The following is a 113,870-nucleotide window of genomic DNA, read 5'->3' as shown; positions in this document are numbered from 1 at the left end:
GGGAAATCTTGGGGGCGGGGGGCGTTATGCAGGCAGAGGGCGTTATGCAGGCGGGGGGCGTCTTGCGGGCGGGGGGCGTCTTGCAGGCAGTGGCGCGGCTCATTCGATCGCGGCGCCTTCGGCGAGGCGTTCGCCGCGGCTCAGCCGCAGCAGTTGCGCCGCGCATTGCAGCGTCAGGATGATGGCACCAAGCGCGACAAGGCTCTGCGGCCAGACCAGCGGCGTGCGCATCACGGTGGCAGAGGTCGAGCCGCGCTGAAGCGACAGCAAGGCCATTTCGCTCAAGGCCCATGCCAAGGCGGCGCAGGCGGCCAGCCCGGCGAGGCAGGCGCCGAATTCGATCACCCGCGACAGCCGATGCGGCACCGCTTCCAGCACCGCGGTGACGCGCACATGCGCGCCCCGGCGTAGCGCATCCGCGGCCCCCATCATGAAGGCGGTGCCCATGGCATAGGCGGAATAGTCCCATGAGAACGGCAGCGAGCGTCCGAACAAGTTGCGCGAGACGATCTCGGCGGTGATCATCCCAAGGATCGCCAGCAGGGCAAGCCCGGCGATCAGGCTGCCCGCCCGCGTCACGGCATCGATCGGGGCGATGATCGCGCCAAACCGCCGCGAGGGCATTGGCGCGGGGCTCGGGTCCGGGCTGTGGTCCATGGCTGACACCATCCTTGCTACCTTCCAACGGGTTGTAAATGAAGGGCCGGGCCCCTGTCGCAGAGGCCCGGTCCGGCAGATCACTCTCCGCGCACGGAGAGGTAGTTGTCGATCACCGGGGCGACCTCGGGCACGCGCTCCTTGAAGGCATCCCACAGCGGGCGCGCGGCATCGATGAGATCGGCCTTCAGCTCTGCCGACGGCGCCGAGACGGTCATGCCGTTCTCTTCCAGCGTCGCGATCTTGCTGGCGTCTTCCATCGCGGAGTTGAGCCAGAAATCGCCTTCAAGCGCGTCGGCGACCGCCTCGATGGCGTTCTGGTCTTCGGCATCAAGGGCGTTCCATGCGTCGAGATTGACGGTGACGATGTTCGACGAGGCCTGCCAGTTGAAGGTGCTCATGTTGTCCATGAACTCCCAGAACGCGCCATCGACGCCCGATGACGAAGACGTGGTGACGCCCTTGATGGTGCCAGCGGCCAGCGACGGAACGACCTCGCCCCACGGCATTTGCAGCGGCGCGGCGCCGATCGCGTTGAAGAAGCTGTCGCCATTGGCGTCGACGACGCGGATGGTCAGCCCCTCGAGATCGGCGAGCGTTTCGATCTTGTTCGGGGAATAGACTGCCTGTCCGGGCCAGGGCGTCATGTAGAGCAGCTTCTGGTTCATCTCCTCGGCGATGTCTTCGATCATCGGGCGGTAGAACTTGTGCAGCAGCGCGAGGTCGGGAAGCGTCGGGGCGAGATAGGGCAGGGTCTCGACCCCCAGCGCCGGGTTTTCGCCGACCTGCTGGCTCATCAGGATGTCGGCGATCGGCACCAGCCCGTCGCGCACGGCGGCCATGCCTTCGGGGCCCTTGATGCCAAGCGCGCCGCCCGAATGCACGGTGATCTGCACCTCGCCATCGGTGGCCTCGGCGACCTGCTCGGCGAAGGTCATGGCGTTCTTGGTGTGGAAGTTGCCCTCCGGCCAGACCACCGACATGTCCCAGCTTGTCTGCGCCGCAACCGCCGAGCCAAGAGCGACGCCCAGCGTGGCAATGCCCATTCCTATTCCGTATTTCATGTGTCGACCCCTGTTGGCGTTATCAAAAAGATCGCGCGCAGCGATCCATGTGATTTCAGTATACCACCTGTATCCCATGAAAATAGGCCTGGGGCAAGAACCCGTGGCCAGGCAGTAAATGCCTGTTAATTGGATGATATTTCGAGGGCCGTGTGTGAAAATTGAGCAAGTTTGGGACGTCTTCAGCGCCAGCGACCCGGCGGGAGGAGTCCGGACATGGAATCGCGCCCGTCCGGTCTGCGCGGCAGTCCGGGCTCTTTGCGGCGGCGCTCACCCAAACGGCGTTGGGCTGCCTAGGGGGCGTGGCTGCGGCGCAACCTGCGCAGGATGGCATCGCGCGCGCCTTCGAGGTGATGGATCATCGCGTGCTCTACACGCTGTGCATCGCGCTCGCGCAGAGCGTCAATCAGGTCGAGATGCTCGGCGCAGCCTGTCAGGAATCGCGCGGGCACTTGCGTATGGTCGAAGATGGCGGTCCGCCGGTGCAGCTTTGCGACGACCTGCGCCGCCGGCTGGTTGCCATGGGATAGCGCGATCATCTGGTGGAAATCAGCGTCAACGGCCCGAGCATCGCTCTCGTTCGACGGCCCTTGCCGCATAAGCGCCATGATTCGGGCCTCCATAGCGTCAAGCGCCTTGTCCGGAACACGCGCGTTGGCGGCAAAATACGGCTCGAGCGACAGGCGGATGAAGAAGATTTCCACCACTTCCGCTTCGGACAGGCGCCGCACCCGCATGAAACGGCCATGGATCTCGGCAAGCCCGTCTGCCTGAACCTGACGGATCGCTTCGCGGATGGGCGTCAGCGACATCGACAGTGCCTCGCCAAGCATCGCCGGTTGCAAGAGATCGCCCGGCTGCAGCCTGCCGTCGAGGATCATCGCCATGATTTTCCGGTGCGCGTCATGAGCAAGCGTGCGGTTCGTCGCGGCGTGGCTTTGGCCTTTGCCGGGGTCCATCAGCCTTGGCCTGAATGATCCTGTATGCATCGTGGCGATCCGCCTCTTCAACGTGGTCTTGAGAGTATTCAGTATACCAATTGCACGCCCTGCACGAGCAAATGCCGGCAGATCTTGCTGACTGTCGCATTGAAGGGGCGTTTGAATGGCGTCGGCACGCTCACGCTCTGGTGCCGCAATGATGGCACAGCTGCACAGGCTAGGCGGAACGCTACTGCGAAGCGTCGCTAATATGCTCAATACGAACGCATAATGCGCAAATTCTAATCCGCCGGCGGAGGGCATTGTCGCCAAAAGCAAGTTTCGAGTTTCAGGCTTAGATTTTCAGTATACCAGCGGAATTACCAAATTGCGGAAGATCGACTCACGCCTCAGCGATGAGGCCGGGCCGCCGAAACAGGATAAAGCCATGACGACGGACCTTGGAGGGTCACTTCTCAAGCTGCGCGACATTCGCAAAAGCTTCGGAAAGCTCGAGGTGCTGAAAGGCATCGACCTCGATGTGGCCGCAGGAGAGGTGGTGTCGATTATCGGTGCCAGCGGGTCCGGCAAGAGCACCTTCCTTCGGACGATCAACGCCATCGAACCGGCAGACAGCGGGACGATGGCGTTCGATGACAAGACCTTCGACTTCGACAGCACCAGCGGTCAGCACCCCTCGGAGCGCGACCTTCAGGCGCTGCGGTCCCGGATCGGGATGGTCTTTCAGAGCTACAACCTCTGGCCGCACAAGACCGTGCTCGAGAATGTCACCCACGCCCCGGTGCGAATCCTCGGAAAATCCCGGGCGGAGGCGACGGAAATGGCCGAGGGGCTGCTCGATAGGATCGGGCTTTACGATAAGCGCCACACCTCACCGCAGCGCCTTTCAGGCGGGCAGCAGCAGCGCGTCGCCATTGCTCGCGCCCTCGCCATGACCCCGCGCTTGATGCTTTTCGACGAAGTGACTTCGGCGCTCGATCCCGAGCTTGTCCACGAAGTCCTGATGCTGATGGCGTCGCTTGCCGCAGACGGCATGACCATGCTGCTGGTGACACATGAGATGTCTTTCGCCCGCGATGTGTCTTCGCGCGTGCTGTTTTTCGAGGACGGCGTCATCGGCGAGCAGGGGCCTCCCGGCAAGATGCTGCGCGATCCACAGAGCCCGCGTCTGCGTCAGTTCCTGCACTCGATCCTCCATGACGATCTTAGTCAGGCGAAAGCCGGAGGGCTGGTCTGATGCAGGCGCTTGCAAACGACATCTCTGTCTACGGTCCCGGTTTCCTGACAGCCGCCTGGACGGTGCTCTGGCTGACCGTGCTGACGATCGTGCTGAGCTGGGTCTTTGGTCTGGCGGCGGCGCTCGGGCAACGGTCCGATCTCACCTCGGTGAGGGGGGCTGCCGCCTTTTACATATGGTTCATCCGGGGCACGCCCGCGCTGATCCAGATCTTCATCGTCTATTTCGGAATGCCGCAGCTCGGGGTCCGAATGTCGCCCTATATGGCTGGCGTGCTGGCACTGGGCATCAACTCGGGCGCCTATGTGGCTGAAATCGTGCGATCCGGCTTGCAGGCGATCCCCAAGGGCCAGACCGAATCCTCATTGGCGCTGGGGTTCAGTCGCGCCGAAACCATGCGCACGATCATCCTGCCGCAAGTTGTGCGGATCATCCTGCCGGCGGTGACGAATGAGGCGCTTTCCACGCTCAAGAACACCTCGCTGCTGTCCACGATCACGGTTGTGGAACTGACGCTCTACGCCCAGACGCTGATTTCGGCCACGTTCCGCCCCTTCGATTTCTACATCGCGGTTGCGCTCATATATCTGGCGCTCACCACCCTGTTGACGCAGTTGGCGGCCTTTTTCGAGCGCCGCTTTGCTCGATTGTACTGATCTGCCGAATGGGCGCGCCAGCTTGTGCGCCGCGCTCCAACAACACCGGAAAACCGGGCCAAACAGAAAAAACCAGACAGGGAGTTCCCCCAATGACCTTCAAGATCAAGATTGCGGCAATTGCGACCGCACTGCTGCTGCCGCTGGCGGCTGAGCTCAAGGCGCAGGACGCGCAAGAGCTGGAGTTGCTGGAGCCGGGCGTGCTCTCTGCTGCGACCGAGGGCACCTATCCTCCGTTCTCGATGCGCGCACCGGATGGCGCGCTGGACGGTCTCGAGATCCGCGTCATGCGTGAGATCGCCAATCGCCTCGGGCTGGACTACGAACCCGTGCTGGTGAAGTGGGAATCCGTGCTGATCGGTCTTGAGGCCGATCAGTACGATATCGTCTCGGTCGCGATGGACATCACCGAAGAGCGCCAGAAGAAGGTGCTGTTCTCGGATGGCTGGCTCGAGTCCGGTGGCCGGGTCGTCGTGCAGACCGGGAGCGATATCACGCAGCCCGCAGATGTGAAGGGCCGAACCGTTGGTGGCCTCGTTGCATCCAACTGGACCACGATTGCCGAAGAGCTGGGAGCGGAGGTGAAATCCTACAAGGCGGAATCCGATGCCATGCAGGATCTCGCGAACGGTCAGGTCGATGCCATCATCACCGATGCGGTCGCAGCCGCCTATGCGATCGAGAAATCCAGCCTGCCCCTGCAACTTCTCGAAGAGCCGGTGTCCTCGATCCAGAAGGGATTTGCCATCAAGATGGGCAAGCCCAACCTCGCCCGGGCGGTGAATGCGGCCCTTGCCGACATGGTCGCGGACGGCACCTATGCCGAGCTGACCAGCGATCTGATCGGCTTCGATCCGACCCCCGCAGAGCCGATCCGGACCATTTTCGCCACCAACTGATCCTTGCGTCCCGATCTGCGAGGCCGCTTCGCGGCGGCCTCGTTTCGGGGCGTGTCGCCCGCAACCCCTGAAAGCTGTTTCGAATGCTGCGTCACTTTCCGATCGAAGAATACCAAGCCCGCTGGGCCCGTGTGCAGCAGGTCATGGCCGAAGATAATTTCGAGGCCGCTGTCGTCGTGAGCCGCGGCGGCGGCACCACCGACAACTGCGGCGATGTGCTTTATCTGAGCAACCACTATTCGGTCAGCGGCGGTATGGACTCGCGTATCTGGTCGGCGCGTTCGTTTTCGGGCATCATCCTGCAGAAGGGCCACGAGCCAGAGCTTCATATCGATGAACCCGAGCCGCGCCGCGACCTGATCAGTGTCGCGGATGTCTATTGCGACAACCATCCCTTCCTGTCGATTGCGCGCCGTCTCAAAGAACGCGGCATCACCGGCCGGGTGGCCTTTTGCGGTGCGTGGTTCATGCCGGTGACGTACTGGCGCCAGCTTCGGGATGCCACGCCCGATATCGAGTGGGTCGATGCGGATGACCTCATACGCCGGGTCCGCGCGATCAAGAGCCCGCGCGAGCTTGACGTTTATCGTATCGCGGGCGTGGCTGCGACCGAGGCGACCGACGTGCTGATGCAGGGTCTCACGATGGGAAAACTCGAACGCGAGGCTGCGGGCGATGCGGCGCGTGTGGTGGTCGCCCGCGGCGGCAGGATTCAGGCGATCGGAACCAACCACGGCGATACGATCGATGCCGATTATCGCTTCCCCCTGACCGGGTCGGCCGATGATGCGCCCGCCCCCGGCGATCTGGTCCGGGGGACGGTGCATGCGGCCTTTCAGCAAGGCTACTACCTCGATCCCGGGCGAACCTCGGTCTTTGGAAAACCGAGCCCCCGGCAGCGCCGACTGATCGAGGCCACGGCCGATATCGTGCAGCGGCTGTCAGCAATGATGCGTCCGGGCGTGCGCCTGCTCGATGTCGCGGCCGAAGGGGATCGCCTCACGCAGGCCTTCGGCGGCAGTGAAAGCACCCTCATGAAGAATTTCCCCTTTTACGGTCACGGCATCGGTCTGTCATTCGAGCAACCGCGGATCTCCACTGTGATGTCCGAACCCGAGGATGTGGTGCGCGAGAGCATGGTGTTCGGGGTGGAGGCCTTTCTTGCAGATGATGAAACAGGCTCGGCGTTCGTCGAGGATATCCTCATCATCGGTCGAGACGGCAACGAACTCCTGACGCGCTCGCCCTACCAATACTGAGCACGGCTGGTTCTGGCAAAGATCTCTCGCAGGGCCATTCAGACACCCATAGCCCCCATCGTCTGCGCCCAGATTGGGATCTTGCGTCAGGCCGCGCCGCTTGAGATCCAATAGCCTCTCTGGGTACTTTCACGGAGGCCGCCGACCAGAGACAGCCGCTTCTTGCGACTGTAGCCCCCAGCCTCAGTGTTCACCAGAACACATTGTTTGTCCTTGGATATGCGTGGATTGAGGCTGCCCCCGTCAGCCCAGATACAGAACAAGCGCGAAGGTCACGTTTCTGCCAGCCTCGCAAGTGGTCCCTCAGTCGGATTTCAGCCGCGTGATCGTATCGGCAGAAAGACCTTTGGCGTTCGGGTCCGGCAATCCTCACGGATCTACATGAATTTGGGTATCTGAGCAGCAAGCAGGCCGCGGCGCTGGCGGGACTCGCGTCAGCGTTGCGGAAATCGGGAAACTGGCGTGGCAGGGAGCGTCTTTAGCGCGGGCGATCTATTTGCAATCGTGACAACGCGCTTCAACCCGGACATGAAGGCGAAATATGACCAGCTGGTATCAGCCGGAAAATACAAGCAGTTGGTTATCGTGGCCGTGATACGCAAGCTGATTGTCACAGCATATGCCCTTCTCCGCGATCAACGCAAATGGACCCAGAACCCAACTTGACCAAAACGGATACTCATGGTTCGCAGGAACCCATCGCCGGGCAATTGGGCGGCTCAAGGCTCGCATCAGGAAGGTGCTGCAAAGCCACAACTCCCAATCTGGCAAAGACTTGGCGGCCAAGCCCCACCGCCCTCTCCAGACCTGAAGCCAGCAATGCCCACAATCAGATCCGGGGCAGAAACACGCCCTTGCAGACGGAGAATGACTGGCACTATTTCAACCCAGAGCGGTTCAAGAAACAGTCCTACGACCTGACGGGGTGCGCCAGCTAGAGAATGCCGAATGATCGCGCAATCCTCGGGGCGTGAGCCTGGCAGGAAGATGCTGGCTGCGCGGCAGCGCTACCTGTTCGCGCCCCAGCTTTAGGCTTGCGCATCTCGACCATATCAAAAGGACAACCGACCAATACGACGAGAGCCTCGATTTGCCCGCCCTGCGTTATGCTGCGTGCCGAAGGCTTGAGCATCAGCGGTTATCCAAGCCGCGCACCGCCCCGGGCTTCTTCTGGCCCTAAATATCCCGGGGGAGTCTTTGCAAAAAGACGGGGGCAGCGCCCCCAGCCGCCTTGCGGGCAAGCGCAAAGGTCGCAGACAGCGTCAGACCAGATATTTGCGGAACCACGCGATGGTGCGCGACCAGGCCAACTCTGCGGCTTCGGCATCGTATCGCGGGGTGGAATCGTTGTGGAACCCGTGGTTTGCGCCCTCGTAGATATAGGCCTCATAGGTCTTGTCATTGGCCTCGAGCGCCTCGCGATAGGCCGGCCAGCCCGCGTTCACCCGCTCGTCAAGCGCGCCGTACTGCAGCAGGATCGGCGCTTCGATTTTCGGCACGTCCGCCGCATCGGGCTGGCGACCATAGAATGGCACCGCCGCGCCAAGCTCGGGGTAGGCCACCGCCGCCGCGTTCGCCACGCCGCCGCCGTAGCAAAAGCCGGTGATGCCGACCTTGCCGCTCACCTCGGGTTGCGCCGCCAGATATTCGATGGCGGCGAAGAAATCGTTCATCAGCTTTTCGGGGTCGACCTGCTGCTGCAAGGCGCGGCCGTCTTCGTCATTGCCCGGATAGCCGCCCATCGGCGTCAGCCCGTCCGGAGCCATGGCGATGAACCCTGCCTTGGCCAACCGCCGCGCCACATCCTGAATATAGGGGTTAAGCCCGCGGTTCTCATGAACCACCACCACTCCCGGCGCGGTGTCCATGCCGTTTGGCCGCACCATATAGGCGCGCATCTCGCCATGCCCGTTGGGCGAGGGATAGGTGATCCACTCGGGGGTGATGTCCGGGTCATTGAAGCTGACCTGCTCGGCCATGGCGTAATCGGGCGACATCATGCCCAGCACCGCCGCCGCCGTCATTCCCGCCACGGTATACTTGCCCGCCCGGTCGAGAAAATCGCGCCGCGAGATCAGCCCGTGGGCGTAGAAATCATAAAGCTCGAGCAGTTCCGGGGCGAAATCCTTGGCTGTCATGCGCTTGGTCATGGTCTCTCCTCCTCATTGAGCCGGAACGGGGTCCGGTTCGGGATCGCGCCGGGGCAGGATGCCCTCGACGATCACATAGATCACCGGGGTGACGAACAGGGTCAGCACAAAGGCCAGCGCCAGCCCGCCGGTGATCACCATGCCGATGGCGACACGGCTTTCCGCCCCCGCTCCGGTCGCAGTGGCCAGCGGCACCGCGCCAAGGATGGTGGCAACGGTGGTCATGGTGACCGGGCGTAGCCGGGTCACCGCGCCTTCGATGGCGGCGGCGCGCAGGGCCATGCCTTCTTCGCGCAGCTGGTTGCTGAACTCGACCATCAGGATGCCGTTCTTGGCCATCAGCCCGACCAGCAGCACCAGCCCGATCTGGCTGAAGATGTTGATGCTCTGCCCGGTCAGCCACAGCGTCAGCACCGCCCCGCCAAGACCAAGCGGCACGGTCAGCAGGATGGTCAGCGGCGTGCGGAAGCTTTCGAACTGCGCCGCCAGCACCAGAAACACGATGGCCATGGCCATGGCGAAGACCATCCCCATGTCGCCCGAGCTTTTCAGGTAATCCGCCGCCTGCCCATCCCATGCCAGCGTCGCCCCGGCGGGCAGATCGGCCACCGCCGCCTGCACCCGCGCCATGACCTGCGCCAGATCGGCGCCGGTGGTCATGTCGGATTCGACCCCGACGGAATGCACCCGGTCATAGCGGGTGATCGACGGCACCGTGGCGGCGGTTTCAAGACTGGCAAAGGCCGACAGTGGAATCAGCGCGCCGCGATCGTTGCGCAGCAGGATCGACATCAGATCCTCTGGCGCGTCGCGATCCTCGGGTGCGGCCTGAAGCACCACCGGGTATTGCCGCCCGTCGCGGCTGAACTCGCCGACCGTGTGCGAGGCGATCAGCACTTGAAGCGTGCTTGATACCGTCTGCGCATCCAGCCCCAGATCCTGCGCCCGCAGCCGATCAACGCTTAGCGTCGCGCCGGGCTGGTTGGCGGCATGGCCGACTTCGACGCCGCTGAGGTCGGGATCGTCTTCGAGCAGCGCCGCCAGTGAATTCGCCCAATCGGCGGCGGTGTCGATATCCGGCCCGCCAAGAAAGAACTGCAAGCCGCCGCGACCGCTACCGATGCCAAGCCCACCCGACGGGCGCATCCATGTCTGCACGTCGGTGATCCCGGCCAGCGGTGCGCGCAGGCCGGCCATGGCGTCCTGCACCGAGATGTCGCGCTCGTCCCATGGCACGAGATTGACGAACAGCATGGCGCGGCGCAGCTCTCCCCACATGCCGACGATGGTGGTGACGTTGCTGACCGCGCCGCGGTCGCGCAGCGGCTGCAGCGCCGCTTCGACCTGCCGGGCGGCGGCATCGGTGACCTCCAGCGACGATCCCTGCGGCGCGGTGACATAGATGCGGAACTGGCCGCGATCCTCTTTCGGCGTCACTTCCTGCGGCAGGGAAAGGTACAGCGCCGCGCAGGCCGCCACGGCAAAGGCGGTGCCGCCAAGCAGCAGCTCTGGCAGTTTCAGCATCGCGCCCAGCCCGCGCCGATAGCCGCGCTCCACCACCCGGATCACCGCGTTGACCGCGCGGGTCAGCAGGTTGGGCTTGTCTTCGGCAGGCATCAGCCGCGCCGCCAGCACCGGCGACAGGGTCAGCGCGGTAAAGCCCGACACCACCACCGCCACCGCCAGCACGATGCCGAATTCGCCAAAGATCTGGCCGATCTCGCCGTCCATGAAGCTGACCGGCAGGAACACCGCGATCAGCACCGCCGTGGTGGCGATCACCGCGAAATTGACCTGATTGGCCCCGGCCCGCGCCGCCTCGCGCGGGGAATAGCCCATCGCCCGGTGGCGCTGGATGTTTTCCAGCACCACGATGGCGTCATCGACCACAAGGCCAATGGCGAGGATCATCGCAAACAGCGTTATGATATTGATGGTAAAGCCCAGAAGCAGCATCGCCAGACCTGCGCCAAGGATCGACACCGGGATGGTGACGATAGGCACAAGGCTGAGCCGCGCCGAGCCAAGGAACAGGAAGATCACCGCCGTCACCAGAAGCACCGCTTCGATGAACACGTCCTTGACCTCGTTCAGCGTGGTCTGGATGAACAGCGCCTCGTCGGTGGTGATGGTCAACGACATGCCGCTGGGCAGGCCGGGGCGGATCAGGTCCAGCTCGGCCTTGATCGCGCGGCTGATCGCCACGGTGTTGGCCTGTGCCTGCGGCTGGATGCCCAGCCCCAGCCCCGTCGCCCCATCGGAGCGGAACAGGCTTTCCGATGCCTCTGGCGCCTCTTCGATGCGCGCCACATCGCCAAGACGCAGCGGGCGGGCGCCATCGTCGCGCACAGCAAGATTGGCAAATTCCTCGGGGCCGGAGAACCTGGTACGCGCCAGAAGCGACAGCTGGCGGGCGCCGGTCTCGATCTCGCCCGCGGGCAATTCGACGTTGTTGGCATCCAGCGCCGAGATGATGTCGCCGGTGGTCACGCCATGCGCCGCCATCAGCCCGGCATCCAGCCAGATCCGCATGGCGGGGGCGCGCTCGCCGTAGACAGAGGCATTGGCAACCCCGGGCAGCCGCGCCAGCCGGTCGATGATGAAGCGGTTGGCGTAATCGGATAGCTCAAGCGCCGACATCTCGCTTGAAGCCAGCGACAGGCGCACCACCGGGTCGCTTTCGCTGTCGTTCTTGCGCACCTGCGGCGCGTCGGCGGCATCGGGCAGATCGCGCGCCGCGCGATCCAGGGCGGTGCGCACATCGTTGGTGGCGCTGTCGATGTCCACGGCGCTGTCAAAGATCAGCACGGTGCGGGCGCGGCCCCGCTCGCTCTCGGTCTCCATGCTCTGCAGCCCCGAGATCCCCGCCAGCGCCCCTTCGATCACCGCGGCGATCTGGGTGTCGACCACATCCGGCGCGGCGCCGGTGTAATCGACGCTGACGGTCACCCGCGCGGTATCGGTCGATGGCAGCTCGCGCACCGGCAGCCGCGAAATCGCCACCACCCCGATCAGCACGATCAGCAGGTTGAGCACCGTCGCCAGCACCGGCCGGCGGATCGACAGATCGGGAAGGCTCATCCGTCGATCTCCGCTGTTGCTTGCACCGGCGCGCCGTCCGACAGGTTTGAAAGGTTGCTGGTGATCACCTGCGCGCCCTCGGGCAAGGCGCTGGTGATCTCGATCATGCCTGCGACCAGGCGCCCGGTGGTGACGCTGAGGCGCCGCGCGATGCCGCCCTCGTTCAGATGCACAAAGGTCTGCGCCCCGGACACGCTCAGCGCGCGTTCCGGCACGGCAGGGGCGTCGCGCTCATCAAGCACCAGCGCGGCGCGCAGGAACATACCCGCGGTCAGCAACCGGTCGTCATTGGGCACCTTTGCACGCAGCGCGATCGAGCGCGTCGTCTCGTCGATGCGGGTGTCGATGCCCGAGATGGTGCCGGTAAAGCTGCGATCCGGCCAGGCGGCAGAGGTCAGCCGCACCTCGAGCCCGGGTTGCAGCCGCGACAGATAGCGTTCGGGCACCGAAAAGGCGACCTCGATCACCGACAGATCGTCGAGCGTGGTCACCACCGAGGCGCTGTCGACCAGCTGCCCACGGGCAAGATCGGTAAAGCCGACGACCCCGGCAAAGGGCGCGGTCAGGCTGCGGTCTTCGAGCGTCTTTTGCGCCAGCGCCTGTGCCGCCTCGGCGCGCAGCATGGCGGCGCGGGCGGCTTCGAGATTGGCCTCGGTGGCGCTGCCGCTGCGGGCCAGCCCTTGCAGACGGGCGTAGTTGCCCCGGGTTTCGGCCAGCGTCGCCTCGGCGGCGGTGAGGTTGGCGCGGGCCTCGGCATCGTCGAGCCGCAGCAGCACATCGCCCGTTGCGACCGGCTGGCCGGGGGCAAAGGCAATCTCGGTAACGCGGCCCGCCGCCAGCGGGTGCAGCACCACGGCCTCGCGGGCGCGGGCGGTGCCGACCGCCTCGACGGTTTCGGCAAAGCGCAAGGTCTGGGCCGGGGCGGTGCGCACGGCGGTCGGACCACGGCCGCGCGCGTCGCCGGCGCTGTCGGTCGCCGCGACCATATCGCCGGTGAGCACAAAGCCGCCAAGGCTGGCCGCTGCGATCAGGACGATGGCAAACAGGATACGCAAGGCTTTCATGGCTGTCTCCGGGTGGGTACCGAGGCAGGAACGTCGCCTATTCCCCGCGCAGAATGAATGTGACGACGCCTCGCGGCAATATAAATTAACGTGTACGGATCCGGCGGCGGCTTCGGTTTGGCCAAAGACTGGCGGGTTGCGTATAAAACCGCCGTCTGGCTGTGGGCAATGGGCTGCGCGCCATGGTTTGGGCCAGCGGTCGCAATAGCCGGGCAGAGTGCATAGCCGACAGGCATTGCGGGCCATTCCAGCGCATGCACCGCTGTCTTGGCGCCATTATCGCCGTCGCTGACGGGGCGCGCCGGTCGGATCTAGCTGCACGTCGTCTGGGAAAATGTCGCGCCTGATCCTGCGATGGACGGCAAAGCGATGCCGGTTGGTGGCCTGTGCAATACGCGCTGTGTCGCGCAGGCGCAGTTCTGTTTGGGGCATCTTCGTTCGCCTCGCTTGCCAGCAGGGCAGAGCATCCGGCGCCGCCCGGTTCGCAAACTGCCGGTGCCTGCACGATTTGCACACAGGCCTGAGCCTCGGCTATCTGGCGGTCTGCAAGCTGAGCTTACATTGAACGACCGTCTCGTCGTCCTTCGGAGCTTTGCCTTGCCATCGAAACTCTTGGGCATACCCCCATGCATCGGCATCAAAGGCAATGAAATGGACCAAGGTCTGATCAACGGGATTGACGTGCGGCTGTTGCGCACGACCTTGCTTCTGCTGCGCGAAAGAAACGTGTCGCGGGTCGCAATGATGCTGGGGCACAGCCAGCCCGCCGTGAGCGCAAGCCTGAAGAAAGCCCGCGTGGTTTTCGCCGATGCGCTTCTGGTACGGTCCGGGCAAAGCCTCGTGCCGACGGTGCGGGGCGAACAGGTTGCCGATCTGATCGCCGAGACGCTTGAAAAACTGGCCGAGCTGGTCGGAAGCGAGGACAGGTTCGATCCGTTTCGAGCCGAGGGGCGGATCCGGATCCTCGTGGTGAATTGCTTTGGCGGATTTCTCGTTCCTGCGATCGGCGCAAGACTTCGGGCGGAAGCCCCGGGATTGGCGGTGGATTTCTTTGCCCCGTCGGAAAACGCCGATCTTGCGAAGGAGCTAGAGCAGGGCGTCGATCTGGTGATTTCCAGCTGGCCCGCCCCGAGGGGCAGCCTGCGATCTGCGCCGCTCTTGCAGTGTGGCATCTCTTGCCTGATGCGAACGCAGCATCCGTTTGCGCGCCGCAAGGGGCTGACAATGAAGGATTACGTCGACTGCGATCATGTCTCACCCACGCCGATCACCAATGCGCTTTACAGCCCGATCGACAGCAGATTGGCAAAGGTCGGTGTCCGCCGCCGCGTGATGATGTCTGTCCCGGAATATGCCCAGATCCCAGAGCTTCTGAAAAGCAGCGATCTCGTTTTCACGACCGGCACGCCCTACGCGACTTATATCGCGGAGGCATTCGGCGACGGCAAGCTTCGCGTTTTCAAAGCCCCGGTCGAACTGGAGCAGATGCAGGTTCACATGCTCTGGCACGAGCGTGTGCAAAACGGAGAGCAGCACCGGTGGCTGCGCCAACTGGTTCGAGATGTCGCGCGGCAGGCTGACAGGCACATGCTGTCCGCCGAGGCCGAAACCTGCGCTGAAAATGCCGGGTCTGCACTGGGGGTATAAGGCCAGCCTTATACCAGACATAAGCCTTGCCTGCGTTGTTCCGCTGTCTGTCCGGGCGCATTCTCGCCGCATCTGCACAGGACACGGTGTTCTGTCCGGCCGACAAGCGAGATCAGAATGCCGCGCATCCCCCCTGTTTTCCAGCATTTGGCCCGCAGAAAGCTTTGGGTGGCTGGGCCGGGCGGTCTTGGCGTCGATGCTCGCATCTCGGTCGCGGGCTGGGCGGGATCGGCGTGAAACGCGATGTGGGTTGTCCGGACATCGGCCCGATTCGAGCCAGATCATGGGGCGTGTCGCGCCCCAAGCTCTTCCTGTGCTGCCAATTAAATGAGCAAGTCCGCCTAAACCTTGGGCGCAGGCTCAAAAACCTCTTCGCCCCCGTTGGGCGCCAATCGCCGACCACCGGCCCAATTCGCCGCGATGCCGGGCCGCGCTCGCAGAGCGGTCAGCCCCGCACCGTCGGCCACCCCCGGAACGTCACGCCTCAGGAGCGCAGCTTTCAATGCAAAACAACCCCCACCTTGTCCTGAGCGGGCTGACCGCGACCTATGGCCAGACCCGCGCGGTGGATCGTCTCAGTCTTGAAATACCCAAGGGCGAATTGCTGTCGCTGCTCGGCCCGTCCGGATGCGGCAAATCCACCACCCTGCGGATGATTGCCGGATTTGTTCCCCCCAGCGAAGGCTCGGTCCTGCTAGGCGGCAAGGACATCACCCGCAAACCGCCTCACCAGCGCAACATCGGCGTGGTCTTTCAATCCTACGCGCTGTTTCCCCACCTCACGGTGCTCGGCAATGTCGGGTTCGGGCTCAGGATGCGGCATTTCTCCAAGGCTGATTGCCGCGACAAGGCCAGAGCCGGGCTTGAAACCGTCGGCCTTGGTGCCTTTGCCGACCGGTATCCCGCGCAGCTGTCGGGGGGGCAGCAACAGCGGGTCGCGCTTGCCCGCGCGCTGGTTGTCGAACCGGAATTGCTTTTGCTCGATGAGCCGCTGTCCAATCTGGATGCCAATCTGCGCGGCGAGATGCGCGACGAGATCCGATCGCTTCAGCAGCGTCTTGGGATCACCACCATCTTCGTGACCCATGATCAGCAGGAAGCGCTGGCGATGTCGGACCGGGTCGCGGTGATGGAAGGCGGGCTGATCCGCGAACTTGGCGCGCCGCGCCAGCTTTGCGATGCCCCGACATCGGCGTTTTCGGCCGAATTCCTTGGCGCGCGCACGGTGGTGAAGGGCACGGTCAAGAACGGCGTGTTCACCGCGCCGGGCCTTAGCTGTCAGGGCGCGCCCGAGGGTGCCACCTCTATCGTGCTGCGCGCGGCGCGTCTGCGCCTGAGCGGGGCGCCGGGCGGTCCGCTGGCTGTTCTGGGCGAGCTGAAGAGTGTCGCCTACCTTGGCGAGACCTTCGAGACCGAAATCGAGACGCTCTCGGGGATGATCCGCGTGATTACCCCTTCCGACCTCACCCCACCCCCCGTTGGCACCACCTGCAGCATCACCGCGCTGCCCGGTGCCACCACTTTCATCTGACAGGAGACTCCCCATGACATTTTCCAGACGGACCTTCGGCAAGCTCGCCCTTGGCGCGGGTGTTGTCGCACCGTTTCATTTCGTGCGCAGCGCCTCGGCACAGCCCAAGCCCGGCGACGAGCTTGTCGTCGGCATCTGGGGCGGCACTCAGGAGAAGCTGGTCAAGGAATATTGCGAAAAGCCGCTGGTCGAGAAATACGGCTGCAAGGTCAGCTACGTGCTTGGCGGCACCGTCGACCGTCGCGCCCGCGCCTATGCCGAGCGCGGGCGCCCCAGCTTTGATATCCTCTACCTCAACATCTACGAGAGCCGTCAGGCGGTGAAGGACAAGGTCACGCAGGCCCCGACCTCTGCCGTGCCGCAATACGAAAACCTTTATGATGCGGCCAAGCTGGGCGGCTACGGCGTTGCCTTCAACCCCTGCACCATCGTCTATGACAAGACCAAGGCCAGCGCGCCGATCACCTCGTGGAAGGATATCTGGAACCCCGAATGGCAGGGCCGCATCGCCTGGCCGCAGGGTCTGGGGGCCGAGGGGGTGTCGGCGCTGATGATGACCGCCAAGGCCTTTGGCTGGACCGAAAAGGACTATGACAAGGTGATCGCCAAGGTGGCGGAGCTAAAGCCGCTGGCCGCGATCCAGTCCAGTCAGGCGCAGCTTTTCGAGATGTTCGATCAGGGCATCTGCGATCTGTCCGTCGAGTTCGCGAGCTTTACCCGCAAGTATCAGGAAAGCCGCAACCCGAACATCGCCATCGCCGAGCCGATCGAGGGCACAGCCATGGCCATGAACGTTGCCTGCATCACCGAGGGCACGAAAAATCAGGTGCTTGCCGAAGAGTGGATCAACCTGCATCTCTCCGAGCCCTGCATGCTGGCCTATGCGCGCGAGACATATTATTCGCCCACCGTCAGCAACGTGACCATCCCCGAAGAGCTGAAGGGCAAGGTCATGGGGCCGGAAGAGGTCGCGCAGATGAACGATTTTGACTGGGACTACATCAATGCCAACCGGTCGGCTTGGCAGTCGAAGTTTGACCGGGAAATCGCAGGATGAACAAATGGATGGGACCGGCGCTAGCAGCGCCGGTCACTCTGTGGCTGCTGCTGGCCTTCGCCGCGCCGGTGATCGCCGTTGTGCTGCTGTCGCTGCACGCGGTGCCGGACCCGTTCGGCCCGCTGATCCAGCCGCCCTCCCTTGCGCAATTCGCGCTGGTGCTGGGGGATGGCTTTTACCTCGGGGTCATTCTGGAAACCGTGCTGCTGGGCGCTGGAGTCACCGTGCTCTCCGCGCTTCTGGGCTATCCACTGGCCTTCTGGCTGACGCGGATGCCCGGCAAATGGCGGGCGCTGGCCTTTGGGGTGATCCTGATCCCGCTGCTGACCAACGTCGTGGTGCGCTCGCTCGGGATCATGCTGCTGCTGTCTCCGGACGGGCTGATCAACGTCATTCTGGATTTTCTGGGGCTGCCGCAGGCGCGCACCATGCTCTTTACCCACGGTGCCGTCGCCATAGGACTGGCTCAGGTCTTCATGCCCTTCCTCGTGCTTGCGCTTTACGACACGATGCAAAGCACTTCGCCCCGCGTGCATGAGGCCGCCGAAAGCCTTGGCGCCTCGCCGGTGGTGCGGTTTCTTACCGTCGATCTTCCGTTGTCGCTTCCCGGGCTGCGCGCCGGGGTGATCATGGTCTTCCTGATGTCGACCACCGCCTATGTGTCCGCCACCCTGCTGGGCGGCAGCAAGGTCTGGACCATCGGTATGCTGGTTCTGAAAGAGGCGATCTCGAACCTCAACGCTCCCATGGCCTCGGCCCTCGCGTTGACCATGACCGTGCTTGGACTGGCCTTCGCCGGGCTTTGCACACTGGCGCTCAATCGCATGATGCCCTGGACCTCGGGCAAACCCAGCGAGCCGATTGCGCTTCCGCACTGGCTGATCTGTGTCGCGGAGATCGTCGGCCCGACCCTTGCGCGGCTGCTGCTGGCGGCAAGTCTCGGCCTGCTGCTGCTGCCGCTTGCGCTGGTCTGCATCCAGAGCTTCAACGACGTGCCGCTGGCCACCGCTGCCGGGTTCAAGGGTTTTACCCTGAAATGGTACGAGGCGGTCCTGTTCAACGGCAATTACACCGCCGCCTTCATGGTCTCGGTCAAGCTTGCGGTGGTGGCCACGGTGATCGCCGTGTCGCTTGCTCTGCCTGCCGCCTTTGCTCTGGCCAGATACCCGTTTCGCGGGCGAAGCGGTCTGCTGGCGTTCTGGCTGCTGCCGCTGTCGCTGCCGCATATCGCAGTCGGGGTCGGCATGCTGAAGCTGCTGCAGGTCTATTACATGATCCCGCCCTTCCTTGGCATGGTCGCCATCCACGTGGTGGTGATGCTGCCCTTCGTGATCACGCTTTTGACCGCGTCGGTCCTGCAACTGGACCGCGCACAGGAAGAGGCCGCAAGCAGCTTGGGCGCAGGCCCGGTGCGCCAGTTCCTTCTGGTTGTCTTGCCCGGTCTGGCCCCCGGTTTCTTCGCCGCCGGGATCGTCGGCTTCCTGATGAGTTTCGGCGAGGTCACCGTCACCAGCTTCCTGACCACCGCCCGGACGACGACGCTGCCGGTCCGCATCTATTCAGAGGCGACCTTCGCGCTCGAACCGACGGCGCATGCGATCTCGGCCATCCTGATCGTGCTGACCATCGCGACGCTCGGCATCGTGGGGCGGCTGATCCGGCTCGACAGGCTTTACGCCCGCTAAGCAAACCAGCGCGTCGGGGGCATGGCCCCTGACGCCCAATTCTGGAGAACACCGTTGAAACATTACTGGTCGGATTACACCAGCGAAGCCTTTGCAAAGCTGGACCATGACAAGCTCATCGCGGTGCTGCCGGTGGGCGCCACGGAACAGCACGGCCCGCACCTGCCGATTTCGGTCGACACCACGATCGGTTCGGGGATCGTTGCCCGCCTCGCCGAGCGACTGCCCGAGGACAGCCCGGTTCTGTTCCTGCCCTTTCAGGCCATCGGCAAGAGCAACGAGCATCTGCGCTATCCGGGCACGCTGACCCATTCCGCCGCGACGCTGATCGCCATGTGGATCGAGATCGGCGAAAGCGTCGCCCGCTCTGGGGTGCGCAAGATGGTCCTGCTCAACAGCCACGGCGGCAACATCAGCGTCATGGATATCGTCGCGCGCGAACTGCGCGTTCGCTGCGATATGCTGGTCTTTTGCATGGCGTGGTCCGGTTTCGGCATGCCCGAGGGGCTCTATACCGACAGCGAACGGCGCTACGGCATCCATGCCGGCGACATGGAAACCTCTGTCATGCTCGCCCTCGACCCGGAAAATGTCGTCATGGAAAAGGCGCGCGACTTCAGGTCCACCGCGCAGGACTGGGACGCAAACTATCGCAACATGGGCCTGCAGAGCGCGATCAAACCCGCGTGGCAGGTGCAGGACATGAATCCGGGCGGCGCCTGCGGGAATGCCTCGCTCGCGACCGCAGAAAAGGGCGAAGCGACGCTTGACCACGCCGTCGAGCGCATTCTGGAAGCCTTCGAGGACATTGCCCGCGTCCCGCTTTCCCAGCTCGCGAACGCGCCTGAATGGGGGTAGACACCGCCCGTCATTCGATATGATCCACCCGGGTGGGAGTGGCCTTCCCACCCGGTATCGCGAAGATCTCGCGTGAAGCTCGGCCGTTGCCCCGGGAACGGCACTGATCGATAAAGGGCTGCTTTGCTTGAACGCGAATGGCACCCAAGCGGGGGCGGCGAATGGCGATCCCGTTCCGCGGGACCGTAAAGTGAATGCGGCTGGCCGCGTAAACGATGGCATGACCAACGCCCGCCACTATCGCCGCCACCACTTCCTGCACGGCGTGATTGCCGATGCCGTCTGGCTGACATTCCGGTCTCCCCTGAGCCTGCGCATGGCCGGTATAATTTACAGCGCCTGTAGAATTCAGCACGTGCCATTGCAGCCGCCGGTTCCGCGGCGTCGGAAATAATCGAAGTATATACTTGGGCACCCTGCCAAGGTATCTGGATAAGAGAGGTCATGTTCTCTTCTATGACGGGGACGTACGAAACCGTTGAGTAAGACGAGAAGTCGAATGGCAAGAGAAAAGTCGGAAACGCTGCATGGCCGAATTCTGAACGAATTTTCTCGTAAGATCATCGATGGCACTTGGCCGCCGGGCTTCCTGCTTCCCAAAGAGACCGAGCTTGCAGAGCAATATGGCGTCTCTCGCATGACCATGAACAAGGTGATGATCCGCCTTGCCTCGGAAGGCTACGTGATCCGGCGCAAGCGTATCGGCACGGTCGTGGCGCAGCCGCGCGCGGAATCCGCCGTGCTTGCGATCAACAATATCGCAGAGGAGGTCGCTGCGCTTGGGCGGCGGTACAAATGGTCTCTGCAGTCCTGCGAAAGCCGCGCCGGAAATGCCCAAGACCGTCGTCTTCTAAGCTTGAACGAAGACGAGGCACAGGACAAAGCGCTGTTCCTTCAGGGGCTGCATTATTCGAACGATGAACCCTTCTGTCTCGAAACGCGGGTGATCAATACCACGTTGGTGCCCGATGCCATGAGCGTCGATTTCAACAAGGAAGTGCCGGGATCCTGGCTTTTGAAAACCATCCCGTGGACCAAGGCGCGGCACCATGTGCGGGCGCTTAATGTATCGGGGCGCGACGCGACGCTACTGGAGCTGCCGGTGGGCGCGGCCTGTCTCGAAATGCTGCGTCGCACGCAGATCGATGCCCATTGGGTGACCTGCGCGCGATTGCTCTATCCCGGTGAAGCGCATCAGCTGATCGCTGAGTTCGACGGGAAGTTCGGCGTCTGAGCTCAGCCGTTCCCGCGCCGGATCGTCAGGACAAGCGCGTTGTCAGGCACAGTGACGCTGGCAAGCGGCAGGTCGCGAAGATCGTGCCGGTTCAGCCCGAAACAGGGCATGTCATCCAACGCAAAAAGATAACAGGCCAATAGATCGTCGCCCGGGACGTGCGCGCCGCTTTGATAGACCGCGCCGAGCAGGGGCGCGCGCACCATCAGGTTCAGATCGAGCAGCTCTGCGCCGCGTAGCTCGGCGACACAGAGCGTCTCCCCCGAAAAGCAATGCGGCACCCCGTCCGGCTGGCAATCGATGATCTGGCCATCGGCAAAGGTGAGGCGCATCGCACCGCCCTCGATCACCGTGAGCACCCGGTTGATGCCGGGAAAGGTCGAGAAGGGGCCGGATTGGCCGACCTTCGCAGTGCTGATCCGCCAGTCGAAATTGTCGAACCCGGAGCCCTCTGGCTTGCAGAGGATCTCGGCGGTCTCGCCGCCGCCGTTTTTCCAAGGGGTGAAGCGACGCTCCACCCCCGGGTAGATCTTGCTCATGATCCAAGGATCCGCGGCAGGCGCAGGCCATGTGCCTTTGCACATTCAATCGCCTCGGGGTAGCCCGCATCGGCATGGCGCCAGACGCCCGAGGCCGGATCGTTCCACAGCACGCGTTCCAGCCGCTTGGCGGCCTCGGGCGTGCCGTCGGCGCAGATCACCACGCCGGAGTGCTGCGAGAAGCCCATGCCGACGCCGCCGCCATGGTGGATCGACACCCATGTCGCGCCAGAGGCGGTGTTGGTCAGCGCGTTGAGCAGCGGCCAGTCGGAAACCGCATCGGAGCCGTCGCGCATGGATTCGGTTTCGCGGTTGGGCGAGGCGACAGAGCCGGAATCCAGATGATCGCGCCCGATCACCACCGGGGCTTTCAGCTCGCCACTGGCGACCATCTCGTTGAACTTGAGGCCAGCCCGGTGACGATCGCCAAGGCCGATCCAGCAGATCCGCGCGGGAAGCCCCTGAAAGGCGATGCGCTCGCGCGCCATGTCCAGCCAGCGGTGCAGATGCTCGTTCTCGGGGAACAGCTCCTTCATCGCCTGATCGGTCTTGTAGATATCTTCGGGATCGCCCGACAGCGCCGCCCAGCGGAACGGCCCGATGCCTTTGCAAAACAGCGGACGGATATAGGCGGGCACGAAGCCGGGGAAGGCAAAGGCGTTTTCGAGCCCTTCTTCCTGCGCCATCTGGCGAATGTTGTTGCCATAATCGAGGGTCGGCACACCGGCGTTCCAGAAACCGACCATGGCTTCGACGTGATCCTTCATCGACGCCCGCGCGGCGCGGTTCACCGCTTCCGGATCGCTTTCCTGTTTCTCGCGCCATTCGGCGACGCTCCAGCCGCTCGGCAGATAGCCGTGGAACGGGTCATGGGCAGAGGTCTGGTCGGTGACGATATCGGGGCGCGCATTGGGGAGCGCTTCGCCCGCCTGCATGCGGCGCAGGATCTCGGGGAAGACATCGGCGGCATTGCCGATCAGCGCCACGGATTTCGCCTCGCCCGCCTTGGTCCAGCGTTCGATCATCGCCAGCGCTTCGTCAAGATCATGGGTCTTTTCATCGCAATAGCGGGTGCGGATGCGGAAATCGGCGCGGGTCTCGTCGCATTCGACAGCAAGGCAGCAGGCCCCGGCCATGACAGCGGCCAGCGGCTGCGCGCCGCCCATGCCGCCCAGCCCGCCGGTCAGGATCCACTTGCCGGTCAGGTCGCCGCCATAATGCTGACGGCCCGCTTCGGCGAAGGTTTCATAGGTGCCCTGAACGATGCCCTGCGCGCCGATGTAGATCCACGACCCGGCGGTCATCTGGCCGTACATCATCAGGCCTTTTTTATCCAATTCGTTGAAATGCTCCCAATTGGCCCAGTTCGGCACGAGGTTCGAATTGGCGATCAGAACGCGCGGCGCATCGGGATGGGTGCGCACGATGGAAATGGGTTTGCCCGATTGCACGAGCAGGGTCTCGTCGGCCTCAAGATCCTTGAGCGCCGCGACGATGGCGTCGAAGTCTTCCCATGTGCGCGCGGCGCGCCCGATGCCGCCATAGACGACAAGCTCATGCGGGTTCTCGGCCACATCGGGATGCAGGTTGTTCATCAGCATCCGCAGCGGCGCCTCGGTGAGCCAGCTTTTCGCGTTGAGCTCGGTCCCGGTGGGCGGGAAGATGTCGCGTTGATTGTGACGGGGATTGGTCATCTTTTCGGGCCTTTCAGTGCTGGGGGGCATGTCTTGCGGCCTCGGCCGCGGCGTGCAGGATTCGGGTCAGAATATCGGTGAGCTGCGGGCGCAGAATTGTGCATTTCGCCTCGCTCAGGGCGAATGGGGGCTCTTCGCTCGCCAGATGTGAGGCCTGCGCCAGTTCCATCTGGATCGCGTGGATCCCTTGAGATGGCTGGCCGTAGTGGCGGGTGGTCCAGCCGCCGCGGAAACGACCGTTCAGCACCTCTGTGCGCCTTGTCGCCTGTGTGCCCGCATGGGCGGCTGCCTCGATCCGGGGGTCGCAGGTGCGCCCGCCATCGGTGCCGATGTTAAAATCGGGCAGGGTGCCCTCGAAGAGCCATGGAATGACTGATCGGATCGAGTGGCAATCATAAAGCACCGCATAGCCATGGATCGCCTTTACCCGCGCCAGTTCGGCCGCGAGCGCGGCATGATATGGGGCATGGAATTGCGCCGTGCGGCGGGCAACCTCGGCGGCGTTTGGCTCGTCGCCCTCCCGCCAGATCGGTGTGTTGTCGAAGGTGGTTAGCGGCACCAGACCCGTGGTCGTCTGCCCCGGATAGAGCGATTGCCCCGACGGGTCGCGGTTGGCGTCGATGACATAGCGATGAAAGGTGGCTTGCACGCATGTCGCATCGGGGATCAGCCCCGCATAGAGTTCTTCGATATGCCAATCGGTGTCGCGCAGGCGCTGTCCCTCGTCGTTGAGCTTGGCCCGGATGTCATCGGGCACAAAAGTGCCGGTATGGGGCGAGCTTAGCACAAGCGGGCTGTTGCCACGTGTAATCCGGACTGGATCCATCAGAACACCTCGGGCAGCAGGTCGTAGACCGAGCGGGCCAGCTTGCCCGAGTGAACCAGCTCGGCCGCCGCTTCAAGGTCGGGCGCCATGAGCCGATCGTTGACGATGGCGGCGACGTCTTCGCGCAGGACGGTGATCGCGGCGCAAAGCGGCGCGGAGGTGGTTAGCGGGCCACGCAATTCGACGCCCTGCGCGCCGGTCAACGCCTCGATTCCGATGATGTGGAACAGGTTCTGCGTCATCTGCAGCAGGCGGCGGGCGCCGTGGCAGGCCATGGACACATGGTCTTCCTGATTGGCCGATGTCGGGGTCGAGTCGACCGAGGCCGGATGCGAGAGCTGCTTGTTCTCGCTCATAAGCGCGGCAGAGGTCACTTCGGCAATCATCAACCCGGAGTTGAGTCCGGGTTTGGGCGACAGGAAGGCCGGCAGACCAAAGCTCAGCGCTGGATCGACCAGCATGGCAATCCTACGTTGTGCGATGGAGCCGATCTCGGCCACGGCGAGGGCGATCATATCGGCGGCAAAGGCGACTGGCTCGGCATGGAAGTTGCCGCCGGAAACCACATCGCCATTGGACAGCACCAGCGGGTTGTCGGTGGCGGCGTTGGCTTCAATCTCAAGCGTGCTTGCCGCTTGGCGCAGAAGGTCAAGGCAGGCGCCCGAAACCTGCGGATGGCAGCGCAGGCAATAAGGGTCCTGAACACGTTCGTCATTGTCGGCGTGGCTGGCGCGGATTTCAGACTGCGCCAGAAGATTGCGCAGGGTCGCCGCAACTTCGATCTGACCGCGATGACCGCGCAGGGTGTGGATTTCTTCGGCAAACGGCGCCGTGGAGCCCATGGCGGCATCGGTCGACAGCGCCCCCGTCACGATCGAGCCTTGCAGCGCGCGCTCGGCGCGGAACAGTCCGGCGAGCGCCAGCGCCGTGGAGACCTGCGTGCCGTTGATCAGCGCGAGTCCTTCCTTGGCCGAGAGGGTCACGGGCGAAAGGCCGCAGCGCGTCAACGCATCGCGGGCGGCAAGACGCTCGCCTTGATAAAAGGCTTCGCCTTCTCCGATCATCGCCGCGGCCATATGTGACAGCGGGGCGAGGTCTCCGGAGGCCCCGACAGAGCCTTTTTCCGGGATGACAGGAAGGACCCCTGCGGCGAGCATCGCCTGCATGATGTCGATGATGTCGCTGCGAACCCCCGATGCGCCGCGCCCGAGCGACATGAGTTTCAGCACCATGACGAGGCGCACGACTTCGGGCGAGAGCGGTGTCCCGACCCCGCAACAATGGCTGAGGATCAGGTTGCGCTGAAGCGTCGCCACATCCGCGCTTTCGATCCGGATCGAGGCCAGCTTGCCGAAACCGGTGTTGACGCCGTAAACCGGTGCGTTTCCCGCGGCCACTTCGGCGATGCGCGCCGCGGCGCGCTCGATGCCGGGATAGGCGGAGTCGCAGAGTACCACATCGGTCGCGTTCCAATAGATGTCGGCCAGGGTCCGCAAAGACACCTGCCCGGGAATAAGCACTTCAGCCATGAACGACGGCTCCTTTGAAGATACGTTTGTGAAGGGGGTGGTGGCCAAGACGCGCGACAAGCTGCGCGGGGCGTTCGACGTTCCAGATCGCCAGATCCGCAGATGCGCCGGGCGCCAGAACGCCGATGTCGCCCGCGCGACCGAGGGCCTGAGCCGCGTGAGCCGTGACCGCATCCAGACATTCGCGCACCGTCAGCCCGAACAGCACCGCGCCCATGTTCATGGTGGTCAGAAGCGATGAGAGCGGCGAAGTTCCCGGGTTGCAATCGGTTGCCAATGCCATGGGCACACCGGCCTCGCGCAGCGCCGCGACAGGCGGTTTCTGCGTTTCGTTGAGCATGTAATAGGCGCCGGGCAGCAACACCGCGACGCTGCCGGAGGCGGCAATCTGGGCGACGTCTGTCTCGTCGGCATATTCGAAATGATCGACGGAGAGCGCGCCGAACTCGGCGGCAAGCGCCGTGCCGCCCGAGCGGGTGAGCTGTTCAGTGTGCAGCTTGACGGGAAGGCCCAGCTCGCGCGCCTTGTCGAACAGGGGGCGGATGTCTTCGGCAGAGAACGCGATGGATTCGCAAAAGGCGTCCACGGCATCGACCAGCCCTTCGGCATGGGCCTCGATCAGCCCGGCGATGGCGACGTCATGGATGTAGTCGGTTTTGCTGCCCTCGAAATCCTTCGGCATGGAATGGGCCGCGAGCCATGTGGTGGTGACACGGACCGGGCGCAGCGCCTCGACGCGGCGGGCGGCGCGCAGCATGTTGAGTTCGGAGGCGATCGACAGCCCGTACCCCGATTTGATCTCGAGCGTCGTCACGCCTTCCGAGAGCAGGGCGTCAATGCGCGGCAGAGAGGCCGCAACCAGCGCCTCGGGGTCGAGCGCGCGGGTGGCCGCGACGGAGGAGACGATCCCGCCGCCCGCCCGCGCGATGTCCTGATAGGTCGCGCCTTCTAGACGCATTTCGAATTCGCCGCTTCGGTCGCCGCCGTGAATGATATGCGTGTGGCAATCGATCAGTCCGGGCGTGACCAGCCGTCCCTCGCAATCGAGAACCTCGTGGCCGTCCTGTGCAAGCCCGGCACCGATTGCAGTGATGCGACCGTCTCGCATGGAAATATCGACAAGACCGGCGGCATCGTCGGAGAGGCGAGCGTTTGAAAGAAGGATCGGGTCGGACATGAGTTCCCTGTGTGCGCCGTTGGGGTTGCGGGGATTTGGTCTTTGCGCTGTGATTTTATAAGTATATACATAATAAAAGTCACTAAGGAAGACGATTCTATGTCTTTTCACGCGTCTACAGAGATGTGCCGACAAAAACGGAGCAGCGAGACATGATTTTTGCGCACAAGGCCCTCTTGGCGACAGGGTGGGAAAACAATGTTCGGCTCGATATTGCGGACGGGCACATCGGATCGGTCGAAATTGGCGCCACGCAACGTTCGGGCGATGCCCGCGTCGCCACGTTGATCCCTGGCATGCCCAATGTGCATAGCCATGCGTTCCAGCGCGGCCATTCGGGATTGACAGAGGTCAGGAGCGCCGGGCGCGAAAGTTTCTGGACGTGGCGGGAGATGATGTATCGCTTCGCGCTCTGCGTCAGCCCGGAGGATGTCGGCGCTCTGGCCGAAATGGCCTATGTCGAGATGCTCGAAGCCGGATACACCCGCGTTGGGGAATTCCACTACCTGCACCACGGCAAAGATGGCACCCCCTACGACAATCCTGCCGAGTTGTCGGACCGTATTTTCGCGGCGGCAGAGCAGACCGGGATCGCGCTGACTCATCTGCCGGTATTTTACGCCCATGGAGGGTTTGGCCCGCAGGCGCCGGGCGACGGGCAGCGCCGCTTTATTCATTCTGTAGATCGGTTTGTCGATCTGGTCGCGCGCTGCGAGGCGCGTCTGTCGCGCCCGCAAGACCGTGTCGGGTTCGCGCCGCATTCGCTGCGCGCCACGAGCCACGAGGAGCTGTCGGCACTTTGCGGCGCGCTTCCGGGACGGAAAATCCATACTCATATTTCGGAGCAGGTCAAAGAGGTCGAGGACTGTCTGGCCTTTTACGGCCAGCGTCCGGTCGACTGGTTGTTCGATCATGCCGAGGTGAATGCCGATTGGTGCCTGATCCACGCCACCCATCTGACCGCATCCGAGATGCAGCGCATCGCGGCGTCTAAGGCTGTCGCAGGCCTGTGTCCCGTGACCGAAGCCAACCTCGGCGATGGTCTGTTTCCGGCGCCGGAATTCCTTGCGGCTGACGGCAGGGTCGCCATCGGCACGGATTCAAATGTGCGGATCGATGTCGCGGAGGAATTGCGGGTTCTCGAATATGGTCAGCGCCTGCACACCCGTGCTCGAAATGTGCTGGCCCCCGAAGGCGGATCGACGGGGCGTCACCTGTTCGATGCGTCGCTTGCGGGCGGGGCGCAGGCGCTTGATGCGCCTGCTCCGCTCATCGCTTCCGGTGCGCCGGCAGATCTGGTTGCGCTGGCCGATCCGCTGGGGCTGGGGCAGGGCGACGCGCTGCTCGATCGGTGGATTTTCGGGCGCGATGTCGCCGTGAGCGATGTCTGGGCAGCCGGGGCGCATGTGGTGCGCGCGGGGCGGCACATTCACCGCGATGCCGTGCAGGCTCGGTTTGCCGACGTCTTGCGGCACGTGCTCACCTGAGCCGCGCCGCAATCCACGGACAGGCGAGGTGCCCGGGTCAAAGAACCCGGGCCATTGCCTCCAGAAACTGGTCATTTTCCCAGTCGAGACCAACCGAGACGCGCAGAAAGCTCTCAAAGCCTTCCTGTTTCCACGGTTTCACGATCACGCCGAAGCCGATGAGCCGATCCGCGACATCGCAAGAGGTCTGCCCGCAATCCACGAACAGGAAGTTCCCCTTGGATGGCAAAACGCGCAGGCCCAGAGCGGTCAGGCGCTCGGCCATCCGCGCCCGTTCGCGCAGTGTGTGGGACACGGCCTGCGCCATCTCTTCGGTGTGGGTCAACGCCGCGAGCGCTGCGGCTTGCGCCACGGCATTGGTGTTGAAAGGCGTTCGGACAAGGTTCATCGCATCGATCACGTCATCGCTGTTGGAGATGCCATAGCCGATGCGCAATCCGGCCAGCCCATAGGCCTTGGAAAAGGTGCGCAGGATCAATAGCGGCTTGTCATGCTTGGCGAGACGTTCCGTTGCCGAGGCATAATCCGGACCGGCGGCATATTCGACATAGGCTTCATCAAGGCACAGCAGGCTCCCGGGGTTTTGCGCCGCCAGCAATGCGTCGAGCTCTTCGGGGCCAAGCCAGAGCCCCGCGGGGTTCATCGGGTTGGCAAGAAGCGTAAGGCGCACCGGCCGCGCGGCGGCGTCCAGAAGCGCGTCCATATCGATCTGGTACGACGGGGTCAGGCCGATGCGGGTCACTTTGGCCCCCATCATGATGGCGTAATCCTCGTGAAGCGGGAAGGAGGGGAACAGGGTCACCACCTCATCGCCCGGGTTCAACACGGCACGGGCCAGAACGTTGAGCAAGTCTTCCGATCCGTCTCCGAGGATGACCCGGTCTTTGTCGGCGCCGGTCAGCAGTGCGATTGTATCGGCAAGCGCACGGGCGGAAGGATCGGGATAAACAAAGGGGCGCGCGATCGCATCGCGCATCGCCGCCTGAATTGCGGCGTTGGGGCCGTGCGGATTTTCGTTCGAGGCCAGCTTTGCAATGGGATGCCCCTTGGCACGGCTCGCAACGTCAGTAACTGTCAGCCCGGAATTGTACGGCTTGAGAGAGGCAAGCTCCGGTCTGGCGGGAAACCTGGGGGGCGTCATGATAATCTCCGTTGACTCAAGCGTGGCGATTTACCACACATATGTATATACATACAATTATGGGACCGAGGACGAATGCAAGATGAAAATAGCATCGCGACCGATGTCAGGTTCGACTTCACGGGCAAGACCGTGTTTGTCACCGGCGCGAGCCGCGGCATCGGGCGCGAGATTGCCCTTGCGTTTGCACGCGATGGCGCAAGCCTGATCCTGAGTGCGCGGAGCATCGAAGCCTTGGCGTCCGTCGCCGCAGAGATCCGCGACATGGGGGGCGAAGCGGTCTGTCTTGGTCTCGATCAACGGGATCTGGGGGCGATCCGCTCTCAGATTGCACCGCTTGGCCCGATCGACGTGCTTGTCAACAATGCTGGCGTGGAGGCGGTCCGCGATTCTCTCGATGTCGACGAGGCGCTTTGGGACAAGATTGTCGACACCAATCTCAAAGGGGCGTTTTTTGTCGCGCAGGCCGTTGCAGCCAAAATGGCAGAGGCACAACGCGGATCCATCATCAATCTGGCCTCGCTGACCTCTTATGTTGGGGTACCGGGCGCTGTGCCCTACAGCGCATCGAAAAGCGGCGTTCTCGGCATGACCCGCGCCATGGCCGCCGAATGGGCGCCAAAGGGCATCCGCGTCAACGCCATCGCGCCGGGATATTTCGAGACCGATTTGACCAGCGTCTTCTACGAAGACAAGGACTGGGTTGCGAAGATGATCGCCAATATCCCCGCAGGCCGTATGGGCGATCTGCCCGACCTGACGGCAGCGGTGCGGTTTCTTGCATCAAGTGGCGCCAACTATATTTTTGGTCACTGTATCGTCATCGATGGTGGATATCTGGCCAAAATTTAGGCAGATATCCACTTCTGGCCAAACTGCCAGTTGGTTCGGACATAAGTATATACTTTTAATTTCAAGAGTGCTTACTTACCCTCCAAAGCAGATCACAGGGGCAACGATGACAGTTCAGATCGCCGCGAAAGCAGATGCCACCCAAGCGGCCCGCGAGGTCGCCGTGCGCGCAAGTCATGTGTCGATGGATTTTGGTAGCGGTGCGCTTGCGGTTGACGATGCGAGTTTCGAGCTGGAGAAGGGGCGCTTCCTGACGATCCTTGGTCCGTCGGGTTCTGGTAAGACAACCCTGTTGCGCATGATCGCCGGGTTTCAAAAGCAGACCGCAGGCGAAATCACCATCAATGGCAAGGCCGTCGATGCCGCCCCGCCGCATCGTCGCTCTGTCGGGATGGTGTTCCAGAAGCTCGCCCTGTTCCCCCATATGACTGCGGCCGAGAACGTGGCCTTCCCGCTCAAGATGCGGCGGTTCAATCCGCGCCAGATCGCAGGGCGCGTGGACCAGTTTCTCGATCTTGTCAAACTTGGTGGGTATGGCGACCGCCGGATCAACGAGCTTTCCGGCGGGCAACAGCAACGCGTCGCCATCGCCCGCGCCTTGGTCTTCGAGCCGGATCTTCTGCTGCTCGACGAGCCGCTCGCCGCGCTCGATGTCAAGCTGCGCGAGGAAATGCAGCTGGAATTCCGTCGCATTCAGCATGAGTTGGGCGTCACCACCATCAACGTGACCCATGATCAGCGCGAGGCGCTCGTCGTTTCCGACAATGTCATCGTCATGGATGGGGGCCGCATCCAGCAGCAGGCCGACCCTGTGGCGCTGTACCGCGCCCCGGCAAATCCGTTTGTCGCGGGGTTCCTCGGTCTGTCCTCTTTTGTCGAGGGGACGGCCACCGCGGATGGCAATCTGAAGGTTGGGGATCTTGTGGTGCAGGGGACAGCCGCGCGCAGGTTCGAAACCGGGGCGCCGGTGGTGGCGGCGATCCGCGCCGAACAGATCCGCCTTGCAGGAACGCGCGAGGCGCTTGCGGCCTGCGACATGACACTGGAGGGGCGCGTGTGTGACACGATCTTCGAGGGCGAGCGCCAGATGTATGTCGTCGAGATCGGGGCGCTTTGCGGCGCGACTTTCCGCGTCTATCACCACGATCCTGACAGTTTCGGCCTGTTCCGCGTTGGTGACCCCGTCGCGCTTGGTTGGAACCGTCGCGATCTGAAGATATTCAGCCCAGCGGCATAAGAAAAAACGCCGCTTACCAACAGAGGAAACTACCGAATGTCCATCAAATACTCCCGCCGGAACATTCTGCGAGCCGGTCTGGCGACCAGCGGAGCAGCTCTGCTCACCGCCTTGCCCGCCAGCCGCCTGTTTGCGCAGGAACCCGAAAAGCCGTCCGAGATCATCGTCCGCGCCTGGGGCGGCGAATGGGTTGAATCGCTGAAGAAGGGCGTTTCCGACCGCTTTACCGAGATGACCGGCATCGCCGTGCGTCACGATCTGACCGAAGACAATGAGATCCAGCCCAAGGTCTGGGCCGCCGTGGCGCAGAACCGGGTGCCGCCGATCCACATCAACTGGGACACCACCACCAATGCGACGAAATCGGCGCTGCGCGGTGTGACCGAGGATATCTCCGATCTCACCAACCTTGCCAACACCACCGAACTGGCCAAGCCGGTCGGGCTGGACGGCTATCCGATGGTCAACACCTATGGCTATGTCTATGTGCTGGCCTATCGCCCCGATGCGTTCCCGGATGGTCCGCCCAAGTCCTGGCGTGATCTGCTCGATCCCAAGTTCAAGGGCCGTATCGCGCTCTACAACGACGGCATCGGCTTCCATTTCCCCGCGCAGGTCGCGGGCGGTGGCAGCCTTGAGGATATCCCCGACAACATGGATGCCTGCTGGGACTTCGTCCGCGAGATGAAAGAGCAGAACCCGCTTCTGGGTGAGGATCCGGATTTCACCACATGGTTCCAGAATGGTGAAATCGATGCGGCCTGCACCATCTCGACCAACGCGCTTGCGGCCAAGAAAAACGGCGTCGAGCTGGCATGGACCGTGCCGGAAGAGGGCTGTAAGTTCGACACCGATTGTCTGTGGATTCCCAAGGGCCTTCCGGAGAACGAGCTTTACTGGGCCAAGCAGTACATCAATCTGGCCTTGTCGCAGGAAAGCCAGCAGATCTGGCTCGACGGTCTCGGGCTTCCGGGCGTCATCGAGGGTCTTACCCCGCCGGCAGGGCTTGCGGGCGATCCGTCCTACCCGACCGAGCCGGAAGATTTCGAACATCTGATCCGGGTTTCGTCGGCGGTTCAGGTTCAGAACGAAAGCGACTGGTTCGCCAAGTTCAAGGAAATCATGCAGGGCTGAGCCCACATGCACGTCAGGATCGGGATACTCTCCCGGTCCTGTTCATGGTCGCGCCGCGCCTTTGGGGGCCATGCGCAGCCAGCCACCCCCATCGTGACCCCGGAACGCCGCAATGCCCCAGATCCCGTCCACGGACGATCCTCAAACCACGTTCAGATACCCGTTGCGCTGGCGGATCATGGACGCATTGAACTATGGTCTGGACCGGTTCTGGCCGGCCCGCATGTCACCCTACACCGGATGGGCGCTGATCATGCCTGCGCTTTTGCTGGTGGGGATTCTGGTGCTCGGCCTGTTCGAAATGGCGGACAGCTCGCTTCATACGCTCGACCGTGCGATCTTTCGGCCGTCAGAGGCCTACACGCTTGAGAACTACCAAGCGGTGATGGAAAGCGCGACCTATGGCCGTGTGGTGATGCGATCCGTCTTCGCCGCCGGGCTGACGGTTTTCTTCACGCTGCTGCTCGCGCTGCCCTATGCCTATATCATGGTGCGCACGACACGTTCGGCTGTGCGCAAGGCGCTTCTGGTCACGCTCTTCCTGCCGTTCTTCATCGGTCAGGTGGTGCGGGCATACGGGCTTCTGATCATTCTTGGCACCAACGGCGTCGCCAATAACGCGCTTGGTCTTGTCGGGATCGAGCCGATCCGCCTGCTGTTCAACTTCCCGGCCGTGGTCTTTGGTCTGGTGCAATACATGCTGCCCTTTGCGGTTCTGATGCTTGCTCCCGCCCTGACGGCAATCCCGCGCGAAACCGAAACCGCGGCGTCGTCTCTGGGGGCCAACTGGCTGCAAAGCTTTCGCCACATCGTCCTTCCCATGGCCAAGCCGGGCCTGATCGGTGCGGGGCTGGTGGTTGGAACGCTGTCGCTGACCGATTTCGCGATGCCCGCCATGCTGGGGGGCGGCTCGCAGGATTTCATCGCCAACGCGATCTATGATCAGTTCTTCCGCACTGCGGATCAGGGTCTCGGGGCCGCGCTCGCATTGCTGCTCGTGGTGCTCGGGTCGGTCATTGTCGGTGTGGTCATCGCGCTTTTCGGCGCCGGGACACTTGGCATGGGAAGCAAGAAATGACCGCAAGATCGCAACGCATTCTGTTCTGGGCGCTTGTCTGGTTCTGTATCCTCATCCTCTCGGTGCCCACGGTCATCGTTGTCGGTGCGTCCTTCACCACCGCCAACATGATCTCTTTCCCGCCCGAAGGCTTCACGCTCAAATGGTACGGGAAGATCGCCCTCGCGCGCGATCTGCAGCAGGCCTTCGTGCGCTCGTTGATCGTCTCTACAGTCTGTCTCATCGCCTCTGTGCCCGTCGGCACGCTGGCCGGTCTTGCGCTGTCGCGGTTCAAGCTGCGCTTTGCCAATGCGATCCAGATCTACCTGCTTTTGCCGTTCACCGTGCCGCTGATCGGCTCTGGCATCGGCATGATGCTGGTCTTTGGCGAATGGCGTGTTCTGGGAAGCCTCTGGCCGGTTGGCGTGGCGCTTGCCGTGATCAACCTCCCGTTCATCATCTGGTCGGTGTCCTCTTCCGCCGGCGCGCTTGATGGCGATCTTGAACTGGCCGCATCGAGCTGCGGGGCAGGGCGCTTCGAGACCTTCTGGTTCGTGACCTTGCCGGGGGTCATGCCGGGGGTCATCACCGGGGGCCTTTTGATGTTCGTGCTGGCAATGAGCGAGTTCCTCGTCTCGCTGCTTCTGACCGATGCGCGGACCGTGACCCTGCCGGTGCAGATTTATAACAATATTCGCTCGATCATCACGCCCGATCTGGCGGCGGTTTCCTCTGTCTTCGTGGTGATCGCGCTGCTCGCGGTGTGGCTGCTCGACCGCCTCGTCGGGCTCGAAATCTTCTTGAAATCAAAATGATGATGGCCCGACCCTCGCGGTCGCGGCGTCTCGAACGATCATACGAAAGGATCCGTCATGTCTGACGTCAACGTGCAAAAACTCGCTGGTCTGGGAAAAGTCGAACGCGCCGCGCTCATCCGCCGGTCCGAAGCCGATCTGTCCTTCTTCCTCGACAAGGTGCAGCCGATCATCGATGCGGTGAAAACCGAAGGTGACGCCGCGCTGGTTCGGTTCGGGCGTGATTTCGACAAGGCGACGCCGCTGACGGCAGAGACGCTTCAGGTGTCCGAGGCAGAGTTCGACGAAGCCTTCAAGCTGGTGGATGACAAGGTGATCGAGGCGATCCGCTACGGCATCGAGAACATCCGCTCCTTCCACGAGGAGCAGGCGCCGGAACCGATGTTTCTCAAGGAAATCCGCCCGGGTGCCTTTGCGGGCGATCGCTACCTGCCGATCAATTCGGTCGCGCTCTATGTGCCGCGTGGCAAGGGATCGTTCCCCTCGGTCACGATGATGACCTCGGTGCCGGGCGTGGTCGCAAAGGTGCCGAACCTCGCCATTTTCACCCCTCCGGGGCCGGACGGCAAGGTTGATGCGGCGACCTTGGTCGCGGCGCGGATCGCGGGCGTAGAGACCATCTATAAATGCGGCGGCGCTCAGGCCGTGGCGGCGGCAGCCTTCGGCACCGAAACCGTCAAGAAAGCCCAAAAGATTGTCGGACCGGGCAGCCCCTGGGTGGTCGCGGCAAAGCGCCTGCTGGCCGGGATCATCGATCCGGGCCTGCCTGCCGGTCCGTCGGAAGGGATGATCCTTGCCGATCACACCGTGTCGGGCGGCCTTGCGGCGATGGACCTTCTGATCGAGGCCGAGCACGGCCCCGACAGTTCCGCATGGCTGGTGACGCCCTCCGAGCGCGTCGTCGAAGAGGCGCTGGCCGCTCTGCCCGAGCTTTGGGGCAAGATGACCGAGACCCGTGTCGAATTCTCGCGCACCGTCCTGACCGGCGCGTCGGGCGGTATCATCCTTGCAAAGGATATGGCGGATGCCTGTGCCTTTGTGAACGAATACGCGCCCGAGCACCTTGAAATCCTGTCGACCAAGCCCTTCGACTATCTTGGTGACATTACCGAGGCTTCGGAAATTCTGCTCGGCACCCATACGCCGGTCTCGATCGCGAATTTTGCGCTGGGGCCGAACGCGGTGTTGCCGACCTCGAAAGGCGCCAACACCTACGGGCCGCTCTCGGTCACCGATTTCATCCGCCGCAGCTCGGTCGGCTATGTCACCGAGAAAGGCTATCCGGAAATGGCGGCAGCCGCGAAAACCCTCGCGGAATACGAGGGCTTCTCGTCGCACGCCAACGCTGTCAGCGAGCTTCGCAACGCCTACCTGAAGCCGGAGTGATGGACGCGGTTCGCCTCCATGGGATCGGGGATCTTCGTTTCGAGAGGGTTCCCGGCCCCGCCGCTCCCGCGGCGGGAGAGGTCACGCTCACCGTTTCTGTCGCGGGCATCTGTGGCTCTGATCTGCACAATTACCGAACCGGAGCATGGATCAGCCGTGCCCGGTCGATCGCCGGTCACGAATTTACCGGGACGGTGACAGAGCTGGGCGCAGAGGTCTCTCATGTGGCGGTGGGCGATCGTGTCGTCGTCGACAGCCGCTGGACCTGCGGCGTTTGCCCGTCCTGTCGCGACGGCGTCGGTCAGGTCTGCGCAAAGCTCGGGTTTCTGGGCGAGGTGATCGATGGCGGCTTTGCCCAGCAGGTGACCTTGCCCGCAAGGAACGTGCTGAAAGCCCCGGCGGATGTGGCGGATCGCCATCTTGCCATGGCCGAGCCGCTGGCAGTGGCCCTGCATGCGCTCAACCTCATGGCGCTGCCGGGCGGAGCCGAGCTCGTCGTGGCGGGTTGCGGCCCGATTGGCGCTTTGGTCACGCTTCTTGCGACCCGCGCGGGCCATCCGGTTTGCATTCTGGATCGCAACGCGGCGCGCAGCGGATTGCTGTCAAAGGCCACCGGCGCCATCGCCACGGATCTCGACACGCTCGCGGATCGACACTTCCGATATGCCATCGACACAACCGGAAATGCCGATGTGATCTCTCGCCTTCTGGACATCATCGCCGGCGCAAGCCGTCTGGGTCTTGTGGGGATCGGCAGCGCGGCCAAGATCATCGATCCGGTGCAACTGGTCGAGCGCGAGATTGCCCTGATCGGCTGTCACGCCTTTGAAGACGAGTTGGCGAGCATCAATGACATGTTGCCTGCGCTCGCGCCGTATCTCGATCCGTTCATTGCGGATATTCTTCCTCTCGCCGAGGTCCCGGCAGCCTATGACAGGCTGCTCGCGGGCGACACCGGCGGGATCAAAACTCTCATTCAAATCGGAGGTGATCATGGCCACTGATACCCCAACGCCGTCCCGCACCGCCGAAATTCGGGCGGTGGCGCGCAAAGACATCCCACGGGCGCAGACCATGCTTGAGGAGTTCATTTCCGGGCTGTTCGACATTCCGGTGAGCGATCTCAGGATCAATCAGGATCAGTACTCACTCAATTCCCTCAACGGGTTTTTCGAGTCCGGCGATCAGGCGTTCTTTTTCAAATTCCATCAGGAAGACGGCGAAGAGGATATGACCGGCGAATACTACCGTGCCGATATCCTGTCCTCGGCGGGTTTGCCCGTCGATCAACCGGTGCACATGTCGACGCTGGCGGGCGAGCAGGTGCTCATTTATCGACGCCGCTCTGATCCGCGCTTCTCGGATGTTCTGTTCGAGCTGGATCAAGCGCCGGATGCGAGGGCCACCGCCCGCGCCCGTGCGGCCGAGGCCGATCTCAACGCCCACATTCTGTCCGTCGCCAAAGAGACGCTGCAGGCGATCTCTCCCGCGCAGGCCGCTGCGGAACCGATACACCGCCTGTTCTATGAGCGCCTCATCGATCTGCCCGCAGGCAGCTATCCCGGCGGGCGTCTGGCAAAATTCTACGTTGGCAAGCGGTTCGCGTTCCCGGGCGGGGTGTCGCTCGATTGGGACGAGATCGCCGATGCCACCGTTCGGGTCAATGGCATCCGCTATGGGTCGAGCCTGCGACAGGCGTTCGACGACGCGCTCACACGCTACGCACCGCTGAACACCGCCAGTGCCGGCGGGATCGTGGCCCATGGCGATGCGCATAACGCCAATGTCTGGTACGAACGCGGCGAAGATCAGGACCGGCTCTCTTTCTTCGATCCGGCGTTTGCGGGCAATAAGGTGCCGGGGCTTCTGGCCGAGGTCAAATCGACCTTCCACAATATCTTCGCCCATCCGTTCTGGCTCTATAATCCCGAAATGGCGGCGGAACGGTTCGAGGCCAGGGTGACGTTATCCGAAGGTGTTCTGTCTTTCGAGACCGACTGGCATCCCACACCTGCGCGGCTGGCGCTGCTGGAGTCCAAGGCCGAGACCTTCTGGAAACCATGGCTGGCACATCTCAAGGCGCAGGGGCTCCTGCCCGAAGATTGGGAAGAGATCGTTCGCAGCGGGTTGTTCCTGTCGCCGACTCTGGTGATGAACCTCAACGCGGGCGAAGGTGCCGAGCGGCACAATCCCACCTCATCGGCCATCGGGCTGGGCATCGCGCTTGCGGCGGCCTCGCGCCCGGTTGACGGCGAGGACATGTTCTCGCGGTTCTTTGACTCGGTGCGCCCGGAATGACGCTCGATCGCAGGTTTCGACGTGTCGATGATTTTGCTGGTGGGGCAAGGCGTTGCTGATGATCTAGGCGTGGGCTTTTCGACGCGGAACAAATGAATCCCGGGGCACCGATGTGGTTGCGAAAGAGGATTTGAGCCTCGCGCAGAAGTCTGACCGGCTTGGGCGCGAGACCGGCATTCCCCAAGAGGAAAGGGATGTCCTGAAAATGGCCAACCGGTTCTTTGCCGGCCCAGTCCAGAATGGCGTGGCTCGTGAACTCGGTGCCGTTATCGCTGACGATGCATGCGGGTTTGCCGTAGATCCGCACCAGCGCATCCAACTCGCGGGCGGTCGCCATTGCCCTGAGCGAGCATGGCGACGGCGCCCGAGATGCTGGTGTCGGCGGTCAGGCACGGGGTCTTCCGGCAGCCATCGTCGATCACCGCCAGAATGCGGAACGTGCGCGAGGCGCCGAAGCTGTCGCCCAGAAAGTCTGGCGAGTTGCGGGCATTGGGATGCGCCGCCTCTGGCATCGGCGTGCGTGACCCACGGACCTGCTTGCGCCCGCGCCGTCGCTTCTCCGACAGTCCCTCTTCTCGGTCGAGGCGATAAAGCTTCTCGTGGTTCATAAGCATGCCCTTGCGCCCGAGCAGGATACCGTTCCGGCGACAACCGAACCGGCGCCGCTTCGCTGCGCTCTGCTACATCTCCTCGCGGATCTCTGGGCTACGGTCCTCTAAATCAGTGGAACGGCTCTTGCTCATTCGCCTGCTCCATCACGGTTGAGCAGAGTTTCCATCAGACTGGAGATTCTCGCGGGGGGCTGTTGCGTCAATTTTCGGCAAGTGACGCAATGGACCCTATCAATGCCAATGCGCAGTTGGAAAACTTGTTGACAGAAATATAAAAACAAACTGACCTGTTTTCAAATGGAGAGCACATGACTGTCACGACACGACGCACACAGGATCAGCGCAGCGCCCAGACGCGGGCCCTGTTGCTGCGCGCAACGACGCAGTCGCTGATGGAGGTGGGCTATGCCAACACGAGCACCGCAGGCATCGCCAAGCGGGCAGGGGTGTCGCGGGGTGCGCAAACCCACCACTACCCCGGCAAGCGGGATCTGATCGTTGCCGCCACCGAAGAGATGTTCTCAAACTTTGCCAATGAACTCGAAACCCTTGGCGCAGAGCTTCGGGCAGGTCGCCTGAGCTATGATGGCTTTTTCGACGCGATCTATGACGGGGTTCTCAATGGCGACTGGTTCTATTCGTCGCTTGAAATCATCGTTGCGGCGCGGGGGGACGAGGATCTGCGTCGCCACCTGTCGCCGCTGATCCTCGATCTGCATGAGCAGTTCGAACGCACTTGGTCGCAGACCTTCGTGGCAGTCGATCCCAAGGTGGTGACCTCGCGCGTGGCGCTGAACCTCGTGATGAACGTGTTTCGAGGCATGGCGGTACAGGCGGTCCTGCGCCGCGACGAAAGCTATTTCACCGAGATGCTGGGCGCACTGAAGGCGATCATCGCCGTTCACGTCCGCCCCGTCATATCCGACTGACAGCAACCGACTGGAACGACCTCCGAAACTTAAAAACCAGACAGTCGGTATTTAACATGAGGCATCAGCCTCCAACCAGAGCGGTACAGCCGCCGACCATCCAACAGACATCCGACAGGAGAGACAGATGAAGACCTTCACTTCGATGCTGGCCGCCGCCGCGCTTGCCGCGACGCCGCTGCTGGCGCAGGACTGGGAAACCGAAGGGCTGAGCGAGGACGCCATCACCATCGGCGTCATGGGCCCGTTTTCCGGCAATGCCTCGTCCTACAGCAAGGCGCTGGTGGGCATGATGGCCTATTACGACAAGGTCAATGAAGAGGGCGGCGTGCATGGCCGCAAGCTGATCGCCGTACAGGAAGACACCGCTTGCGACAGCGCCAAGGGGCTCGCCGCGGCCAAGAAGCTGATCTCGCAGGACAAGGTGTTCATGCTTCAGGGCAATTCCTGCTCGGGCGTGGCGCTGGCGCTGCGGCCGACCATCGAGGAAGCCGGCCTGCCGTGGATCGTCGCCCACGCGGTCAGCGACAGCATCTCGGACCCGCTTGCCAAGAACATCTTTCACGGTGTGCCCACGGGTGGTGCCAACGGTCGGGCCATGGCTGCCTTTGTTCTGTCCAAGCCCGACACCAGCAATGTCGCGATCATCGAGCATTCCAACGACTGGGCGCACAGCTATTCCAACCCTGCCCGCGATTATCTCGAAGAAAACGGCGTCTCGCCCAGCCTTGAGCTGACCATGGAGCGCGGGCAGACCGATGCCACCGCGCAGGTGCTCAAGCTGCGGCAGGAAAAGCCCGACTTCATCATCGCCGCGCTTTACGAGGCGGAAACCGCGATCTTCCTGCGCGATCTGGTGAAATACGGCATGGGCGATGTGCCGGTGATGGGCACCGCCGGCACGGACCTTGAGAACACGCTCAAGCGCACTGGCGATTTCGAGACGGTGCAGAATTACTACGTCATCCATTCTTATGTGGACAATCTCGACGGGCCGCTGATGCAGCAGTGGGGCGAGATGATCCACAAGTACAACCCGGATGAAGAGCTTTCCACGTTCTCCTTCGTGTCGATCGGTTCCGCCGAGGCGCTGGTCTCGGCGCTCGAGGCGGTCGGGCCGGACCTGACGCGCTCCAAGCTGATGGCGGCGCTGGAAGAGGTGCGCGATTTCGACACCGGCATTCTGTCTGACCCGATCACTTGGACCCCCGAAGACCACCAAGGGGTCAAGGGCTCGGCCGTGGCGGGCTTTGTCGATGGCGAACCCACGGTGCTGCGCGCCTGGGGCCAGCCCTACTGATCCCCGACTGCCGGGCGCGGCGGCGCTGCGCCCGGCCTTTTTCGGGGACATTGAAGGAGCCGACAAGATGTTGATGCAGCTGACTTTGGGAGGTCTCTCCCAAGGCATGATCTATGCGCTGATCGCGCTGTCGCTGACGGTGGTCTACCGATCCACCACGGTGGTGAATTTCGGCCACGGCGATTTCGTCATGGCCGGGGCGTTCCTGTCCTACGTGTTGGTCGTGCTGCTGGGCGTGGCCTTTGTTCCGGCGGCAGTGCTGGCGATGGCGGCCATGTTCGTGCTGGGCGTGATGTTCAACCGCGGCCTGATCCGGCCGATCCGCGGCGGGCCGCATATCGGGCTTGCGCTGATGTGCATCGCTGCGGGCTACCTGCTGCGCGGCATCGCCCGCATGGTCTGGGGCCGCGAGGTGCTGCCGATGCCGCCGGTGTTCGACATGGCGCCGATTTTCGTCGGTGATCTGGTGATCACCGGGGACGCGGTGTTCATCATCGGCACGGTGCTGGTGCTCTTGCTGATCTTCTTTGGCCTGCTGGCGATGACCGATCTCGGCAAGATGGTGCAGGCGGTCTACCAGAGCCCGCGCGGCGCCCGGCTCATCGGGTTGAATGTCGATCGGTTCAACGACTTTTCATGGGGCATCGGCGCGGCGTTGGGGGCGCTCGGGGGCATCCTCGTGGCGCCGGTGTCGCTGCTGCACCCGGACCTTGGCGCGAGTTTCCTGATCAAGGGCTTTGCCGCGATGACGCTGGGCGGCTTTGGCTCGCTGGGGGGCGCGGTGCTGGGGGGTGTGCTTCTGGGCGTCGCCGAGCAATACGCGGGTGCCTACATCGACAGCGCGCTGATCGAGATCACCGCCTATGTGGTCATCGTCGCCGTGCTGTTCATCCGCCCGCAGGGCCTGTTCGGTCGCAAGGCCGTGGTGAAGGTGTAAGATCATGAGCCAGACCATGCCTTCTGCCCGCCAACGCCGCCTGCGCACATGGATCTTCTGGGCCGTGCCCGTGCTTTTGCTGCTGCTGCCGCTGGCCACCAATCCCTACACGCAGTTCATCGCCAACGGCATGCTGGTGTCGGTGCTGGTGACGCTTGGCTTTACGCTGACCATCGGCAACCTCGGGCAGCTTGCCTTTGCCAACACCGCCTTCTTTGGGATCGGGGCCTATGCCTCGGCCATTCTTGCCGCCAAGCTGGGGGTGCCGTGGCTGCTGACCATCCCGCTGGCTGGCGCCTTCGGGGCGCTTGGCGGCTTCCTTGCGTCCGCTGCGGCGCTGAGAGGCATCCGCAGCTATTACCTTGCCATCATTACGCTGGCTTTCGGGGAGCTCATGCGCTGGGGCTACACTCATTTCTCGCCCCTGACCGGCGGCACCGATGGCACGCCGATGCCGCGCGAAACGCTCTTCGGCATCTCGCTTACCGATGACACGCTGAAATTCTACGTCTTCCTCGGGGTGACGGTACTGCTGGTGAAGGGCACGCTGAACCTGCTGCGCTCGCGCTTTGGCCGGGCGGTCATGGCGGTACGCGAAAACGAGATCGCAACTGCATCGCTTGCTATTCCCACGTCGCGGGTGATCCTTGTGACCTTCATGTGGTCGGGTTTCGTGGTGGGCTGCGCCGGAGCGCTGTTCGCCCGCCATGTCGGGCATGTCTTTCCCGAAAGCTTTGGCATGCTGCACTTGATCGCCTCCTTTGCCATGGTGCTGGTCGGCGGCCTCGGCTCGGTGCTGGGCTCTGTGCTCGGGGCGGTGCTGCTGACGGCGCTGCCGGAATACCTGCGCGCCTTTCCGGGCATGGAAGAGCTGTTCTTTGGCCTGATCGTTGCCGGGGTTCTGGTGCTGATGCCGATGGGGCTTGCCTCGCTGCTGCGCCGCTTGTCGCCGATCTTTGTCGAACGTCACTACCGGGAGGCCCCATGACCCTGCTCGATGTAAACGGTCTGTCGGTCCGCTTTTCCGGGCTGACCGCGCTTGACGATGTGTCCTTCACCCTGATGCAGGGCAATGTCCGCGCTGTTATCGGCCCCAATGGCGCGGGAAAGTCGACGCTGTTCAACGCCATCTCGGGCTATGTCACGCCGACCAGCGGGACGGTATTTCTAAATGGGGCAGAGCTGACGCAGCTTTCCCCGCACGAGATCGCCGAACAGGGCGTGCGCCGCACCTTTCAGAACGGCGGGCTGTTCCCGGCGCTCACGGTGCTGGAAAACGTGCTGACGGGTCTGCATGCGCAGACCGAAGGCTCGTTTCTCGACATTCTTCTGGGGCGCAGCGCCGCGCTGAAATCCGAGGCGGACAACATCCACCGCGCCCGCGAGTTGCTCAAGCTTATGTCGATGGAGCATATGGCCGACACCCGCGCCGGGGACCTTTCGGGCGGGCAGCAACGGATTGTCGAGATCGTGCGCACCGTCGCCTCGGACCCGCCGGTGCTGCTGCTGGACGAACCCGCCGTGGGCCTGTCGCCGGTGGCGCGCGATCAGATGATGGAGATCATCCGCCGCCTCGCCGGAGAAAAGGGCGTGGGCATCCTGCTGATCGAACACGCGGTGGAACTGGTGATGGCCGCCGCCGACCGCATCCTCGTGATGGCGGCGGGCGCGCGCATCGCCGAAGGCACCCCGGATGAGATCCGCGAAGACCGCGCCGTGCTGGAGGCCTACCTTGGACATGCCTGAACCGCTTCTGAAAATCCGTGATCTGCACGTGGGCTACGGCAAGAAACCGATCCTGCGCGGCGCAAGCTACGATGTGCACCCTGGCGAATGCCTGACGCTGCTGGGGGCGAACGGGTCGGGCAAATCGACCTCGCTCAACGCCGTCTGCGGCTTCGTGACGCCGACCTCGGGGTCGGTGATGCTGGACGGGATCGAGACCGCCGGCCTGCCGCCGCACAAGATCTTTGCCCATGGCATCGCGCAGGTCAGCCAGGCGCGGGATCTGTTCCCGGACCTGTCGGTCGAAGACAACCTGCGGCTTGGCGCCATGCGCCGGGGCGGCAAGCAGCAGGCGCAAACCCTGTCCGACATCTACGAGCGCTTCCCGCGCCTGAAAGAGCGCCGCCGTCAGGCCACGCGCACCCTGTCGGGCGGCGAACAGCAGATGGTCGCCATTGGCCGGGCGCTGATGTCCCGCCCGCGTCTCTTGCTGCTCGACGAGCCGTCTGGGGGCCTGTCGCCGCAGTTCTGCGAAGAGATCGCCCAGATCATCGACCGGCTCAAGAGTGAAGGGGTGACGCTGCTCATGGTCGAGCAGAACCTCAACCTCGCCTTTCGCGCCGCCGACCGCTTCATCGTCCTGCGCGACGGGCAGGTGGTCGATGGCGGCGACGTCCGCGCCATGGCGGGCGATCACGACGCCATCGTGCGCAATATCTATCTCTGACCTTGAAGGACCTGAACACATGACCACGCTGCACGACGATCTCATCGTCTTTGACGGTCTCATCATCTCGGACTGGGGCCGTCCGGTGTTCGAAAGCATGTCGGCCGGCGGGCTGACGGCGGCCAACTGTACCTGCTCGGTCTGGGAGGGGTTCCGTGACACGATGTTGAACATCGGCGCGTGGAACCGCCAGTTCCAGCAGCATGGCGACCTGATCGTCAAGGCGCGCAGCACCGCCGACATCCGCGCCGCCAAGGCGGCAGGCAAGACCGGCATCGTGCTCGGCTTCCAGAACACCACCGCCTTCGAAGACCGGCTCGAGTTCATCGAACTGTTCAAGGAGCAGGGCGTCGGCATCGTGCAGATGACCTACAACACCCAGAACCTCGTCGGGTCGGGCTGCTACGAGAGCACCGACAGCGGTCTGTCGGATTTCGGCCACGAGGTGGTGGCCGAGATGAACCGGGTCGGGATGCTTTGCGATCTCAGCCACGTCGGGCCGAAGACCTCGCGCGACGTGATCCTCGCGTCAAAGAAGCCGGTGGCCTATTCCCACTGCCTGCCCGCCGGTCTCAAGGCGCATCCGCGCAACAAATCCGACGAGCAGCTGCGGTTCATCGCCGAGCATGACGGCTTTGTCGGGGTGACCATGTTCCCGCCGTTTCTTGCCGCTGGCAACGGCGCGACGGTGGATGATTACGTCGCCGCCATCGATTATATCGTGAACCTCGTGGGCGAGGAGCGGGTGGGTTTTGGCACCGATTTCACCATGGGATACGGCGCGAAGTTCTTCGAATACCTCAACCGCGACAAGGGCTATGCCCGTCAGCTGACCGAGATCTGGCAGGTCGAATTTCCCGACGGGCTGGAAAGCATCGCCGATTTCCCCAACCTGACCGCAGCGATGCAACGCGCGGGCTGGTCCGAAACCAAGATCCGCCGGGTGATGGGCGAAAACTGGCTGAGCCTGCTCGATCGCGTCTGGTAGGGCAGGGGGCTTTTGCGCCAACCCCTCCGCTGCCGTTCGCGGCTGGGCAACGCACAAGCCAGCGCAGGAAGGCCCGCGGCATGGCATCGCCGCGGGCCATTGCCTTAGGCGGCGGCGGTGATCGGCTCGCTCTTGGTCGCGTCCGTCAGCAGCGGCATGACCTTTTCCGCCATGAGCACCATGCTCTTGCGGCCAAGGTCGTAATCCGTCCAGTCGTGGCCAGCGTAGACCAGATGCTTGAACGGCCCGGTCACCTCGCGCAGGGCAAGGATCTGGTCGGCCACCGATTGCGCATCGCCGTGGATCACCAGCCGGTCCAGAACGTATTCCAGCGTGACGTCGTCATCCGGCATGTTCTGGTCTTCCTTGAACAGGTTGAGCCTGCCCCCGGCGCGCATCTTGGTCAGCAGCTGGCTGTAATACAGCACGTAGGGGCTTCCCGGATCGCGAGCATAGGCGCGCGCGGTTTCCATGTCGTCGGCGACGCAGATGTTCTTGGCCACGCGCCAGTCGTTGTAATCGGGCACGATGCCGGCCTTTTCACAGCCCTCGACGAATTTCGGCCAATGGGTCGCCGCCCATTTGGGCAGCAGGAAGTTCGCCGAGATCGGCTGCCAGCCACGTTCCGCCATGGCGCTGACGCCCTTGGAAAACGGCGCCACGGCGGTGCCGATGATCGGCGGGTGCGGGTCCTGATAGGGCTTCATGATGTCGCCCTGCCCGATGTTGCGCATCATGGTGCGTTCGGTCGTCACCTCCCAGAACTCGCCCTTGAGATTGTAGGGCGCTTCCCCGGCCCAGATATCCAGCACCATGTTGATGCATTCGACGAACATCGCGTTGCGATCCTTGTCCATGCTGCCGAACACCTCGGCGTCCGACATCAGCCCGCCGGGCGAGATGCCGAAATTCAGCCGCCCTTCCAGCATGTGATCCAGCATCGCAACCTCGGCGGCGACGCGCGCAGGGTGCGAATTGGGCATGTTCACCGTGCCGGTGCCAAGACGGATATTTTTGGTTTCATAGGCAAGGCTGGCGAGGAACGCCACGCAAGAGGTGATGATCTCGGCCTGATCGGTGGTGTGTTCGCCGCAATAGGCTTCGGCAAATCCCAGTTTGTCGGCCAGAATGAACGCCTCGCGATCCTCGGCCAGACTTTGGGCATAGGGCTTGCCCAGCGGGTGGATCGGCATCGTAAAGAATGACAGTTTCATTTGGCTCCTCCTTGGGTGTTCCAACAGTGATGAAGGACTGGAGGCAGCAGAAAAATCTAAAAGATCTGAAGTCTTCCATCTGGTTTTCAGATGGCCTGCCCGCGCCGCGCCAAGACCCGCGCAGCGCAACAGCGCCGGTGCCCACTCAAGGGCACCGGCGCCTGTGCGGCCGTGCCGCAGGCCCGGCGTTACATCAGGTTGTAGGGCAGCCAGGTGCTCAGCGCCGGGAACAGCAGCACAAGGATCGCAACGCCGAGGATCAGGATCCAGAACGGCACCGAACCGCGAAAGATGTCGCCAAGCGCGATGTCATCCCCCGGTGCTGCGGCTTTCACCGTGAACACGAGGATGCCGAAGGGCGGCGTCAGCAGCCCCGCCTCGATCACCAGAATGCCGAAGATCGCAAAGGCCAGCGGATCAATTCCCAGCGAGGTGGCCACCGGTGCAAAGATCGGCACCGTCAGCAGGATGATCGATGTCGAATCGATGAACATGCCCAGCAGGATCCAGACGCCAAAGATGATCGCCACGACCACCGCCGGCGATTCGCTGATCGAGAACATCAGATCGCCGATCACCTGCGTCGCCCCGCCCATCGCCAGAAAGCGCGAATACATCGAGGCGGTCACCAGCAGGATCAGGATCGGTGCGGTGGTGCGCCCGGCGTTGTAGATGGCCTCGGTGATGTCCTTGCGGGTCATGCCCTTGGCGATGCCCAGCAACAGGGCCCCGATGGTGCCGAACCCGGCCGCCTCGGTCGGGGTCAGCAGGCCGCCCCAGATGCCGCCGATCACCAGCGCGATCAGCCCAAGGATCGACAGCCCGCCCAGCATCTGTCGCCGCAGCGCGGCGGAATCGCCTGCACCGGCCACGGGGGCGGCCTGCATCGGCGCGCAGTCGGGGTTGCGGATCGCGTAGAACACGCAGTAGCCGCAGAAACCCAGCGCCAAAAGCAGCCCCGGCGCCAGCCCGGCGATGAACAGCGCCCCGATGGATTGCTCGGTCAGCACCGCCCAGACGATCATCAGGATCGACGGCGGGATCAGCATCCCGAGGCAGGCGCTGCCCGCGACCGTGCCCAGCGAGAAGCGCTTGGAATACCCCAGCGCGATCATCTCGGGATAGGCGATGCGCGAAAACGTCGCCGCGGCGGCAATAGACACGCCGGTGATCGCGGCAAAGATGGCGTTGCCCATCACGGTCGCGACGCCAAGGCAGCCGGGCAGGCGGCGAAACGCGCGGTTGCACAGGCTGTAAAGATCGCTGGCCGATCCCGACCGGCTGACGAAATCGCCCATCAGCACGAACAGCGGGATGATGATGAAGATATCCTTGCGCAGCGCTTCGTAGGCGGTGGAACTCAGGATCGACAGGGCAATGTCGAGGCTGCCGAGCATCCAGTAGACCCCGACAAAGCTGACCGAACCCAGCGCCACCGCCAGCGGCACGCCCATCAGGATGAACAGCATCAAGAGGCCGAGGACCCCGAAAATCATCAATGTCATGTCAGTTCCGCACGGTTGAGTAGGGGGTGTCTTCGCCGCCGCCGCGCAGATCGGCGATCATCGTCGACAGATAGGCAAGGGCGGCAAGCGCGCTGGTGACGATCAGCAGGAACCGCACCGGCCATGTGTAGATGCGCATCGCGCCTTCGCCTTCGTATTCACCAAGGCGGACCGCGGCAAAGGCGGCAGGCAGCGAGGCATAGGCGATGGCCGCGAACAGCAGCGCGCCGAGCGTCCAGGCGAAACAGCGCATCATCATCCGGCTGCGTGGCCCCAGCGCATCCACCAGCGCCGTCGTGCGCAGCATCGATCCGGTGAGAATCGCCAGCGGCAATTGCAGGAAGGTCACCGCGATGACAGAGTTCTGCAAGATTTCCTTGGTGCCCGCGATGGGGTGCAGGAACAGCGTGCGCCCGACCACATCCGCGATGATCAGCAACGCCAGAAGAAACACCCAGCCCGCCGACAGTATATGCGCCCAGCGAGCGACGGCTGTCTGAAATTTCATTTTTTCCTCCACCTTCGATATCGGGCAGAGCCTATGGTCAGGGACGCCTCGCCACAAGATTTTTGTTTATCACTCGATAAATTAGTGTAACACTCCTGCAAGGCGCGGGGCAGGCGGCGGGTGCATATCCCGCCAGACGGTCCGGCCAATCGCGCCACGGATCGAAGGGGAGGAGAATTTTCATGCGCTTCACACACAGGCATTCGACGGCTGTCGTCGGCACCGCACTGGCGCTTACATGCGCGGCATCGGCGGCGCAGGCCGACAGTTTCACATTCCGCATCGGCTCGGGTCACCCCAAGGGGCCAGCGCCCTACGTGACCACGATGTCGGATTTCTTCGTCACCGAGGTCAAACGTCGCGCCGCCGAAGAGACCGAGCACAAGGTCAATTTCATCGAATCCTACGGGGGCGGCATCGCGGGCGTGTCCGAAACGCTTGAGGCGGTGCAGACCGGCCTGCTGGATTTTGGCGGCTATTGCGTGTGCTTCGAGCCGTCGAACCTGTACCTGCACAATTTCCCGTATTTCGAACCGTTCGGCCCGCAGGCAACATCGGATGCGATTTCGGCGGTGCGGGTGGTCTATGACAAGAACCCATGGCTGTCGGAACAGTTCGAAAAGGAATTCGGTCAGGTGCTGCTGGGCCTCGGCGCATGGGACAATTACCATCTGGGCACTGTCGATGAATGGAAAACGGTCGAGGATCTCAAGGGGGTCAAGATCGGCGGCGCGGGTCCGAACCTGCCGTGGCTGGAATACGCCGGAGCGGTGCCGGTGCAATCCAGCTTGCCCGAAGGCTACATGGCAATGAAGACCGGCGTTTACGACGGCTGGCTGATGACCCCGGCGGGCTACAATGGCTTCAAGTATTACGAACCGGCGCCCTATTACACGCTGATCGGATATGGCGCGATGCCGGTGGTGGTGATGACCGCTAACCAGCGCAAGATGGAGGCGCTGCCCGACGATCTGCGCGTCATCATCGAAGAGGTGGGCCGGGCCTGGGAAGCCAGCAATGGCAAGGCGATGGATGACAGTCAGGCTGCGGGGCTGGCGGCGCTGCGCGAAAACGGCGCGATCATCAACGAGTTGCCCGAGGACGTGCGCGCACAATGGGCCAGCAGCCTATCGGAGCTGCCGCGCAAAAGCGCCGCCGAGGCGGATTCGCGCGGGATGCCCGGAACCAAGGTATTGCAGGATTTCATCGATGCGGCGCGCGATGGCGGGCATCACTGGCCGGTGGAATACGTCCTGAACTGACGCAGGCACGACGCGGAGGGTATCAGGTTTCCTGATGCCTTTCGTCTGCAGATGTCATTTCAAAAGCGCACTGCCCTGCCCGTATCATCACGGGCAGGGGCCGCGCCGGGGCCCTCGCCTTTGGGAGGAGGCCGCAATGAAACTGGGATACCTGTTCGTTCCGCCCGAACATCACCGCTCTGAACGCTTCGGAGCCCAAGATTGCGGACGCTCAAGCGTCGCCCGTGCGCTTGGGTTTTCGGAATTCTATGTCCCGGTGGCGGGTTCGGAAACCCGCCGCAGCGGCCCGCGCGGACCAGAGGGCGAAGCCTGTCTCGAACTGCGCAGCACCGCCATCTGCCCGCCCGGGCTTCGCCTCGCCAGCACGCGCGGAGTGACCCAGAGCACTGGCGAAACCGACCAGGGCGTCTTTGTTTCTCCGCAGATTCAGGCCGCGCAAACGATTGCCGCAGGCCCACGCCGGGCCCCGTTTTCCGTCAGTTGGGCCGATACCGAAACCCTGTCGCGGCACTGGAGCGCCCATGTCACCGGCTGCACACGGGCCGGTCGCTGTGCCCATCCCGGCGACTGGCGTGTGGCGCGCTCGGTGCTGATCGCTGACGATGCCGCCACGGCCCGCGACATGGTGATGGCGCCCGCCAGCCCCTGTCGGAGCTATTTTCGCGACATTCTGGGCCCAGACGCCCGCAAGGCCCGCATCGACGAGGCGATCGACGCTTGTGTGCTTTACGGCGATCCGGGCGCGGTTGCCGACAAGCTGTTGCAGATCACCCGCGCCACGGCGGTGTTTGGCACGTTGGTGCTGGCCGATCACCCTTGGGCTGATGTCGCGCGGGCGCTGCGCTCGATGATCCTGCTCGAAGATGTGATCCAGCAGTGTTTCGGGTATTCCGACCGTCAGATGGTGTCAGGCTGGCAGTGACGGCATCGCGTCTTTATTGATCAGTCGATAATCAATGACATTGATTGCCGGGCGCGCTATCTGGTAAGGCAGGTATATCCCACCTGCCGGAGTTCAAGTGCCCAAAGGACAGCAAAGCCAGCGCGACAAGGGCGCCGCCCCGGTTCGCAAACGGTTGTCGCCAGCGGCGCGGCGGGCCGAGATCGTGCAAGCTGCGGTTGATCTGTTTGCCGAAACGGGTTTCGATGGCAGCACCCGCGAGGTTGCGCGCCGGGCTGGGATCACCCAGCCGCTGCTCTATCGCTACTTTCCCGACAAACAAAGCCTGATCGAAGCCGCCTACAGCCGGGTGTTTCTCGAAACCTGGGACCCGGCCTGGGATGCGCTGCTGCAAGATCGCAGCCGCCCGGTGGTGGACCGGTTCCAGTCCTTCTACGAGGCTTATACCGAGATCGTCTTTCAGCCGGTTTGGCTGCGGCTATGGTATTACGCCCTGCTGCGCGATGCGCAGGTACATGCGTGGTATCGCGAGGTTGTGCAGGAGCAGATCCTCAAGCCGATGGTGCGCGAACGCCGGGCTGAACTGGGGCAGGGGGATGCCTTTGCGGTCACCGTCGACGAGCTCGACGTGCCGTGGCTGCTGCACGGGGGACTGTTGAACCACGGACTGCGCCAGCTCGCGGGGCAGGCGGGCAACCGGGGCGACAGCCCTGATCGCCCGGCCGTCATCCGCAAGGCGCTGAACCTGTTCCTTCAGCAATCCGCGCCAGACGCCGGGTAACTGGCGCGGCGGACCGATCAGCTGCGCGGCTGCGCCAGATCGCTCTCGGACAGGTGTTCCACGGTTTCCCCGGATGCAGCAAAGGTCCGGGTGACCTTGCCCGCGTCATAGACGAACAGCATCAGCACCGGCAGATCACCGACGTTGTGAAAGCAATGCACGGTATCCTTGGGGATGAACGCCACCTCCATCGGGCCTATGGGGTGGCGGGCGCCGTTGAATTCGGCCTCGGCCTGCCCCTGCAGGATGATGATCTGCTCGTCGCAATTGTGGCTGTGCATCTGCACCGAGCGCCCCACCGGAAGCGTCGTGGTGCCGGTTGTCACCCCCGCCGCGCAGCGGCTTTCGGAACAGAACAGCCGGGTCGTCACCCCGTTGCCGCGATCATGGGCGGGAATGTCTGGGGTGTTGAAGATGCGAGGGGTCTTGGTTGGCGTCGTCGTCATGTCCATGTCTCCAATGCGGGCAGGCTCGCGTCTTGCGCGACCCGGTTCAGCGCGCTCACCAGCACCGGCGGGCAGGGGATGCCGGCGGCGCTGCGCTCGCGGTGCAGCGCCAGCGCCCGGTCGCCGGGCAGCCGGATGCCATCGAACCCGGGGCGCAGGGCCGATTCCGTCAGCTCTTGGCGCAACAGATCGACCTGCTGCTTGAACAGCTCCACCGCCCCCAGCGCCGCAAGATCGATCACGAGGATCGACTGGCCGGTGTTGGTGGGCGTGGTGTCATCGGCGTTGAAATCGATCAGGTTGCGCCCCAGCGCCGCGCCGTTCAGCGTGCCCGCCAGCAGCCCGATCATGAGTGCCAGCCCATAGCCCTTGGGCCCGCCAATGGGCAGCAAGCTGCCCTCGGAGGCGCGGGTGGGATCGGTCAGCGGCGCGCCTTGCGCGTCGATCATCCAGTCGGCAGGCATGGTCTGCCCAAGCGCGGCGGCCATCTTGACCTTGCCATAGGCGGCGTTGGTGGTCGCCATGTCCAAAAGCACCGGCCCGCCCTTGCCCCCCGGCACGCCGATGGCGATGGGGTTGGTCGACAACAGCGATTCAGTGCCGCCCCATGGGGCCATGTGGTTGGCGCTGCCGACGGCCATGTAGATGCCGATCATGTCCTGCGCGACGGGGCGCATGGCCCAGACGCCGGCGGCGCCCGCGTGGTTTGAATCGTGGCAGCCGACCCATGAGACTCCATGCTCGCGCGCCCGCATGATCGCCTCGTCGACGCAGCGCCGCACCACGAGATGCCCCATGGCGCCGTCGCCGTTGACGCGGGCCAGCCCTCCCTTGCTTTTGTCGACGCGGATGCTGGGCGTGCGGGTGTACCCCCCCGCCCTGAGCCTGTCGATATAGCGCGGCAGGCGGAACAGCCCGTGGGCATCGGCGCCGTGCAGATCGGCCTCGATCATCATTTCGGCGACGGTATCGGCATCGGCGGCGGGCAGCCCGTGATGGGCCAGCGCCTGCGCCGCGAAGCGCTGCAAGGTGGCTACGGGCAGGCGAAGCGCATCGGAATCGGGCATGGTATCCACTCGGTCTGTCTGAATCTTATAACTCTTATATAAGACTGCTTGCGCGGGCAGGTCAATTGCTCCTCAGCATCAGATCAGGGGCGGCGGATCAGGTAATCATGCGAAGTGGTTTGGCACAGGCTGCGCCGCCATTCGATCGGCGCGCCCGTCACGCCAAAGGCGATGCGCTCGATCTCGAGCAGCGGCGCCCCCGGAGCGATCTGCAACAGCGCGGCATCCTCGGCGCTGGCGGCAGCGGCGCGCAGCCGCTCTTCGGCGGTGGTGACGGTCTGGCCATAGGCGTTCTCATAGTGGCGGAACAGGTGGGGCGGCAGGGGGGCATCCTCGCCCAGCCCCGGCAGCGCGGCGTCGGACACCACGATGCGTTCGACGATGGTCGGCGCGCCGCGCAGCAACCGCACCCGCAGCAGGCGTCGCACCCGGGCACCCGGGGCGAGCGACAGGCGCTCGGTTTCCAGCGGGGTCGCCTCGGCGGTCTGGTTCGACACAAGCTGCGCGGCGGCCATTTCATGCGTGCCGTCATGGCCCACAAGGTTGAAGAACAGGAACAGCGCCTTGCGGTCGTCGATCTCGGGCACAAAGGTGCCAAGCCCCTGACGGCGCAACAGCAGCCCCTCGTCGACCAGCCCATTCAGCGCGCGGCGCACCGTGCCTTGGCTGACGCCCAGTTCGGCGGCCAGCTTCATCTCGCTGGGGATCATCGTGCCGGGGGGGTAGCTGCGGTCAAGCAAGCGGCGGCGCAGCGTGCTGTCGACCATTTCATACAGCGGCACGGGTTTGCCGACGGCGCGGCCACGCGGCGCCATCAGTCGGCTTTCAGGGTCGGGTTGGCGGATCGGCGGCGCATGGGCAAGCTCCGTGGCATGGGGTGGCGCGCTTGTGTAGCCTGTGGATCGCCATGGTGCAATTTTCCCTCAAACCAAACCAAACGAAACGCCGCGCGCATTGGGGTGCGCGCGGCGTTCGCCTTTCCGGAGGGGGAGGAAGCCCGGAGAAGAGGGGCGTCAGGACAGCGCCGATGCGGGCTGCGGCAGCGCGGCATTCACCTCGCGCACCCGTTCGGCATTGTCGGCGGCGCGGCTGCCATCAGCGTTTTGCAGCGAATTCTCGAAGCCGACCCGTGCCTTGCCACCGGCGCGCGCCGCTTCGACAAGGCTGGCGGTCTCATCCGCGCCAAAGCTGCACAGCATCCAATCAAAACTGTGATCGCTGGCGCGCGTCATTTCGGCGAGGTAGTCCGCCAGCGGCAGCGCGCCGTCGGCACCATCGGCATAGGTGCCGCGCACCAGCTGCACCAGATGATGCCGGCCCGGAATCCGGCCACTGTTCAGCGCGATGACAAAGCCCTGCACCTCTTGCGGAGAATAGAGGATGTGCTGGATCTCGACCCCGGCATCGGCGGCCCAGTGATAGAACTCGCGGGCGGCAGGCCAGTCTTCGGGCTGGCGGACCATCTCGCGCAGGGCGACCGACACGTAGCGCGGTTTTAGCTGGCGGACCATCGCGCGCTGCGCCTGCGCGTCATAGCGCCCCGCCGCTTCAGAGGTGACCTGGAGGTAGGCGTCCGGGAATTCGGCCTCGAGCCGGTCAAGCAGCGCGCGATAGCGCGGCGCATCGAGCAGATGCACGCCATTGGCATCGCGCAGATGCAGATGCGCGCCATCGGCACCGGCGGCGATACAGTCGCGGGTCACAGCCACCAGCTCGTCATCGGTGATAGGCAGGGCGGGGTGGTCGGCTTTGGTGCGCCGCGCCCCGTTGGGGGCGACCATGAGACGGGGCAGCGGCCTCATGCGAGCGCACCCAGCTGTGCGAATTTCCCGCGGTGGAACAGCAGCGGCGCCACATCCTGATGATCGACGCGCAGCACCCGCCCGATAAAGATTTCATGGTCACCGCTGATGATCCGCTGTTCGGTGCGGCATTCCAGCGTCGCCAGCGCGCTGCGCAGCACCGGCACGCCGTAATGGCCCGCCCACCAGTCCACATCGGCGAACTTGTCGTCGGACGGGGTGCAAAAGCGCATGGTTTCGTCCTTGGATTCAGCGCCCATGATGTTGACCGCAAAGCCTTCGTGCTTGCAGAACGCATCGCGCGACGGGGAATTGAGCCCGATGCTCCAGAGAATTTGTGGCGGGTCCAGCGACACCGACGAGAAGGAGTTGACCACCAGCCCCACCGGTTTGTCATCCTCCCCGATCGAGGTGACGACGGTCACGCCGGTCGCAAAGCAGCCAAAGACATCACGCAGCAGGCGGCCGTCCAAAGGTTCAAGAAGTGTGTCGTCTGACATGTGTCATCCTTTCCTGTTCGTCGTTGTTCACAGGATATGGCGGGTTGAACCATCAGGACAATTAATCTTAGGCTGTAGAAGGTAGAAGAAAATTGGATGGCTCGAATGAAGCTTCAGCAGTTGCGATACTTTGTTGCCGTTTATGAACAAGGCTCGTTCTCCGCCGCCGCGGAAAAGGTCAACGCCACGCAATCGGGCCTGTCGATGCATGTGGGCCAGATCGAAAAGCGCTACGGCGTCAACCTGTTCACCCGCAGCTCGTCCGGGGTGAGCCCGACCGAGGCGGGCCGGTCCTTCTACCGCGAGGCGGTCAAGGTGCTTGCCGCCGCTTACCATGCCGAAGACCGCATCCGCTCGCTGTCGAAATCGGTGACGGGGCATATCCGCATCGGCCTGATGCCGACCTTTACCCGCGCCGTGCTGACACCGGCCCTGCTGCGGTTTTCCGCCGCCTTTCCCGAGGTACGCCTGTCGATCTCCGAGGCCTATTCCGGCGCGCTGGCCAATGATGTTAGCGAGGGGCGGCTGGATTTCGCCGTGGTTCCCGGCTCGTTCGACATGGGCCAGATGCTCGAGGTCACGCCGATGGGGCAGGATCGCGAATGCCTTGTGTGCAGTGCAGAGCGCGACTTGCCCGTTGGCCCCGAAGGGGTGCGGCTGGCGGACCTGCCGGCGCAGAAGCTGGTGCTGCCGGGGCATGGCAACGCCCGCCGCCACCGCATCGAAAGCTATCTGAACCAGAACAAGATCGAGGTGCGCGAACGGCTGGAGCTCGACACCATGCATGGCACGCTGGCTCTAGTTGCCGAATCAGACTGGATCTCGATCCTGCCGGGAATCCTGTGCCTGCCGGATCTGGACGGGGGACGGCGGCGGGTCGTGCCGCTGGCCGATCCGCCAATGGAGGTCGATTACCTGCGGATAGAACACGCCTCGCGCCCGCTGAGCCAGGGCGCCGAAGGCTTTGCGGATATCCTGCAGGCGGAGCTGACCAGCGCCCTGTCGATCGTCCCGATGAGCCGTTACGGCCCCGACGCCGATCACGGCGACAGGGCGCTGGCCTGACAGGGCGCACAACTTGAGGCAGGTATCAACCATTCTGATAGATACCGCTATCTTTAATCATTTCTTTCGCAGGCATCCCGAGGGTAGCCTTTGTCAGGGGGAGGCGCTGGCATTGGTGCTAACTCACTTGCCTGGTTCAGGTTTGTGAGAAAGCCGATGCCGCTTTGGCATGTCGCCGGGCGGATCCGCTTTCCCATCATGACACAGGTTCTGGCCGATGCGGCCGGGGCCCAAGACCACGGGAATGCGCATGACTGCTATCACTCTTCACTCGTCCGTTCACGGACCCTCCGACGCGCCGGTGCTGCTGCTGCTCAACAGCCTTGGCGCCACGGAAGCCATGTGGCAGGGCCAGCTTGGGCTGCTCAGCGCCCATTACCGCGTCATCACCTGCGACACGCGCGGCCACGGCCAGAGCCCGGCGCCGGAAGGCCCCTACCAGTTTGCCGATTTCGTCGCCGATGCGATTGGCGTGCTGGATGCGCATGGGGTGGAAAAAGCGTCGGTGATGGGGCTCTCGCTTGGCGGCATGACGGCGCTGGGGCTTGGGCTGCACCACCCGGACCGGATCGAGCGTATCGTCTGCTGCGCCGCGCGCGCCGATGCGCCGCCGCCCTTCGTGCAAAGCTGGCATGACCGGCTGGCCAAGCTTGACGCTGGCGGGGTCGAGGCCGTGTGGGAAGGCACCGTCGGCTTCTGGCTCAGCGACGAGACCCGCGCCAACCATCCCGACCGCGAGGCGGCACTGCGCGACAGCTTCCTGCGCACCTCGGCGACGGGCTATCGCGGCTGCGCCCATGCGCTGATGCAGCTCGATTACCTGCGCCATCTGGGACAGATGAGCGTGCCCGCGCTGTTCGTCTCTGGCGAACATGATGGCGGCGCCACGCCGGCCACGATGGAAGCCATGGCGGCGGCCTGCCCGGGGGCGGAGTACACCTGCGTCACAGGGGCCAAGCATGTGATCAACGTCGACCGGCCGCAGGAATTCATGCTCGCGATCAGTGGCTTCTTCGGTCTGGACGCGGAGTGATCGCGATGCGCCTTTGCCGATCCGACGCGATGGTTGATGCCGCGCCGGATCGCCTTTGGGCGCAAAAGGCAGGCGGGCGTGTCACTTGATCGGGCAGATGCTGCAGATCCTCGGGCCGGTCGGTATTCTCGTGCTGATCGGCTACGCGATGGGGCGCGGGGCGGGCGGGCTCGATACCCGCACGCTCAGCACCGTCGTGGTGCTGGTGGCGGCGCCCGCGCTGATCTTCAGCAGCCTGACCTCGTTGCAGCTGGACCCTTCGGCGGTGCTGGGAATGTCCGGCGCGGCAGCGGTGTGCCTTGCGATTTCGGCGGCACTGTCGGCGGCGATCCTGCTGCTGGCGGGCGGATCTTTGCGCAGCTTTCTGCCGGCGCTGATGATGCCCAATTCGGGCAACATGGGGCTGCCGTTGGTGCTGCTGACCTTCGGCGAGGCGGGCGGAGAGTTGGCGGTTGCCTATTTCGTCGTCGTCGCGCTGGCGCAACACTCCATCGGCATGGCGATCTATGCGGGCAGTTTTCGGCTGGGCGTCTTGCTGCGCCAGCCGCTGATCTACGCGGTGATCGCGGTGGTGGTCGTTCTGGTGACAGGGGTCGAGGTGCCAGTCGTGCTGGCCCGCACCGCCGAGATGACCGGCGGCATGATGGTTCCGGCGATGCTGCTGCTGTTGGGCACATCGCTGGCACGGCTGCGGGTCGCCGACCTGCGTTCGGCGCTGATCCTTGCCGTAGGCAGGCTGGGGGTCGGGCTGGTGTCGGCGATCTGCGTGATCTGGCTGCTTGGGTTGCAGGGGGTTCCGGCAGGGGTCGTGTTCCTGATGGCGACGATGCCGACGGCGATCGTGATCCATGTGTTCGCGGAACGTTTTGGGCGCGATCCCGAACGGGTGGTCGGTGTGGTGGTGGTGTCGACGCTGCTGACCTTCGCCTGTCTGCCAGTGTTGACCTGGATCGCGTTGACGCTTGCGGGGAGGGGGCCGTGATGGTGATCACGATCACAAAAATTGGTCAACCAAATGGGTTGGATGTTGTAGAGGGAATGGAAATTAATAGCCTGATATAAAAGGATAAAAATAATGATCAACAGGGTTGGTTCATTTTGGTTGTGAACTGAGAATGGCTGACCAAAGTTGATCAGGCCGGTGACGGACCAAGCGGTCCTTAGCAGGCTGCGCGGATTGGAGGATCCGCGCGCGGGAGAGGAACCCGCGTCATCACTAGGGAGGAAACAAAATGGTTAAAACAAACAACTCGCTGACCCGCCGGGCGCTTCTGGCGCAAGGGGCAAGCGTCGGTGGCCTTGCCGCCATGAGCATCACCATCCCCGGCGCGGCACTGGCGCAAAGCTTTCCGCGCCGACCGATCACCCTGGTGGTGATGTATTCCGCCGGCGGCGGCACCGATTCCATCATGCGCAAGCTGGCCGACGAGATGGCCCGCGCCCAGGGCTGGACCATCACCGTGGTCAACAAGCCCGGCGCGGTCGGCGGTGTGGCGACGCAATACGTCTCGGCGGCGCGGCCCGATGGCTACACGCTGCTGGGCGCGGCCAATTACAACCGCTTCGTGCGGGTGCTGGGCCACGCGGATTTCGTGCCGTGGCGGGACTGGCTGCCGATGAAGGCCGCCGACGCCCCCGCCAGCTGGTCGGTGCGCGCGGATTCCCCCTTCCAGTCGATGGAAGAGGTGATCGAAGAAGCCAAGGCCAACCCCGGCAAGCTGACGATCTCGACCTCGGGCACCGGCGGTGTCTGGCACGAGGTGTCGCTGATCATCGCCAATATGGCGGGGATCGAGATGAAATACGTTCCCTACAAGGGCGGCAAGCCCGCCACGCTGGCCGGGCTTCAGGGCGAGACCGACATCGCCGGGGGCGGTCTGCACGAACATATCGACCTGATCCGCAGCGGTGAGATGCGCAACCTGTGCCACGCCAGTTCGGCTGACGTGACGCTGAAGGATGGCCGGGTGCTGCCGTCGATCGGGGGCATCCTGCCCGAGACGCAAAAGATCCTGCCCGTGGGCGCCACCTACAACTTCATGGTGCCGCGCGCGCTGCCCCCCGAAGTCTTGCAGCAGCTCGTCGATGCCTTCCGCGCGGCGGCGACCTCGGATGGGTTCAAGGAGATGATGGCGCAGAATTTCTTCCAGCCCGGCCTGCTTGTTGGCGAAGAAGCCGACCGCCAGGGCGCGCTGATGGAAGCGATGACCGCAGATATCTTCAACAAGAACAGGGATGCCATCGGCGCCGATATCCGCACCGCCGAGGAACTTGGCCTTCCGGCGCCCGAGGATTTCGACAACTGGTGGCCGCCGCAGGGCTACGTCGCTCCGCCGATCAGCTGATCGCATGCCTGCCCGGGCGGCGCGATCGCGGCCCGGGCCCACACCCTGCTCCTGAACTCTCCAGCCGACGGCTGGCACCGGAGGTGCCATCATGACTTCACCTGTTTCCGAAGATATCAAATTCGAAGGCGAGGACGCGAACGCGGGCCTTGCCGCGCCAGTGCTCGACCTGATCGCGGCCGGCGCGCTGCTGCTGACGGCGGTGGTCGTGATGATCGCATCGTTGCGCCTGCCAGTGCCGGGCTCGGCGCTGACCGCGCCGGGGTTGCTGCCCTTCGTGGCTGGCGCGTCGCTTGCGGTCATGGCGCTGATCCTCGGGAATTCCGCCCTGCAGCGCCGCAAGGACGGGAGTGCCGGTGAACTGCTGCTGGGCGACGTCACCGAACATGTCCGGATGCTGGCGCTGGCGGCAATGGTCGGGGCCTATATCCTCGGGCTGCAATTCCTTGCCTTTCAGGTCTTCTTCAGCATCGCTGGCGCGCCCTTCGTGCTGTCGGCCTTCGAGCCGGTGAGTTTCATCGCGCTGACCGGGATCATGCACGTGTTCTGGCGCGGCCCGCTCTGGGCCAAGGCCGCCATTGCCCTGTTCTGGACCATCGCGCTGTCGGTGGTCTTTCAGAAACTGTTTCACATACCGCTGCCGGGAGGGTTCTGAGCCATGCTGGACGCATTCATCCAACTTCTGTCGCCGACCTTGCTGGTGATGACGCTGGCGGGGGTGTCGCTGGGCATCATCTGGGGCGCGCTGCCGGGGCTGTCGACGACCATGGCGATGGGCCTTCTGATCGGCCTGTCGGCGGGAATGCCGCAGGAACTGGCGATCTGCTTCATGATCGGGGTCTATACCGGGTCGGTGTTCGGGGGGGCGATCTCGGCCATTCTGATCAACATTCCCGGCACCCCCGACGCGGTGCCCACGATGATCGAAGGCCACCAGCTGGCGCAACGCGGGGAGGGCGGCCAAGCGCTTGGCATGTCGATCACCGCGTCGTTCATGGGCGGCACGCTGGGCATCGTGCTGCTGATCCTGTTCATCCCGCTGATCCTGAGCTTTGCGCTGAACTTCCGCTCGTGGGAGATGTTCTGGCTGGCGGTGATCGGCATCATGGTGTCGGGGTCGATGGCCTCGGGGGAAATGCCGCTCAAGGGCTGGATCGCGGGCTGGATCGGTATGCTGGTCGCGCTGGTCGGGCTCGATGAGATCCACGCCGTGCCGCGCTTTACCTTCGACAGCTACCTGTTGTTCGACGGCATCAGCTACGTCGCCATCCTGATCGGCCTGTTCGGCTTTACCGAGATCCTGCGCACCCTGCCGTCGCGCTCGGCGCCGACGATCCCCAGCACGGTGGGCCGGGTGCTGCCGACCATGGGCAAGCTGATGCGCTATGCTCCGGCCGCGACGCGCTCGGGCATCCTTGGGGCGCTGATCGGGGCGGTGCCGGGGGCGGGGGCCAACGTGGCATCGTTCCTCGCCTATGACATCGGCCGCCGCCGCGCCTCGCCCGAGGAACAGGCGAAATGGGGCAAGGGCAGCTATCAGGCGCTGGTCTGCGCCGAGACATCCAACAACGCCAATATTGGCGGGTCGATGTTGCCGACGCTGGCGCTTGGCATTCCGGGCAACGCCGCCGCCGCCGCGCTGCTGGCCGCGCTGACGCTCAAGAATGTCAGTGTCGGGCCGACCATCCAGATCGACCACCCCGGCCTGATCTATTTCATTTACGGCGCGCTGTTGCTGGCCAACCTGATGATGTTTGGCGCCGCCTTTGCGCTAATCAAGCCCTGCGTCAAGCTGTTCAGCCTGCCGCGCGGCGTGCTGATGCCGCTGATCATCCCGGTCTGCGTGATCGGCGCCTGGTCGGTCAAGCTGTCGATGTTCGATGTCTGGGTGATGTTCGGCGCCGGGCTGTTTGGTGTGGCGCTCAGCGTGTTCCGCTTTCCGGTCGCGCCGATCGTGCTGGGGGTGATCCTTGCCCCGCTTGCCGACGAGAACCTGCGCCGCGCGCTGCTGGTGTTCGAGGACAAGTCCATCGGCTTCATCCTGTCGCAGTGGATCGGCACGGTGCTGATGGCCGCGGTGCTGTTCGTCATCGCCGAAGGAATCCTGCGTGGGCTGCGCGCCCGCCGCCAGAAGACCGCCCCCGTGGCGGCGGAATAAACAAGAAGGATTGGTCAAAGATGAAGACTGAGAAAAAACAGGTTGGCCTTGCGATCGTGGGATGCGGCACCATCGGGCGTATCCGGGCAGAGCTGGCGCGTGACTTTCCCGGCATCGGCTGGATCGGGCTGTGTGACATCAAATCCGACATTGGCCGCAAGCTGGCCGACGACGTGGACGCGGATTTCTACACCGACGATTACCGCGAATTGCTGAACCGCCCCGAGGTCACCGCGACGATCATCGCCACGGATGAGAACTTTCACTTCGATCCCACCATGCTGGCCATCGAAAACGGCCACGCGCTGTTCATCGAAAAGCCGCTGGCCACCGATGCGCGCCAGTCCGCCCAGATCCTTGCCGCGATCGAGGCGAACGGCATCGACGCGGTGGTCGGCTACACCCAGCGCTTTCGCCGCCGCTTCCTTGCGATCAAGGAACGGCTGATCACCGGCCAGATTGGCGAGGTGCATTCCGTCGTCACCCGCGCCTTCATGAACCGCATGGTGCCTATCGCCACCACCCGGCGCACGCAGGATCGCGCGACGCTGACGCCGATGGTGGTGTCGGGCACCCACAGCCTTGATATGTCGATGTGGCTGATGGAGGGCAAGAAACCCGTCTCGGTTTTTGCGCAATCCTGCGACAAGGTGCTGAGCGCCCATGGCACCAAGGACAGCACCTTCGGCGTGTTCACCATGGACGATGGTACCATCTGGTCGATGAACATCAGCTGGGCGCTGCCCGAGGTCTGGCCCGGCGCGGTCTACGGCATCGAGATCGGCATCGTCGGCACCGAGGGCGTCATCGACATCGAAGACACCCACCGCGATCTGGTCATGGCGACCAACGTGGCGCAGGGCGGTGGCTATGTGCCCGACGGCTATGTCGCCCCGGCGCGGCATGTCGATTTCCTGACCTCCTACCCGCCGGGCGATCTGCATGACGGCCAGCTTTGGGGGCCGATGCGCGAGGAAACCAACAGCTGGTTCCAGCGGGTCTATGCCGGGGCCCGCACGCCCCATGCCACCGCCGCCGATGGCCATCGCAACCTGATGATGACCATGGCGATGGATCTGTCGGCCAAGCGCGGCGTGCCTGTTGCGCTGCCGGTCGATCCCGCCGAGCTGATGCAGGAGCTGGTCGGATGAGCAAACCGCATCGCATCATCTTTGGCGGCTATCAGGGGCCCAATTCGGTTCATACCCGCGGCGCGGGGTATTTCGCAGCGGCGCTGCACCGCCTGACCGACGGCGCGGCCGAGATCCTGCTGCGCCCCGATATCACTCGCGATGGGCACAAGGCTGCCGACCTGCTGCCCATGGTCGAAGCTGGCGAGATCCACGGCTGCTATTTCTCGTCGAGCTACATGTCCGGGCGGGTGCCGTCGCTGACGCTGTTCGACATGCCCTTTGCCGCCCCGGCCCGGGACGATCTGTTTGCCCGGCTCGACGGCGCGCTTGGCGATTGGATCGCCGCCGATGTCGCCGCAAGGACCGGCTTCGAGGTGATGGGCTACTGGGACAACGGGCTGCGCCATATCTCGGCCAAGCGCAAGCTGGCGACACCGGACGATTGCGCCGGGCTTAGCCTGCGCACCCTTGCCAGCGACGATCACCAGCGGGTGTTCCGCGCGCTTGGCTTCGATCCACGGGTGATCGACGTCAAGGATCTGGTCGCGGCGGTTGCCTCGGGCGAGGTCGATGCGCAGGAAAACCCGCTGACCAACATTTACAATTTCGGGCTGCATGACGCCCAGCCCGAGATCACCCTGACCGGCCACCTGCAAGGGGTGGCGCCGGTCTGGTTCCATCGCGACACCGTGGCGGGCTGGCCGGACGATCTGCGCCGCGCCGTGCGCGCCGCGCTGCGCGAGGCCAGCGACGCACAGCGCGGTTACGCGCTTTCCGACGACACCGCCTGCGCCGAAAGCCTGCGGGCGGCGGGCGCACATCTGCACAGCCTGACCGACAGACAGTCCTCTGCGTTCCGCGATGCGGTTTCGGCACAGAACGCGCAAACCCGGGCCCGGATCGACCCCGGCGCCCTTCAACTTTTCGAGCAGCCTCAGGAGATCACGGCATGATGCACGACAGTCCTGTTTCCAACGAGCAGTCCTCGGTGCACGGCGCGCCGCTGACGCATCGTGACCGCCTGCGCAGCCCCGAGACGCTGACCCTCGCCGCCCTGCTGATCGCTTCCGCCCTGTCGCTGCTGTTTCTTGGCGCGCTGGTGGCAGAGCCCAAGGCGCTGTTCGGTCGATCGCTGTCGGCGATCCCGCCAAGTCTGTTTCCGATGCTGGTGCTGAGCGCACTGGTGGTGCTGAGCGCGATTGCGCTGATCCTGCAACTGCGCGGCATGGTCCCGGACGAAGGCATCCCGATGAGCGCGCAGCAATGGGCCCGCGCCGCGGCGCTGTTCGGCATCATGCTGCTGTACGCGCTGATCATGACCTCGGTCGGGTTCCTGATCTCGACCATCATCGCGGTCTCGCTGATCTCGCTTCTGATGGGCGCAAGATCGGTCCTGCAGATCGCGGCAGTGGCGATCACCGGCCCGGTTCTGCTGTACCTTGCATCGACCCGCCTGCTGGCGGTGTCGCTGCCCGAACTTGACGTGATCGAATCGATCTACGCCGCCATTCCGGGGCTGTGACACGCGCATGACCCTGATTTCCCTGACCGATAACACCGCCAAGAGGCTCGCATGCTAGATCAATTCACCGAAGGTTTCGCGATGGCCATGCGCCTCGACACCGTCGCGCTCATGAGTTTCGGCCTGTTTGCTGGCATGCTGGTCGGCGCGCTGCCAGGTTTTACCACGCTGATGGCGATGGCCATCCTGCTGCCGATTTCCTTCTTCCTTGAACCGGTCGTCGGCATCCCGTTCCTGCTGGGCATCTACAAGGGCGGCATCTTTGGCGGCAGCGTTCCGGCCATCCTGATTTCGATGCCGGGCACTGGCGCCTCGGTGGCCACATCCCGAGACGGCTACAAGCTGACGCAGAAGGGCCAGTCCCGCAAGGCGCTGGACATGGCGCTGGTGTCCTCGGTGTTCGGCGACACCGCCAGCGACATCTTCACCATCGCGATGATCTTTCCCATCGCCTTTCTGGTCATGCAATTCGGCCCGCCAGAGCTGTTCGCCGTGCTGCTCATGAGCCTTGTCGTCATCGCCGCAACCTCCGGATCCAACCCGGTCAAGAGCCTGATGATGATCATGCTGGGGCTGTGGCTGTCGTTCATCGGCACCGACCCGCTGGGCGGGGTCGAACGCTTTACCTTCGGCCTGTTCGACCTGAAATCCGGAATACCGCTGCTGCCGATGCTGATCGGCGTGTTTGCCCTGCCCGAAGTGGCCTCGGTGGTGATCCGCAACGAAAAGGCCCGCAAGCTGTCCTCGCTGGTCGGCGAGCGGCTGAAATGGCCCGAACTGCGCCGCTGCATCCCGACCATCGGCCGCTCGACGGTGATCGGCACCATGATTGGCATCGTGCCGGGCCTTGGTCAGATCGTCGCGGCGATGATGGGCTATTCTGCGGCCAAGAACGCCTCCAAGCACCCCGAAACCTTTGGCGAGGGCGAACTGGAAGGCGTCGCCGCCGCCGAAGCCGCCAACAACGCGGTGAACGGGCCGACCATGGTGCCGCTGCTGACGCTGGGCATTCCGGGCGACAACGTCACCGCGATCCTGCTGGGCGCCTTCGTGGCGCAGGGTCTGCGCCCCGGCCCGCAGCTGTTCGAGGAACAGGGCGCCACGGTCTTCGCCATTCTCGTGGCGATGGTGATCGCCAACCTGCTGTTTCTGGTCATCGGCTACCTGTCGATCCCGTTCTTTTCGCGGCTGGTGACGATCCGGACATCGGTGCTTATTCCGCTGGTGATCATGTTCGCCTTTGCCGGCACCTATGTGTACCGCTCGGACCCTGTCGATCTGCTGATGCTGGTGGGTTTCGGCATCTTCGGCATCATCGCCCGCTCGGCGAAATTCGATGTGATGCCGATGGTGATGGGATTCATCCTCGGGCCGTCGATGGAATACGCCTTTGGCCAGACCATGGCCATGTCGGGCGGCGACACGGTTGGCTTTTTCATGACCGAACGCATCGGCGCGCTCTGCGTGCTGGTCGTGACACCGGTGATCGGCTTCCTGCTCTGGAAGCGGCTCAACGCGCGCACCGTGCCGGCCTGATCGGGCCGGCGCAGACATCAATCACACAAGGGAGGAACCTTACGATGATGAAGACAGCTTTCAAGGCGACGCTGACGGCCTTTGCGCTGGCGGCAACGGCGCTTGCCGCAGCCACCGGCAGCGCCGTGGCGGAATACCCGGAAAAGCCGGTGACGATGGTGATCCCGCTGGGGGCGGGCGGCTCGCACGATCTGAACGCGCGGGTGATCACCTCGATCCTGCCGACCTACCTCAACCAGCCGGTGATCGTGCAGCTGACCCCGGGCGCCGGCGGTCAGAAGGGCACGCAAGAGGTGGCACGCGCCAAGGCCGACGGCTACAAGCTGCTGTTCACGCACAACTACATCGACATGCTGCAGCAATATGTCGAAAACCTGCCCTATGATCCGATGGCCGATTTCGTGCCCATCGCGCGGGTCAACTTTGCGCCGACCTCGGTGATCGTGCGCGCCGACAGCCCCTATGAGACCTTCGATGATCTGGTCGCCGACGCCAAGGCCCACCCGGGCGACGTGCAGATGGCGCATTCCGGCAACTGGGGCGCCTTCTTCGTGCCGGCGGCGCAGATGATGCAGAAGCTGGATATCTCGCTGAACCTCGTGCCCTATCAGGGTGGTGGCCCCGCCCTGCAGGCGCTTCTTTCGGGGGATGCGGATGTGACCATGGCCTTCCCGTCCGCCTTGGGCGAAATGCTGCGCGCGGGCGAGATCCGCGTGTTGGCGACCGCTGGCGAAGAGCGGATCTATGACGACGTGCCGACCTTTTCCGAGGTGGGCGTCGATGGCGATATCGGCTTCATGCACCGCTTTGTGCTGGCGCCTGCGGGCACCCCGCAAGAGGCGATCGACAGGCTGTCCGAGGCGTTCAGCAAGATGTTCGAAGACCCGACCTTTGCCAAGCTGATGGCGCGGCTGGGGGAAAGCGTCGATCCGATGTCCGGCCCTGACTATCAGGCGCTGCGCGAAGGTCAGGCCACGGCCTATCAGGAGCTGGTGTCCGATCTGACCGCCTCGCAATAAATCCGGGTCTGGCGCTTGCGCCACGATCTGGAACCCGGCAATGCGCCTCGTCCGGGGCGCATTGTCTTTTTTGTGCTCTGCCTGCCCGATGGCGCGAAACATCCGGGGCAACGGTTGATCACATCGGGGCCGGCATGGCACATCAGGGAATACACAGGCGAAACGGCGGGGCGGGATGAGCGACAAGATTGTGACGCGAACGCGCAGCTGGATCGTGAACTCGGGCTTGTCCGAGGGCGACCGCCTGCCGCCCGAACGCAGCCTGTGCACCGAGCTGGGCGTCACCCGCTCCGAGCTGCGCAAGTCCCTGCTGCTGCTTGAGTCCGAAGGGCTTCTGACCCGCCATGTCGGGCGCGGCACCTATCTTGCGCGGCTGCCAAAGGGCGCCGGAAGCGCGGGCATCGAAGCGGCGATTGCCGCGCTCTCGGAATCCACCGGCCCGATCGAAGCGATGGCCGCCCGCCTTGCGCTGGAGCCCGAAACAGCGGCGCTGGCCGCCCTGCACGCAACCCCGGCGCAGATGCGCGAGCTGCGGCGCCTGTGTCAGGCGATGCCGGTGGCCAGCAGCTGGGCCAGTTACGAAAATCTTGACAGCCGCTTCCATGAAACCATCGCCGAGGCGTCCGGCAACGCGCTGTTGCAGGCGATGCACCGCATCCTGAACGGCGTGCGGCTGGTGGTGGTCTGGCGCCGGCTCGAAACCCCCGACCGGGGGCCCGAGAGCGATTATCATTCCTTTGCCGAACACGATGCGATCCTTGCCGCGATCGAACGGCGCAAGCCTGACGAGGCGCGCTCTGCCATGCTGCGCCATATCAATTCGACGCTGAACACCATGATGGCGCGGCGTGATCGTGATTTCTCATACCGGCCATCAGATTAACTTTCTTTCGGCAAAGCTCTGAACTGCCTATGTTTTCCGCAACCTATCCATGGGAGGAAAACAGGATGCGACAGGTCGAAGTAGCGGTCATCGGGACCGGGTGGTGCGGCGGCATGCGCGCGGAATCTCTGGCAAAATCGGCGTTGGTCGACAAGCTGCACATTTGCGAGATCAAGCCCGAGCGGCTGGCCGAGGTCAAAGCGCTGACCAACCCGGCCTCTGCCACCGACAATTATCACGAGATCGTCGCCAATGACGCCATCGAAGTGGTCTATATCTCGACCACGCCAGAGCCGACCCACTACCCCATCGCGCGCGATTGCCTGAAGGCGGGCAAGCATGTGCTGCTGGAAAAGCCCATCGCGATGGACCTGTCCGAAGCCGACGACCTGATCAACATCGCGCGCAGCAAGGGGGTCAAGTTCACCATCGGCTATTCGCAGCGCTTCAACCCCAAGATCGCCTATGCCCGCAAGGCGATTGCCGAGGGCAAGCTGGGCAAGATCGTCAACGTGATGGTCTCGCGGCATTTGTCGCGCAGCCTTGGCTCGCGCATCGCCAACCGGGTCAAGCTGTCTCCGGCGGCGATGGAAAGCACCCATGACCTTGATTTCGTGTTCTGGCTGCTGGCCCCGGCAAAGCCCGAAAAAATCTATTCGCAGGGGGCTTATGGCTTCATGAAAGAGCTCAACGGCTCGTATGATTGCATGTGGAACACCGTCAACATGAGCGACGGCAGCCTCGTGGTCGTTGGCGGTGGCTGGAACCTTCCCCCGAGCTATCCCAACTATTGCTCCACCTGGATCGAGATCACCGGCACCGAAGGCTCGCTGGTGCTGGATGACACGGCGCGCGATCACTGGCTGAATACGGTCGAGGGCGGCACGCAATTCCCCATGTCCACCATGCCGGGCGAACATGTCGATCACATGTATGCCGGGCAGATGGGGCCGGAAACGCTGCATTTCCTTGAATCGGTGCTGCTGGATCGCCCGCCGCTGGTGGCGCCGGAACATGCGCGCATGGTGATGGAAACCTATCTTGGCGCCGATGTGTCGGCGGCAACCGGCGAGGTCGTCCGCCTGCCGCTGTCCAACAGCGCCATGGCAACGCTGGCGGATCTGAAGGCGGCGCAATGACCCCCTGCGGCGTGATCGGGCTGGGGCAGATGGGGCGGGGCATTGCGCGCCGTCTCGATGCCGCCGGGATGCTTGTCGCCGCACACGATGCGGTGCCCGGCGCGGTTGCTGCTGCCGAGCTGTCGGGCGGCGTGCAGGATGATTGCGCCGCGGCGGATGTGCTGCTGTTCGTGGTGCCCTCCACGGGGCAGGTGGTGGCGGCGCTGGCGGATATGCCGCTGCGCGAGGGGACCGTCATCGTCGATCTGACCACCTCGGCCCCCGAGGCCAGCGCCCGGCTTGCACAGGATCTGGCGGCGCGCGGCTGTGCCTATGTCGATGCGGCGATGACCGGCGGCGCGGCGGGCGCCGATGCAGGCGCGCTGACGCTGATGCTGGGCGGCGAGGCCGAGGTCATCGCCCGCATCGCGCCGGTGCTGGCGCAGATTTCCACGCAGCGCTTCCACATGGGGCCGGTGGGGGCGGGGCACGCCATGAAACTGGTGCACAACCTGATCCTGCACAGCGCCTTCATGGCCACCTGCGAAGGGCTGACGCTGGCGCAAAAGGCCGGGCTGAATGTGGATCGCGCGGTCGAGGTGCTCAACGCTGGCAATGCCCGCAGTTTTGTCACCGAGGTGCGCTTTCCCCGCGACATCCTCAGCGGGACAATGAATGCGCGCTCGCGCATCGCCAATCTGGAAAAGGATCTGGGGCTGGCCAGCCATTTTGCCGACGGGCTGGGCGGCCCGGCCAGCTACACGCACCTGACCCATGCCATGCTGGCCCGCGCGGTGGCCAACGGTGATGGCGAGACGGATTTCTCGCATCTGTTCGCCATGAGCGATGCGCTCGACAAGGACATCGCCAATGGCTGAACCGGAGATCGGACTCTTTGGCCTTGGGCTGATCGGCTCTGCCGTGGCGGCGCGCTTGCTGGCGGCGGGCTATGCGCTGCGCGGCTGCGACCCGGACGCGGCGCGCGGCTTGGATCTGGAGCGCGCGGGCGGCACGGCCTGCACCGCGCCCGAGGTCTGGCAGGCAGATGTGGTGTTTTCCTGCGTCTTCGACACCGACCAGCTGGAAAGGCTGATCGACGGCGCACCACAGGCAGGCTGCACCCTCGTGTCGCTCAGTACTTGCGATCCGGACCGGATGCAGGGCCTCGCGGACAAGGCCGCACAGAAGGGCATCACCCTGATCGAAATGCCGGTCTCCGGCACCTCGCGCGCGCTGGCAAATGGTAGCGCGCTGCTGCTGATCGCGGGATGCAAGGACACCGCCGCGCGGATCGACCCGATCCTCAGCGCGATCTGCGCCAACCGCCTGCACGTGGGCGGCATCGGCAATGGCAACCGTGCCAAGCTGGCGATCAATCTGGTTCTGGGCCTCAATCGCGCGGCGCTGGCCGAGGGTATGGTCTTTGCCAATGCCCTTGGCCTGTCCTCGCAGGAATTTCTCGACATGGCCCGCGTCTCGGCCGCGCGCTCTGATGTGATGGACGCCAAGGGCCCGCTGATGGTCGCTCGCGATTTCACGCCGCAAGGGCGCATCGCGCAATCGCTTAAGGATTTCACCCTGATTGCCGAGCGGGGCGCTGCACGGGGGCAGGGGCTGCCCTTTGCCAATCGCTATCTCGAGATGATGCGCGATGCAGTGGCGCAGGGCGAAGGCGATCTCGACAATGCGGCCGTGCTACTGCCAATTGAACGGGCACGCCCCTGACACCGGAGGAAACATGATCGATCTTTATACTTGGACCACGCCCAACGGGCGCAAGGTCTCCATCCTGCTCGAAGAGCTTGGCGTGCCCTACACGATCAAGCCGATCGACATCTCGAAGGGCGAACAATTCGATCCGGCGTTTCTTGCCATCGCCCCCAACAACCGCATCCCCGCGATCGTCGATCACGACACCGGGGTGCATCTGATGGAGACCGGCGCGATCATGCTGTATCTCGCCCAGAAATACGACCGCTTCACCGTCAAGGGCAATGAATACTGGCATATGGTCGAATGGCTGATGTGGCAGATGGGCGGGCTGGGCCCGATGCTTGGGCAGGTGCATCACTTCGTGAAGTACAACCAAGGCAAGTCGGCCTATGCCGAAGAGCGCTATCTGAACGAGGCAAAGCGGCTCTACAAGGTGCTCGATACCCGTCTTGAGGGGCGCGATTACGTCGTCGGGGGCGGGCGCGGCGCCTACACCATCGCCGACATGGCCATGTGGCCGTGGATTTCGCGCCACGACTGGCAGCAGATCGATCTGGCGGATTATCCCAATCTGCGCGCCTGGTACCAGCGGCTGCGCGCGCGGCCCGCAGTGCAGGCCGGCTATCACCTGCCCAAAAAGGTCAATGACATCCCCGAGGGATGACGACAGGGCCGCGCCCGGTCGCGATAAAGTCGGGCGCGGCAAGCGTCGCGCCCGTGATGTCTGTGCTGCTGCCGGCGACCTCAGTCAGTGGCCGACCTGCGGCATTGGCTGCGGGGCACGCCCCGCGCGCGCGATCACCCGTCGTAGGTGCCGCGGGCCGGGTAGTCGTTTGCCAGCGCGTAGGGCGCTTTTGACAGCAGGAATTCCAGATCAGGCCGGGGCCAGGGCATGTTGGCGATGTCCACGAGGTACAGCCGCCCGTCGGGCCGCACCCAGAACAGGCCCGGTTCGGCAAAGATTTCCTGTTCGCTTGGCTTGAACGCCTTGGAGACCCACAGCCCCCAGTCCCGCGCCATCTGCGGCGTCAGGCCATAGGCCACACGCAGCCCGTCAAGCGCCCATTCGCGATAGGATTGGGTGGCCAGCTCTTCGTCATTCATCGACACCGCGACGATGCTGAACCCGGCGTCTTCGAAGCGCTCGCGCAGCGCGGCCAGTTGGGTCAGGTAGCTTTTGCACACCGGGCAGTGGTGGCCGCGATAGACCACGATCATGGTAAAGGCCTCGGGGGCCTCCTGATCCAGCTCGAAGCGCCCGCCGCCGACAAGCGGAAGCGACAGCGGCGGGGTCGGTTGGTCGGGGGCAAGTTTGTGGCTCATGGCTCAGCTTTCCTTGGCGCGCAGGCTTTCGAACGAGACCATCGCCCCCTTCCGATAGGCTGCACGGGTTTGCAGTCGGTCGTAATAGGTTTCGAGCGCTGGCAGGGCCGGGCGTTCGAACTCCATGGTGAAATAGCGGAACAAGCTGGTGCCCACAACGATATCACCCAGACTAAGGCTATCGCCGACCAGAAAGTCGCGCCCATCAAGGTGACGATCCAGTAGAGCATAAGCCTCGTTCAGCCGGGCGGCGGCGGCATCGCGCAGCCCGGCGTCGCGCTCGGCCAGCGGCAGGCGCACGGTCTGGTAGAACAGCGCCGTCAGCTGCGGCAGCGGGCGGTTCTGGAACCACTCCATCCACATGTCCGCCTGCGCGATCTGCGCCGGGTTCGCGCCTTCGATGCCGCCGGGGGAATAGCGCCGCGCAAGATAACGCAGGATGGCGTTGGATTCCCAAAGCACCAGATCGCCGTCGATCAGCACCGGCACCAGCCGGTTGGGGTTGAGCGCGGCGAACTCGTCGGTTTGAAGCCCGCCAAAGGCCCCGCCCAGCTCCTCATGCGCGTGGTCCTGCCCCAGTTCCAGCAGCAGCCAGCGCACTTTTTGCACGTTGATCGAGGTTTTCCGCCCGATCAGCGTCAGGCCGGGTGCGTTGCGCGCGGGATCAGACATCGGCCAGCTTGACGGCCTGCCCGGTTTCCGACGAGCGTTCGATGGCTTCGAGCACCTCGATATTGTGCACCATCTCGCGCGGGGTGATCGGATAGGGGGCCTCGCCCATGGCGGCCCGCGCAAAGGCTTCGAGGTTGGCGGTCACGCTGTCTTCCCAGTCAAAGCTCTGCTGTTGCAGATCCTTGCCGGTCTGCGCGGTCAGCACCCGCACCTTGCCGTCCGGCGTATCGGGGTGGCTGTCGTTGAGCACCTCGACCCATTTGTCGGTGCCGAACACATGCATGCGGATGAAATGCGGCGTTTTCAGAACCGCGCTGAAAGTGGCGGTCATGCCGGCCTCGAATTTCATCTGCACGGTGACGACATCGCCGGTTTCCCAGCCAAGCGCGCGGTCGGCGGTAAAGGCGTGCAGGCTTTCGACCGGGCCGAAGAAAGAGATCATCAGGTCCGACAGGTGGATGCCCATGGCGGTCATGCCCGCTGCCGGGCACACGGCTTTTTTGGTGCGCCAGTCATCGGCGGGAACGTTGCTCAGCTTGTCATGGCTGAACGCCGCCTCGGCGTGCATCACCGTTCCCAGATCGCCCTTTTCGAGCAGCTCGCGCAGCATCAGCATCGCCGGCTCGTAGCGCCGCTCGTGGCCGATGCCCAGCTGCACGCCGGCGTCTTCGCAGGCCTTCATGGAATTGCGCGCGCTTTGCGCCGTCAGCCCCAGCGGTTTTTCGCAGAACACATGTTTGCCCGCCGCAGCCACCCTGCGGATTTGCTCTTCGTGCAGGGTGTTGGGGGTGGTCAGGATCACGGCATCGATATCGCTGCGCGCCAGCGCCGCGTCGAAATCCTCCCAGACCTCAAGGCCAAGCTTCTGGATCTGCGGGTGATTGGCGGTCGCGGGCTCGATGATCCCGGCGATCTTCAGCCAAGGGTGGTCTTGCAGACGGGTGGTGATGTGTTTGCCCCACCAGCCGAAACCCGCCACGGCAACCGTGAACTGCTTGCTCATCATTTCCATCGTCTCCTCCGGGTCGCTTGACGCGACCTCCCATCGATTCATCTACTTTTGAACCGACCCTAGCGGGCGATGTGGCACAATCGCAATTGATCTATGTCGATGTTATGTATCAGAAAACCTGATATGCATCGCAATAAAATGCGCGCAGGCGATGGCCGGTCCAAAGGCCACCGCCTGCGCGCGCTTGGCGCATCAATGCGCGGTGTGCGGCGGCGTCAGGCGCATGTCGTCGGGGATGGGCAGCGGCGCGTTCGGCCCATCGATGAATTCGACGGTGGTAAAGATCAGCTCGGTGTCGCCGATGTTCTCGACGGCATGCAGCATCTCGTCGCCTTCGCCATAGTCGAAATGCCGGGTCTCGCCCTTGAAATGCTCGACATCGCGGATCTCGCCCGAGGAAAAATACCCCCGCGCCTTGCCCGGCACCATCGCTGTCCAGAAATAGCGGTTCACATGGCGGTGGAAGCCGCAGCGCTTGCCCGGCGCGATATGCAGGTGCCACACCCGCATTCCCGGCGTTTCAGAGACCAGCACCGAGCCGACGCAGCCGTTGTCGCGGCTTTGCAGCATTTCTTCGTAAAGGCCTTCGGGCCAATGGGCAAAGGCCGCCGGATCAGGGTTCATCTCGACATGGTCGGGGCCGTGCAGTTGGGTGTCGCTCATTTTGTGTCCTCCTTAATTTGCGGATTCGCGGATGGCGGTCAGCGCGTCCAGATCGGCGCGCATCTGCGCGGCGACATCGGCGGGCAGCGGGCGCAGGGGCGGGGCCATGCGCAGCCAGGCATCATCGCCGCTGCGCCATGCCTCGGCGGTCTTCATCGCGGCCATCATCGGGTATTTTCCGGCGGTGGCGCGGGCCTTGCGGACCCGGTCCATCGCGGCGTCACGCTCGGCGCCCTCGGGGGCACGGCGCGCGGCCTGCACCAGATTGGCGAAGATATTTGTCGAGCCAGAGATGATCCCGGCAGAGCCGATGTCCAGCCCCTGCCACAGGAACGCCTCGGACGAGGGGTAGACATCGAAATTCTCGGCCACGCCGCCGGTTGCCTCGATGAAGGCGCGCGATTGTTCGAAATCACCGCTGCTGTCCTTGAGCCCGGCAATCACCGGCCCAAAGGCGGCGCGAAGACGGTTTACCAGATCGGTCGACAGCGGCACCTGCGACATCTGCGGGAAATGGTACAGATAGATGCGCAGATCGTCGCGCCCGATGCTTTCCACCAGATCGGCGTAATAGGCGAACAGCCCGTCATCACTGGGGTTTTTGTAGTAATAGGGCGGCAGCACCAGCACGTTGGTATAGCCAGCCTCGATGCAGGCGCGCGTCAGCGCCTGACAATCGCGGGCCGAGGGCGCGCCGGTGCCAAAGATCACCCGTTCGGGCGCGATACCGGCGGCGGCGAATTGTTCGGGCAGGGCCAGCCGGTCGGCCATGGCAACGGATGTGCCTTCGCCGGTGGTGCCGGTGGGCGCGACGCCGTCGCAGCCGCCATCGCTCAGCAGATGCTGGCAATAGGCGGTCAGCCGGGCGTGATCGAGACTGCCATCGGCGTGGAACGGCGAGATGGCAGCGGCGTAGATGCCTCTGATGGCTTTGGTCATGGAAGTATCCTGTCTGATCGGATTTGGTGTCACTTATCGCCGCCCGAGGTGGTCTTGTGCATCGAGACCACCACCTTGAGCGCATCGTCGATGCGTTCGGCGGCGTATTTCAGCGCGGTCGGCAGTTCATCCATCGGGAAGGTGTGGCTGTGCACCAGCCCGGCGTCAAAGCGGCGCTCGGCCATGACGGCCATGGCCCGGTGCGTGGCCGACCGGCCCTCGCCGCGAATGCCGTAAAGGTAGATGTTGTTGACCGCCAGCGCGCCCAGATCGAAGTTGACCGCCGATTTGGGGAAGGCCGCAAGGCAGATGCGCCCGCCGCGATTGGTCATGTGCACGGACTGGTTCACCGTGGTCTCGTTGCCGGCGCAATCGACGACGTAATCGGCGCCCTTGCCGGTCAGCTCCTTGACCCGCGCGACCGCGTCTTCGTTTTTCGGATTGATGATGTAATCGGCGCCCAGCTTGCGGCCGATCTCGTTGCGGCTGTCGCGGGTGCCGATCAGGATCACCGGAGACGCCCCGAGCGATTTCGCCACCGCCACCGCCAAAAGCCCGATCGGCCCCGGACCGATCACCACGACGCTTTCCCCCGCCACGAGCCCGCCCAGTTCGGTCATCCCGTACATCGAGGTGCCCGCCGTCACCACCAGCGTCGCCTCTTCGTCGGACATCGCGTCGGGCACGGGGATCATGGTGTTGACGTTGTTCACCACGTATTGGGCAAAGCCGCCGTCGGTGGTGAAGCCGTTGGCGCGGTGGCCCTTGTCGTGATCGCCGTAGTTCTGGCCGTAGTTGTGGCACGAGGTGTACATGCCCATCCGGCAGCGCTTGCACTGCCCGCAGCCGGCGTGAACCTCGACCGTCACGCGATCGCCCACGGCGAACTGATCGACGCCCGGCCCAAGCGCGGCGACCGTGCCCATGTATTCATGGCCGGGGGTGAAGTTCTTGTTGAAGGGCTTGCCGCCTTCGATCATTGCCGGGGTGCCGTATTGCAGGATCTCCAGATCGGTGGCGCAGATGGCGACCGCATCGACCCGCACCAGCACCTCGGCCCGGCCGGGCGTGGGCACAGGTTTGTCGCGCAGGGTCAGCTCGCCCGGATCGCCAAGCACCCAGGCCTGCATGGTTTCGGGCACCTGTTCCCCAAGGCCCGCCGTTCGTGTCTTGGCGCTATGGGCGTTCTGGTTACGGGAAAGATCGTCGGGCATGGTCTTCTCCAAGTCTAATGGTTCACCAATGCGGGGTCATTGGTGTTCGTGCAGTTAAGTACAGGCCCATAATCCCGCCAATAAAATTCGGAAGACGCTTGTTTAATTACGATAATTGGGAAAAGCGCGCGACATATTGGGTGACCAATTACTGCTGTGCGGAGGGCTGCCGAGCCTCGCTGTCAGGACCAGGGATGCGACAGCGCTTGTCCGGCTGCGCATTGGATTGGGGGCGATGCGCAATCCCGGCCCTGTCTCCATCTGGACACTGCCTTGGGTTCCCTGCTGTCAGACGGTTGTTGATTTCGGACACGCGATCTTCGCGGCTCGCACCAGCCCGGTGACCGGGCTGGCCGATGTCGGCCATCGTCACGCTGCGCATCGCCCGGGGATGTCTTGACCCTGCCTCCGGATCGCCTCCACACAGGGCCAGCCGCCCGTTCGCGAAACGCAGCGCCGCTTGCCACCGACAAAAGGACCGCCCCCATGACACAGCATGCTATCGATGAAACCCCCTGCACGGCGATTCCCGTGCGCGACGGCTGCCAATTGTCGGCGCGGATCTGGCAACCGGTGGACAGCGCCCCCGTGCCCGCCATTCTGGAAATCCTGCCCTATCGCAAGCGTGACGGCACCGAGACGCGCGACGCCACCACCCATCCGATCTACGCGGCGCATGGCTATGCCTGTCTTCGGGTCGATCTGCGCGGCACCGGTGAATCCGAAGGCCTGTTCGACGACGAATATTCCGAACAGGAACTTTGCGATATCGAGGACGTCATCGCCTGGATCGCCGCGCAGCCGTGGTGCACGGGCGCGGTGGGGATCATGGGGATCTCGTGGGGGGGCTTCAACGGCTTGCAGGTGGCGGCGCGCCGACCCGATGCGCTCAAGGCGGTGATCAGCGCCTGTTCCAGCGTCGACCGCTTTGCCGATGACATCCACTACAAGGGCGGTTGCGAGCTGACCGAAAGCGTCAACTGGGCAACGCATATCATGTCGTGGTTTTCGCTGCCGCCCGATCCCGAACAGACCGGCAACTGGCGCGATGTCTGGCTGAACCGGCTGGAAAACACGCCTTTTGCCGCAGCCGAATGGGCGCGCCATCGCACCCGGGACGCCTATTGGCGGCACGCTTCGATCTGTGAGGATTTCGCCGCGATCGATACGCCCATCCTGTCCATCGCTGGCTGGCATGACGGTTACCGCAACACCCCCGCAAAGCTGCTGGAGGGCGTCACCAATGCGCCGGTCAAGGCGATCATCGGGCCGTGGAACCACAAGTACCCACATATCGCCACCCCCAAGCCGCGCATCGATTTTATCGGGGAATCGCTGCGCTGGTGGGATCGCTGGCTGAAAGGCATCGACACCGGGGTCGAGGCAGATCCTGCCCTGCGTGCCTATGTCATGGACAGCATGGCGCCCGCGCGCACCTATCCGGAACGGGCAGGGCGCTGGGTCGGCCTGCCCGACTGGCCTGCGCCGCAGGTCACGACGCATGATTTGCCGCTGGGTGACGGATCGCTCGGGGGCAACGGGCTCAGCGCGCCGGTCAGCGTGACCACCGATGCCCGCGCGGGCGAGGCGATTGGCCGGTATTTCCCCTGTGCCTACGGCGCGCTGGAACTGCCCGGCGACCAGCGGGACGACGACGCCCGCGCCGCCTGTTTCGACAGCGAGCCGCTGGATGCGCCCTTTACCGTACTGGGCGCGCCGGTGCTGCGGCTGCGGTTGTCGAGCGATCAGCCCTTCGGGCAGCTGGTGGTGAGGCTGTGTGACGTGGCCCCCGACGGCGCGTCGACGCTGATCTGCTATGGCTTGCTGAACCTGCAATTCCGCGATGGCTTTGCTCAGGCGGTGCCGCTGACCCCCGGCGCGCCGGTCGATGCCACGGTGACGCTGGACCAGATGGCCTATCGCCTGCCCGGCGGGCATCGGCTGCGGCTCGCGGTGCAGACCTCGTGCTGGCCGCTTGTCTGGCCCGCGCCGGGGCAGGTGACGCTCAGCCTGCTGAACGGCACGCTGTCATTGCCTGAACTGACCGGCGATGCTCAGAGCATCACCTTTGATGCGCCGCGCCCCCTGCCCGAGTCGATTCTGCGCGAACACCGCGCCGAGCTGGAACAGGTCGAGCGGGCCTGCGAAAACGGCCATGACGTCATCCGCATCCGGTCCGATTTCGGCGCCTATGAGAACATCGAAACCGGCTTGCTTCAGGACTGCCTGCTCGAGGAAACATACGCGATCGACCCGCAGGATGTTGCCAAGGCCAGCATCCTGTCGGTCTGGACCCGCAAGATGTCGCGCGGCGATTTCAATGTCGCGACAATCGTCACCGCCCGGTTTGAAACCGATGCCAGCCAGTTCCGGCTGATAACGCGGCTGGAAGCCTTCGACGGAGACAGCAAACTGTTCGAGCGGACCTTCGAGGACACGATCGAGCGCAACGCCGGATGACGCGAACGGGATCGGGGGTCTTGCCTGTTCCTTGGGCAAATCCCCCGATCCGCCGCTACGTCATCCGATTGAAGAATTTATACGATTGAATAACAACTCGGTTTGAGGGCACCCTGAGGCCAACCAAGACTGGCACGAAGGGGCTGTCCGTGGCAGATGCCATCCGCGTTGAAAACCTGTTCAAGAGCTTTGGCCGCTTCGAGGTGCTCAAGGGCGTGTCGCTGACCGCGCGCAAGGGCGATGTCGTGGCGATCATCGGCGGCTCGGGGTCGGGCAAGTCGACCATGCTGCGCTGTATCAACTACCTTGAAACGCCCACCGCCGGGAAAATCATCATCGACGGCGAAGAGATCAAGCGCCGCGCCGATGGCAGCCCGGCCGAGCGCCGCCAGATCGAACGTATCCGCACCCAGCTGGCCATGGTGTTCCAGCAGTTCAACCTGTGGACCCATCGTACCTTGCTGGAAAACATCATCGAAGTGCCGGTCCATGTGCTTGGCCAATCGCGGGCACAGGCCACCGAGCGGGCGGTCGAGCTGCTGCAACGGGTCGGTCTGGGCGACAAGATGAAATCCTTTCCGGCGCAGCTTTCGGGCGGCCAGCAGCAGCGCGCCGCGATTGCCCGCGCGCTGGCGGTCGATCCCAAGGCGATGCTGTTCGACGAGCCGACCTCGGCGCTCGATCCCGAACTGGTGGGCGAGGTGCTGAACGTGATCCGCGACCTTGCCGCCGAAGGGCGCACCATGATCCTTGTCACCCACGAGATGAAATTCGCCCGCGAAGTCGCGACACACGTGATTTATCTTTATCAGGGCCGGATCGAGGAACAGGGGCCGCCCGCAGAGCTTTTCGGCGATCCCAAATCCGAGCGATTGCAGCAATTCCTGCGCACAGTCGCCTGAAAAAACATAACAAAACCACCAACACGGAGACCCCCATGCCCCATTTCAAATCCCTGTGCATTGCCGCGCTGACCCTGATGGCAACCACCGCCAGCGCCGCCGAGGTCAAGATCGGCGTCGCGGCCGAACCCTATCCGCCGTTTTCCTCGCCGGATTCCTCGGGCAACTGGGTCGGCTGGGAAATCGAGATGATCGACGCCATCTGCGCCGCCGCCGAGCTGGACTGCGTGGTCACGCCGGTGGCATGGGATGGCATCATCCCGTCGCTGAACGCCAAGCAGATCGACGCGATCATGGCATCGATGTCGATCACCGAAGAGCGGCTCAAGACCATCGATTTCAGCGATCCCTATTACAACACCCCCACCGTGATCGTGGCCGACAAGATGCTCGACATTGCGCCCACGCCCGACTCGCTGGCGGGCAAGATCCTTGGGGTGCAGGCCTCGACCGTGCATCAGGCCTATGCGCAGAAATATTTCACCGATGCCGAAATCCGCGTCTACCAGACCCAGGACGAGGCCAATCAGGACATGATCGCGGGCCGCATCGACGCCACGCAGGCCGATGCGATGGCCATGGCAGAATTCGTCGAAGGCGCGGCCTGCTGCGAGATCAAAGGCCCGGTGGCCGACGATCCGGCGATCCTTGGGCTTGGCGTGGGCGCGGGCGTGCGCAAGGGCGACGACGCATTGCTGGCCGCGTTCAACAAGGGCGTTGCGGCGGTCATCGCCGATGGCACCCGCAGCGCGATCACCGAGAAGTACTTTGGCAAGGATATCTTCTGAGGGTCTGATCCGTGAGCGACCTTCTTGAACTGCTGGGGCTGGGGCAGGCGGCAGAGCTGTTGTCCCTGTCACCTCCGGGCTGGGGGCGCAACCTGCTGGTTGGCCTGTCGCGATCCTTGCAGATCGCGGCGGGCGCCTTTGGGCTGGGCCTGCTGATCGGTCTGCTTGGCGCTTACGGAAAGCTGCATGGCGGCAAGATCACCCGCGATCTGCTGGCGATCTACACCACGGTGATCCGGGCAGTGCCGGAACTGGTGCTGATCCTGATCCTGTATTACGTCGGCACTGATCTCGTGAACAAAGCCTCCGCTGCGCTTGGCGGCGGGCCGGTGGAAATCAGCGGCATCGCGGCGGGCATCTGGGTGCTGGGCGTGGTGCAGGGCGCTTATGCCACCGAAGTGCTGCGCGGCGCGATTCAGGCCATTCCCCCCGGTCAGGTCGAGGCGGCGCGCGCCTTTGGCATGCCCGGCTGGACCATCCTGCGCCGGGTGACGATCCCGGCGATGATGGCCTTTGCGGTGCCGGGGCTGGCCAACCTGTGGCTGATCGCCACCAAGGACACGGCGCTGCTCGCAGTGGTCGGATTCAGCGAATTGACGCTGGAAACCCGGCAGGCGGCAAGCAGCACGCGGGCCTATTTCACCTTCTTCATGGCGGCGGGGGCGTTGTACCTGATGGTCACCTTGCTGTCCGGGGCGCTGTTTGCCCGGCTTGAGAAATGGGCGCGGCGCGGTCAGCCCAGCCTGAAGGGCGGTGCGCGATGATCCCGTTGAAAGAGCTGTTGCAACCCCACCGCATCCTGCTGATGGCGCTGTTCGCGGGGTTTGTCCTGTGGTGCGCGGTGTCGCTGCGCTGGGACTGGATTCCGCAATACCTGCCGCTGGCGGCGCACGGGCTCTGGACGACGCTGTGGATTTTGCTGGCCTCTATCGCGCTTGGCTTTCCGTTGGCGATGCTGCTGGGTTTGGCGCAGGCGGTGGGGCCGTGGTATCTTGCGTGGCCCGCCAAGGGGCTGTGCACGGTGATCCGGGGCACCCCGCTGCTGTTGCAGATCTGGCTGCTGTATTACGGGCTGGGATCGCTGTTCCCGCAATTCCCGTGGATACGCGGATCAGAGCTGTGGCCCTATCTGCGGCAGGCTTGGCCCTATGCGCTGACCGCGCTGACCCTGTCTTATGCAGGCTACGAGGGCGAGGTGATGCGCGGCGCGTTTTCCAGCGTCGCCAAGGGCCAGCTGGAGGCAGCGCGGGCTTTCGGGATGCCTCGGCGGACGATCTTTCGCCGCATCTGGCTGCCACAGGCAGTGCGCAACGTGCTGCCGACGCTGGGCGGAGAAACCATCCTGCAGCTCAAGGCGACGCCGCTGATTGCCACCATCACGGTGATCGACATTTACGCGGTGTCCTCGCGGGTGCGTTCGGACACGTTCATCGTGTATGAACCGCTGCTGCTGCTGGCGCTGGTCTATATCGTCATCGCGCTGGTGATCGGGCAGGGGTTTGCGTGGCTAGAGCGCCGGGTGCCTCGGTAACCCGGCGCTTTGGCGTTCAGGCGGGCTGGGTGAGCGCGGCGGCATGGGCCACCATCCGGTCACAGGCACGGGCGATGTCGGCGTCCGGCACGGTCAGCGCAAGGCGCACCCAGTCTTTCAGCGTCGCGCCGAACGAGGCGCCGGGCATCACCGCCACCCCGGCATGATCAAGCAGGTGGTTGGCATAAGCCTCGCCGTCCATACCGGTGCCCGCAACGTTGATCATCGCGAACATCCCCGCCGAGGGTGGCAGCACCCGCAGCGGGCTTTCCGCCGCCAGCCGATCCGCCAGATAGGCCGCCCGTGCCGCATAGCGCTCGCGCATGCCGGGGGCGACCTGCGATCCGTCACGGATGGCTTTTTCGGTCATGTCCGCGATGAACGGCTGGTTGCCGAACAGCATGGTTTCCGACAGCGGCAGCAGCGCGGCGGTGAAGGCCTCGGGGCCGACGCACCAGCCACTGCGGAACCCCGGCGCGGCGTGGGATTTGGAAATCGACGACACCACGATGGTGCGCTTCGCCAGTTCAGGGAAGGACAGCGGCGAGACAAAGGGCGTGTCATCGTGGATCAGCTCGTCATAGACCTCGTCCGAGACGATCCACAGATCATGCGCGCGGGCGAGGCGGCCCAACGCGGCGATATCCTCGGCGCTGAGCACGGCGCCGGTGGGGTTGTGGGGCGTGTTGATCAGGATGGCGCGGCTGCGCGGGGTGATGCGCGCGGCGAGGTCATCGGCGTTCAGGCGAAAGCCGTTCTCGGCGCGCAGGGGCACGGGCACCACGTTGGCGCCGCTGGCGCGCACCACGCCTTCATAGGTGGCATACATCGGATCGCCCACCAGCACCTCGTCGCCGGCTTCGGCGATTCCCATCAGCACGGTGAACAGCGCCGTCTGGGTGCCGGGAAAGCACATGATCTGATCGGGCGTCACCGCCCGCCCGATGCGCGCTGCGTAGCGTTTGGCGAGGGCATCGCGCAGCCCGTCTTCGCCTTCGCCCTTGGAATAGGTGGTGCGCCCGGCGCGCATGGCGTCGCTGGCGGCATCGATCAGCGTTGCCGGGGGCGGGGTGTCGGGTTCTCCGATGGTCAGCTGCACGATGTCATGGCCCTGCGCGGCAAGGCGCACCGCGCGGAAATGCAGCCCCCATTTCGCCCCGCCAAGATCGCGCAGGCGGTTGGTAATCGCGGTCGTTCTCATCGCTGTCATCCTGTGCAGATCGGGGGCATGTCTGTTGCCAAGTTATTATACAATTGAATAACAAAAACAAGAACAGTCCCGCCAAAGGACGCGCTCGGGCTGGTTCCTTTGCGCCGCGCCCAATAGAGTGGCGCCATGACCGATCAGCCTCCCCCCAGTAAGAGCCGCCGCGCCTTTGTCCGCGAAGCACCCGAAACCCGGCGCGCCGCGCTGATCCAGGCGGCGCTCGAGCTGATCGGCGAGGCGGGGTACCGCAGCGCAACCACCCGCGCCATCGCCGAGCGCGCCGGGGTGACGCTGGGCCTGATCCGGCATCATTTCCACAGCAAGGAAGACCTGATCAGCGCCGCCTATGACGCCCATATGAGCGCGATGAGCGACCTGTCCCTTGCCCCCGCCGAACGCAAGGATCTGCCCCCCGATCAACGGCTTGCGCTGGTGATCGAGGCCAACCTGACGCCGCCGGTGATGTCGGAACGCAACGTGACGCTATGGGCGAGTTTCATCGCGCAGATCCCCAATGAGCCGGGCATCCGCACCACCCATGACCGCACCTACCTGTCGTTCCGCGACCGGCTCGAGGCGCTGATCGCCGAGACGTTGAGCGCGCAGGGCCGGGCGGTGCCTGCGGATGAATTGCGCCGGCTCGCCACCAGTTGCAACGCGCTGATCGACGGGCTGTGGCTTGAAGGCGGGGCCTGCCCGACAGGCTTTGCCGGGGATGATCTGGTGGCGATGGGGCAGGACCGGATCGGGGTGCTTCTGGGCGTGACTTTGAACCGGTTCTGACCGGGCGGCCCTCGCCATACGGTCCTGACTGCGCTATCCAATCCGCACCGGTTTCAGCCACGAGAGGCCCGTCATCAAACGCTTTCCCTCGATCCCGGCGCTGCGCGCGATTGAAAGCGTGGCCCGCAACGGCGCGCTGTGGCGGGCCGCCGAAGAGCTCAACGTCACCCGCAGCGCGATCAGTCACCAGTTGCGGCTGCTGGAACATGATCTCGATTTCAAGATCCTCGACCGGGTCGGCAACCGCACGGTGATCACCCCGCGCGCCCGCGCCTATGCCGAGGATGTGCGCCGCGCGCTGAGCATGATCGCCAGTTCCTCAGCGCGGGTGTCGCAGCAAGGGTTGTCGGGGCGGCTGACGGTCAGCGCGCCGCCCGGGTTCGTCTCGGCGTGGCTGTGCCTGCATGCGCGTGCCTTCACCGAGGCCCATCCCGATGTCGTGCTCAACGTGGTCAGCGCCCGCAACCTGATCGACACCAGCAACCCCGAGGTGGATACCTTTGTCACCTTCGGCCACGAGGCGCGGGCGCGCGTGCGGATCGAACCGTTGTTATCGGTCGAATTCACTCCGCTGTGCAGCCCGGTCTATCTAAGCCGGTTCGAGAACTTCAACGACATCAGCCTGCTCGATCAGGCAACGCTGCTGCATGTGAGCGATTTCACCGATTGGCAGAACTGGATGCGCCTGTCCGGGTTGCCGCCGGAAAACGCGCAGCGCGGCATCTGCTATTCTGACATGAACGTCGTGCACACCGCCGTTCTGGCGGGGGAGGGAATCGCGATCGGTGACGTCGTTTTGTGGCGCAAGGATCTGGATGACGGCCTGCTGATGCGGCCATTTTCATCGTCGCTGCATGACGACACGGGCTACTTTCTTTGCACACCCGAGGAAAACTTGGAAAATCCGGTTGTGATGGAGTTTCACAACTGGTTGAAAACACAGCTGGAAATGAGCCGATTTCGTCCGAACCGAAACCGGTGACAAATTTCATTTGTCGAGCTGCGTAAAATGTTTCATTTGCGGTTCATATTTGCCCGCTTCTAGGCTTCCCCAACACCGGCAGGAACCAGACAGCGAGGCGATCGTGTCATCCAACCCGCAGATCGAAGCACGTAAGGTCGGAAAAAAATATGGGAAATTTAACGCTTTGCGTGATGTTTCCCTCGGCATTGGCGAGGGCGAATTCCTGTCACTGCTAGGGCCGTCGGGGTCCGGCAAGACCACCTTTCTGACATTGATCGGGGGCTATGACGCCCCCAGCGCCGGGCAGTTGCTGCTTGATGGGCAGGACATGACCAACTGGCCCGCAAAGCAGCGCGGCTTTGGCATGGTGTTCCAGGGCTACGCGCTGTTCCCGCATCTGACCGTGGCCGAAAACATCGCCTTCCCGCTCAAGGTGCAAAAGCGCAGCGAGGCGCAGATCGCCGACCGCGTGGCGCAGATGGTCGAGATGGTCGGCCTGTCGGGGCACGAGGCCAAGAAGCCGGTGGCACTGTCGGGTGGCCAGCAGCAGCGGGTGGCGCTGGCCCGGGCGCTGGCCTATGAACCCAAGGTGCTGCTGCTGGACGAGCCGTTCTCGGCGCTGGACAAGAACCTGCGCGGGCAGATGCAAGAAGAGCTGCGCCGCCTGCACCGCGAGCTGGGCACCACCTTTGTCTTTGTCACCCATGATCAGGAAGAGGCGCTGGCACTGTCCTCGCGCATTGCCATCTTCAACCATGGCGAGCTGCAACAGCTGGGCACGCCCGAAGAGGTGTATGAGCGGCCCGCCAACCGCTTTACCGCCGAATTTCTCGGTGACATCAACATCCTGACGCTGGAGTCCGGCGGCATCGCCGGCACGCCGATCCAGCTTTCCGGCAACGCGGCCGGGCTGGGCCATCTGGCGGTGCGCCCCGAACACATGCGCCTTGCCGTTGCGGGCGATGCCAACGCGCTGCCGGTGCGGCTGCGCGACCGGGTGTATCTTGGCGCCAAATCCCGGCTGCTGCTGGAAACGCAGGCCGGTGAAGAGCTGATGCTTTATCTCGACAATGGCCCCGGCATCGCCGACCCGCACCCCGGCGCAGAGCTTTGCGTTGCCTGGGATGCCCGGCACGGCTTTGTGGTCTGACCCCCAATTCCCCCCAATAAAAATACCTCAATCGAACAACAGGTGAGTACATGAACCAGCATTTTCAGAAAGACTGCGCCGAGATCCTGACCGAGCGCCATGCCAAGGGACAGATTTCGCGTCGCCAGATGATGGCCGGGCTGGGGGCGCTGCTTGGCACCACCACGCTGGGGCTGGGTGCGCGCGGCGCGCAGGCGGCAGAGGGCCAGCTGGTGTTCGTCAACTGGGGCGGTGATGCGCTTGATGCGATGGACGCGGCCTTTGGCCAGCCCTTTACCGCTGAAAGTGGCATCAAGGTGCTGTATGATGGCTCTGGCCCGACCGAAGGCGCGATTATCGCGCAAAGCAAGAGCGGCAGCCCGACATGGGATCTGGTCGATGCGGAACCGTTCTCGGCGCAGGCGCTTGGCCGTCAGGGCATGATGACGCCGATAGATTACGACATCGTTGATCCGGCCAAGCAACGCGAAGGCTTTGGCTGGGAATATGCGTCCTCGTGCTATTTCTACAGCTACGTCATCGCCTATGACGCGACGCAATTCGAAACGCCGCCGACCTCGCTCGCCGATTTCTTCGACGCCGAGAACTTCCCCGGCAAGCGCGCCATGTACAAATGGGGCGCGGGCATGTGGGAGGCGGCGCTGCTCGCGGATGGCGTTGCGCCCGAAGATCTGTACCCGCTGGATCTCGACCGCGCGCACAAGAAGATCGAAGCCTTCAAGGAGCATATCGGCGCGTTCTGGGGCGGCGGCGCGGAAAGCCAGTCGCTGCTGCTGAACGGCGATGTGTCGATGGCGCTGATCTGGAACACTCGCGCCACGCTGCTGCACAAGGACACCGAGGGCGAGATCACATATACCTATGACGATGGCATCATCGGGCCGGGCGGCATCGCGGTTCTGGAGGGCAACCCCGGCGGCACCGAAGCGGCGATGCAATATATCGCCAGCACGCAAGTTCCCGAACGTCAGGTGGAACTGTTCATGCTGCTGGGCAACGGGCCAAGCAACCCGGCGGCGGATTCGCTGATCCCCGAGGACGAGCGCAGGTTCAACCCGATGGACCCGGCCAACCTGCCCAAGCAGGTGGCGCTGGACATGGATTGGTACGAAACCAATTACAGCGCGGCGCTTGACGCTTACCTGCAGATCATCTCGGCCTGACCTCTTGCCCCCGACCGCCCCGCAAGGTTGCAGGGCGGCACCAAGGAGCCGACATGCGTGCCCATCTTTTCCTGACCTGCCCGGTGCTGCTGTTTCTGGGCTGTAGCTACCTGCTGCCGTTTCTCGGGATCATGCAGCTAAGCTTTACCGATCCCGATCCGGGGCTGGCCCAGTACAGCCACGTGCTGTCCGATCCGCTGACACAGGGCGTGATCTGGCGCACCTTGCGGATCTGCACCATCGTCACCGTGGTATCGGTGGCGGCGGCCTATGTCATCACCCTGCTCTGGGTGCGGGGCCGCCCGATGGTGCGCAGCATCACCGAGCTGTGCATCATGATCCCGTTCTGGATTTCCGTGCTCAGCCGGGCCTTCGGCTGGTTGTCGATGCTGTCCAACCGGGGGCTGCTCAACACGTGGCTGAAAGACATGGGCCTGATCGAAACCTCGCTTCAGATGACCCGCAACGAATTCGCGGTGATCGTCGGCATGTCGCATTACCTGATCCCCTTCGCGGTGTTTCCGCTGGCCACCGCCATGCGCAACGTCGATGAGCGGGTGCTGATCGCCGCCGATGGCATGGGCGCCTCGCGGCTGCGGATCTTCTGGCAGGCGTTCCTGCCGATGACCGCCAGCGGCATCATCGGCGCGACGCTGCTGGTCTTTGTGTTTTCCATCGGCTTCTTCGTGACCCCGGCCTTGCTGGGAGGCGGGCAGTCGGTGCTGATCGCCGAGCTGATCTACCTGTGGATCTTCCAGATCCCGCAATGGGGCATGGCCGCCGCGATGAGCGTGATCCTGATGATCGCGGTGGGTGGCATTCTGGTGCTGCTGATGCGCCGCTACGGGGAGATGGCGAAATGATCACACTGCGCCCCGGCCGCATCGCCACCCTGCTGACCGCGCTGGTCGCGCTGTTCCTGCTGATGCCGCTGATCGCGGTGGTGCCGGTCAGCTTTACCTCGCGCCGTTACCTCAGCCTGCCCGACGGGAATTATTCCCTGCGCCACTACGCAGCCCTGATCGAAGACCCGGCATGGCTGCGCAGCATTCTGACCTCGGTGCAGGTCGGGGTGATCGCCAGCGCGCTTGCGGTGATCCTTGCGGCGGCGTTCTGCATCGGCATCTGGATGCTGCGCCCGCGCCTTGCGGGGCTGATGACCGGCTTCGTGCTGCTGCCGATGGTGGCGCCGCCGGTGGTGTCGTCGCTGACGCTGTATTTCTTTCTCACCAAGCTCACGCAGTGGAACGACATCATCGCCTATGACAAGCTGGGCGGCGTGGTGCTGGCCCATACGGTGATGATCGTGCCCTATGCGGTGGTGGTCATCATGGTCTCGCTCAGCCAGATCGACCGGCGCATGGATCTTGCGGCGCAATCCATGGGCGCGGCGGTGCCGACGCGGATCTTTGGCGTGATCCTGCCCAACATCCGCTTTGGCCTGCTGGGCGCTTTCTTCCTGTGCTTCCTGCTCAGCTGGGACGAGATCGGCGTGACTCTGTTCGTGACCTCGGTCGAAACCATCACCTTGCCGCGGCGCATGTGGATGGGGCTGCGCGACAATGTCGATCCGTCGATTGCGGCGCTTTCGGTGCTGCTGATCGGCGTGGTCACCTTGTTGGTGGTGCTGCGCGCCGCAATGCTGATGCGCAAGGAGGCCCGCGCGCGATGAGCCATTCCAACCCCCGGCGGCGCGACCCGTGTCGAGCCGCCCGCAACATCCTGACCCTTTCAATTCAACTACACGGTGCAACATGCATTTTGGTCTGACCGATGAACAGGAGATGATCGTCTCCACCGTCCGCAGCTTCGTCGAAAACGAGATCTACCCCCATGAGGCGCTGGTCGAGCGCACCGGCGAAGTCCCTGCCGAGATCGCGCAGGACATCAAGCAGAAGGTCATCGACCTTGGCTTTTACGCCTCGAACTTCCCCGAAAGCGTCGGCGGGCCGGGGCTGTCGCATCTGGAATTCGCGCTGGTGGAACGCGAGCTGGGCCGTGGTTCGATGGCGCTGACGCATTTCTTTGGCCGCCCGCAGAATATCCTGATGGCCTGCGAAGGCGAGCAGATCGACCGCTACCTGATGCCCGCCGTGCGCGGCGAGCGGATGGACGCGCTGGCGATGACCGAGCCGGATGCGGGATCGGATGTGCGCGGCATGAAATGCACTGCCACCCGCGATGGCGGCGACTGGGTGGTCAACGGCTCAAAGCATTTCATCTCGGGCGCCGATCACGCGGATTTCTTTATCGTCTTCGTCGCCACCGGCGTCGATGAAACCCCGCGTGGCCCGAAAAAGCGCATCACCTGCTTTCTGGTCGATCGCGACACCCCGGGGTTCGAGGTGGCGAACGGCTACAACTCGGTCTCGCATCGTGGCTACAAGAACTGCATCCTGTATTTCGACAATTGCCGCCTGCCCGATGCGCAGGTGCTGGGCGAGATCGACGGTGGCTTCGCGGTGATGAACGAATGGCTCTATGCCACCCGGATCACCGTGGCGACCATGGCGGTGGGCCGCGCCCGCCGGGTGTTCGACCATGCGCTGAGCTATGCCGCCGAGCGCAGCCAGTTCGGCCAGCCCATCGGCAAGTTTCAGGGCATCAGCTTTCAGATCGCCGACATGATCACCGAAATTGACGCCGCCGATCTGCTGACGCTATCCTCGGCCTGGCGGCTCGACCAGGGCCTGCCCGCCAACCGCGAGATCGCTTCGGCCAAGCTTTATGCGTCGGAAATGCTGGCGCGGGTCACCGATGCGGCGTTGCAGATTCACGGCGGCATGGGGCTGATGGACGAACTGCCCATCGAGCGGTTCTGGCGCGATGCCCGCGTCGAACGCATCTGGGACGGCACCTCGGAAATTCAGCGTCACATCATCAGCCGCGAACTGTTTCGCCCGCTCGGAGCCTGATCCATGGAACCGCTGAGCCGCTTCCTGTCGCCAAGGGCCATCGTGGTCATTGGCGGCGGCACATGGTGTGAAAGCGTGGTGCGCCAATGCCGCGATACCGGCTTTTCCGGGCCGATCTGGCCGGTGCATCCGAAGAAATCGCAGGTCGGCGGTTTGCCGGCCTATCCCGATCTTGCTTCGCTGCCGGGCACGCCGGATGCGGCGTTTATCGGGGTCAACCGCGAGCTGTCGGTGCAGATCGCGGGCGAGCTGTCGGCGATGGGCTGCGGCGGGGCGGTGTGCTTTGCCGCCGGGTTCAGCGAAGCAATTTCAGAGCTGTCCGACGGCGATGCCCTGCAGGCGCAGCTGGTCGCGGCGGCGGGCAAGATGCGCATCCTTGGGCCCAATTGCTACGGCATCGTCAACGCGCTGGATGGCGTGGCGCTGTGGCCCGACCGGCACGGGCTGGTGCCCTGCGACAGCGGCGTTGCCGTCATCGGCCAATCGTCCAACGTGCTGATCAACCTCACCATGCAGCGCCGGGGCCTGCCGCTGGCCGCCGTGGTCGCGGCAGGAAATCAGGCGCAGACCTCGATGGCGGATCTGGGCATTGCCCTGCTCGAAGATCCGCGCATCACCGCGCTTGGCCTGCATATCGAAGGCATCAGCGATCTGCCTGCGTTCGAACGGCTGGCCCGGCGCGCGCAGGAACTGGGCAAGCCCATCGTCGCGCTCAAGGTTGGATCGTCGCAGCAGGCGCAGGAGGCGGCGGTGTCGCACACCGCCTCGCTCACCGGAAGCGACGCGGGCGCGCGGGCCTTGCTGCGCCGTCTTGGCATGGCGCAGGTCGACACCGCGTCGGAACTGGTCGAGACGCTCAAGCTGCTGCATGTCACCGGCGGGCTGGCCTCGGTTCGCATCGCCTCGGCCTCCTGCTCTGGCGGAGAAGCGTCGCTGATGGCCGATATGGGCGAGGTCGTGGGGATAGAGTATCCCGCCTTGGACGAGACCCGGAAATCCGCCCTGCGCGCCGCGCTCGGTCCCAAGGTCGCGCTGGCCAACCCACTGGATTACAACACCTATATCTGGGGCGACGAGGATGCGCTGACCGCCACCTTTACCGCGCTGTGCAACGCCGATCTGGCGCTTGGCTGCGTGGTGCTGGATTACCCGCGCGACGATCGCTTTGCCGCGCCCGAATATGATCAGGTGCTGCGCGCCGTCGCCGCAACCCGGCAGGCCACCGGCACGCCGATGGCGCTGGTGTCGCTGCTGGCCGAAGGGCTGCCCGAATCCGTCGCGACCAAGGCGATACAGATGGGCATCACCCCGCTGTGCGGCATGGCCGACGCGCTGCGCGCAATCCGCGCCGCGGCGCAGATCGGGCAGGGGGCGAAGGGCTCCGCGCCGGTGCTGATGCCACAGGGCGGCCACGGGGCAAGCCGGGTGTTTTCCGAAGCCGAGGCCAAGGCGCTGTTGTCTCAGGCTGGCATCCGCGTGCCGAAATCGACCCGTGCTGCTTGCGCACAAAGCGCCGGGTCCAGCGCGGCGCAGATTGGCTTTCCGGTGGTGCTCAAGGGCGAAGGCATCGCCCACAAGACCGAAGCCGGGGCGGTGGCGCTGAACCTTGGCAGCGCTCAGGCGGTGACACAGGCGGCGGCAAATATGCCCGCGCAAAGCTTTCTGGTCGAAGAGATGATCACCGGCACCGTCGCGGAACTGCTGATCGGGGTCACCCGCGATGCGGCGCATGGCTTTGTGCTGACGCTGGGGCTGGGCGGCATCCTGACCGAGCTGATCCGCGACACCGCCTCGCTGCTGATCCCCGCCAGCCGCGACGAGATCCGCAACGCCCTGAGCGGGCTGCGCACTGGCGCGCTGCTGACTGGCTATCGAGGCCGTCCGGGGGCGGATCTGGACGCGGTGCTGGACACCGTGCTGGCGCTTCAGGATATGGTGCAGACCCATGCCGACCGGCTGCACGAGATCGAAATCAACCCGCTGATCTGCCGTGCCTGCGGGGCGGTTGCGGCGGATGCCCTAATCAGAATGGAAGAGAGCGCATGACTTATCACAACGTGCTCACCGAGCGCCGCGGCGCGGTGCTTGAAGTTACGCTGAACCGGCCCAAGGCCAACGCCATCGACATGGCCACCAGTCAGGAACTGGGCGAGATCTTCACCGAATTTCGCGATGACCCCGAGCTGCGCGTGGCGATCATCACCGGCGCGGGCGCAAAATTCTTTTGCCCCGGATGGGATCTCAAGGCGGCGGCAGAGGGCGAAGGCCCCGATGCCGATTACGGCAAGGGCGGCTTTGGCGGCTTGCAGGAATTGCGCGGGCTCAACAAGCCGGTGATTGCTGCCGTCAACGGCATCGCCTGCGGCGGCGGGCTGGAACTGGCGATCAGCGCCGACATCATCCTTGCCGCCGATCACGCCACGTTTGCCCTGCCCGAGATCAACTCGGGCACCGTGGCCGATGCCGCAACGCTGAAGCTGCCCAAGCGCATCCCCTATCACATCGCGATGGAGTTGCTGTTCACGGGCCGCTGGTTCGATGCCGAGGAAGCGCATCGCTGGGGGCTGATCAACCGCATCGTGCCCGCCGCCGAGCTGATGGCGCAGGCGCGCAAGATGGCCGACGATCTGGCCGCCGGGCCGCCGCTGGTTTTTGCTGCGATCAAGGAGATCGCCCGCGAGGCCGAGGACATGAAATTTCAGGATGCGCTTAACCGCATCACCCGCAGCCAGTTCGAAGCCGTCGAACGGCTGTACCGCTCCGAAGATCAAAAGGAAGGCGCCCGCGCCTTTGCCGAAAAGCGCGATCCGGTCTGGAAGGGCCGGTAAGGAAAGGAAACGCCATGCCTCTTGAAATGAACCGCAAGCTGTTCCTCACCGCCGCGATCACCGGGGCAGGGGCCACGCAGGACAAGAGCCGCCTCGTGCCGCGCTCGCCCGCCGAAATCGCCGAGGCCGCGATTGATGCGGCCAAGGCCGGGGCCGCCATCGTGCATTGCCACGTGCGCGACCCGGAAACCGGCGCGCCCTGCCGCGACCTTGGCTATTATCGCGAACTGACCGACCGCATCCGCGCCTCCGATGTGGATGTGGTGCTGAACCTGACCGCCGGGGTCGGGGGCGATCTGACCTTTGGCGGCGCTGAAACGCCGATGGCGCTGGACCGGGCCAATACCGACATGGCCGGTGCAACCGAGCGCATGGCGCATATCCGCGCCTGCCTGCCGGAACTGTGCACGCTCGATTGCGGGTCGATGAACTTTGGCGATGACACCTACGTCATGACCAATACGCCGGGGATGCTGCGCGCCATGGGCCAGCAGATGACCGATCTGGGTGTAAAGCCCGAGATCGAGGCCTTTGACACCGGCCACCTGTGGTTCGCGCGCCAACTGGTGAAGGAAGGCGTGCTCGAAGATCCGGCGCTGGTGCAGCTGTGCATGGGCGTTCCTTGGGGCGCGCCGAATGATCTCAACACTTTCATGGCGATGGTGAATAACGTTCCCTCGAACTGGAACTGGTCGGCCTTCAGCCTTGGGCGCGACCAGATGCCCTATGTCGCCGCCGCCGCGCTGGCGGGGGGCAATGTGCGCGTTGGTCTTGAAGACAACCTGTATCTGGAACGCGGCGTGATGGCGACGAACGCGCAACTGGTCGACAAGGCGGCCAGCCTGCTGAGCAACATGGGCGCCTCGCTGATCGGCCCGCAAGAGGTGCGCGACCTGCTGGGTCTGACCAAGCGCGCCCCCGCCGAGGCCGCCGCATGAGCCGCGCCGCGATCATTGGTGGCGGCGTCATCGGCGGCGGCTGGGCTGCGCGGTTTTTGCTCAATGGCTGGGACGTTGCGGTGTTCGATCCCGACCCGCAAGCGGCGCGCAAGATCGGCGAGGTGCTGGACAACGCCCGCGCCTCGCTGCCCGCGCTCTATGACCGTCCGCTGCCGCCCGAGGGCAAGCTGACATTCTGCGCCTCTATCAAGGAAGCGGTGAGCGGTGCGGACTGGGTGCAGGAAAGCGTCTCCGAACGGCTGGAGCTCAAGCACAAGGTCTATGCCCAGATCACCGAGGCGCTGCCAAAGGGCGGCTTCATCGCCTCGTCCACCTCGGGGTTCAAGGCCAGCGATCTGGCCTCGGGCGGCGCGCCGGTGGTGGTGGTGCACCCGTTCAACCCGGTCTATCTTTTGCCTCTCGCCGAGATCTCGGGGGAGGCTGCGCTGTGCGACAAGGCATTGCCGGTCGTGGTTTCGATCGGGATGCATCCGCTGGTGCTGCGAAAGGAAATCGACGCCTTCATCGGCAACCGCTTTCAGGAAGCGGTCTGGCGCGAGGCGCTGTGGATGCTCAGGGACGGCATTGCCACCACTGCCGAGATCGACGACACCATCCGCATGAGCTTTGGCCTTCGCTGGGCGCAGATGGGCCTGTTCGAAACCTACCGCATCGCGGGCGGCGAGGCAGGAATGCAAAGCTATTTGGAACAGTTCGGCCCGTCGCTGCACTGGCCTTGGACCAAGCTGATGGATGTGCCCGAGCTTGACGAAGCGCTGATCGCAGCCATCACCAGCCAGTCCGATGCGCAATCCGGGCATCTGTCGATCCGCGAGCTGGAACGGCTGCGCGATGACAATCTCGTGGCGATCCTGCGCGGCTTGCGGCGCACCGGCAGCGGCGCGGGCGGCGTCATCGTTGGGCATGAACAGACGCTGGCCATGGGCGGCGAGATTGATGGTCTGCCGATCACCCTGCGCCGCGCAGTGCCGGTGACATGGACCGATTACAACGGCCACATGAACGAGGCGGCCTATCTTGAACTGGGCACATGGGCGACCGATGGGCTGATGCGGTTGGTGGGGGCGGATGATGGCTATATCGCATCCGGCAAAAGCTATTTCACCGTCGACACCCGTATCCGCTATCTCGACGAGGTGGCGCGCGGCGCCATGCTGACGGTAACCACGCAGGTTCTGAGCGGCGCGGGCAAGACGATGAAACTGTTCCACCGGGTGATGAAAGACGACGGCACCCTTGCGGCGACGCTGGAAACGCTGCTTCTTCACACCGATCTGACCACGCGCCGGGCCTGTCCGCCCGAGCAGCATGTGGCGCAGGCGCTTGAAACCCTTGCCACGGCCCATGCCGGGCGCCCCGCCGAGGGTGCCGGTGGCGCCGTTGGCGATCGCAACTGACGAGAACGGAAGAGATGACCATGTCCCCCGAAGAACGCAAAACCCGCGAAGAGCTGGCCGCCTGCTATCGGCTGGCCGCGCTGCACAAGTTCACCGACCTGATCTACACCCACATCACCGCCCGCGTGCCGGGTGAAGAGGGGCATTTCCTGATCAACCCCTATGGCTGGCGCTGGGAAGAGATCACCGCCTCGTCGCTGGTCAAGATCGACGTCGACGGCAACAAGGTCGATGGCAGCCCGCACCGGGTGAACCCGGCGGGGTTCACCATCCATTCGGCGGTGCACATGCACCGGCATGATGCGGCGTGGATCATGCACACCCACACCCGTGCGGGCGTTGCGGTGTCCTGCATGGAAGCAGGGCTTTTGCCGCTCAACCAGATCTCGCTGCAATTTCACAACCGCATCGGCTACCATGACTTCGAAGGCATCGCGCTGGATCTCGAAGAGCGTGACAGCATCGTCGCCGACATGGGCAATCACCCGGTGCTGATGCTGCGCAATCACGGGCTGATCGCCACCGGGCGCAGCGCCGCCGAGATGTTCAACAACATGTTCTATCTCGAACGCTCTTGCGAAATCCAGATCGCCGCCACCTCCAGCGGGCAGCCGTTGCGCATGGTGTCCGATGACATCGCATCGCGGGTGCACCAGCAATATGTGCAGATGAACGAGGAAGACGGCGATCTCGAACTGGAATGGCAGGCGCATCTGCGCTCGATCGACGGCATCGGATCGGATTATCGCAGCTGATTTCCTAAGGATTTTTGCGCAGGCGCACTAGATCCCTGTCACATCCGGGGGATCGACCCGGATGTGATCTGAGACCATGAAAGGTGACCTCTTGAAACAGGTGACGATCAAGGCCCCCGGCGGGCTGGACAATCTTGTGCTGAAGGATGTCGCGGCGCCGGCAGCCCCCGGCGCGGGCGAAATCACCGTGCGTCTGCACGCCAGCTCGCTCAATTACCACGATTACCGGGTCTGCGCTGTCGAGGGCGCGCTGCCCGACGGGCGCATTCCGATGGCCGATGGCGCGGGCGTCATCGAGGCCATTGGCGCGGGTGTCGATGGCTTCAAGGTAGGCGAGCCCGTGGTGTCGTGCTTTTTCCCCGACTGGCAAACTGGCGATGACCGCCCTTGCGATTTCTCGACCACGCCGGGCGACGGGCGGGATGGCTATGCCCGCGAAGCCGTCACGCTGCCCGCGACATGGTTCACCCATGCGCCCGCCGGCTGGAGCCATGCCGAAGCGGCGACCATCACCACCGCCGGGCTGACCGCTTGGCGGGCGCTGGTGGTCGATGCCGGCATCAAGGCGGGTGACACGGTTGCGGTGCTCGGCACTGGCGGCGTGTCGATCTATGCGCTGCAACTGGCCAAGGCGATGGGCGCGCGGGTCATTGCCACCTCGTCTTCCGCCGCCAAGCTGGAGCGCCTGCGCGCGCTCGGGGCCGATCACGTCATCAACTACCGCACCACGCCGGAATGGGGCGCCGAGATGCGCGCCCTCACCGATGGGCGCGGCGTTGATATCGTGGTCGAGGTCGGCGGCCCGGCCACGCTGGCGCAATCTATCGTCGCCGGGCGACCGGGCGCGCATCTGGCGCTGATCGGCGTGCTGACCGGGCGCTCGGGCGAGATACCCACCGCGGCGCTGATGGCCCGCCAGCAGCGGCTGCAGGGGCTGATCGTCGGCTCGCGCGCCCATCAGATCGATTTCGTGCGGGCGCTTGAGACGCTGAGCCTGCGCCCGGTGATCGACCGCAGCTTTGCGCTGGCCGATCTGGCCGAGGCGTTCCGCTATCAGGAAAGCGGTGCACATTTCGGCAAAATCTGCGTGACCATGTAACCCCGTGGCGGTCTTCTCCAGCAGGGAGGATCGCCATGATACGACCGGGCGAGCGGCCCACCCCCAACCGATGTCGAACCGAAAGGCCCCCATGCCAGAGCAAGCCCCGATCCTTGGCGTGTATCTTAGCGAGACCGCAGACCTTGATGCGCTTTACGGAACGGCGCTGCGGCGCTGCGCGTCGGATGTGGTGCTGCGCCATCCCGGCGAAATAAGCGACCCGGCCAAGGTGCGGTTTGCGATCTGCTGGCAACCCGGTGCGGACGCCTTTGCGCCCTATCTCAATCTTGGGCTGGCGATGTCGGTCGCGGCGGGGGTCGATGCGCTGCTGGCGCATCCCGGCCTGCCCGATCACGCCGCCGTGGCGCGGGTGCGCGATCCGCATCAGGCGGATCTGATGGCGGGATATGCGGTGCACGAGGTGCTGCACCACGAACGCCGCTTTGCCGACATGGCGCGAAACGCGGCAGCGGCCCATTGGGCGCCGCTGGCGATGCGCGCGCCGGCCTCGGTGCAAGTGGCGGTGCTGGGCCATGGCACCATGGGGCGCGCGGTGGTGCGCGGGCTGCGCGCCGTCGGCTTTGCGGTTCGGGTGGCCTGCCGCAGTGCGCCGCAAGACCAGCTGCCGGGGGTGAGCTATCTATCAGGGCCGGATGCGGTGCTGCGCGCCGCCGAGGGCGCGGATTACCTGGTGAATGTCCTGCCGCTGACCGCTAAAACCGAAAACCTGCTGAACGGCGCTTTGTTCGCACGGCTGTCGCCGGGGGCCGTGCTGGTGCAGATTGGCCGCGGAGAGCATCTTTGCGAGGCCGACATGATGGCGGCGCTCGACGCCGGGCAATTGGCAGCGGCGACGCTGGACGTGTTCCGCGAAGAACCTCTGCCGCCGAGCCATCGGTTCTGGCAAGATGCGCGGCTGCGGATCACGCCGCATGTGGCCAGTGACTCGCTGCCCGAGGTGGTGGCCCGGCAGGTCATCGACACCGCGCGCGCGCTGCGCGACGGGCAGCCCATGGCTTATGCGGTGGACCGGGCGCGCGGGTATTGAGGCGCGCCCAAGGCCTCGCCTCCGCGTCATGACCCCCTGCCAGACGAGGGGCGCGGGCGAGGCGGGCAGCGCCGAGGTTCTGCCTGACCGGACAGATGCGGTATGCCCTGTCCGCCCCCGGCTTTTTCTGGACGCTTGAAATCAGGGGGCCGGGAAGATCGGCGATCTCGCACCGCTTCCGCGTCTCCTTGGCGATACTGGAACCTGTGCCGCAAGCCGCCTGAAGGGCAGGGGGCTTCCGCGGCCCGCGCCCCAACGGATGCGACGCGCGCAGCAGCCGGTCGGGAACCCTTTGGCATCGTCATGCGTTGCTCTGGCAACGACAAGGAGGCATAGATGCCCATTCCCGCAGTCTCTAACGAGCCGCCAGGCACCCCGCCGCCGGATCTTCCGCCTCAGGAGTCGCCGCGCGAAGTGCCCCCAGCGCCGGACCTGCCACCTGCGGTGCCGCCCCAGCCAGAGCCCGACATCCCGCCCGGCACCCCGGACGAAGACCCCACGCCGGACATTCCGCCTGAATTGCCCCCCGGCAGGCTACCCGTCTGAAAGGAGGCGCCAATGCCCGACATAGACACCAGACTGACGCAGATCGAAGGCCGGATGATCGCCCACAGGCGGCTGCTGGCACGGCTTGTGCTGCGGCTTGCGCCGGACCTTCAGGCCGACCTGCTCGGCTGGATCGAAGACCGCGAAATCCTGCATGACGGTCAGGAAGACCCGGGATCGCTGCCCACAGAGTTGTCGGTTCTGCCACTGAGCATCGCCGAAGAGTTTCAGGAAATCCGAAAGCTCGTGGCGACAATGCCTCCTCGGCGAGACGACTGACGCGCAGTGGGACTGATAGCGGCGGGCGGGATTGTTGATCGTGGCTGGAAAAATCCCGGTTGCCGCAGCGTTTGCCCGGATGCCTCCCGGCAGTTTGCGCGCGGCAGTGCGGGGCACGGTCAGTCCTGCGCGCCCGACAAAGCCCGTAGGATGGCGGCAAGCAGGACTTGCTTTGGCACAGGTTTCATCAGCCGTATGTCCTCGGGCCGCAACCCATTGCCATGCACCGTGGATTCCGACGCATAGCCCGACAGAAAGATCATCGGCAGGTCCGGTTGCAGCGGGCGGATCGCCTTGGCGAGGCTGGGGCCCTGCAAATCGCCCGGCATCACGATATCGGTAATCAACAGATCAAAACGCGGCTCTGCATGGAACAGCGCCAAGGCGGCATCGCCCGACGGCGCGGCGCTGACATGAAACCCGGCACCGCTGAGCATGGTCACCAACAACTCGCGAACGCTCTGTTCGTCTTCGGCCAGCAGAATCCTCTTGCCGACGGGCGCGATGCTGGCGCTAAGCGGGCTGTCTTCGGCAACGGGCATTGTCCCGCTGTCGCAGGTCGGGAAATACAGTTTGAACGTCGTGCCGACGCCCAGTTCGGTATAGACATGCACCGTCCCGCCGGATTGCTTCACGAAGCCCAGCACCATCGACAAGCCAAGCCCCGATCCGGCCCCCGGCCCCTTGGTGGTGAAGAACGGTTCGAACAGGCGCTCGAGCGTTCCTTGAGCAATGCCGGTTCCGGTGTCACTGACCGCCAGCATGACGTAACGCCCCACCGCAAGCTCTTGATTGCGGGCATCCGCATGCGCCTCGTCGACGCGCAGATTGGCGGTTTCTATCGTCAGGCTGCCTTGCCCGCCCATCGCATCCCGCGCGTTCAGGATCAGGTTCAGCAGCGCGCTTTCAAGCGAGGTCCGGTCAAGGCTGACCGGCCACAATCCCGCCGGCAGGGAGGTTTCAAGCGACACCGATTCCGGAAGGGCGCGGCTCATCCAGTTGCGCGCCTCCAGCACCACCGCATTCAGGTCCAGCTCTTCGGGGTCCAGCCGCGCCTGAAGCGAAAAGGCCAGCAGACTGTGCGTCAGATCGGCCCCGCGTTTCGTCGCCGCCAGCCCGGCATCGATGAACCGGCGCCTTTGGGGGTCATCTTCATCATCCTGAAGCAGTTCAAGATTGCCCATGATGACCGCAAGAAGATTGTTGAAATCATGCGCGATACCGCCGGTCAGCTGACCGACCGCGCTCAACCGTCCGGCGCGCTCGGCCTCCTTGCGGTGCCGCTCCTGTTCGGAAACGTCATCAAGGATGATGACCGTGCCGATGTCCGGTGACAGCTCTGCGGGCAGCGGCGAGGTTGACAGGCGCACGGATCTTGGCTCGCCGCCATCGCCTGCGCAAAGCTGGAACAGCTGCCCCTCGAGCCGGGCGCCGCCCATGGCCCGGCGAAACGGGGCATCGTCGCCGATAAGCGGCTCGGTGCTGTCCGGCTTGCAGAACACGGCCCCGAATGCCTCGCGGGGGGTGCCTGACGCGCCGGTGAGGCCCAGCAGCTCATGTGCCTGAGGGTTGGCGATCGCGATCTGCCCCTTGCGATCCAGCGCGAGGATGCCGCTGCTCGCCGCATCCATCACCGCCTGCAACCGGCTGCTGAGCCCAAGCGTTGCGCTGCGTTGCCTGTCGGCCTCGGCATGGGCGGTTGTGGCCTTGCGCCGGGCGCGTTCGCTCAGCAGAAAGGCCAGCAGCAACCCGACAAAAAGCGCGAACAACCCGGCCAGCGCGGCATAGGCGACGCGCAGCCTTGCCTGTGTCCAGAACACAGGGGCGCCGAAATACTTCTGTTGCAAGGCGGCGTGTTCCTGAGACACCAGATAAAGCGGTATCTCGTCGTTCAGCTGTTCTCGGATTTCACCAAGGCCCCGCCGCAGCGCGATCGAGCGCTGGTATTCGTGAACATGCGGCTCGACCACGTGGATTTCGCCCGCCAGATCCATCGCGTCCGTTAGCCGCAGGATCGTCGACTTCGGCATCACGATCGCGTCGACCTCTTGGCGCAAGAGCCCGGAAAACATGTCCTGAGGCGAGCCATAGCGAACAAGATCGGGCCATTGCTGTGCGCGGGCCCAGTCGTCCGTGGCGGCATTCCGGACCACGCCCAAGGGCCGCCCTGTCAGATCCGCCGGGCTTTGAAACCTGTGCCGATCCGAAGCGCGCACGACCAATGAGAGCAGGACACCTTCGACCGGGACGGTTACGTCCATAGATTGTCGCAGCTTGTCGGGCTGGGACGTAAAGGCGATCATGTCCTTGCCCTCCCACGCCTTTTCATCGGTCAGTTCCGGCAGCGCCATGGGCACGAATGTGACCGTCAGCCCAATGCGGTCGGCAAGATCCGCCACCAGTTCGACGGCAAAGCCCGACGGCGTGCCATCGGGCGCGATCGCACCGTACCCCGGCGTCAGGGGAAACCCGACGGTCAGCACCTCTGGCGCTGGCTTGTACAGATTCATCCGGTATTTTTCGCGCAGGGTCTTCAGCGCGCCGCTGTCCTCGAGCCGCGCGATGGCAGCGTTGATGGGATCAAGCAGATCTGCGCGAGAGCGATGCAGGACCACCGCTCTTTCCTGTTCGCCGAAGGCCTCGCCCGCCGGCAGGATCAGATGGTCGAGCTTCGAGCGTATGGTCAGGTCGAAAACCGCTTCTTCGGGATAGAGGATGGCATCGAATTCGCCGGACAGCAGCCCGATGACCGCCTGTCCTGTCGAGGTTGGATCAAGCTGGATATTGCGATCCAGAAACGGCCTGAACTCTGGCGGAAAGGCGGGTTCCATCGCCCCGACCGCCAGCCCGCGGGCGGTGCTCATATCAAAACTCGCAAGGTCTTCCTTGCGGACAAACAGGCGGACGCGGGTTCGTGCGACGGGATTGGAAAAGAGGTTGTTTTCCTGAAACACCTCGCGTGCGAGCAGCCCGGCGATCAGATCCGTCTGCCCGGCATTCTGCGCGGCGATCATGTCTTCGGCTTTGTCAAAGCTTTGAACGATCAACGCGTGATCAAGCTGATCGGCAATCAGTTGAGCCAGCTCGATCATGAAGCCGGTTTTTTCGCCGTCCGGCCCATAGCTCCAGAACGGGGGCGCCAGCATCCAGGGCGTTGTCAGCGTTGGGCGCTCGGATTGGGCGGATGCGGGCAGGGGCGGCGATAGGAAAACCAGCGACAGACAAACCAGAAGCATGGCGGGAAGACACCGCGCGTCGCGGCAGAACCGCTGCGTGTTTGCAGAGACATAAATCACGCGGCGGGGTCTCCAGTCGGCGGATCAAACGACTGCAAACATTCCAGTTCATCCGGCGCATTGCAAGGAAAGGTTGTGCTGTATCGTGTCTTTCGGGGGGCGTGATCCCGCTCAAGTCATATCATCGGACAAACCCGAAACCGTCGCTTTGCAAAGCCGCCCTGCGCGGCAGGTTGTGCAAGGCCGGGGCAATGGCCTTGCACTTTGATCACAGCATCCTTGGCGGGTGCAGCCTGCGATGTCAGTTGACGCCCGCGTTGAAGACGAACAATTGCTCGCCATTGATCTGGTAGCCGTCGATCAGCGTCTTGGCGCGGTCCGACACCAGCCATGCCTCGAGCTTGTCGACAAGCTCGGATTGCACATGCGGGTGCTTTTCGGGATTCACCGGCAGATAGGCGTATTGGTTGAACAGGACCGGATCGCCGGAATACAGCAGCGCAAGGTCGGCCTTGTTGCCAAAGTTCAGCCAGCTGGCACGGTCCGACAGGATATAGGCATTCATGCCAGCCGCAGTGTTGAGCGCAGCGCCCATGCCCGCGCCGACCGCGTTGTACCAATCGCCAAAGCCCGCTGCGTCAAGTCCGGCCTCGGTCCACAGCTCCAGCTCTTTCTTGTGGGTGCCGCTATCGTCGCCCCGGCTGACAAAGGCCGCCTCGGCAGAGGCGATGTCCTGCAACGCAGCAACCGCGCTGTCGTCACCCTTGATGCCTGCGGGATCATCGGACGGGCCGATGAAGACGAAATCATTGTACATGATTTCCGTGCGATGGGTGCCGTAGCCCCCGGCAAGATAGGCGTCTTCGGCAGGGCGCGAATGCACCAGAATGGCATCGACGTCGCCCGCCTCGCCCAGTTTGATCGCCTGCCCGGTGCCCACGACCAGCAATTGCACTTCGAGGTCGAGATCCTTGAGGATCTCGGGCAGCAGCACCTCGGCAAGGCCCGAGTTGTTGAACGAGGTGGTCACCGCCATCTTCATCACGTCGGCGGCCTGTGCGGTGGTGGCGGCGGCGATCAGGGCCGCGCCCAGCAATATGCGTTTCATTCCACGATATCTCCTTGCAGAAAAGCCCGTGCCTGCGGCGTTTCGGGCCGGGTGAAAAATGTCGTCGCCGGGCCGCTGTCGTGCAGGCGGCCGCGCAAAAGGAACAGCACGTCATCGGCCAGCCTGCGCGCCTGCCCCATGTCATGGGTCGACAGCACCAGCCGTGTGCCGGACGCACGGGCGGCGGTCAGGATGGATTCGATCTCGCGCATTGCCCGCCCGTCGAGCGAGGCGCAGGGTTCGTCAAGGAACAGCACCTGCGGCTCGGTGATCAGGGCGCGGGCAAGGGCCAGCTTCTGCTGCTCTCCGCCCGAGAGCAGCGGCGCGTAACGGTTCAGCATCTCGCCAAGGCCAACCCGGCGGGCGGCGGTCTCGGCGCGGGCCAGCGCCTCGCGGCGGGGTACCTTACGGATGCGCAGCGGATAGGCGATGTTCTCGATCACACTGCGGCGCAGCATGACGGGGCGCTGAAACACGAAGGCCTGCGCATGGCGCGCCTCGTCCAGTGGGCAGGCCCATGTGATGCTGCCCGAGGACAGCCGCGCGGTGCCGTGCAGCAGGCTGAGCAGGCTGGTCTTGCCCGCGCCATTGGGGCCGATGAGCACGGTGATGCCCGGCCCGTCAAGGCGCAGATCGACCGGCCCGACCAGCACCCGCCCGCCGCGCCGCGACATGGCGCCCTGCGCCACAAGGGGAAGAAGCGCGCTCACCAGCGGTCTCCGCGTTCGGTACGGCCCAGCCAGTGGATCGACAGGTTCACCGCCACCGCCAGTGCGATCAGCACGAACCCCAGCGCCAGCGCCAAACCGAAATCGCCCTTGCCGGTTTCCAGCGCGATGGCTGTGGTCAGCACCCGCGTGGCATGGTCGATGTTGCCGCCGACGATCATGATCGCGCCGACCTCGCCGATGGCGCGGCCAAAGCCCGCCAGCGCGGCGGTGAGCAGGGCGCGGCGGGAATCCCACAGCAAGGTGCGGATCTTCTGCGTTTCGCTGACGTTCATCGAGATCAGCAGGTCGTGATATTCCGCCCAGAGCTCGCGGATCGACTGATGTGCCACCGAGGCGATCAGCGGCACGATGATCACCGTCTGCGCCACGATCATCGCGGTGGGGGTGAACAGCAGCCCCAGTACCCCCAATGGCCCCGAGCGCGACAGGATCACATAGACCACAAGGCCCACCACCACCGGTGGCAAGCCCATCAGCGCATTCAGCAGCGCGATGATCCCCCGCCGCCAGCGAAACCGGCGCACCGCCAGCAGCGCGGCAAGTGGCAGTGCGATGGTGCAGGCGACCAGAAGCGCGCTCAGCGTCACCCGCAGCGAGCGCAGCGAGATTTCGACAAGTTCGGGATCAAGCGTCAGCATCAGCCAGACCGCCTGTGTCATACCGTTCCAGATATCGACCATGGGCCGATCCCTCCCCTCATGCCCCTCGGGGGCATGTCTTTCGATCCGCGCGCACCATGTCAAAGCACGCCTGCCGCCGCCAGCCCTCGTGCCGGGAATTTGCGCGCCCGGGTCAGCCTGACCCTCTGCGCCCAGTGCGGGCGCCGCGACCGAGACAATCTGTCCGGCTGGACCCGGCGGAGCGGCGTTGATAGCCTGCCAGTTCACGGCACGGGGGGCGGCAGATGGGCAGAACGGCGCGGGTGCTGCACTCGGTGCGGCTGCGGCTTCTGATACTGGCACTGGTGCCACTGATTATCCTGATGCCGCTGCTGCTGACCATCGGCATGGCCCGCTGGACCGCCGACTACGACGCGCTGTTGATTTCCAATGTCGAAAGCGATCTGCGCATTGCCCAGCAGTACCTTGAACGCATGACCGGCGACGCGGGCCGCGATGTCGCCTCCGAAGCGCGCTCGGCCGGGCTGCTGGATATGCTGAGCGACGCCGAGGCGCTGCGGCGCGACTACCTTCCATATGCGCAGGCGCGCCTTGGGCTGGATTTCCTGCGCTACGTGCCGGTGGCGCAGGCTGATGCACAGTGGCCGGTGATCGCTCAGGCCCTGCAGGGGCGCGCCGATGCCGGGATCGACATAATGGACGCCGCCCAGCTGGACGCGCTTGGCCCCGGCCTTGCCGCCCGCGCCCGTATCCAGCCGATCGGCGACGGGGCGCCCGAGACGCGCGGCATGGTGCTGCATGCCGCCGCGCCGGTGCGGATCGACGGGGCGCTGGCCGGGGTGCTGGTGGGGGGCGTTCTGCTCAACCGCAACCTTGCGTTCATCGACAGGCTGAACGCGCTGGTGTTTCTCAACCCGATGGTGGGCGGAGACCGGCAGGGCACGGTGACGGTGTTCCTTGACGATCTGCGGATCTCGACCAATGTCAGCCTGTTCGAAGGCCAGCGGGCCATCGGCACGCGGGTCTCGCAGGCGGTGCGCGCGCAGGTGCTCGGGCAGGGCGAGACATGGCTCGATCGGGCTTTCGTGGTCAATGACTGGTATATCTCGGGCTATGTGCCGCTGCGCGACAGTTTCGGGCAGCGGGTCGGGATGCTGTATGTCGGCTTTCTGGAGGCGCCGTTCGATGCGGCCAAACGGGCGGCGTTCCTGTGGATGCTGGGGGCGTTTGCGGCGGTGCTGCTGCTGTCAGCCCCGGTGTTCCTGCTGCTGGCGCGCGGCGTCTTTGCCCCGCTCGAGGCGATGACGCAGGTGATGGATCGCGTGCGGCGCGGCGATCTGGCCGCGCGCATCCGCCCCAGCGCCAAGCGCGACGAGGTGGCGCAAGTCGGCGCGCATCTGAACGAATTGCTCGAACAGGTGCAGGACCGCGACCGCCGCCTGCGCGCCTGGGCCGACGAGCTGAACGCCCGCGTCGATCAGCGCACCGCCGAATTGCGCGACACCAACGATAAGCTGGAGCAAGCCTTTCATCAGCTGGTGATGCGCGAAAAGCTGGCCGCCATCGGCGAGATCACCGCCGGGGTCGCGCATGAGATCGGCAACCCGGTGGCGGTGATTCAAGGCAATGTCGACGTGATCCGCGAGGTGCTGGGGCCAGAGGCCGAGACCGTCCGCACCGAGCTTGATCTGGTCGATGCGCAGGTCCACCGCATCGACGGCATCGTCGGGCGGTTGCTGAAATTCGCCCGCCCCGGCGATTACGGCACCGATGCCCATAGCGTCGCGCCGGGGCCGGTGCTGCGCGATTGCCTGGTGCTGGTGGACCACGTCATCACCCGCACCGACATCACGCTGACCACCGACATCGCCGAGGTGCCTCCGGTGCGCATAGATCCCGGCGAGCTTCAGCAGGTGGTGGTGAACCTGATCGTCAACGCGGTGCAGGCGATGGGTGAGCAGGGGCAGCTGCATCTGGCCCTTGCGCCAGAGCCTCGCGACGGGCGCGCTGGCGTCGCCCTCAGGGTGCGCGACAGCGGGCCGGGCGTGCCCGAAGACAAGCTTTCGGCGGTGTTCGCCCCGTTTTTCACCACCAAGCAGGTCGAGGGCACCGGCCTTGGCCTGTCGATCTCGCAAAGCCTCGTGCAGCGGGCGGGCGGGCTGATCAGCGTGCGCAATGTCGGCGGGGCCGAGTTTACCGTCTGGCTGCCCGCCGCCGATCCCGATGCGATGGACAGCCCCGAAATGGCGGGGTAATCAGGGCGCATGGATGTGACACAGGATCTCGATGCGGTGGGGCTGCTCTGCCCGCTGCCGGTGCTCAAGGCGCGCAAGCGGCTCTCGCAGATGGCGACGGGCGAGGTGCTGCGCATCCGCGCCGACGATCCGGCGGCCGTGATCGACATCCCGCATTTCTGCGTCGAATCCGGCCATGAGCTGGTCAGTTCGCAAGACGACGGCGCGGTGCAGGTCTATCTGCTGCGCTGCCGCTAGATCCCGAACCCGGTATAGGGCAGGAACCGCACCGCGCTGCCGGGGGCCACGTCGATGGCCTCGTCGGGCAGTTCGACCAGCCCGTCGGCCCAGCTTAGCCCGCTGATCCGTCCCGAACCTTCCGAGGCAAACACCTGCGCCGCGCCATCCACCAGCCGGGCGCGCAGATATTCGCGCCGCCCCGGTTTCTTGCGTTTGGAAAACGCGGCGGGAACGGTAAAGCCCTGCGGCTCTTGCCAGCCTGCGCCCGCCATCAATGACAGCGCCGGGCGGGCAAAGATCAGCGCGCAGACCAGCGCCGCCACCGGGTTGCCCGGCAGGCCGAATACCGCCGCGCCGTCCCATGTTGCCAGCGCCAGAGGCCGACCGGGTTTGAGCGCGATGCGCCAGCTCGACAGGGTGCCGCGCGCCTTGAGCAGGGCCGAGACGTGGTCTTCATCCCCCGCCGATGCGCCGCCCGAGGTCAGGATCACGTCGCAATCGCGCGCGCCCGCGTCCAGCCGCGCGGCGATGGCGGCGCGATCATCCCTCACATGGCCAAGGTCCACCGGCGCGCAATCCCAAGCCTCGGCCAGCGCCAGCAGCATCGGGCGGTTGGCATCCCAGATCTGGTGCGGCAGGGCGGGGGCCCCGGCAGAAGCGATGATTTCGTCGCCGGTCGACAGCACGCCGACGCGCAGCTTGCGCTGGACCTGCACCTCGCCCAGCCCCAGCGCCGAAAGCAAGGCCAAATCGGGCGCGCGCAGCCGCTGTCCGGCGGGCAGGGCCAGCGCGCCTTGCACGACATCTTCGCCCGCCTTGCGGGTGTTGGCGCGCGGCTTGATCGGCCCGTCAAAGGCGACAAGGCCCTCGCCGAGGGCGCAGTCCTCTTCGAGCACCACGGTATCGACGCCCTCGGGCAGCATCGCGCCGGTCAGGATGCGCACCGCGTGGCCGGGCGGCACCGCCCCCTGAAACGGTTGCCCGGCGGCGGCGCGCCCGGACACCAGCGGCAGGCGTTGTATGCCGGCCCCGGTGGCGGCGTGGGCAAAGCCGTAGCCATCCACCGCCGCATTGGCGCGCGGCGGGTTCGACCGTTGCGCCAGCGCATCGCTGGCAAGGATGCGCCCGCGCGCCGCATGGCTGGGCACGGTTTCAACCCCGGCCACCGGGCGCAGGGCAGCGCGCAGGCGGCGCAGCGCCTCGTCCACCGGCACCCAAGCCACGCCCTGCGGCATGGCAAAGCAATCGTCGCGCAGGCGGGGCGGGATCAGCGGGGCGCTCATTCTGGCAGCCCCGTATCGGCGGCGATGAAATCGGCGATGGCCTTGGTATCGTTGAGATCAAAGCGGGGCAGGGGGTATTGCAGCGGCGCATCGCAGGCCAGCGCCCGCACATTTGGGCTGCCGGTGGGCGGCTTGCCGGTGGCGGCCCGGTGCGCTTCGATCTTGGGGTGGGGCGCGGTCTTGTAGCCCTCGACCAGCACCAGATCGACCGGCGCCATCTGGGCCAGCAGGGTGTCAAGCGGCGGCTCGGCCTCGCCGCGCAGCTCGCTCATCAGCGCCCAGCGGTTGGGCGAGGCCAGCATGACCTGCCGCGCCCCAGCGGCACGGTGGCGAAAGCTGTCGGTGCCTTGCTGGTCGACATCGGTGTTGTGATGGGCGTGTTTGACGGTCGAAACGCTTAGCCCGCGCGCGGTGAACTCTGCTACCAGCCGTTCCATCAGCCCGGTCTTGCCGGAGTTCTTCCAGCCGGTGATGCCGTAGACGATCATGCCAGCGCCTCGGCGCGGGCCAGATCCTCGGGGGTGTTGACGTTAAAGAACGGATCGAATGGGCCTACGGGGAACAGCGCCTCGCCCGCGCCGTGCCGGTCTGTCCACAGCACGACCTTGCGCAGCCCGCCCTGCAACGCCGCGCGCAGATCCTCCCGCAGCGCGACCGGCCACAGGCCAAAGGTCGGGTGCCGGTTGGCCCGCCCGCCAGATTTCAGCGCGTCGCCGTCGCGCGGGGTTGCGGCAAGCGCCAGCGGGTAAGCCTGTCCCTCGGCGGCGAGCAACAGCCGCGGCACCAGATCGCAGGGGAAAAACGGCGTGTCGCCCGCCACGGTCACGATGCTGTCAGCGCCCTGCTCGGCCGCCCAGTCCAGCCCGGCCAGCACCCCGGCCAGCGGCCCGACAAAGCCGCCGATGCTGTCGGGCAGCACCGGCAGCGCCGTCCCGAACCGCGCCGCATCGCCATTGGCATTGAGCGCCAGCCCCGCCACCTGAGGCTCGATCCGATCAATCACGCGCGACAGCAGGGTCTGCCCGCCGATGCGCAGCAAGGTCTTGTCGCCGCCGCCCATCCGGGTCGCCAGCCCGCCCGCCAGAATGACCCCCAGAGGTTGTTTCATGATGTGCCCTTTGCGCGCTTGCCACCGTCGTCGGGGATGCTGGCAGGGTCGGCGTCGCGGATCAGCCGGTCTTCGCCCGCAAGGCAGACAAAGCGTTGCCCGCGCATCCGGCCAATCACCGTAAGGCCGACCTGCCGCGCGATTTCCACCCCCCATGCGGTGAACCCCGAGCGCGAGGCCAGCACCGGAATGCCCATCAGGGCGGTCTTGATCACCATCTCGGAGGTCAACCGCCCGGTGGTGTAGAGGATCTTGTCCTCGGCTGGAATACCATGGCGGAACATGAACCCCGAGATCTTGTCGACGGCGTTGTGCCGTCCGACATCTTCCATGTAAACCAAAGGCTTGTCCTGCTGGCACAGCACCGTGCCATGGATCGCGCCCGCCTCGAGATACAGCGAGGGCGTGGTGTTGATCTGCCGCGCCAGCGCGTAAAGCCAGCTGCTGCGCACCGGGGTTTGCGGCAGGGTAAGCCCGTCCAGCCCCTCCATCATGTCGCCGAACACCGTGCCGACCGCGCAGCCCGAGGTGCGGGTCTTTTTCTGCATCTTGTCTTCGTAGCTGGTCTGGCGCTGCGTGCGCACCACCACGGTGTCGATTTCCTCGTCGTAGTCGATGCCGGTCAGCACGTCATCGTCCCGCAGCATCCCCTGATTGCGCAGGAACCCCAGCGCCAGATAGTCGGGGTAATCGCCGATGGTCATCGCGGTGACCACCTCTTGCCGGTTGAGATAGATGGTCAGCGGGCGCTCTTCGACCACGGAGATCTCGATCTGCGCGCCGGTCTGGTCGCGGCCGGTGACGCGGCGCGTCAGGCCGGGGCGCGACAGGTCGGGCAGCAGGGGAAGGGGGGGGATCGTCACGCTGGCCTCCGGACTGATGTTGGCGCGCTCTACCTAGTACGGCGGCAGCGGGGGTGGCAACCCGCCTCGGGCGCGGGGCGGTGTACTGGCGCAGAAGCAAGCACCGTCAACGTGAGCGGCCTTGAAAACGCCGTTCAACCCGTGCCAGACCTTGTGACATCGGGGGCAGCGCCGATCGGGGGGTTGGGAGGCTCAATTGCAGACATCGAAACGGCCTTGCGCGCGCGCATCCTCCGCGCCTGTGAAGATATCGTGCGCACGGATTGAGCAAAGCGGCACCCCGCAAGGCGCCGGCAGCAGGAGACGAAGATGACACCCATCAGGCTCGGAATGGTCGGCGGCGGCCTTGGCGCGATGATCGGCGAGGTGCACCGCATCGCGGCGCGGCTCGACAACCGTTTTGCGCTGGTGGCGGGGGCGCTGTCGACCACCCGCAATGCGGAAAGCGCCGCCGCCTGCGGCATCGCGCCCGATCGCGTCTACGACGATTACACGGTCATGGCGCAGGCCGAAGCCGCCCGCCCCGATGGCATCGAGGCCGTCAGCATCTGCACCCCCAACCATCTGCACTTCCCGGTGGCGCAGGCGTTCCTTGCGGCGGGCATCCCGGTGATCTGCGACAAGCCGATGACCGCCACGCTGCCGGATGCGCGCAGCCTTGCGGGGCTGGTCGAAAGCTCGGGCCTGCCCTTCGTGCTGACCCATAACTATTCCGCCTATCCCCAGCTGCGGCTGGCGCGCGAGATGGTGGCACGGGGCGATCTGGGCCCGCTGCGGCTGGTGCAGGTGGAATATGCGCAGGATTGGCTGACCGAAGCGTCAGATAGCAAGCAGGCGGCATGGCGCGGCGATCCGGCACGGGCCGGGGCAGGCGGCGCCATCGGCGACATCGGCACCCACGCCTATCAAATCGCGCGCTTCGTCAGCGGCATGGCGCCCGAAGCGCTGGCGGCCGATCTGACCAGCTTCGTGCCGGGGCGCCGGGTCGATGACAATGCCCATGTGATGCTGCGCTATGCGTCGGGCGCGCGCGGTACGCTGTGGTGCAGTCAGGTCGCGCCGGGCACCGAAAACGGCTTGACACTAAGGCTTTACGGCGCGCGCGCCGGGCTGGAATGGACCCATGCCCATCCCGAAACCCTGCGCTTTACCCCCCTTGGCACGCCGACACAGATCCTGCGGCGGGGGGCGCAGACCATGGCCGGCAGCCGTGTGCCAGCCGGCCACCCCGAGGGCTTTCTCGAAGGCTTTGCCAATCTCTATGCCGAGGCGGCTGATCTTATCCGCGCCCACCAGTCCGGCACCGCCGTGCAATCCCTGCTGCCCGGGATCAAGGATGGCGTCGAGGGGCTGGAATTCATCGACGCCTGCATCCGCTCGGCCGGCGCGGGCAGTGGCTGGGTCAAGGTGCATCAAGGCTGACCCGCTCCTGTGGCGGGATCGCCGACATGAGCCAGCCGAGCAGCGGCCCGTGCAGAGAACTAGGCCTCCGCGGGGGCGATCACCCACCCCAAGGCTTGCATCGCCCCTGCAAGAGCTGGCCGACCGCAAAAACTCTGCCACCCTTGCCAGCCTGATCCGCGAGGCTGCGCGACGCAGGCAAGCCGCACAAGGTCAGCGTCACAGCGGTCGCACGCAAGCTCGCCCTTATAGCCAATGCTCTGCGCAAAAGGCGCCGAGAATGGGAGCCCAGACCGCCCTGAAAGATACAGTTGCTAGCATGAACGTCGTGGAAGGGTTGGCAGCCCTCACCGAAGGGGCGCTGAGGGTCGGTCCTGATCGAGAACCGCGTGCCCCAGCGCCGCAAGACAGCTATCAGCCCTAGTCACCAAATGCCGTCCCGCAGCATTTCGCATGTGAAGTCAATTTAACCTGTTGCGAACGGCCCGTTGGAGAGGTTCCAGAGCGACTTTAGCCGTCAGTCGTTGGTATCTTCGTTGTGGCCATTCAGCAGGTCATAGAGCAGGCCTAGTGCCGCGCTGTCGTGTTTGGCGAACCCGGCGTTGCAGGTCGCGACCATCAACTGATGCGCGAGGTCCGTGGCGGGCTGCGTGATGTTGTAATGCGCCCCCACGGAATTGGCGATGCCAAGGTCCTTGCGCATGAGCTCGGCGCGAAACCCGCCGTCAAGCGTGCCTTCGAGGTAGCGCAGGGCATTGGCTTCGAGAACGCGGCTGTTGGCGGTGCCGGTAGACAGCACCTCGCGCATCACCTTGGGATCGACCCCGGCGGCCCGCGCCATGGAGACAGCCTCGCACGCGCCCATCATGTTTACCGCGACCATCAGCTGGTTGCAGGCCTTGACGGCCTGCCCAGCCCCGAGCGGGCCAACGTGGTGAATGTTCTTGCCCATGGCCTGAAACACCGGCTGCGCCTCGGCCACGTCGTCTTCCGATCCGCCGCACATGATAGTCAGGGTGCCGTCTGCCGCCCCCTTCGCGCCACCGCTGACAGGGGCGTCGATGAACCGAGCACCGATCGCGGCAAGCTGCTGGGCCATTTCCTGCGCCTCGAATGGAGCGATCGTCGAGCAATCAATCAGCAAACCATTGTCCCATACTCGCGCGGCCAGACCGGTTTCGCCCGCGAGGACTCCGCGCAGGGCCGCGGCATCCGGTACGCAGGAGACGATGACCTGACAGTGCGCGGCAAGCTCCGCCGGTGTCGCGCAGATCTGAGCGCCCAAAGCCCGGAACGTCTCTGCCTTTTCGGACGAGGACGTGGTGACTGCTAGCTTCAGGCCGGATTTGGCGATGTTGCGTGCCATTCCGCCGCCCATCACACCCAGTCCAATGAACCCTATCATGATACTCAAATCCTTATTCTTTCGAGTTGTGCCTTCCTGGACCGCGTTTTCCCTGCCGGCAGATTGTAAGACTGTCAATCCCGGAGCAAAAACCGGCCAAAGGGTGGAGTGCGCCCCTCGGGCT

105 protein-coding genes and 1 pseudogene are annotated in these 113,870 nt (G+C 64.3%); 69 read left to right on the top strand and 37 right to left on the bottom strand.

Going from position 1 to position 113,870, the window contains the following annotated elements; all coding sequences use genetic code 11:
* Positions 1–99: 99 nt before the first annotated feature.
* From KO516_RS00540 to KO516_RS00530, 3 genes are all read right to left on the bottom strand, one after another.
* Complete coding sequence (locus KO516_RS00540; RefSeq protein ID WP_252737329.1) at positions 100–657, bottom strand: TRAP transporter small permease subunit; 558 nt, start codon at positions 655–657, stop codon at positions 100–102.
* An 80-nt stretch (positions 658–737) separates the two neighbouring features.
* Complete coding sequence (locus KO516_RS00535; RefSeq protein ID WP_216001844.1) at positions 738–1,721, bottom strand: TRAP transporter substrate-binding protein; 984 nt, start codon at positions 1,719–1,721, stop codon at positions 738–740.
* 293 nt (positions 1,722–2,014) lie between these two features.
* Positions 2,015–2,965, bottom strand: coding sequence for a GntR family transcriptional regulator (locus KO516_RS00530; protein ID WP_252737328.1), 951 nt, complete (start codon positions 2,963–2,965; stop codon positions 2,015–2,017).
* Between the two features lie 124 nt (positions 2,966–3,089).
* On the opposite strand from KO516_RS00530, the gene KO516_RS00525 reads away from it, so the two are divergent.
* The 5 genes from KO516_RS00525 to KO516_RS00500 all read left to right on the top strand — a co-directional run bounded on the left by KO516_RS00525 (position 3,090) and on the right by KO516_RS00500 (position 7,379).
* A complete protein-coding gene (locus tag KO516_RS00525) occupies positions 3,090–3,899 on the top strand; it encodes an amino acid ABC transporter ATP-binding protein (RefSeq protein WP_216001877.1) in 810 nt (269 codons plus the stop codon).
* Entirely contained in the window at positions 3,899–4,555 is a 657-nt protein-coding gene (locus KO516_RS00520; protein ID WP_252737327.1) for an amino acid ABC transporter permease, read from the top strand. Before KO516_RS00525 ends, KO516_RS00520 begins: the two co-directional genes overlap by 1 nt.
* 92 nt (positions 4,556–4,647) lie before the next feature.
* Positions 4,648–5,454, top strand: coding sequence for a transporter substrate-binding domain-containing protein (locus KO516_RS00515; RefSeq protein ID WP_216001843.1), 807 nt, complete (start codon positions 4,648–4,650; stop codon positions 5,452–5,454).
* 83 nt (positions 5,455–5,537) lie between these two features.
* Positions 5,538–6,713, top strand: coding sequence for a M24 family metallopeptidase (locus tag KO516_RS00510; RefSeq protein WP_216001842.1), 1,176 nt, complete (start codon positions 5,538–5,540; stop codon positions 6,711–6,713).
* Between the two features lie 462 nt (positions 6,714–7,175).
* Complete coding sequence (locus KO516_RS00500) at positions 7,176–7,379, top strand: hypothetical protein (protein WP_216001841.1); 204 nt, start codon at positions 7,176–7,178, stop codon at positions 7,377–7,379.
* A gap of 596 nt (positions 7,380–7,975) precedes the next feature.
* On the opposite strand, the gene yghX is transcribed toward KO516_RS00500, so the two are convergent.
* From yghX to KO516_RS00485, 3 genes are read right to left on the bottom strand one after another with little or no spacing between them, the layout of a single operon-like run.
* Positions 7,976–8,863: a YghX family hydrolase gene (gene yghX / locus KO516_RS00495; RefSeq protein WP_216001840.1), complete on the bottom strand. Its 888-nt coding sequence runs from the start codon at positions 8,861–8,863 to the stop codon at positions 7,976–7,978.
* Between the two features lie 12 nt (positions 8,864–8,875).
* Positions 8,876–11,944, bottom strand: a complete 3,069-nt coding sequence (locus KO516_RS00490) for an efflux RND transporter permease subunit (RefSeq protein ID WP_216001839.1) — start codon at positions 11,942–11,944, stop codon at positions 8,876–8,878.
* Entirely contained in the window at positions 11,941–13,008 is a 1,068-nt protein-coding gene (locus tag KO516_RS00485) for an efflux RND transporter periplasmic adaptor subunit (protein WP_216001838.1), read from the bottom strand. The genes KO516_RS00490 and KO516_RS00485 overlap by 4 nt, the downstream gene beginning before the upstream one ends.
* 354 nt (positions 13,009–13,362) lie before the next feature.
* Between KO516_RS00485 and KO516_RS00480 the strand changes: the two genes are divergently transcribed.
* The 6 genes from KO516_RS00480 (at position 13,363) to KO516_RS00455 (ending at position 21,020) form a co-directional block, all read left to right on the top strand.
* A complete protein-coding gene (locus tag KO516_RS00480) occupies positions 13,363–14,655 on the top strand; it encodes a LysR family transcriptional regulator (protein ID WP_216001837.1) in 1,293 nt (430 codons plus the stop codon).
* Between the two features lie 502 nt (positions 14,656–15,157).
* The gene (locus tag KO516_RS00475) at positions 15,158–16,186 is read left to right on the top strand and encodes an ABC transporter ATP-binding protein (protein WP_216001836.1); all 1,029 of its coding nucleotides are present in this window, start codon (positions 15,158–15,160) and stop codon (positions 16,184–16,186) included.
* A gap of 13 nt (positions 16,187–16,199) precedes the next feature.
* On the top strand, positions 16,200–17,243 hold the full coding sequence (locus KO516_RS00470) for a PotD/PotF family extracellular solute-binding protein (protein WP_216001835.1): 1,044 nt from the start codon (positions 16,200–16,202) through the stop codon (positions 17,241–17,243).
* Positions 17,240–18,928: an ABC transporter permease subunit gene (locus KO516_RS00465; protein WP_216001834.1), complete on the top strand. Its 1,689-nt coding sequence runs from the start codon at positions 17,240–17,242 to the stop codon at positions 18,926–18,928. The genes KO516_RS00470 and KO516_RS00465 overlap by 4 nt, the downstream gene beginning before the upstream one ends.
* A 54-nt stretch (positions 18,929–18,982) precedes the next feature.
* Positions 18,983–19,786 carry a creatininase family protein gene (locus KO516_RS00460; protein ID WP_216001833.1) on the top strand — a complete coding sequence of 268 codons (804 nt, stop codon included), beginning with the start codon at positions 18,983–18,985 and terminating at the stop codon, positions 19,784–19,786.
* 499 nt (positions 19,787–20,285) lie between these two features.
* The gene (locus tag KO516_RS00455) at positions 20,286–21,020 is read left to right on the top strand and encodes a UTRA domain-containing protein (RefSeq protein ID WP_216001832.1); all 735 of its coding nucleotides are present in this window, start codon (positions 20,286–20,288) and stop codon (positions 21,018–21,020) included.
* Positions 21,021–21,022: 2 nt separating this feature from the next.
* Here the strand turns inward: KO516_RS00455 and KO516_RS00450 are convergent, their stop codons facing one another.
* From KO516_RS00450 to hutI, 5 genes are read right to left on the bottom strand one after another with little or no spacing between them, the layout of a single operon-like run.
* Positions 21,023–21,559 (bottom strand): HutD family protein, encoded by a 537-nt coding sequence (locus KO516_RS00450; protein ID WP_216001831.1) that lies wholly within the window; start codon positions 21,557–21,559, stop codon positions 21,023–21,025.
* A complete protein-coding gene (gene hutU / locus KO516_RS00445; RefSeq protein ID WP_216001830.1) occupies positions 21,556–23,253 on the bottom strand; it encodes a urocanate hydratase in 1,698 nt (565 codons plus the stop codon). The genes KO516_RS00450 and hutU overlap by 4 nt, the downstream gene beginning before the upstream one ends.
* A gap of 13 nt (positions 23,254–23,266) precedes the next feature.
* Positions 23,267–24,079: an N-formylglutamate deformylase gene (gene hutG / locus KO516_RS00440; protein ID WP_216001829.1), complete on the bottom strand. Its 813-nt coding sequence runs from the start codon at positions 24,077–24,079 to the stop codon at positions 23,267–23,269.
* A complete protein-coding gene (gene hutH / locus KO516_RS00435; protein WP_216001828.1) occupies positions 24,079–25,608 on the bottom strand; it encodes a histidine ammonia-lyase in 1,530 nt (509 codons plus the stop codon). Before hutH ends, hutG begins: the two co-directional genes overlap by 1 nt.
* Positions 25,601–26,785: an imidazolonepropionase gene (gene hutI, locus KO516_RS00430; RefSeq protein WP_216001827.1), complete on the bottom strand. Its 1,185-nt coding sequence runs from the start codon at positions 26,783–26,785 to the stop codon at positions 25,601–25,603. The genes hutH and hutI overlap by 8 nt, the downstream gene beginning before the upstream one ends.
* Positions 26,786–26,937: 152 nt before the next feature.
* Between hutI and KO516_RS00425 the strand changes: the two genes are divergently transcribed.
* Positions 26,938–28,272, top strand: a complete 1,335-nt coding sequence (locus KO516_RS00425) for a formimidoylglutamate deiminase (protein ID WP_216001826.1) — start codon at positions 26,938–26,940, stop codon at positions 28,270–28,272.
* A 37-nt stretch (positions 28,273–28,309) separates the two neighbouring features.
* Here KO516_RS00425 and hisC read toward each other — a convergent pair whose 3' ends face one another.
* Positions 28,310–29,413, bottom strand: a complete 1,104-nt coding sequence (hisC, locus tag KO516_RS00420; protein ID WP_216001825.1) for a histidinol-phosphate transaminase — start codon at positions 29,411–29,413, stop codon at positions 28,310–28,312.
* Positions 29,414–29,488: 75 nt separating this feature from the next.
* On the opposite strand from hisC, the gene KO516_RS00415 reads away from it, so the two are divergent.
* The 8 genes from KO516_RS00415 to KO516_RS00380 all read left to right on the top strand — a co-directional run bounded on the left by KO516_RS00415 (position 29,489) and on the right by KO516_RS00380 (position 38,192).
* Positions 29,489–30,265: an SDR family NAD(P)-dependent oxidoreductase gene (locus KO516_RS00415; protein WP_216001824.1), complete on the top strand. Its 777-nt coding sequence runs from the start codon at positions 29,489–29,491 to the stop codon at positions 30,263–30,265.
* 106 nt (positions 30,266–30,371) lie between these two features.
* Positions 30,372–31,502 (top strand): ABC transporter ATP-binding protein, encoded by a 1,131-nt coding sequence (locus KO516_RS00410; protein WP_216001823.1) that lies wholly within the window; start codon positions 30,372–30,374, stop codon positions 31,500–31,502.
* 36 nt (positions 31,503–31,538) lie between these two features.
* Positions 31,539–32,636 carry a PotD/PotF family extracellular solute-binding protein gene (locus KO516_RS00405; protein ID WP_216001822.1) on the top strand — a complete coding sequence of 366 codons (1,098 nt, stop codon included), beginning with the start codon at positions 31,539–31,541 and terminating at the stop codon, positions 32,634–32,636.
* Between the two features lie 112 nt (positions 32,637–32,748).
* On the top strand, positions 32,749–33,714 hold the full coding sequence (locus KO516_RS00400; RefSeq protein WP_216001821.1) for an ABC transporter permease: 966 nt from the start codon (positions 32,749–32,751) through the stop codon (positions 33,712–33,714).
* Positions 33,711–34,508 (top strand): ABC transporter permease, encoded by a 798-nt coding sequence (locus tag KO516_RS00395; RefSeq protein WP_216001820.1) that lies wholly within the window; start codon positions 33,711–33,713, stop codon positions 34,506–34,508. Before KO516_RS00400 ends, KO516_RS00395 begins: the two co-directional genes overlap by 4 nt.
* A 57-nt stretch (positions 34,509–34,565) precedes the next feature.
* Positions 34,566–35,894, top strand: coding sequence for a histidinol dehydrogenase (hisD, locus tag KO516_RS00390; protein WP_216001819.1), 1,329 nt, complete (start codon positions 34,566–34,568; stop codon positions 35,892–35,894).
* A complete protein-coding gene (locus KO516_RS00385; protein ID WP_216001818.1) occupies positions 35,894–36,898 on the top strand; it encodes a zinc-binding dehydrogenase in 1,005 nt (334 codons plus the stop codon). Before hisD ends, KO516_RS00385 begins: the two co-directional genes overlap by 1 nt.
* Positions 36,888–38,192 (top strand): hypothetical protein, encoded by a 1,305-nt coding sequence (locus tag KO516_RS00380; protein WP_216001817.1) that lies wholly within the window; start codon positions 36,888–36,890, stop codon positions 38,190–38,192. The genes KO516_RS00385 and KO516_RS00380 overlap by 11 nt, the downstream gene beginning before the upstream one ends.
* A gap of 211 nt (positions 38,193–38,403) precedes the next feature.
* On the opposite strand, the pseudogene KO516_RS00375 reads toward KO516_RS00380, so the two are convergent.
* A pseudogene (locus KO516_RS00375) lies at positions 38,404–38,929 on the bottom strand (IS3 family transposase); the annotation flags it as partial.
* A 182-nt stretch (positions 38,930–39,111) separates the two neighbouring features.
* Between KO516_RS00375 and KO516_RS00370 the strand changes: the two are divergent.
* The 7 genes from KO516_RS00370 to KO516_RS00340 all read left to right on the top strand — a co-directional run bounded on the left by KO516_RS00370 (position 39,112) and on the right by KO516_RS00340 (position 45,409).
* Positions 39,112–39,732, top strand: coding sequence for a TetR/AcrR family transcriptional regulator (locus KO516_RS00370; protein WP_216001816.1), 621 nt, complete (start codon positions 39,112–39,114; stop codon positions 39,730–39,732).
* 127 nt (positions 39,733–39,859) lie between these two features.
* Complete coding sequence (locus tag KO516_RS00365; RefSeq protein ID WP_216001815.1) at positions 39,860–41,032, top strand: ABC transporter substrate-binding protein; 1,173 nt, start codon at positions 39,860–39,862, stop codon at positions 41,030–41,032.
* A 67-nt stretch (positions 41,033–41,099) separates the two neighbouring features.
* Positions 41,100–41,969, top strand: a complete 870-nt coding sequence (locus KO516_RS00360; protein ID WP_216001814.1) for a branched-chain amino acid ABC transporter permease — start codon at positions 41,100–41,102, stop codon at positions 41,967–41,969.
* 4 nt (positions 41,970–41,973) lie between these two features.
* Entirely contained in the window at positions 41,974–42,957 is a 984-nt protein-coding gene (locus KO516_RS00355) for a branched-chain amino acid ABC transporter permease (protein WP_216001813.1), read from the top strand.
* Positions 42,954–43,715, top strand: a complete 762-nt coding sequence (locus KO516_RS00350; RefSeq protein ID WP_216001812.1) for an ABC transporter ATP-binding protein — start codon at positions 42,954–42,956, stop codon at positions 43,713–43,715. Before KO516_RS00355 ends, KO516_RS00350 begins: the two co-directional genes overlap by 4 nt.
* Positions 43,708–44,421 (top strand): ABC transporter ATP-binding protein, encoded by a 714-nt coding sequence (locus tag KO516_RS00345; RefSeq protein ID WP_252737326.1) that lies wholly within the window; start codon positions 43,708–43,710, stop codon positions 44,419–44,421. The genes KO516_RS00350 and KO516_RS00345 overlap by 8 nt, the downstream gene beginning before the upstream one ends.
* A gap of 19 nt (positions 44,422–44,440) precedes the next feature.
* Entirely contained in the window at positions 44,441–45,409 is a 969-nt protein-coding gene (locus tag KO516_RS00340; RefSeq protein WP_216001810.1) for a dipeptidase, read from the top strand.
* 104 nt (positions 45,410–45,513) lie between these two features.
* Here KO516_RS00340 and KO516_RS00335 read toward each other — a convergent pair whose 3' ends face one another.
* From KO516_RS00335 to KO516_RS00325, 3 genes are all read right to left on the bottom strand, one after another.
* Positions 45,514–46,623, bottom strand: a complete 1,110-nt coding sequence (locus tag KO516_RS00335; RefSeq protein WP_216001809.1) for an LLM class flavin-dependent oxidoreductase — start codon at positions 46,621–46,623, stop codon at positions 45,514–45,516.
* Positions 46,624–46,811: 188 nt separating this feature from the next.
* Positions 46,812–48,128 carry a TRAP transporter large permease gene (locus KO516_RS00330; RefSeq protein ID WP_216001808.1) on the bottom strand — a complete coding sequence of 439 codons (1,317 nt, stop codon included), beginning with the start codon at positions 48,126–48,128 and terminating at the stop codon, positions 46,812–46,814.
* A 1-nt stretch (position 48,129) separates the two neighbouring features.
* Positions 48,130–48,636, bottom strand: coding sequence for a TRAP transporter small permease (locus tag KO516_RS00325; RefSeq protein ID WP_216001807.1), 507 nt, complete (start codon positions 48,634–48,636; stop codon positions 48,130–48,132).
* A gap of 182 nt (positions 48,637–48,818) precedes the next feature.
* Here KO516_RS00325 and KO516_RS00320 point away from each other — a divergent pair, with 182 nt between their 5' ends.
* The 3 genes from KO516_RS00320 to KO516_RS00310 all read left to right on the top strand — a co-directional run bounded on the left by KO516_RS00320 (position 48,819) and on the right by KO516_RS00310 (position 51,580).
* Positions 48,819–49,898 carry a C4-dicarboxylate TRAP transporter substrate-binding protein gene (locus tag KO516_RS00320; RefSeq protein ID WP_216001806.1) on the top strand — a complete coding sequence of 360 codons (1,080 nt, stop codon included), beginning with the start codon at positions 48,819–48,821 and terminating at the stop codon, positions 49,896–49,898.
* Between the two features lie 136 nt (positions 49,899–50,034).
* On the top strand, positions 50,035–50,820 hold the full coding sequence (locus tag KO516_RS00315; RefSeq protein ID WP_216001805.1) for a hypothetical protein: 786 nt from the start codon (positions 50,035–50,037) through the stop codon (positions 50,818–50,820).
* Positions 50,821–50,917: 97 nt separating this feature from the next.
* Positions 50,918–51,580 carry a TetR/AcrR family transcriptional regulator gene (locus KO516_RS00310; protein ID WP_216001804.1) on the top strand — a complete coding sequence of 221 codons (663 nt, stop codon included), beginning with the start codon at positions 50,918–50,920 and terminating at the stop codon, positions 51,578–51,580.
* A gap of 17 nt (positions 51,581–51,597) precedes the next feature.
* Here KO516_RS00310 and KO516_RS00305 read toward each other — a convergent pair whose 3' ends face one another.
* The 5 genes from KO516_RS00305 to KO516_RS00285 all read right to left on the bottom strand — a co-directional run bounded on the left by KO516_RS00305 (position 51,598) and on the right by KO516_RS00285 (position 55,395).
* Complete coding sequence (locus KO516_RS00305; protein WP_216001803.1) at positions 51,598–52,026, bottom strand: cupin domain-containing protein; 429 nt, start codon at positions 52,024–52,026, stop codon at positions 51,598–51,600.
* On the bottom strand, positions 52,023–53,093 hold the full coding sequence (locus tag KO516_RS00300) for an Ldh family oxidoreductase (protein WP_216001802.1): 1,071 nt from the start codon (positions 53,091–53,093) through the stop codon (positions 52,023–52,025). The genes KO516_RS00305 and KO516_RS00300 overlap by 4 nt, the downstream gene beginning before the upstream one ends.
* Before the next feature lie 83 nt (positions 53,094–53,176).
* Positions 53,177–53,908, bottom strand: a complete 732-nt coding sequence (locus KO516_RS00295) for a GntR family transcriptional regulator (RefSeq protein WP_216001801.1) — start codon at positions 53,906–53,908, stop codon at positions 53,177–53,179.
* A gap of 198 nt (positions 53,909–54,106) precedes the next feature.
* Positions 54,107–54,895: a 3-keto-5-aminohexanoate cleavage protein gene (locus tag KO516_RS00290; RefSeq protein ID WP_216001800.1), complete on the bottom strand. Its 789-nt coding sequence runs from the start codon at positions 54,893–54,895 to the stop codon at positions 54,107–54,109.
* Complete coding sequence (locus KO516_RS00285) at positions 54,892–55,395, bottom strand: flavin reductase family protein (protein WP_216001799.1); 504 nt, start codon at positions 55,393–55,395, stop codon at positions 54,892–54,894. Before KO516_RS00285 ends, KO516_RS00290 begins: the two co-directional genes overlap by 4 nt.
* Positions 55,396–55,491: 96 nt before the next feature.
* Between KO516_RS00285 and KO516_RS00280 the strand changes: the two genes are divergently transcribed.
* The 16 genes from KO516_RS00280 (at position 55,492) to KO516_RS00205 (ending at position 71,584) form a co-directional block, all read left to right on the top strand.
* Positions 55,492–56,460, top strand: coding sequence for a LysR family transcriptional regulator (locus KO516_RS00280; RefSeq protein WP_216001798.1), 969 nt, complete (start codon positions 55,492–55,494; stop codon positions 56,458–56,460).
* A gap of 250 nt (positions 56,461–56,710) precedes the next feature.
* Entirely contained in the window at positions 56,711–57,493 is a 783-nt protein-coding gene (locus KO516_RS00275) for an alpha/beta fold hydrolase (protein WP_216001797.1), read from the top strand.
* Positions 57,494–57,590: 97 nt separating this feature from the next.
* Positions 57,591–58,475 carry an AEC family transporter gene (locus KO516_RS00270; RefSeq protein WP_216001796.1) on the top strand — a complete coding sequence of 295 codons (885 nt, stop codon included), beginning with the start codon at positions 57,591–57,593 and terminating at the stop codon, positions 58,473–58,475.
* 250 nt (positions 58,476–58,725) lie between these two features.
* On the top strand, positions 58,726–59,838 hold the full coding sequence (locus KO516_RS00265) for a tripartite tricarboxylate transporter substrate binding protein (protein WP_216001795.1): 1,113 nt from the start codon (positions 58,726–58,728) through the stop codon (positions 59,836–59,838).
* Positions 59,839–59,929: 91 nt separating this feature from the next.
* Positions 59,930–60,493 carry a tripartite tricarboxylate transporter TctB family protein gene (locus KO516_RS00260; protein ID WP_216001794.1) on the top strand — a complete coding sequence of 188 codons (564 nt, stop codon included), beginning with the start codon at positions 59,930–59,932 and terminating at the stop codon, positions 60,491–60,493.
* A gap of 3 nt (positions 60,494–60,496) precedes the next feature.
* On the top strand, positions 60,497–61,996 hold the full coding sequence (locus KO516_RS00255) for a tripartite tricarboxylate transporter permease (protein WP_216001793.1): 1,500 nt from the start codon (positions 60,497–60,499) through the stop codon (positions 61,994–61,996).
* A gap of 20 nt (positions 61,997–62,016) precedes the next feature.
* Complete coding sequence (locus KO516_RS00250; RefSeq protein ID WP_216001792.1) at positions 62,017–63,147, top strand: Gfo/Idh/MocA family protein; 1,131 nt, start codon at positions 62,017–62,019, stop codon at positions 63,145–63,147.
* Positions 63,144–64,082, top strand: coding sequence for a TRAP transporter substrate-binding protein (locus KO516_RS00245; protein WP_216001791.1), 939 nt, complete (start codon positions 63,144–63,146; stop codon positions 64,080–64,082). Before KO516_RS00250 ends, KO516_RS00245 begins: the two co-directional genes overlap by 4 nt.
* Positions 64,079–64,651, top strand: a complete 573-nt coding sequence (locus tag KO516_RS00240; protein WP_216001790.1) for a tripartite tricarboxylate transporter TctB family protein — start codon at positions 64,079–64,081, stop codon at positions 64,649–64,651. The genes KO516_RS00245 and KO516_RS00240 overlap by 4 nt, the downstream gene beginning before the upstream one ends.
* A 51-nt stretch (positions 64,652–64,702) precedes the next feature.
* Positions 64,703–66,187: a tripartite tricarboxylate transporter permease gene (locus KO516_RS00235; RefSeq protein WP_216001789.1), complete on the top strand. Its 1,485-nt coding sequence runs from the start codon at positions 64,703–64,705 to the stop codon at positions 66,185–66,187.
* A gap of 44 nt (positions 66,188–66,231) precedes the next feature.
* Positions 66,232–67,206 carry a tripartite tricarboxylate transporter substrate binding protein gene (locus KO516_RS00230; RefSeq protein ID WP_216001788.1) on the top strand — a complete coding sequence of 325 codons (975 nt, stop codon included), beginning with the start codon at positions 66,232–66,234 and terminating at the stop codon, positions 67,204–67,206.
* 175 nt (positions 67,207–67,381) lie between these two features.
* Positions 67,382–68,089 (top strand): FadR/GntR family transcriptional regulator, encoded by a 708-nt coding sequence (locus tag KO516_RS00225; RefSeq protein ID WP_216001787.1) that lies wholly within the window; start codon positions 67,382–67,384, stop codon positions 68,087–68,089.
* Positions 68,090–68,154: 65 nt separating this feature from the next.
* Positions 68,155–69,228, top strand: a complete 1,074-nt coding sequence (locus KO516_RS00220) for a Gfo/Idh/MocA family protein (RefSeq protein WP_216001786.1) — start codon at positions 68,155–68,157, stop codon at positions 69,226–69,228.
* Positions 69,225–70,085 carry an NAD(P)-dependent oxidoreductase gene (locus KO516_RS00215; protein WP_216001785.1) on the top strand — a complete coding sequence of 287 codons (861 nt, stop codon included), beginning with the start codon at positions 69,225–69,227 and terminating at the stop codon, positions 70,083–70,085. Before KO516_RS00220 ends, KO516_RS00215 begins: the two co-directional genes overlap by 4 nt.
* A complete protein-coding gene (locus KO516_RS00210; RefSeq protein WP_216001784.1) occupies positions 70,078–70,932 on the top strand; it encodes an NAD(P)-dependent oxidoreductase in 855 nt (284 codons plus the stop codon). The genes KO516_RS00215 and KO516_RS00210 overlap by 8 nt, the downstream gene beginning before the upstream one ends.
* Before the next feature lie 13 nt (positions 70,933–70,945).
* The gene (locus KO516_RS00205) at positions 70,946–71,584 is read left to right on the top strand and encodes a glutathione S-transferase family protein (protein WP_216001783.1); all 639 of its coding nucleotides are present in this window, start codon (positions 70,946–70,948) and stop codon (positions 71,582–71,584) included.
* Between the two features lie 134 nt (positions 71,585–71,718).
* Here KO516_RS00205 and KO516_RS00200 read toward each other — a convergent pair whose 3' ends face one another.
* The 6 genes from KO516_RS00200 to KO516_RS00175 form a co-directional block, all read right to left on the bottom strand.
* Positions 71,719–72,243, bottom strand: coding sequence for a redoxin domain-containing protein (locus KO516_RS00200; RefSeq protein ID WP_216001782.1), 525 nt, complete (start codon positions 72,241–72,243; stop codon positions 71,719–71,721).
* Between the two features lie 3 nt (positions 72,244–72,246).
* A complete protein-coding gene (locus KO516_RS00195; RefSeq protein WP_216001781.1) occupies positions 72,247–72,915 on the bottom strand; it encodes a glutathione S-transferase family protein in 669 nt (222 codons plus the stop codon).
* Entirely contained in the window at positions 72,908–73,921 is a 1,014-nt protein-coding gene (locus KO516_RS00190) for a Gfo/Idh/MocA family protein (RefSeq protein ID WP_216001780.1), read from the bottom strand. Before KO516_RS00190 ends, KO516_RS00195 begins: the two co-directional genes overlap by 8 nt.
* Positions 73,922–74,119: 198 nt before the next feature.
* Entirely contained in the window at positions 74,120–74,590 is a 471-nt protein-coding gene (locus tag KO516_RS00185) for a hypothetical protein (protein ID WP_216001779.1), read from the bottom strand.
* A gap of 12 nt (positions 74,591–74,602) precedes the next feature.
* Positions 74,603–75,529 carry a dihydrodipicolinate synthase family protein gene (locus KO516_RS00180; protein ID WP_216001778.1) on the bottom strand — a complete coding sequence of 309 codons (927 nt, stop codon included), beginning with the start codon at positions 75,527–75,529 and terminating at the stop codon, positions 74,603–74,605.
* Between the two features lie 29 nt (positions 75,530–75,558).
* Positions 75,559–76,743: a zinc-binding dehydrogenase gene (locus KO516_RS00175; protein ID WP_216001777.1), complete on the bottom strand. Its 1,185-nt coding sequence runs from the start codon at positions 76,741–76,743 to the stop codon at positions 75,559–75,561.
* 486 nt (positions 76,744–77,229) lie between these two features.
* Between KO516_RS00175 and KO516_RS00170 the strand changes: the two genes are divergently transcribed.
* The 5 genes from KO516_RS00170 (at position 77,230) to KO516_RS00150 (ending at position 82,424) form a co-directional block, all read left to right on the top strand.
* Positions 77,230–79,203 (top strand): CocE/NonD family hydrolase, encoded by a 1,974-nt coding sequence (locus KO516_RS00170; protein ID WP_216001776.1) that lies wholly within the window; start codon positions 77,230–77,232, stop codon positions 79,201–79,203.
* A 149-nt stretch (positions 79,204–79,352) separates the two neighbouring features.
* The gene (locus tag KO516_RS00165; RefSeq protein ID WP_371742006.1) at positions 79,353–80,105 is read left to right on the top strand and encodes an ABC transporter ATP-binding protein; all 753 of its coding nucleotides are present in this window, start codon (positions 79,353–79,355) and stop codon (positions 80,103–80,105) included.
* A 35-nt stretch (positions 80,106–80,140) separates the two neighbouring features.
* A complete protein-coding gene (locus tag KO516_RS00160; protein WP_216001775.1) occupies positions 80,141–80,893 on the top strand; it encodes a transporter substrate-binding domain-containing protein in 753 nt (250 codons plus the stop codon).
* Between the two features lie 11 nt (positions 80,894–80,904).
* Positions 80,905–81,657 (top strand): ABC transporter permease, encoded by a 753-nt coding sequence (locus KO516_RS00155; protein ID WP_216001774.1) that lies wholly within the window; start codon positions 80,905–80,907, stop codon positions 81,655–81,657.
* On the top strand, positions 81,654–82,424 hold the full coding sequence (locus tag KO516_RS00150) for an ABC transporter permease (protein ID WP_216001773.1): 771 nt from the start codon (positions 81,654–81,656) through the stop codon (positions 82,422–82,424). The genes KO516_RS00155 and KO516_RS00150 overlap by 4 nt, the downstream gene beginning before the upstream one ends.
* A gap of 16 nt (positions 82,425–82,440) precedes the next feature.
* On the opposite strand, the gene KO516_RS00145 is transcribed toward KO516_RS00150, so the two are convergent.
* On the bottom strand, positions 82,441–83,625 hold the full coding sequence (locus KO516_RS00145; RefSeq protein WP_216001772.1) for a pyridoxal phosphate-dependent aminotransferase: 1,185 nt from the start codon (positions 83,623–83,625) through the stop codon (positions 82,441–82,443).
* Positions 83,626–83,760: 135 nt separating this feature from the next.
* On the opposite strand from KO516_RS00145, the gene KO516_RS00140 reads away from it, so the two are divergent.
* The 15 genes from KO516_RS00140 to KO516_RS00070 all read left to right on the top strand — a co-directional run bounded on the left by KO516_RS00140 (position 83,761) and on the right by KO516_RS00070 (position 99,517).
* Positions 83,761–84,414 (top strand): TetR family transcriptional regulator C-terminal domain-containing protein, encoded by a 654-nt coding sequence (locus KO516_RS00140; RefSeq protein ID WP_216001771.1) that lies wholly within the window; start codon positions 83,761–83,763, stop codon positions 84,412–84,414.
* Positions 84,415–84,442: 28 nt separating this feature from the next.
* The gene (locus tag KO516_RS00135) at positions 84,443–85,396 is read left to right on the top strand and encodes a LysR substrate-binding domain-containing protein (protein ID WP_371742009.1); all 954 of its coding nucleotides are present in this window, start codon (positions 84,443–84,445) and stop codon (positions 85,394–85,396) included.
* A 103-nt stretch (positions 85,397–85,499) separates the two neighbouring features.
* Positions 85,500–86,528, top strand: coding sequence for an ABC transporter ATP-binding protein (locus tag KO516_RS00130; RefSeq protein WP_371742005.1), 1,029 nt, complete (start codon positions 85,500–85,502; stop codon positions 86,526–86,528).
* A gap of 50 nt (positions 86,529–86,578) precedes the next feature.
* On the top strand, positions 86,579–87,691 hold the full coding sequence (locus KO516_RS00125) for an ABC transporter substrate-binding protein (protein ID WP_216001769.1): 1,113 nt from the start codon (positions 86,579–86,581) through the stop codon (positions 87,689–87,691).
* A gap of 53 nt (positions 87,692–87,744) precedes the next feature.
* Positions 87,745–88,554, top strand: a complete 810-nt coding sequence (locus KO516_RS00120) for an ABC transporter permease (protein WP_216001768.1) — start codon at positions 87,745–87,747, stop codon at positions 88,552–88,554.
* Positions 88,551–89,363 (top strand): ABC transporter permease, encoded by an 813-nt coding sequence (locus tag KO516_RS00115; RefSeq protein WP_216001767.1) that lies wholly within the window; start codon positions 88,551–88,553, stop codon positions 89,361–89,363. The genes KO516_RS00120 and KO516_RS00115 overlap by 4 nt, the downstream gene beginning before the upstream one ends.
* Positions 89,364–89,445: 82 nt before the next feature.
* Entirely contained in the window at positions 89,446–90,606 is a 1,161-nt protein-coding gene (locus KO516_RS00110; RefSeq protein ID WP_216001766.1) for an acyl-CoA dehydrogenase family protein, read from the top strand.
* Positions 90,607–90,609: 3 nt separating this feature from the next.
* Entirely contained in the window at positions 90,610–92,652 is a 2,043-nt protein-coding gene (locus tag KO516_RS00105) for an acetate--CoA ligase family protein (RefSeq protein ID WP_216001765.1), read from the top strand.
* The gene (locus tag KO516_RS00100) at positions 92,649–93,434 is read left to right on the top strand and encodes a carnitinyl-CoA dehydratase (protein ID WP_216001764.1); all 786 of its coding nucleotides are present in this window, start codon (positions 92,649–92,651) and stop codon (positions 93,432–93,434) included. Before KO516_RS00105 ends, KO516_RS00100 begins: the two co-directional genes overlap by 4 nt.
* Before the next feature lie 14 nt (positions 93,435–93,448).
* The gene (locus KO516_RS00095) at positions 93,449–94,372 is read left to right on the top strand and encodes a 3-keto-5-aminohexanoate cleavage protein (RefSeq protein WP_216001763.1); all 924 of its coding nucleotides are present in this window, start codon (positions 93,449–93,451) and stop codon (positions 94,370–94,372) included.
* Positions 94,369–95,790 carry a carnitine 3-dehydrogenase gene (locus tag KO516_RS00090; protein ID WP_216001762.1) on the top strand — a complete coding sequence of 474 codons (1,422 nt, stop codon included), beginning with the start codon at positions 94,369–94,371 and terminating at the stop codon, positions 95,788–95,790. The genes KO516_RS00095 and KO516_RS00090 overlap by 4 nt, the downstream gene beginning before the upstream one ends.
* A 14-nt stretch (positions 95,791–95,804) precedes the next feature.
* Complete coding sequence (locus tag KO516_RS00085) at positions 95,805–96,545, top strand: class II aldolase/adducin family protein (RefSeq protein ID WP_256444139.1); 741 nt, start codon at positions 95,805–95,807, stop codon at positions 96,543–96,545.
* A 100-nt stretch (positions 96,546–96,645) separates the two neighbouring features.
* A complete protein-coding gene (locus KO516_RS00080) occupies positions 96,646–97,644 on the top strand; it encodes an NAD(P)-dependent alcohol dehydrogenase (protein ID WP_371742008.1) in 999 nt (332 codons plus the stop codon).
* A 91-nt stretch (positions 97,645–97,735) separates the two neighbouring features.
* Positions 97,736–98,692, top strand: coding sequence for an NAD(P)-dependent oxidoreductase (locus KO516_RS00075; RefSeq protein WP_216001759.1), 957 nt, complete (start codon positions 97,736–97,738; stop codon positions 98,690–98,692).
* Between the two features lie 558 nt (positions 98,693–99,250).
* A complete protein-coding gene (locus KO516_RS00070; RefSeq protein WP_216001758.1) occupies positions 99,251–99,517 on the top strand; it encodes a hypothetical protein in 267 nt (88 codons plus the stop codon).
* A 119-nt stretch (positions 99,518–99,636) separates the two neighbouring features.
* Here the strand turns inward: KO516_RS00070 and KO516_RS00065 are convergent, their stop codons facing one another.
* From KO516_RS00065 to KO516_RS00050, 4 genes are all read right to left on the bottom strand, one after another.
* Positions 99,637–102,753 carry a transporter substrate-binding domain-containing protein gene (locus KO516_RS00065; RefSeq protein WP_216001757.1) on the bottom strand — a complete coding sequence of 1,039 codons (3,117 nt, stop codon included), beginning with the start codon at positions 102,751–102,753 and terminating at the stop codon, positions 99,637–99,639.
* 301 nt (positions 102,754–103,054) lie between these two features.
* The gene (locus KO516_RS00060; RefSeq protein WP_216001756.1) at positions 103,055–103,861 is read right to left on the bottom strand and encodes a substrate-binding domain-containing protein; all 807 of its coding nucleotides are present in this window, start codon (positions 103,859–103,861) and stop codon (positions 103,055–103,057) included.
* Positions 103,858–104,571: an ATP-binding cassette domain-containing protein gene (locus KO516_RS00055; RefSeq protein WP_371742004.1), complete on the bottom strand. Its 714-nt coding sequence runs from the start codon at positions 104,569–104,571 to the stop codon at positions 103,858–103,860. Before KO516_RS00055 ends, KO516_RS00060 begins: the two co-directional genes overlap by 4 nt.
* Positions 104,568–105,272 (bottom strand): ABC transporter permease, encoded by a 705-nt coding sequence (locus tag KO516_RS00050; RefSeq protein ID WP_216001755.1) that lies wholly within the window; start codon positions 105,270–105,272, stop codon positions 104,568–104,570. The genes KO516_RS00055 and KO516_RS00050 overlap by 4 nt, the downstream gene beginning before the upstream one ends.
* Before the next feature lie 224 nt (positions 105,273–105,496).
* Here KO516_RS00050 and KO516_RS00045 point away from each other — a divergent pair, with 224 nt between their 5' ends.
* Both KO516_RS00045 and KO516_RS00040 read left to right on the top strand, forming a co-directional pair.
* Positions 105,497–107,467 (top strand): cache domain-containing protein, encoded by a 1,971-nt coding sequence (locus KO516_RS00045; protein WP_216001754.1) that lies wholly within the window; start codon positions 105,497–105,499, stop codon positions 107,465–107,467.
* Positions 107,468–107,476: 9 nt separating this feature from the next.
* Complete coding sequence (locus KO516_RS00040; protein WP_216001753.1) at positions 107,477–107,704, top strand: sulfurtransferase TusA family protein; 228 nt, start codon at positions 107,477–107,479, stop codon at positions 107,702–107,704.
* Here the strand turns inward: KO516_RS00040 and KO516_RS00035 are convergent.
* The 4 genes from KO516_RS00035 to KO516_RS00020 are packed head-to-tail and all read right to left on the bottom strand — an operon-like array spanning position 107,701 to position 110,934.
* The gene (locus KO516_RS00035) at positions 107,701–108,969 is read right to left on the bottom strand and encodes a molybdopterin-binding protein (protein WP_216001752.1); all 1,269 of its coding nucleotides are present in this window, start codon (positions 108,967–108,969) and stop codon (positions 107,701–107,703) included. The genes KO516_RS00040 and KO516_RS00035 overlap by 4 nt on opposite strands.
* Positions 108,966–109,457 carry a molybdopterin-guanine dinucleotide biosynthesis protein B gene (gene mobB, locus KO516_RS00030; RefSeq protein WP_216001751.1) on the bottom strand — a complete coding sequence of 164 codons (492 nt, stop codon included), beginning with the start codon at positions 109,455–109,457 and terminating at the stop codon, positions 108,966–108,968. The genes KO516_RS00035 and mobB overlap by 4 nt, the downstream gene beginning before the upstream one ends.
* Positions 109,454–110,077: a molybdenum cofactor guanylyltransferase MobA gene (gene mobA / locus KO516_RS00025; protein ID WP_216001750.1), complete on the bottom strand. Its 624-nt coding sequence runs from the start codon at positions 110,075–110,077 to the stop codon at positions 109,454–109,456. Before mobA ends, mobB begins: the two co-directional genes overlap by 4 nt.
* On the bottom strand, positions 110,074–110,934 hold the full coding sequence (locus tag KO516_RS00020) for a formate dehydrogenase accessory sulfurtransferase FdhD (RefSeq protein WP_216001871.1): 861 nt from the start codon (positions 110,932–110,934) through the stop codon (positions 110,074–110,076). The genes mobA and KO516_RS00020 overlap by 4 nt, the downstream gene beginning before the upstream one ends.
* 315 nt (positions 110,935–111,249) lie before the next feature.
* Between KO516_RS00020 and KO516_RS00015 the strand changes: the two genes are divergently transcribed.
* The gene (locus tag KO516_RS00015; protein WP_252737324.1) at positions 111,250–112,362 is read left to right on the top strand and encodes a Gfo/Idh/MocA family protein; all 1,113 of its coding nucleotides are present in this window, start codon (positions 111,250–111,252) and stop codon (positions 112,360–112,362) included.
* Positions 112,363–112,858: 496 nt separating this feature from the next.
* Here KO516_RS00015 and KO516_RS00010 read toward each other — a convergent pair.
* Positions 112,859–113,870 (bottom strand): NAD(P)-dependent oxidoreductase (locus KO516_RS00010; RefSeq protein WP_216001749.1); only part of this gene is annotated, 1,012 nt, incomplete at its 5' end.

This window comes from Citreicella sp. C3M06, assembly GCF_018860705.1.
In the GTDB taxonomy this organism is placed as follows: Bacteria; Pseudomonadota; Alphaproteobacteria; order Rhodobacterales; family Rhodobacteraceae; genus Salipiger.
Note: the sequence above shows the minus strand (reverse complement) of the source record. Positions and strands in the feature narration are given on the sequence as shown.

What these genes read in the sequence shown, in the direction of transcription:
- KO516_RS00540 (WP_252737329.1), bottom strand. Translation starts at nt 657, where the DNA reads ATGGACCACAGCCCGGACCCGAGCCCCGCGCCAATGCCCTCGCGGCGG.
- KO516_RS00535 (WP_216001844.1), bottom strand. Translation starts at nt 1,721, where the DNA reads ATGAAATACGGAATAGGAATGGGCATTGCCACGCTGGGCGTCGCTCTT.
- KO516_RS00530 (WP_252737328.1), bottom strand. Translation starts at nt 2,965, where the DNA reads ATGCCCTCCGCCGGCGGATTAGAATTTGCGCATTATGCGTTCGTATTG.
- KO516_RS00525 (WP_216001877.1), top strand. Translation starts at nt 3,090, where the DNA reads ATGACGACGGACCTTGGAGGGTCACTTCTCAAGCTGCGCGACATTCGC.
- KO516_RS00520 (WP_252737327.1), top strand. Translation starts at nt 3,899, where the DNA reads ATGCAGGCGCTTGCAAACGACATCTCTGTCTACGGTCCCGGTTTCCTG.
- KO516_RS00515 (WP_216001843.1), top strand. Translation starts at nt 4,648, where the DNA reads ATGACCTTCAAGATCAAGATTGCGGCAATTGCGACCGCACTGCTGCTG.
- KO516_RS00510 (WP_216001842.1), top strand. Translation starts at nt 5,538, where the DNA reads ATGCTGCGTCACTTTCCGATCGAAGAATACCAAGCCCGCTGGGCCCGT.
- yghX (WP_216001840.1), bottom strand. Translation starts at nt 8,863, where the DNA reads ATGACCAAGCGCATGACAGCCAAGGATTTCGCCCCGGAACTGCTCGAG.
- KO516_RS00490 (WP_216001839.1), bottom strand. Translation starts at nt 11,944, where the DNA reads ATGAGCCTTCCCGATCTGTCGATCCGCCGGCCGGTGCTGGCGACGGTG.
- KO516_RS00485 (WP_216001838.1), bottom strand. Translation starts at nt 13,008, where the DNA reads ATGAAAGCCTTGCGTATCCTGTTTGCCATCGTCCTGATCGCAGCGGCC.
- KO516_RS00480 (WP_216001837.1), top strand. Translation starts at nt 13,363, where the DNA reads ATGGACGGCAAAGCGATGCCGGTTGGTGGCCTGTGCAATACGCGCTGT.
- KO516_RS00475 (WP_216001836.1), top strand. Translation starts at nt 15,158, where the DNA reads ATGCAAAACAACCCCCACCTTGTCCTGAGCGGGCTGACCGCGACCTAT.
- KO516_RS00470 (WP_216001835.1), top strand. Translation starts at nt 16,200, where the DNA reads ATGACATTTTCCAGACGGACCTTCGGCAAGCTCGCCCTTGGCGCGGGT.
- KO516_RS00465 (WP_216001834.1), top strand. Translation starts at nt 17,240, where the DNA reads ATGAACAAATGGATGGGACCGGCGCTAGCAGCGCCGGTCACTCTGTGG.
- KO516_RS00455 (WP_216001832.1), top strand. Translation starts at nt 20,286, where the DNA reads ATGGCAAGAGAAAAGTCGGAAACGCTGCATGGCCGAATTCTGAACGAA.
- KO516_RS00450 (WP_216001831.1), bottom strand. Translation starts at nt 21,559, where the DNA reads ATGAGCAAGATCTACCCGGGGGTGGAGCGTCGCTTCACCCCTTGGAAA.
- hutU (WP_216001830.1), bottom strand. Translation starts at nt 23,253, where the DNA reads ATGACCAATCCCCGTCACAATCAACGCGACATCTTCCCGCCCACCGGG.
- hutG (WP_216001829.1), bottom strand. Translation starts at nt 24,079, where the DNA reads ATGGATCCAGTCCGGATTACACGTGGCAACAGCCCGCTTGTGCTAAGC.
- hutH (WP_216001828.1), bottom strand. Translation starts at nt 25,608, where the DNA reads ATGGCTGAAGTGCTTATTCCCGGGCAGGTGTCTTTGCGGACCCTGGCC.
- hutI (WP_216001827.1), bottom strand. Translation starts at nt 26,785, where the DNA reads ATGTCCGACCCGATCCTTCTTTCAAACGCTCGCCTCTCCGACGATGCC.
- KO516_RS00425 (WP_216001826.1), top strand. Translation starts at nt 26,938, where the DNA reads ATGATTTTTGCGCACAAGGCCCTCTTGGCGACAGGGTGGGAAAACAAT.
- hisC (WP_216001825.1), bottom strand. Translation starts at nt 29,413, where the DNA reads ATGACGCCCCCCAGGTTTCCCGCCAGACCGGAGCTTGCCTCTCTCAAG.
- KO516_RS00415 (WP_216001824.1), top strand. Translation starts at nt 29,489, where the DNA reads ATGCAAGATGAAAATAGCATCGCGACCGATGTCAGGTTCGACTTCACG.
- KO516_RS00410 (WP_216001823.1), top strand. Translation starts at nt 30,372, where the DNA reads ATGACAGTTCAGATCGCCGCGAAAGCAGATGCCACCCAAGCGGCCCGC.
- KO516_RS00405 (WP_216001822.1), top strand. Translation starts at nt 31,539, where the DNA reads ATGTCCATCAAATACTCCCGCCGGAACATTCTGCGAGCCGGTCTGGCG.
- KO516_RS00400 (WP_216001821.1), top strand. Translation starts at nt 32,749, where the DNA reads ATGCCCCAGATCCCGTCCACGGACGATCCTCAAACCACGTTCAGATAC.
- KO516_RS00395 (WP_216001820.1), top strand. Translation starts at nt 33,711, where the DNA reads ATGACCGCAAGATCGCAACGCATTCTGTTCTGGGCGCTTGTCTGGTTC.
- hisD (WP_216001819.1), top strand. Translation starts at nt 34,566, where the DNA reads ATGTCTGACGTCAACGTGCAAAAACTCGCTGGTCTGGGAAAAGTCGAA.
- KO516_RS00385 (WP_216001818.1), top strand. Translation starts at nt 35,894, where the DNA reads ATGGACGCGGTTCGCCTCCATGGGATCGGGGATCTTCGTTTCGAGAGG.
- KO516_RS00380 (WP_216001817.1), top strand. Translation starts at nt 36,888, where the DNA reads ATGGCCACTGATACCCCAACGCCGTCCCGCACCGCCGAAATTCGGGCG.
- KO516_RS00370 (WP_216001816.1), top strand. Translation starts at nt 39,112, where the DNA reads ATGACTGTCACGACACGACGCACACAGGATCAGCGCAGCGCCCAGACG.
- KO516_RS00365 (WP_216001815.1), top strand. Translation starts at nt 39,860, where the DNA reads ATGAAGACCTTCACTTCGATGCTGGCCGCCGCCGCGCTTGCCGCGACG.
- KO516_RS00360 (WP_216001814.1), top strand. Translation starts at nt 41,100, where the DNA reads ATGTTGATGCAGCTGACTTTGGGAGGTCTCTCCCAAGGCATGATCTAT.
- KO516_RS00355 (WP_216001813.1), top strand. Translation starts at nt 41,974, where the DNA reads ATGAGCCAGACCATGCCTTCTGCCCGCCAACGCCGCCTGCGCACATGG.
- KO516_RS00350 (WP_216001812.1), top strand. Translation starts at nt 42,954, where the DNA reads ATGACCCTGCTCGATGTAAACGGTCTGTCGGTCCGCTTTTCCGGGCTG.
- KO516_RS00345 (WP_252737326.1), top strand. Translation starts at nt 43,708, where the DNA reads ATGCCTGAACCGCTTCTGAAAATCCGTGATCTGCACGTGGGCTACGGC.
- KO516_RS00340 (WP_216001810.1), top strand. Translation starts at nt 44,441, where the DNA reads ATGACCACGCTGCACGACGATCTCATCGTCTTTGACGGTCTCATCATC.
- KO516_RS00335 (WP_216001809.1), bottom strand. Translation starts at nt 46,623, where the DNA reads ATGAAACTGTCATTCTTTACGATGCCGATCCACCCGCTGGGCAAGCCC.
- KO516_RS00330 (WP_216001808.1), bottom strand. Translation starts at nt 48,128, where the DNA reads ATGACATTGATGATTTTCGGGGTCCTCGGCCTCTTGATGCTGTTCATC.
- KO516_RS00325 (WP_216001807.1), bottom strand. Translation starts at nt 48,636, where the DNA reads ATGAAATTTCAGACAGCCGTCGCTCGCTGGGCGCATATACTGTCGGCG.
- KO516_RS00320 (WP_216001806.1), top strand. Translation starts at nt 48,819, where the DNA reads ATGCGCTTCACACACAGGCATTCGACGGCTGTCGTCGGCACCGCACTG.
- KO516_RS00315 (WP_216001805.1), top strand. Translation starts at nt 50,035, where the DNA reads ATGAAACTGGGATACCTGTTCGTTCCGCCCGAACATCACCGCTCTGAA.
- KO516_RS00305 (WP_216001803.1), bottom strand. Translation starts at nt 52,026, where the DNA reads ATGACGACGACGCCAACCAAGACCCCTCGCATCTTCAACACCCCAGAC.
- KO516_RS00300 (WP_216001802.1), bottom strand. Translation starts at nt 53,093, where the DNA reads ATGCCCGATTCCGATGCGCTTCGCCTGCCCGTAGCCACCTTGCAGCGC.
- KO516_RS00295 (WP_216001801.1), bottom strand. Translation starts at nt 53,908, where the DNA reads ATGGCGCCGCGTGGCCGCGCCGTCGGCAAACCCGTGCCGCTGTATGAA.
- KO516_RS00290 (WP_216001800.1), bottom strand. Translation starts at nt 54,895, where the DNA reads ATGAGGCCGCTGCCCCGTCTCATGGTCGCCCCCAACGGGGCGCGGCGC.
- KO516_RS00285 (WP_216001799.1), bottom strand. Translation starts at nt 55,395, where the DNA reads ATGTCAGACGACACACTTCTTGAACCTTTGGACGGCCGCCTGCTGCGT.
- KO516_RS00280 (WP_216001798.1), top strand. Translation starts at nt 55,492, where the DNA reads ATGGCTCGAATGAAGCTTCAGCAGTTGCGATACTTTGTTGCCGTTTAT.
- KO516_RS00275 (WP_216001797.1), top strand. Translation starts at nt 56,711, where the DNA reads ATGACTGCTATCACTCTTCACTCGTCCGTTCACGGACCCTCCGACGCG.
- KO516_RS00270 (WP_216001796.1), top strand. Translation starts at nt 57,591, where the DNA reads ATGCTGCAGATCCTCGGGCCGGTCGGTATTCTCGTGCTGATCGGCTAC.
- KO516_RS00265 (WP_216001795.1), top strand. Translation starts at nt 58,726, where the DNA reads ATGGTTAAAACAAACAACTCGCTGACCCGCCGGGCGCTTCTGGCGCAA.
- KO516_RS00260 (WP_216001794.1), top strand. Translation starts at nt 59,930, where the DNA reads ATGACTTCACCTGTTTCCGAAGATATCAAATTCGAAGGCGAGGACGCG.
- KO516_RS00255 (WP_216001793.1), top strand. Translation starts at nt 60,497, where the DNA reads ATGCTGGACGCATTCATCCAACTTCTGTCGCCGACCTTGCTGGTGATG.
- KO516_RS00250 (WP_216001792.1), top strand. Translation starts at nt 62,017, where the DNA reads ATGAAGACTGAGAAAAAACAGGTTGGCCTTGCGATCGTGGGATGCGGC.
- KO516_RS00245 (WP_216001791.1), top strand. Translation starts at nt 63,144, where the DNA reads ATGAGCAAACCGCATCGCATCATCTTTGGCGGCTATCAGGGGCCCAAT.
- KO516_RS00240 (WP_216001790.1), top strand. Translation starts at nt 64,079, where the DNA reads ATGATGCACGACAGTCCTGTTTCCAACGAGCAGTCCTCGGTGCACGGC.
- KO516_RS00235 (WP_216001789.1), top strand. Translation starts at nt 64,703, where the DNA reads ATGCTAGATCAATTCACCGAAGGTTTCGCGATGGCCATGCGCCTCGAC.
- KO516_RS00230 (WP_216001788.1), top strand. Translation starts at nt 66,232, where the DNA reads ATGATGAAGACAGCTTTCAAGGCGACGCTGACGGCCTTTGCGCTGGCG.
- KO516_RS00225 (WP_216001787.1), top strand. Translation starts at nt 67,382, where the DNA reads ATGAGCGACAAGATTGTGACGCGAACGCGCAGCTGGATCGTGAACTCG.
- KO516_RS00220 (WP_216001786.1), top strand. Translation starts at nt 68,155, where the DNA reads ATGCGACAGGTCGAAGTAGCGGTCATCGGGACCGGGTGGTGCGGCGGC.
- KO516_RS00215 (WP_216001785.1), top strand. Translation starts at nt 69,225, where the DNA reads ATGACCCCCTGCGGCGTGATCGGGCTGGGGCAGATGGGGCGGGGCATT.
- KO516_RS00210 (WP_216001784.1), top strand. Translation starts at nt 70,078, where the DNA reads ATGGCTGAACCGGAGATCGGACTCTTTGGCCTTGGGCTGATCGGCTCT.
- KO516_RS00205 (WP_216001783.1), top strand. Translation starts at nt 70,946, where the DNA reads ATGATCGATCTTTATACTTGGACCACGCCCAACGGGCGCAAGGTCTCC.
- KO516_RS00200 (WP_216001782.1), bottom strand. Translation starts at nt 72,243, where the DNA reads ATGAGCCACAAACTTGCCCCCGACCAACCGACCCCGCCGCTGTCGCTT.
- KO516_RS00195 (WP_216001781.1), bottom strand. Translation starts at nt 72,915, where the DNA reads ATGTCTGATCCCGCGCGCAACGCACCCGGCCTGACGCTGATCGGGCGG.
- KO516_RS00190 (WP_216001780.1), bottom strand. Translation starts at nt 73,921, where the DNA reads ATGATGAGCAAGCAGTTCACGGTTGCCGTGGCGGGTTTCGGCTGGTGG.
- KO516_RS00185 (WP_216001779.1), bottom strand. Translation starts at nt 74,590, where the DNA reads ATGAGCGACACCCAACTGCACGGCCCCGACCATGTCGAGATGAACCCT.
- KO516_RS00180 (WP_216001778.1), bottom strand. Translation starts at nt 75,529, where the DNA reads ATGACCAAAGCCATCAGAGGCATCTACGCCGCTGCCATCTCGCCGTTC.
- KO516_RS00175 (WP_216001777.1), bottom strand. Translation starts at nt 76,743, where the DNA reads ATGCCCGACGATCTTTCCCGTAACCAGAACGCCCATAGCGCCAAGACA.
- KO516_RS00170 (WP_216001776.1), top strand. Translation starts at nt 77,230, where the DNA reads ATGACACAGCATGCTATCGATGAAACCCCCTGCACGGCGATTCCCGTG.
- KO516_RS00160 (WP_216001775.1), top strand. Translation starts at nt 80,141, where the DNA reads ATGCCCCATTTCAAATCCCTGTGCATTGCCGCGCTGACCCTGATGGCA.
- KO516_RS00150 (WP_216001773.1), top strand. Translation starts at nt 81,654, where the DNA reads ATGATCCCGTTGAAAGAGCTGTTGCAACCCCACCGCATCCTGCTGATG.
- KO516_RS00145 (WP_216001772.1), bottom strand. Translation starts at nt 83,625, where the DNA reads ATGAGAACGACCGCGATTACCAACCGCCTGCGCGATCTTGGCGGGGCG.
- KO516_RS00140 (WP_216001771.1), top strand. Translation starts at nt 83,761, where the DNA reads ATGACCGATCAGCCTCCCCCCAGTAAGAGCCGCCGCGCCTTTGTCCGC.
- KO516_RS00125 (WP_216001769.1), top strand. Translation starts at nt 86,579, where the DNA reads ATGAACCAGCATTTTCAGAAAGACTGCGCCGAGATCCTGACCGAGCGC.
- KO516_RS00120 (WP_216001768.1), top strand. Translation starts at nt 87,745, where the DNA reads ATGCGTGCCCATCTTTTCCTGACCTGCCCGGTGCTGCTGTTTCTGGGC.
- KO516_RS00115 (WP_216001767.1), top strand. Translation starts at nt 88,551, where the DNA reads ATGATCACACTGCGCCCCGGCCGCATCGCCACCCTGCTGACCGCGCTG.
- KO516_RS00110 (WP_216001766.1), top strand. Translation starts at nt 89,446, where the DNA reads ATGCATTTTGGTCTGACCGATGAACAGGAGATGATCGTCTCCACCGTC.
- KO516_RS00105 (WP_216001765.1), top strand. Translation starts at nt 90,610, where the DNA reads ATGGAACCGCTGAGCCGCTTCCTGTCGCCAAGGGCCATCGTGGTCATT.
- KO516_RS00100 (WP_216001764.1), top strand. Translation starts at nt 92,649, where the DNA reads ATGACTTATCACAACGTGCTCACCGAGCGCCGCGGCGCGGTGCTTGAA.
- KO516_RS00095 (WP_216001763.1), top strand. Translation starts at nt 93,449, where the DNA reads ATGCCTCTTGAAATGAACCGCAAGCTGTTCCTCACCGCCGCGATCACC.
- KO516_RS00090 (WP_216001762.1), top strand. Translation starts at nt 94,369, where the DNA reads ATGAGCCGCGCCGCGATCATTGGTGGCGGCGTCATCGGCGGCGGCTGG.
- KO516_RS00085 (WP_256444139.1), top strand. Translation starts at nt 95,805, where the DNA reads ATGACCATGTCCCCCGAAGAACGCAAAACCCGCGAAGAGCTGGCCGCC.
- KO516_RS00075 (WP_216001759.1), top strand. Translation starts at nt 97,736, where the DNA reads ATGCCAGAGCAAGCCCCGATCCTTGGCGTGTATCTTAGCGAGACCGCA.
- KO516_RS00070 (WP_216001758.1), top strand. Translation starts at nt 99,251, where the DNA reads ATGCCCGACATAGACACCAGACTGACGCAGATCGAAGGCCGGATGATC.
- KO516_RS00065 (WP_216001757.1), bottom strand. Translation starts at nt 102,753, where the DNA reads ATGCTTCTGGTTTGTCTGTCGCTGGTTTTCCTATCGCCGCCCCTGCCC.
- KO516_RS00060 (WP_216001756.1), bottom strand. Translation starts at nt 103,861, where the DNA reads ATGAAACGCATATTGCTGGGCGCGGCCCTGATCGCCGCCGCCACCACC.
- KO516_RS00050 (WP_216001755.1), bottom strand. Translation starts at nt 105,272, where the DNA reads ATGGTCGATATCTGGAACGGTATGACACAGGCGGTCTGGCTGATGCTG.
- KO516_RS00045 (WP_216001754.1), top strand. Translation starts at nt 105,497, where the DNA reads ATGGGCAGAACGGCGCGGGTGCTGCACTCGGTGCGGCTGCGGCTTCTG.
- KO516_RS00040 (WP_216001753.1), top strand. Translation starts at nt 107,477, where the DNA reads ATGGATGTGACACAGGATCTCGATGCGGTGGGGCTGCTCTGCCCGCTG.
- KO516_RS00035 (WP_216001752.1), bottom strand. Translation starts at nt 108,969, where the DNA reads ATGAGCGCCCCGCTGATCCCGCCCCGCCTGCGCGACGATTGCTTTGCC.
- mobB (WP_216001751.1), bottom strand. Translation starts at nt 109,457, where the DNA reads ATGATCGTCTACGGCATCACCGGCTGGAAGAACTCCGGCAAGACCGGG.
- mobA (WP_216001750.1), bottom strand. Translation starts at nt 110,077, where the DNA reads ATGAAACAACCTCTGGGGGTCATTCTGGCGGGCGGGCTGGCGACCCGG.
- KO516_RS00015 (WP_252737324.1), top strand. Translation starts at nt 111,250, where the DNA reads ATGACACCCATCAGGCTCGGAATGGTCGGCGGCGGCCTTGGCGCGATG.